Source organism: Candidatus Zixiibacteriota bacterium (assembly GCA_021159005.1).
GTDB lineage: Bacteria > Zixibacteria > MSB-5A5 > UBA10806 > 4484-95 > JAGGSN01.
In genome coordinates this window covers 1-101536 of the sequence record JAGGSN010000195.1, presented here as the reverse complement: position 1 = coordinate 101536, position 101536 = coordinate 1, and the positions used below count along the sequence as shown (strand labels likewise).

General features: G+C 40.8%; 72 protein-coding genes, 1 tRNA gene and 4 pseudogenes. 27 read left to right on the top strand and 50 right to left on the bottom strand.

Going from position 1 to position 101536, the window contains the following annotated elements; all coding sequences use genetic code 11:
- Positions 1-223 precede the first annotated feature (223 nt).
- From J7K40_12635 to lysF, 4 genes are all read right to left on the bottom strand, one after another.
- Positions 224-2497, bottom strand: coding sequence for a T9SS type A sorting domain-containing protein (locus J7K40_12635; GenBank protein ID MCD6163238.1), 2274 nt, complete (start codon positions 2495-2497; stop codon positions 224-226).
- A gap of 297 nt (positions 2498-2794) precedes the next feature.
- A complete protein-coding gene (locus J7K40_12630; GenBank protein ID MCD6163237.1) occupies positions 2795-4162 on the bottom strand; it encodes an MmgE/PrpD family protein in 1368 nt (455 codons plus the stop codon).
- A 112-nt stretch (positions 4163-4274) separates the two neighbouring features.
- A complete protein-coding gene (locus tag J7K40_12625) occupies positions 4275-4778 on the bottom strand; it encodes a transposase (GenBank protein ID MCD6163236.1) in 504 nt (167 codons plus the stop codon).
- A gap of 311 nt (positions 4779-5089) precedes the next feature.
- The gene (lysF, locus tag J7K40_12620) at positions 5090-7063 is read right to left on the bottom strand and encodes a homoaconitase (protein ID MCD6163235.1); all 1974 of its coding nucleotides are present in this window, start codon (positions 7061-7063) and stop codon (positions 5090-5092) included.
- Between the two features lie 469 nt (positions 7064-7532).
- Between lysF and J7K40_12615 the strand changes: the two genes are divergently transcribed.
- The 5 genes from J7K40_12615 (at position 7533) to J7K40_12595 (ending at position 13472) form a co-directional block, all read left to right on the top strand.
- Positions 7533-7910: a hypothetical protein gene (locus tag J7K40_12615; GenBank protein ID MCD6163234.1), complete on the top strand. Its 378-nt coding sequence runs from the start codon at positions 7533-7535 to the stop codon at positions 7908-7910.
- A 159-nt stretch (positions 7911-8069) separates the two neighbouring features.
- Positions 8070-10325 carry an immune inhibitor A gene (locus J7K40_12610; protein ID MCD6163233.1) on the top strand — a complete coding sequence of 752 codons (2256 nt, stop codon included), beginning with the start codon at positions 8070-8072 and terminating at the stop codon, positions 10323-10325.
- 575 nt (positions 10326-10900) lie between these two features.
- The gene (gene holA / locus J7K40_12605; protein MCD6163232.1) at positions 10901-11881 is read left to right on the top strand and encodes a DNA polymerase III subunit delta; all 981 of its coding nucleotides are present in this window, start codon (positions 10901-10903) and stop codon (positions 11879-11881) included.
- A 33-nt stretch (positions 11882-11914) separates the two neighbouring features.
- Complete coding sequence (locus tag J7K40_12600) at positions 11915-12505, top strand: sigma-70 family RNA polymerase sigma factor (protein ID MCD6163231.1); 591 nt, start codon at positions 11915-11917, stop codon at positions 12503-12505.
- Complete coding sequence (locus tag J7K40_12595) at positions 12486-13472, top strand: hypothetical protein (protein MCD6163230.1); 987 nt, start codon at positions 12486-12488, stop codon at positions 13470-13472. The genes J7K40_12600 and J7K40_12595 overlap by 20 nt, the downstream gene beginning before the upstream one ends.
- Before the next feature lie 61 nt (positions 13473-13533).
- On the opposite strand, the gene J7K40_12590 is transcribed toward J7K40_12595, so the two are convergent.
- From J7K40_12590 to J7K40_12580, 3 genes are read right to left on the bottom strand one after another with little or no spacing between them, the layout of a single operon-like run.
- Positions 13534-13752, bottom strand: a complete 219-nt coding sequence (locus J7K40_12590) for a hypothetical protein (protein MCD6163229.1) — start codon at positions 13750-13752, stop codon at positions 13534-13536.
- Between the two features lie 38 nt (positions 13753-13790).
- Positions 13791-14816: a glycosyltransferase family 39 protein gene (locus tag J7K40_12585; GenBank protein MCD6163228.1), complete on the bottom strand. Its 1026-nt coding sequence runs from the start codon at positions 14814-14816 to the stop codon at positions 13791-13793.
- A 22-nt stretch (positions 14817-14838) separates the two neighbouring features.
- Entirely contained in the window at positions 14839-16347 is a 1509-nt protein-coding gene (locus J7K40_12580; GenBank protein ID MCD6163227.1) for a hypothetical protein, read from the bottom strand.
- 211 nt (positions 16348-16558) lie between these two features.
- Between J7K40_12580 and J7K40_12575 the strand changes: the two genes are divergently transcribed.
- The 3 genes from J7K40_12575 to J7K40_12565 are packed head-to-tail and all read left to right on the top strand — an operon-like array spanning position 16559 to position 20960.
- Positions 16559-17503 carry an ATP-binding cassette domain-containing protein gene (locus J7K40_12575; GenBank protein MCD6163226.1) on the top strand — a complete coding sequence of 315 codons (945 nt, stop codon included), beginning with the start codon at positions 16559-16561 and terminating at the stop codon, positions 17501-17503.
- Positions 17496-19946 (top strand): Gldg family protein, encoded by a 2451-nt coding sequence (locus J7K40_12570; GenBank protein MCD6163225.1) that lies wholly within the window; start codon positions 17496-17498, stop codon positions 19944-19946. Before J7K40_12575 ends, J7K40_12570 begins: the two co-directional genes overlap by 8 nt.
- A 12-nt stretch (positions 19947-19958) precedes the next feature.
- Entirely contained in the window at positions 19959-20960 is a 1002-nt protein-coding gene (locus J7K40_12565; GenBank protein MCD6163224.1) for a DUF4340 domain-containing protein, read from the top strand.
- Positions 20961-21067: 107 nt separating this feature from the next.
- Here the strand turns inward: J7K40_12565 and J7K40_12560 are convergent, their stop codons facing one another.
- The 13 genes from J7K40_12560 to J7K40_12500 all read right to left on the bottom strand — a co-directional run bounded on the left by J7K40_12560 (position 21068) and on the right by J7K40_12500 (position 47959).
- Entirely contained in the window at positions 21068-24517 is a 3450-nt protein-coding gene (locus J7K40_12560) for an N-6 DNA methylase (protein ID MCD6163223.1), read from the bottom strand.
- Positions 24518-24615: 98 nt separating this feature from the next.
- Positions 24616-26175 carry a transglutaminase domain-containing protein gene (locus J7K40_12555; protein ID MCD6163222.1) on the bottom strand — a complete coding sequence of 520 codons (1560 nt, stop codon included), beginning with the start codon at positions 26173-26175 and terminating at the stop codon, positions 24616-24618.
- A gap of 898 nt (positions 26176-27073) precedes the next feature.
- Positions 27074-27910 carry a UbiA family prenyltransferase gene (locus tag J7K40_12550; protein MCD6163221.1) on the bottom strand — a complete coding sequence of 279 codons (837 nt, stop codon included), beginning with the start codon at positions 27908-27910 and terminating at the stop codon, positions 27074-27076.
- Complete coding sequence (locus J7K40_12545; protein MCD6163220.1) at positions 27907-29601, bottom strand: BamA/TamA family outer membrane protein; 1695 nt, start codon at positions 29599-29601, stop codon at positions 27907-27909. Before J7K40_12545 ends, J7K40_12550 begins: the two co-directional genes overlap by 4 nt.
- A gap of 1 nt (position 29602) precedes the next feature.
- Complete coding sequence (locus tag J7K40_12540; protein ID MCD6163219.1) at positions 29603-32920, bottom strand: hypothetical protein; 3318 nt, start codon at positions 32918-32920, stop codon at positions 29603-29605.
- A gap of 4 nt (positions 32921-32924) precedes the next feature.
- Complete coding sequence (locus J7K40_12535; GenBank protein ID MCD6163218.1) at positions 32925-33860, bottom strand: NHL repeat-containing protein; 936 nt, start codon at positions 33858-33860, stop codon at positions 32925-32927.
- Entirely contained in the window at positions 33860-34660 is an 801-nt protein-coding gene (locus J7K40_12530; protein ID MCD6163217.1) for a hypothetical protein, read from the bottom strand. Before J7K40_12530 ends, J7K40_12535 begins: the two co-directional genes overlap by 1 nt.
- 1 nt (position 34661) lies before the next feature.
- The gene (locus J7K40_12525) at positions 34662-35969 is read right to left on the bottom strand and encodes a hypothetical protein (protein ID MCD6163216.1); all 1308 of its coding nucleotides are present in this window, start codon (positions 35967-35969) and stop codon (positions 34662-34664) included.
- Between the two features lie 10 nt (positions 35970-35979).
- Positions 35980-39291 carry a VCBS repeat-containing protein gene (locus J7K40_12520; protein MCD6163215.1) on the bottom strand — a complete coding sequence of 1104 codons (3312 nt, stop codon included), beginning with the start codon at positions 39289-39291 and terminating at the stop codon, positions 35980-35982.
- A gap of 11 nt (positions 39292-39302) precedes the next feature.
- Positions 39303-41879 (bottom strand): PorV/PorQ family protein, encoded by a 2577-nt coding sequence (locus J7K40_12515; GenBank protein ID MCD6163214.1) that lies wholly within the window; start codon positions 41877-41879, stop codon positions 39303-39305.
- A 142-nt stretch (positions 41880-42021) separates the two neighbouring features.
- On the bottom strand, positions 42022-45978 hold the full coding sequence (gene porU / locus J7K40_12510; protein ID MCD6163213.1) for a type IX secretion system sortase PorU: 3957 nt from the start codon (positions 45976-45978) through the stop codon (positions 42022-42024).
- Positions 45979-46158: 180 nt separating this feature from the next.
- Positions 46159-47238 (bottom strand): class II fructose-bisphosphate aldolase, encoded by a 1080-nt coding sequence (locus tag J7K40_12505; protein ID MCD6163212.1) that lies wholly within the window; start codon positions 47236-47238, stop codon positions 46159-46161.
- 43 nt (positions 47239-47281) lie between these two features.
- Positions 47282-47959: a DUF554 domain-containing protein gene (locus J7K40_12500; GenBank protein ID MCD6163211.1), complete on the bottom strand. Its 678-nt coding sequence runs from the start codon at positions 47957-47959 to the stop codon at positions 47282-47284.
- Between the two features lie 302 nt (positions 47960-48261).
- On the opposite strand from J7K40_12500, the gene J7K40_12495 reads away from it, so the two are divergent.
- The 7 genes from J7K40_12495 (at position 48262) to J7K40_12465 (ending at position 56452) form a co-directional block, all read left to right on the top strand.
- Complete coding sequence (locus J7K40_12495) at positions 48262-48909, top strand: lysophospholipid acyltransferase family protein (protein ID MCD6163210.1); 648 nt, start codon at positions 48262-48264, stop codon at positions 48907-48909.
- Positions 48900-50156, top strand: coding sequence for a hypothetical protein (locus J7K40_12490; protein ID MCD6163209.1), 1257 nt, complete (start codon positions 48900-48902; stop codon positions 50154-50156). Before J7K40_12495 ends, J7K40_12490 begins: the two co-directional genes overlap by 10 nt.
- Positions 50153-51172, top strand: a complete 1020-nt coding sequence (lpxK, locus tag J7K40_12485) for a tetraacyldisaccharide 4'-kinase (protein ID MCD6163208.1) — start codon at positions 50153-50155, stop codon at positions 51170-51172. Before J7K40_12490 ends, lpxK begins: the two co-directional genes overlap by 4 nt.
- Positions 51169-52782, top strand: coding sequence for an L-aspartate oxidase (nadB, locus tag J7K40_12480; GenBank protein MCD6163207.1), 1614 nt, complete (start codon positions 51169-51171; stop codon positions 52780-52782). The genes lpxK and nadB overlap by 4 nt, the downstream gene beginning before the upstream one ends.
- Positions 52782-54350 (top strand): glutamine-hydrolyzing GMP synthase, encoded by a 1569-nt coding sequence (guaA, locus tag J7K40_12475; protein ID MCD6163206.1) that lies wholly within the window; start codon positions 52782-52784, stop codon positions 54348-54350. The genes nadB and guaA overlap by 1 nt, the downstream gene beginning before the upstream one ends.
- A gap of 175 nt (positions 54351-54525) precedes the next feature.
- The gene (locus tag J7K40_12470) at positions 54526-55809 is read left to right on the top strand and encodes an ATP-binding protein (GenBank protein MCD6163205.1); all 1284 of its coding nucleotides are present in this window, start codon (positions 54526-54528) and stop codon (positions 55807-55809) included.
- Positions 55802-56452: an RloB domain-containing protein gene (locus J7K40_12465; protein MCD6163204.1), complete on the top strand. Its 651-nt coding sequence runs from the start codon at positions 55802-55804 to the stop codon at positions 56450-56452. The genes J7K40_12470 and J7K40_12465 overlap by 8 nt, the downstream gene beginning before the upstream one ends.
- Before the next feature lie 6 nt (positions 56453-56458).
- On the opposite strand, the gene J7K40_12460 is transcribed toward J7K40_12465, so the two are convergent.
- Genes J7K40_12460 through J7K40_12450 form a run of 3 tightly spaced genes read right to left on the bottom strand, consistent with a single transcriptional unit; the run spans position 56459 to position 60735 of the window.
- Positions 56459-58021, bottom strand: coding sequence for a hypothetical protein (locus J7K40_12460; protein MCD6163203.1), 1563 nt, complete (start codon positions 58019-58021; stop codon positions 56459-56461).
- Positions 57996-59882 (bottom strand): ABC-F family ATP-binding cassette domain-containing protein, encoded by a 1887-nt coding sequence (locus J7K40_12455; protein MCD6163202.1) that lies wholly within the window; start codon positions 59880-59882, stop codon positions 57996-57998. The genes J7K40_12460 and J7K40_12455 overlap by 26 nt, the downstream gene beginning before the upstream one ends.
- Positions 59883-59937: 55 nt before the next feature.
- Positions 59938-60735, bottom strand: a complete 798-nt coding sequence (locus J7K40_12450; GenBank protein MCD6163201.1) for a Fic family protein — start codon at positions 60733-60735, stop codon at positions 59938-59940.
- A gap of 394 nt (positions 60736-61129) precedes the next feature.
- On the opposite strand from J7K40_12450, the gene J7K40_12445 reads away from it, so the two are divergent.
- Both J7K40_12445 and J7K40_12440 read left to right on the top strand, forming a co-directional pair.
- Positions 61130-61594, top strand: a complete 465-nt coding sequence (locus tag J7K40_12445; GenBank protein ID MCD6163200.1) for a hypothetical protein — start codon at positions 61130-61132, stop codon at positions 61592-61594.
- A 143-nt stretch (positions 61595-61737) separates the two neighbouring features.
- Complete coding sequence (locus J7K40_12440) at positions 61738-62148, top strand: hypothetical protein (protein MCD6163199.1); 411 nt, start codon at positions 61738-61740, stop codon at positions 62146-62148.
- 177 nt (positions 62149-62325) lie between these two features.
- Here the strand turns inward: J7K40_12440 and J7K40_12435 are convergent, their stop codons facing one another.
- Complete coding sequence (locus tag J7K40_12435; protein ID MCD6163198.1) at positions 62326-64017, bottom strand: cation:proton antiporter; 1692 nt, start codon at positions 64015-64017, stop codon at positions 62326-62328.
- Between the two features lie 593 nt (positions 64018-64610).
- Here J7K40_12435 and J7K40_12430 point away from each other — a divergent pair.
- The 4 genes from J7K40_12430 to J7K40_12415 all read left to right on the top strand — a co-directional run bounded on the left by J7K40_12430 (position 64611) and on the right by J7K40_12415 (position 69388).
- Positions 64611-64832 carry an IS3 family transposase gene (locus J7K40_12430; protein MCD6163197.1) on the top strand — a complete coding sequence of 74 codons (222 nt, stop codon included), beginning with the start codon at positions 64611-64613 and terminating at the stop codon, positions 64830-64832.
- Between the two features lie 38 nt (positions 64833-64870).
- On the top strand, positions 64871-65035 hold the full coding sequence (locus J7K40_12425; GenBank protein MCD6163196.1) for a hypothetical protein: 165 nt from the start codon (positions 64871-64873) through the stop codon (positions 65033-65035).
- Between the two features lie 149 nt (positions 65036-65184).
- A complete protein-coding gene (dinB, locus tag J7K40_12420) occupies positions 65185-66420 on the top strand; it encodes a DNA polymerase IV (protein ID MCD6163195.1) in 1236 nt (411 codons plus the stop codon).
- Positions 66383-69388 (top strand): DNA polymerase III subunit alpha, encoded by a 3006-nt coding sequence (locus tag J7K40_12415; protein ID MCD6163194.1) that lies wholly within the window; start codon positions 66383-66385, stop codon positions 69386-69388. Before dinB ends, J7K40_12415 begins: the two co-directional genes overlap by 38 nt.
- Positions 69389-69772: 384 nt before the next feature.
- Here the strand turns inward: J7K40_12415 and J7K40_12410 are convergent.
- Positions 69773-70087 (bottom strand): annotated as a pseudogene (locus J7K40_12410) (transposase).
- Positions 70088-70384: 297 nt separating this feature from the next.
- On the opposite strand from J7K40_12410, the gene J7K40_12405 reads away from it, so the two are divergent.
- The 3 genes from J7K40_12405 to J7K40_12395 all read left to right on the top strand — a co-directional run bounded on the left by J7K40_12405 (position 70385) and on the right by J7K40_12395 (position 77291).
- Positions 70385-73306: a sigma 54-interacting transcriptional regulator gene (locus J7K40_12405; GenBank protein MCD6163193.1), complete on the top strand. Its 2922-nt coding sequence runs from the start codon at positions 70385-70387 to the stop codon at positions 73304-73306.
- Between the two features lie 515 nt (positions 73307-73821).
- Positions 73822-75924, top strand: a complete 2103-nt coding sequence (locus J7K40_12400) for a T9SS type A sorting domain-containing protein (GenBank protein MCD6163192.1) — start codon at positions 73822-73824, stop codon at positions 75922-75924.
- 293 nt (positions 75925-76217) lie between these two features.
- Positions 76218-77291 (top strand): T9SS type A sorting domain-containing protein, encoded by a 1074-nt coding sequence (locus J7K40_12395; GenBank protein ID MCD6163191.1) that lies wholly within the window; start codon positions 76218-76220, stop codon positions 77289-77291.
- 120 nt (positions 77292-77411) lie between these two features.
- Here the strand turns inward: J7K40_12395 and J7K40_12390 are convergent, their stop codons facing one another.
- Positions 77412-78230 carry a hypothetical protein gene (locus tag J7K40_12390; GenBank protein MCD6163190.1) on the bottom strand — a complete coding sequence of 273 codons (819 nt, stop codon included), beginning with the start codon at positions 78228-78230 and terminating at the stop codon, positions 77412-77414.
- A gap of 179 nt (positions 78231-78409) precedes the next feature.
- On the opposite strand from J7K40_12390, the gene J7K40_12385 reads away from it, so the two are divergent.
- Positions 78410-78503 (top strand) — tRNA-Sec (locus J7K40_12385).
- Positions 78504-78648: 145 nt separating this feature from the next.
- Here J7K40_12385 and J7K40_12380 read toward each other — a convergent pair.
- The 23 genes and pseudogenes from J7K40_12380 to J7K40_12270 form a co-directional block, all read right to left on the bottom strand.
- Positions 78649-79161: a ferritin family protein gene (locus J7K40_12380; GenBank protein MCD6163189.1), complete on the bottom strand. Its 513-nt coding sequence runs from the start codon at positions 79159-79161 to the stop codon at positions 78649-78651.
- Positions 79162-79205: 44 nt separating this feature from the next.
- A complete protein-coding gene (locus J7K40_12375; GenBank protein MCD6163188.1) occupies positions 79206-80069 on the bottom strand; it encodes a bifunctional methionine sulfoxide reductase B/A protein in 864 nt (287 codons plus the stop codon).
- 102 nt (positions 80070-80171) lie between these two features.
- Positions 80172-81188, bottom strand: a complete 1017-nt coding sequence (gene cydB, locus J7K40_12370) for a cytochrome d ubiquinol oxidase subunit II (protein ID MCD6163187.1) — start codon at positions 81186-81188, stop codon at positions 80172-80174.
- Positions 81188-82531, bottom strand: a complete 1344-nt coding sequence (locus J7K40_12365) for a cytochrome ubiquinol oxidase subunit I (protein MCD6163186.1) — start codon at positions 82529-82531, stop codon at positions 81188-81190. Before J7K40_12365 ends, cydB begins: the two co-directional genes overlap by 1 nt.
- Before the next feature lie 77 nt (positions 82532-82608).
- Positions 82609-83007 (bottom strand): annotated as a pseudogene (locus J7K40_12360) (DUF302 domain-containing protein).
- A gap of 251 nt (positions 83008-83258) precedes the next feature.
- Positions 83259-83420: a rubredoxin gene (locus J7K40_12355; GenBank protein MCD6163185.1), complete on the bottom strand. Its 162-nt coding sequence runs from the start codon at positions 83418-83420 to the stop codon at positions 83259-83261.
- Positions 83421-83450: 30 nt separating this feature from the next.
- Complete coding sequence (locus J7K40_12350; GenBank protein ID MCD6163184.1) at positions 83451-84671, bottom strand: FprA family A-type flavoprotein; 1221 nt, start codon at positions 84669-84671, stop codon at positions 83451-83453.
- A gap of 70 nt (positions 84672-84741) precedes the next feature.
- On the bottom strand, positions 84742-85842 hold the full coding sequence (locus J7K40_12345) for a 2-oxoacid:acceptor oxidoreductase family protein (GenBank protein MCD6163183.1): 1101 nt from the start codon (positions 85840-85842) through the stop codon (positions 84742-84744).
- A gap of 121 nt (positions 85843-85963) precedes the next feature.
- Positions 85964-86539: a rubrerythrin family protein gene (locus J7K40_12340; protein MCD6163182.1), complete on the bottom strand. Its 576-nt coding sequence runs from the start codon at positions 86537-86539 to the stop codon at positions 85964-85966.
- A gap of 17 nt (positions 86540-86556) precedes the next feature.
- A complete protein-coding gene (locus J7K40_12335) occupies positions 86557-87279 on the bottom strand; it encodes a peroxiredoxin (protein ID MCD6163181.1) in 723 nt (240 codons plus the stop codon).
- Positions 87280-87297: 18 nt separating this feature from the next.
- Entirely contained in the window at positions 87298-87819 is a 522-nt protein-coding gene (locus J7K40_12330) for a ferritin (GenBank protein ID MCD6163180.1), read from the bottom strand.
- A 27-nt stretch (positions 87820-87846) separates the two neighbouring features.
- A complete protein-coding gene (locus tag J7K40_12325; protein MCD6163179.1) occupies positions 87847-88302 on the bottom strand; it encodes a ferritin family protein in 456 nt (151 codons plus the stop codon).
- Positions 88303-88322: 20 nt separating this feature from the next.
- Entirely contained in the window at positions 88323-88697 is a 375-nt protein-coding gene (locus J7K40_12320) for a desulfoferrodoxin (protein ID MCD6163178.1), read from the bottom strand.
- A gap of 39 nt (positions 88698-88736) precedes the next feature.
- Positions 88737-89252 (bottom strand): thiol peroxidase, encoded by a 516-nt coding sequence (gene tpx, locus J7K40_12315; protein MCD6163177.1) that lies wholly within the window; start codon positions 89250-89252, stop codon positions 88737-88739.
- Between the two features lie 62 nt (positions 89253-89314).
- Positions 89315-89902 (bottom strand): peroxiredoxin, encoded by a 588-nt coding sequence (locus J7K40_12310; protein MCD6163176.1) that lies wholly within the window; start codon positions 89900-89902, stop codon positions 89315-89317.
- Positions 89903-89977: 75 nt separating this feature from the next.
- A complete protein-coding gene (locus J7K40_12305; protein MCD6163175.1) occupies positions 89978-90415 on the bottom strand; it encodes a hypothetical protein in 438 nt (145 codons plus the stop codon).
- Complete coding sequence (locus J7K40_12300) at positions 90415-90840, bottom strand: transcriptional repressor (protein ID MCD6163174.1); 426 nt, start codon at positions 90838-90840, stop codon at positions 90415-90417. Before J7K40_12300 ends, J7K40_12305 begins: the two co-directional genes overlap by 1 nt.
- A gap of 121 nt (positions 90841-90961) precedes the next feature.
- On the bottom strand, positions 90962-92449 hold the full coding sequence (locus tag J7K40_12295) for a NapC/NirT family cytochrome c (GenBank protein ID MCD6163173.1): 1488 nt from the start codon (positions 92447-92449) through the stop codon (positions 90962-90964).
- Positions 92450-92464: 15 nt separating this feature from the next.
- Entirely contained in the window at positions 92465-93799 is a 1335-nt protein-coding gene (locus tag J7K40_12290; GenBank protein ID MCD6163172.1) for a hydroxylamine oxidoreductase, read from the bottom strand.
- 67 nt (positions 93800-93866) lie between these two features.
- Positions 93867-95186 carry an alginate export family protein gene (locus J7K40_12285; protein MCD6163171.1) on the bottom strand — a complete coding sequence of 440 codons (1320 nt, stop codon included), beginning with the start codon at positions 95184-95186 and terminating at the stop codon, positions 93867-93869.
- A 52-nt stretch (positions 95187-95238) separates the two neighbouring features.
- A complete protein-coding gene (locus J7K40_12280) occupies positions 95239-96042 on the bottom strand; it encodes a 4Fe-4S binding protein (protein MCD6163170.1) in 804 nt (267 codons plus the stop codon).
- Positions 96043-96155: 113 nt separating this feature from the next.
- Positions 96156-97820 (bottom strand): hydroxylamine reductase, encoded by a 1665-nt coding sequence (gene hcp, locus J7K40_12275; protein ID MCD6163169.1) that lies wholly within the window; start codon positions 97818-97820, stop codon positions 96156-96158.
- Positions 97821-97947: 127 nt separating this feature from the next.
- Positions 97948-98625 (bottom strand): Crp/Fnr family transcriptional regulator, encoded by a 678-nt coding sequence (locus J7K40_12270; protein ID MCD6163168.1) that lies wholly within the window; start codon positions 98623-98625, stop codon positions 97948-97950.
- Between the two features lie 64 nt (positions 98626-98689).
- Between J7K40_12270 and J7K40_12265 the strand changes: the two are divergent.
- Both J7K40_12265 and J7K40_12260 read left to right on the top strand, forming a co-directional pair.
- A pseudogene (locus tag J7K40_12265) lies at positions 98690-99713 on the top strand (efflux RND transporter periplasmic adaptor subunit).
- A pseudogene (locus tag J7K40_12260) lies at positions 99653-100304 on the top strand (efflux RND transporter permease subunit). The pseudogenes J7K40_12265 and J7K40_12260 overlap by 61 nt, the downstream one beginning before the upstream one ends.
- Before the next feature lie 185 nt (positions 100305-100489).
- Here the strand turns inward: J7K40_12260 and J7K40_12255 are convergent.
- Entirely contained in the window at positions 100490-101311 is an 822-nt protein-coding gene (locus J7K40_12255; GenBank protein ID MCD6163167.1) for a GNAT family N-acetyltransferase, read from the bottom strand.
- Positions 101312-101536 lie beyond the last annotated feature (225 nt).

Below are 101536 nucleotides of genomic sequence, written 5' to 3'. Positions count from 1 at the left end.
CCACTTATTGAAAATGTTAACCCTATGAAACATACTATACTATAAAGATTTTACAAGAATTTTCGGGGAAACTCCTGTATAATCATACAGCAAATAATACGTTTTAATCGGCAATTTCGTTCCCGAAATTAGAAATATCTACAGTGTATCGGGATTATTAGAAGTTGCTTAGGCGTCATGCCTGTGATGCGTCTTAAACAGGGAGTGTCTTCTCATAGAAATATCACTTCAAAAGCGTCATCTTCCTGATATCGCTTTTTTGGCCGGTTGTTAATCTGGCAAAATAGATTCCCGATGATACCGAATTAGCCTGCCAGATAATATCATGCCGTCCGGCGCTTAGATAACCCTGATGGATACCGGCAACTTTTTGACCTGCAATATTATATATATCAAGAGCGATATAACCCGGCTCAGCCAAACGTAAACTAATCACGGTTGAGCTGTTAAATGGGTTAGGATAGTTTTCAATCAAAACGAAATTCGAGGGTATTGACTTTTCCGGATAATTTATACCGGATTGATTATAAATGTTTACCACATAATCCTGATCATCAGTTTCAACCGGATTCGAGGAATCGGCACAGCGGATAGTAAACGCATATTCACCCTCAGCAACGGGAATACCTGAGATATTTCCGGTGTTTTCATTCAGTTCAAGGCCAGAGGGCAAACTGCCGTCTTGAATGGAAAAAATGTATGGCATCTGGCCGCCGCGCGCTTCGATAGTTTCGTTATAGTTGTTATCAATATTGCCATCCGGAAGCTCGGTTGTTACTATATTCATGCCGTAATCCTCAGAAGTTGAGTATTTAAGCACCCAGACATCCTTATCAAACTGTAAATCGGTCGGTTCGCCATCGACTATAAAACGGAAATCATCCTCACGGCTATCATTGTAGATGGTTATAATCGTATCCTGGCTATTGATTCGCGGATATATCTTTATCGGCATGATGAAAAACTCGGGCGCCGGCTCTGGCTGCACTTGGCTGATATGAAGAAAAATCTCGAATTGACCGCCGCCTATATCTTCAGCTAGCCATGAATAGCGATACCATGGCCTGTTAACTTCCCAAATCCACTGGTCGAAATACCAGCTCAAATCAGCGCCATAATATTGCTCCATCACCGCTTGAAATTCGCGGGTGGTAATTGTGCCATACATAAACCTTTGGTCGGCGGCATAGGCATGCATTCCCTCGAAGAAAGCCTCATCGCCCATTACTCCGCGGAGCATGTGTAAAACCCATGAACCTTTGTTGTAAACAGTGTTGCCATCATAAAGAGGATAAGGGTCGTAAATAGGTCCGCTGGGATAATTGACCCTGTTGGATGAGGTCATATAATCGATATAGCCCTCGAAACCGGATATATGCTCTGCCCAGAGAGCTTCGCAATATGAGGCAAATCCCTCGTTCATCCAGACCTCGGGGAAAATATCCTGGGTAATCATATCGCCAAACCACATATGCGACAGTTCATGCACTAAAACAAAATCATAAGCGTGGTTGCCGCGAATAAACATACTGCTATAGCTGACATTACATTGATGTTCCATACCGCCAGCCCAGTTGAATATTGAGTGGCCAAATTTCTCATTAAAAAATGGATATTCGCCGAATAAACTGACATAGAATTCAATCGCCGAGGCGGTGATGTTAAAATCCTCCACCGCATCATCGTAATGTTCGGGATACACATAATTGACAATCGGCATGGAGTCACCATCGACGTTCACATACCAATCTGTAAAACTCGAATAGTTCGAGATTGACAGCATAATCAGATAAGTAGATATCGGGTATGAAATATCCCAGTGAAATGTCCGAGTGCCGTTGCCGTTATCTACATCGCTTACTAAAACTCCATTGGAGGTTGCAGTTAGATCGTCGGGTACGGTGATTATAACATCGGCTGAATCCAGTTTGTCATGCGGCATATCTTTGCATGGCCACCAATCGCGGGCGCTTTCGGGACATGAGAATGACCAGATTATCGGCTGGCCGTTATGAGTTTGCCACATGAACGACCCGAAACCGGTGCTCGGCGGATGGCCATGATAATAGACAATAGTTGTAAACGGTTCGCCATTATCATAGGCGCGGTCGAGAGTTATATTTAGCATGTGGCTTGCATGAGTATAAGAAGCGGGCTGATTGTCAATAAATACAGAATCAACAGACATGACGGTATTGAAATTATAATCTGCTTCGGTTAAACCATCAATGGCAGAGACTGAGGTCATAGTTACATTGCCATAAATAATCTGACCGTTAATGTCAGCAACATCAACATCAAGCACGCAGTGGGCAACATCATAATCGGCTTGGTCAAGAGTGGTCTCATAGTTTTGATGCTTTTGCATCTGGTTGAAATGTTGATATTTCAGTTCCCATTCGGCTCTGCGGATATCGTCAGTGCTTAAATCCTGCGCCATAATTATTGCGGGCAGCAGGAATATTAGTGCAGCTGCTAAAACGGTTTTTATTCTCATAATAATATCTCCATAAAATTGAGATTAATGTTATTATTTATTAATATAAGATAATGATAATATTATTTATGTCAATTGTAATTATGGCATAAGTTTATCTTGGGAATATAAACCCGAATTTTACAGTTGAGCTATAAATTGCACACCCCTAACTCTCTCAAGAGGGGAATAATAGAATAGTTGCCGGTCGGGTTCCGAATAAATCCGTCTTAGGCGAACTGCGAATTGACACAACTATAATTATTACCAAGCGCTGTCCCGAGACAGATCCGTGCCTGGCAATCTACCGCTTGGAGATTATACTGTCAAACCCGCCATAAAATCCATAGCAGACATTTTCTCGCAGTCGAAGACCATATCCTTAACCTGTTTTTGCTTTTCGGCTGATAAAAGTTCGGCTGACAGTCCGTTAAATTTCGCCTCGAGGTCAGCCATTGTCATCGGCTCGCGGGGATCACCCTTGGGGTATTCGAGATATTCGGAATACTCCTTGCCATCCTTGGTTTTTACTATAACTTTCGAGGGCTGTTTGGCAGGGAACATCTTCTCGAACTCCTCAGAGGCTTCGCCCTTGATTTTGTCGATAACTTCCCAGATACGCTTGTCTTTAAGCTTCTCATCCGAGAATGATTGCGTCGTAATCTTATGATCAACTAAGGCTGAGGCGATACAATACGGCAGTGAATGGTCGGCGGTCTCCCGTGATTCCGGGCGGTATTTATGAGGGTCGAAAAGTATATCGCAGGCGCGAGCAATTGATGTAACTGTTACCTGTTCGATTTGGTCATAGCTGATATTATTTTGAGTTACGGCTTTTAAAGCGGCCGAAATATGAGTATGAGTAAGCGCCTCGGTAGGGAACGCTTTCATACTGCATTCGAGTATCTTATAATTTTCGCCGAGGCTGCCGGTCAATTTATCAACTGCCCAGTCGGGACCGAAAACATCCATAAAGCCCTCTTTGCCCTCAAACACCTCGATAGTGCCTGAATAGCCTTTTTTTGCCATCAGGGCGGCAAACACGCCGGATTGTACCGCCATCGGGTCGACAGTGTTTTTCATCATGGTAAGCTTGCCGGCAGTCGGACAGCCTATCGTATGATTGTGCGAGCCATTGATGCCGATAGCGTTCACCATCTGGTCGGCATCCAAGCCCAACAGCTTGCCGGCAACAATCGGCGATACAAACTGGGTTAGGGTGGCGTGATGCCATTTGCGTTCGCGAACACCGGGCACTGCAAATAGACACATTCTCTGTTCAAACTCATACGCCAGCACAATGGCTGTGATAACATCTTTCATAGATGCCCCGACTAATTCGCCGACTGCCAGCGCCGCCGGTATCAGGTCGGAGGGATGCGAGGGGTCTTCTTTCCAGTAGATGTCGTTGAAATCGAGCGCGCGAACCATCAGCGAATTAACCAGCGTGGCGTTAACAGCCGGTACCTTATCGCCAAAACCGATGACTGTTGCCTCATCTTTGCCGCCCATTTCTTTGTATATATCACGCAGAATATTCACATCTTTGGTATGGTAGCCGCCGTAGGCACAGCCGATGGAGTCATACAAGCAGCGTTTCACCTCATGAACGACATTTTGCGGCAGGTCGTCATATTTGAGATTAACCGCAAATTCGGCGATTTGTTTTGATATTGATTTGTTCATGTCTTTTCCTTTCGATGTATCTATTATTTAAGATTCATTTTCCGTTTCATAAGCACCAAACAGTAGGGCAGGTCTCCCCGAGACCTGCCTATTCGGCGCGCTCATATATCAATTACTCTCCATAATCATCCTCAAATCTAATCGCATCCATCACTCCCCAATCTTTCGAATAATAACCTCGTTTATAATACTCGCCTAATGAAGAATGCACCCAATCAAATGGGCTTTTCACATAACCATGCTTAACCGAATTATAATGAATATAATCTATATGATTATTCATATTCTCCTGATTACGAATAACATGATCCCAAAATCGACTCTGCCATATTTGTCCTTTGGCAACACCTGATAAATAGAGAAATTTCTTTGAGAAAGAAAGCTTAATCTTCTGAAACAATTTGGAAAGATTGTCATTCTTTGGATTGATTATCATGTGAAAATGGTCAGGCAATATAACCCAGGCAATAATCGAGAAATTGAGTTCGGTTTTATATTTTCGAATAGAATCTTTTAATTGGCTTTGATATTGAATGAGAATGTGTTTTCTATTATTTGTAACACAAGTTATAAAATATATATTTCCCTCATTATAATATCTTTTGAGCTTTGACATAATAGGTTAATTATCTTGAAAATATTGCTTTCCTTAATAGGCAGGTCTCGGAGAGACCTGCCCTACAAATACTTACATTCAGAGCCTTTTTGCCATTTGCCTGATTTGAAGTTTTTTAAATCCATAACCCTAAAAGTAAAATATGAAAATTCATATTATACTTTAAGCGATAAAAGTATAATATAAAAGTATTTTATTTCATTATTTTACCTCAAATCCTACTTTTTTAAGTTATCCTGAAAACATTTTGCTTTCCTTAATAGGCAGAAGTCGTCCGCCTTAGGCGGATGCCTTACAAATATTACAAATATCTATTTCTTTAAATTTTTCTTAACCCAATTCTCCAATCCGCCATCTATAACAAGCTCCTGAGCAGCGGCGCCTACGGGACCTATTTTATACTCTTTATCCTCAGTGATAATCTTTGAATTTTTGAAATCTATCTCAGCAATGATGCCGGTTTTGACTGTCAGCTTATCAGTGCCAAATTTTGCTTTTAAATCCTCGACAAGCTCGCCAGCCCCAATAACCAGAAAGCCGTTATTTAACGCATTGCGCTTGTATGTCTCGGAAAACGAGCCGGCGATTACTAACTTGATGCCTTTATATTTCAGCGATGTCGCCGCCTGCTCACGGGAACTGCCGGCGCCGAAACTGAACCCGCCAACCAGTATGTCGCCCTCCTTGGCGAGTTTTTTGAATTCCGGGTCGTAATTTTCCATTACTACCTCGGCCTGCTGTTTGGGAGAAAAATCATCCCGATAGGTGTATTTGCCCGGATAGATGCCATCCGTGTTGAGATTATCCTGATGGCAGTAAATCAGCTCGCCTTTTATCGTTTCAGGGAAGCCGGTTAGTATCTTGACCTCTCCGGCATCGCTGGCCGGCTTATCATTTGTTTTAATGCTTGCTTTTATCTTGACAGTGTTAATCTCATCCGGGAAATCAATTTTTCCGGCAATAGCCGAGGCGGCTACAACTATCGGCGATGCCAAATAAGCCTCGGCATCCGGCGAACCCATACGTCCTTTAAAATTACGATTAGTGGCCGATATGCCAACCTCGCCAGCCTTCAAAAGACCAGCACCCAAACCGATACAGGGACCGCATCCCGGCGGTAAAGGTATTGCGCCGGCATCTAAAAGCGTCTGCCAGTCGCCGCGTTTTTCGCTTTCGGCCTGAACCTCGCTTGAAGCGGCGGCGATATAAAATTCGACTCCCTCGGCAGTCTTTTTGCCCTTTACCACAGCCGCCGCCTGAGCTAAATCCTCAACCCGGCTGTTTACGCAGGAAACCAAGTATGCTTTATGAATCTTTATATTTCTGTTGCTCATCTCTGTTAACGATGTCATGGTCTTAACATGATTAGGCCCGCTTACATGCGGCTCGACTGTGCTTATATCTAAAGTTAGCTCTTTGGCATAGAATGCATCAGGGTCAGCCTTTATGATATTGTCCTCAAGTTCATTTATCCTGTTATGATTCATTCTCGGCTGAGCGCCATTGCCATCAGCATCAGAGGGAACGCCGGATAGACCGCGATTGGCAACAAAATCGGCTCTGTTTTTCAGCCAGTTGATGGTAACATCATCTGTAGGGAAAACACCTGTCAGCGCGCCCCATTCGGTTGTCATATTGGCGATAGTCAGACGCTGCTCTATCGAAAGGCTGGCAATCCCATCGCCGGCAAATTCGATAGCGTGGTTTAAGACCTCATCGTTATTGAAAAAACCGCATAGGGTTATAATGACATCCTTCCCGGTTACTCCGTCATTAAGCTTGCCGGTCAGTTCAACTTTAGCCACTGGCGGCACTTGCCACCATGTTTTGCCGGTTGCCCATATAGCGGCGGCATCCGTGCGAACTACCGGCGTGCCCAAACAACCCAAGCCGCCGTACATATTCGAGTGGCTGTCGGAGGCAACCGCTATCGAACCCGGCCAGGCATACCCCTCCTCGCACATTATCTGATGTCCTATACCCCTGCCGGCGGGATAGAAATCAATCTCCATCATTTTCGCGAATTCTTCAATCTTCGCATATTTTTTCAGGTTATTTTCGCTCTTGTCCTGAACATTATGGTCGAGCGTAAACACAATCTGCCGCGGGTTGGCGACCTTAAATGCTCCTATGCCGACAAACTTTGGAATGACCGCGCCGGTGTTGTCATGGGTCATAACATGCGCCGGTTTTATCGACAGATAATCTCCGCTATGCACAACATGCCCCTCATCGAGGCCAACAGCGAACTGCTGAGCGATTTTTTCAATTAGATTCTGAGCCATCAATTTATCTCCTTAAACGTTTTTTATTTTCTCAATTATTCATTAATCTAATATTGGCGCACGAGGACGTACGCCAACCACAATCATATGTTGACATACGAGGACGTATGCCAATCACATAATGCTATATAATTAACATGAAATATTAGGACAACAAAAATCGTTTATCAAGCTAAATTGTATCGGAGTTATCTTTGATGTTACAATTTTATCAATGCTTTATATGTGCAAACATTTTCGCATTTATAGGGATGTCAATTATTCTATGTTATGGCTAATGTAAATAATTATAACTATTAAACGCTTATTCTGTCAACATCCAACCATAAAACCCTGTTTTTCATTGAGTTGCACAAATCACTTAAAGCCAGGGCAACAACTGATTGCAGTTTAAATCAAGAAAGTATAAAAGGCATAGCTTTTGCTGAAATAGAATACAAAAAATAATTTGGCATAGGAGGCGATTATTATGAAATGTTATTATCAGGGTTTTACCAGACCAAATGAGGCGGATAAAAAATTTAACGGCTTCGTTAGCTTTATTATCCCCGAATTGGGAATAAAATTTCGCGGTCAATTTAAAGGCGATTTGGATGAGTGTGAATATGCCAGTCTTTTAGCATTACTCGAGTTTGTAGAACTTAATTTCCATCTTTTTAAAGACAGAAGGCTTGAGATTTTCGGCAATAATTTTGAAATTATCAACCAGGTTAATTCCGAGATATCTCCTTCCAGCGAATTAGAACCATTCTGTAATTTGGCTCAAAGCTATAAAGAAAAAATACCATATATCCTTGATTGGATTCCCACAGATGAGAACATGGCTCAGGATGGAATGGTATTATAATTATCTGCTATTTCCTATTTTTATCTATGTTTTTGCCCTGCTTGGCTTATATTTTGCAACTATTTAATGTGGGTTATTGTTTTATTTAAACAGTAGCGGCATTTAAAACTGAAGGTATGGGAGTAACTTTTTATGTATAAATCAGATAGGAGATAATATATGGACAGGTTTAACATGTTATTGTTGGTAACGGTGATGACATTATTTACATCATTTGCGATTGCCTCCGAAAACCCGATGTTGGTGCGGGTCGATTTGGTAGAGAAATCCGATATTGAAACGCTTGAGTCGCTTCGCCTTGATATTACCTATATCGGCGAGGATTTTGCTGATATTGCGGCATATTCAGAGGATTTAACTGGTATTGTCAATGCCGGGCTTCATTATCAGATTGTTCATGAAGATCTGGTCAGGTTTTATCAAAGCCGCAATCCATTAACGTTGACAATGGGCGGGTTTCTGACATTCTCTGAAATCATCGATTCGATGGATGCGATTCATGACAGGTTTCCAACATTAGTTTCCGCCCGCGATTCAATTGGCACCTCATGGGAGGGCAGAGTTTTATGGGTTTACAAGATTTCCGATAATGTCGATATCGATGAAGACGAGCCGGAGATTTTTTACAATTCGCTTATTCATGCCCGCGAACCTGCCAGTTGGTCATGGCAAAATCATTATATAGATTGGCTTCTTACCAACTACGGTATGGATTCTTTGGCAACTGCAATTATCAATGAAAGAGAACTATATTTCCTGCCGGTTTTTAATCCCGATGGCTATGTATATAACGAGCAGATTGCGCCTAATGGCGGCGGCATGTGGCGTAAAAATCGCCGTCCGGGAGGCTACGGAGTCGATTTAAACCGCAACTGGGGTTATATGTGGGGCTATGATGATAATGGTTCATCTCCTTATCAAAGCGATGAAACCTACCGCGGTCCAGAGGCATTCTCGGAACCTGAAACACAAGCAGTCAGGGATTTTATCGAGTCAAGGGATTTCCAGTTGATTCTTAATGCGCATACTTATAGCAACCTTTTCCTGTATCCTTACGGTTATGAAGACATCTATACGCCGGATCAGGATATTTTTCAAGTTTTAGGCGATGCCGCTGAGTCATTAACCGGCTACCAAGCCGGTACACCCTGGAGTTTGTTATACAACACAAACGGTGATGCCTGCGACTGGCAGTATGGCGAACATCAGATATTTACCTGTGTTACAGAAACCGGCAGCAATAATGATGGCTTCTGGCCATCGCCCTATCGCATATCCCAATTAAACGAGCAGATGTTTCCCTTGGCTGTTTATATATCCCAAATTGGCGGCAATATCATGTCGATTGCCCCGCCGGAACCGCCTGTTTTGAACCCGATTGGCGAAGTAGATACAGATAGCTTTACGGTAAGTTGGACTCATACAGATGAACATAATCCCGCAGTCGCTTATGAACTGGTGGAAAAAACCGGTTTTTCCAGATATGAGGATGACCTTGAATCAGGGACTGACAATTGGCTGCTTGATGATTTTATATTAAGCACAAACCAATACCATTCAGCCAACCACAGCCTGTTTTCCGGCAGTTATAACAACCTGCATAGTGAAGCTTTGATGGCTGAATCGTTTACAGTGGCGGAGGACGATTCTCTTATATTTTATACTTGGTATGATATTGAAAATGATTACGATTACGGCTATGTCGAATTGTCCTCGGATGGCGGGCAAACATTCTCAACGATTCCGGGCAATATCACCACTAACGATGATCCGAACGGCAATAATCGCGGCAACGGCATTACCGGCACATCGGGCGGCTGGATTGAGGCAAAATTTCCCTTAGATGATTTTATCGGCATGGTTGTTTTGATAAAATTTTCTTATCATACGGATTCTTGGGTGAACAATTCCGGCATGTATATAGATGATGTTTACCCGATTGAAGGGTTTAGCGAAATTCTCGTTATTTCATCAGATATAACCGGCAATTCATATTTAATCGAAGGCCGCAATAATGGCTCATATTATTATCAGGCAAAAGCGAAAGATGCTGAAAATCAATGGTCGGGATTTTCCAACAGAATCGAAGTTGTTGTTACCGAGCAAAACGATATCACTGAGGATAATGCAATACCATCAGAATTTACTCTTCAGCAAAATTATCCAAATCCGTTTAATGCTCAAACCGCCATTGCTTTCTCGCTTGCTTCTCCGGGCGATATCAAGCTGGAGGTTTATGATATTACGGGCAAATTAGTGAATACCCTTGTTAACAGCAGATTGTCTGCCGGAAACCATCAGGTGATTTGGGATGGCAATAATAATAATGGCAATAATGCAGCCAGCGGAGTTTATTTCTATAAACTTACAACCGCCGAAAAATCATCAACACAGAGAATGGTTTTGTTGAAATAGAAATTGTGTTTTGACTATGGTACGTTAAGACCATTTATATGGTCTGATGCTTAATAAAGCGGGGTTTGCGGTTAACACAGCTTCAAACCCCGTTTTTTTTTTGCTATGAAAATTCTATTAATATGCTATATTTTTATTAGATATTAGTAACCCGTAGGGACGTATTGCATACGCCCTCTTGTTACCAAGCGGCGCTTGGCAACAAGAGTACGGATGGATAAACTTGCAGAGGTGTTGTACATAACACCCCTGTGCTTGATAATAAAATATTGTAGGGCAGGTCGCCGCGGCGACCGACTCCTGCCTAAGGGAAACCGAACTAAAGTTATAAATGTTGTGTCAGAAAGTAGGACAGTGATGGATGAAATTAAATTTGATGTTGATTATAGAGAGTAATTTTATATATAGACGTGCCGGATAGGCAGGTCTCGGAGAGACCTGCCCTACTGTAGGGTTGAAAGCATTAATTTTATAAGTAGGTCAGGTTCCGACCGAAGGGAGAAATCCGACAATTTGACTTACAGAGGTATTATACATAACATCCCTGCGCTTGATAATAGGATATAGGTAATAAAATGACACTACTATCAAAAATAAGCCGCTACTATTTTTTCTATGGGGCTGACAGATATTCCATGATGAAAAAAACTCATGATCTTGTCAATTCTGTTATAACGAAAGGCTTCGAGGAATTTGATTTCGATAATTTCGAGGGCCGGGGGCTTGATGCCGCTTTACTGATTAATGCGGCTTCATCACCGCCATTCGGGTCGCCATTGCGAGTGGTCCTATTGCGCGGTATTGACAAAGTATCCCCCAAGGGGTTGAAGCTGATTGAAAATTTTATTGGCTCAATTCCGGACTATACGACATTAGTGATGCTTTACAACAAAGAAAAAGTTGACAAGCGGAAAAAGTTTTTCAAGGCAATATTTTCCAATAAAAATTCATGTGTCGAGTTTAAGGAACCCAAACCCGCCGCCGCCGCTGAATATGCAGAAAAATATGCCCGTAAATCCGGCATAACGATAAACACGGAGGCGGCAGCTTATCTTGTGGAAACAGTGGGTTGTGATATCGGACGACTGGAACAGGAGTTGGAAAAATTGTCTCTTTACGCCGGCGAAAAAACAGAGCTTGCAATAGATGATATTGCTTTAATATCAGGCGCCGGCGCTATCGGAACAGTACCGGACCTTCCCGAGAAACTGGTTCTTGGCGATATTACCGGCGCGATAAGACTTCTGCACAGCCTGCTGGCAACAAAAGAATCGGCTGGGACTATAATTTTCAGGCTCAAGGATTATTTTCTTAATTTGAATATGGCTAAACTGAATAACGCCACCGCTTGGTCGATGCAGAAATATTTTAAACTGTTTAAAAAAACCGCCGAAAGCCTCGAAATGGCCTCAAGGAAATTATCTTATGATTGTATAACTAATTGTCTATACATCATTTATGAGGGGGAAACCGCCTTAAAATCGACTGGTTTGAAAAAAGATATTGTACTTATGGAACTCATTGCCCGACTCGGACTTGAGATTAACGGGGAATAAATCCGATATTAAATTGTATAAAACCATAGAGAGATGACTGATAAGATAAAAGATGAGGATACGCTTGCTATTGAGCGGGTTTTAGGCGGCGATGATAATGCGTTTGAAATCTTGGTTAAAAAGTATCAGAAGAGGATTTATTTCTTGGCATTAAGGATGACAAAAAGCCACGATATCGCTGATGAGTTGGCGCAGGAGAGTTTTGTGAAAGCTTACATATCGCTGTCGAGCTTTCATAAAGGGAAAAGCTTTTACACATGGCTTTACCGGATTACTGTTAATCTCGTTCTGAACTACTTGAAACATGCGAAATTTTCGGTTTCATTGGATACACCATCCGGGAGAACGTTCCTTGAAAATATTCCGAAAAGCCCCGATCAATTAAACATTCTTGTCAGCGCAGAACAGATGGAAGTCTTTCAGGGCGCTTTGGATAGCCTTCCGCAAGCTCAGAAAGCGATTTTTATGCTTAGAGTATATGATGAGTTTTCTTACGATAAAATATCAGAAATTATGGGGTGTTCGGTTGGCACTGTTATGTCGAGGTTATTCAGAGCCAGAACCAAGCTTAAGAACGCCCTTTTGGAAACCGAGAAGAAGGAAAATGGCAAACTGCAGAAATAAAAAATTAATCGGACCATATCTTGATGGCCAGCTTGGAGAATGCCAGTGGCTTGATGAGCATATCGTTGAATGTCCGGAGTGTATGGCCGAATTTGAGATGATTCAGAGGATTGCTCATGTTGCCAAGAGAGCCGATTTTGCGCCGCCTGAAAGCAATTATTGGAAGACCTTTCCTAACCGGGTATCGGCGCGTATAGCGGCAAGACAGCGGCCGCGCTTTCATATCAGGGTTTTAGAGAACGTCTTAAGCAATAAGTTTTTAACTCGCTTAGCCGCCCCGGCGGCAGTAGTGTTTGTTGGTATGTTTATCTTCATCATTAACAGCTATTTAGGCGATATAACGCCTGATGTCCCCGATATAATTAATGCTCCTGCAGTCTCTGTTATTGATAATTCTTTTAATGTGCCGTCAGCGCCGTTAAACGCGATTGAAAAGCTATTAGTTCAGGATTCCCAGCCGCCGGCAAGAATCGAAACTGCCGCCATTGAGGAGGATGTTTCCAATCGCATGATGGCTATGTCTTATGCAGACAATAAGCCGTCAACGGATGATTCTGATGAGATAAATGCAATTGGAACTGAATATGCCATTAAGGATTTTTCATCATACGATATTAATTCATCGACTTCAAGTATCAGCAGACAGTCCAATATCGGTTTAAACGATCTGGCCTGGACTGAACTGACGAGGATAAAGAATTTCTGCAATATAAATCTGAATAATTTCAATACCGATCAGGTAATTAAATACCAGATAATGGCGGGTTCTAATTCGAGCTTAGTTCCGCTTGCCTCACATCGCGAGGCAATAAGCAAATATTTTGCGCCAAGGATATCATCAACCCGCGATATCGATAATCATTCTATATCATCAAGCTGGGGCTACGCCAGCGGCGATAATAATAATTATGACTTGGAAAGACTGCATCATTTGAGACTTGAATTAGAGTTGTCGAGAGAAAAGTAAAATATCGAATAGATATAATATAATTACAAACGATATCCCACCTAACAGGTGAGTCAGACTGTTATTTGCCGGCATCATCTATCATAGAAAAAACTCTGTTGGTATATTTATTCATTAAGCATAATCTGGTTATGGGAATTGATGAAAAAATAAGTAAAATCAAAATCGCTACTAACCTGAAACGCGGAACATTTACAATAGGCGTATAGAAGCAAAAAAAGGCAATAGGGATTATTATAAAAACGCTATCCAATCGCCCTTTTCTTTTAGATAATATCATACCCCAGATGCCAAAAAACAGAACAAATAAATATCCGCCTATATATATAGAGCATTTCTTGTTAATGGGTGAGTAGGATCAATTGTTATAAAAAACAGCATCCGCTTTAATGTCCGACTGGCATACATCTTCGGATCATCCTTGATGAATCTTAAAGCTTCATTAAGATAGAATTTATCAAGTTCCGTTTCTGTTTGCGGACGATTTTTTTCTAAATACTCTAAATATTCGGGGCTTAATTTTGCTTCACTTTGGTTATTCGAATCGAGATACCCGGTTCCCGATCCCCAGGGATGATTTCCTCGCCAGAGATTGTAGCCGAAATTCGATGTGAATAACATTGGTTTTTCCATCACTATCAAATTGCGTAAATTCCAGGGGAAGGTAGCTATGAAAAATCCTAAAAACATTATCGCAATAGCTAAATAATATTTTTTCTTCTTTATCCCGGCAAAAAATAGGCTTGCAAAACATGCTAAAGCTACCAATGAGGCAGTTGTTTTAATCAAGGTTGTAATTCCCAATAAAATCCCTAACCATATAAATTGACGATACGACCCTGTTTCAACTAATCTTTCCTTGTATATCAGAAATAAATAAAAAGCTAATATTATGCATGGAGTAAAAAGCGGTTCGGAGATTAATTTGGCTGGTTCGATGGCAACCTCCGGGAAAAAGGCAAATAAACAGGCGGCTATAATGCCGGCTTTTTTGCTGCCAAGGTGTTTTCCAAGATAAAAAGCGGGCAATACTATCAATGCATTTAAAAACGATTGGACTATGTAAATCAAGCGGCAGGGATTATCAAATATTTTCATAAAGAATACGAGAAAGTAGGTATAAATCGGCGGCAATAAAGCTGTCGGCTGAGGGGGAATTGTATGATTCCAATCCCACCAGTAGCCTTTGCCATCAACAATATATTGCGCTATCTGATAGTTTTCAAAGTGGGGTCCCCTGTTCCAAGAAAAGACATAAACGCCAACAATTCTTGTTATCAGAGCCAGGATATAAATGGCTATTAAGATAAACCAGTCTTTCTGATATACTTTTGAATTATTCATAATTTATTTATCCCCTTTTTGCTTATAGATTATAAACTACCACTATATGAGCAAAATAATTATCAAAATCACCGGGCTGATTATGGCGGTTTTCTTTCTGATGGCAGCCAAGCCGTCCTCGAATAACGAACCTGCTTATTTCATATCTGTAATCAAGCCATCCGCCAGTCGATTTCTCGACAACTCCCGATGGGAACGGCGGGTTTTTATCGCCGCCCTCTTCCTCATGGGGAAGATATAAACTGCCGACACCTTTTCGCGCATAACTAAAGCTAAATTTAATTATCGAGCAAGGAGAGAAATAATAACTTAGCTGGGCAAATAGCTCATCAGCATCAGGACCAAGCCAGAAACCAAACGGTTGTCCGCGATATTCCCAAGCATTTACATCGCTGACATGAGTGTATGTCCACTTGCGGACCTGCGAATATTCGAGCCTTAAATCTGTTCGTTCGGAGAATAATTGCGATTTATATATGCCGGCTAAGAATCCGTATTTAGAAGCGCCGCCCTCAAATACGATAAGGTCGTCATCCAAAAACTCGCCATACAGGTTGAGATTGCGAATAGGCGTATAGGAAATATCCATCGCGGCAATCAGGTTGTCATCATTGTTGGGGCGATGACGGTGTATTATGTAATACAGCATCAAAGGATTGATATAAGCAGTCGGGTCATCGGCAAAGGCGACTGCCTCGGTAGCGCCGATTTGCAGATTATTTGCCAGCCGCAAAGAAGCGCGTTTGGCTGAAATATATCTTTTACCTGCCTCTGTTAATTGCCCTGATAATACCGAAAATTTGAAACGCCAGACGTTATAATCAAGTCTGTAAAACATATCAACAGGACGAGTCAATCCGGAAAACAACAAGCCTGCCCGATAACCACCCTTGAATTGAACTCTATCCCTACCGGTTTGAATATTTACGCCAAATAATTTAGTTCTAATAATCGCTTTATCAGTTTGCACCTCGAAAATATCAACACCGGAGGCAACCGGACCGCGCTTGGAGTATTGATACGATAAAAGAGGATCATGTAAAAATTCGCCTATAGTGGAAGCGCTGTCAAGATATGATGTGCTGTCGGCGCGAAATAATGTAATTTCCTGACACAACTCGACTTTATTTTTAAGTATTGCCTTACCCTTAAGAGTGATTGATGTTTGCAGATTACTAAACCCTGAATCTCCCTCGACAGCTCCCAGCCAACTCTCTTTAAGCCTTAAGCCGCCATAGAATCGGAAATTATTAGCTCTGTATGCCAATATGCGGGTTTTTTTATTGTGTATGTAATCAAGCAGTTTCCTGTTAAATCCTTGAACTTTGCTTTTATCGGGAAACTTTCCGCAGGATGAATGACAATAACCTAAATCATTTTGAAGGCGGTATTTTATTTCGGTTCTATAGCCGGGCATTCTTGGGTCAAGGTCATCATAACTGACCGAATAGCTTGAATTGATTGTTACTGATAAGGCAATAGAGTTGAGAATGAGTATAAAGGTTGAAATCCATACTGCTGAATTTTTCATATAGTAATAATATATTATACTTTTACTTGTGTCAAGATTGCGATATCAGTTTTTATGAGATAATAATAGATATTTTTCTTGCAAGTGATAAAAAAAAACGATATTTTTGAGAACAATTTATGGTCCCGCTTGTATAATTTTAGTTCGGGCCATTATATATGGCAGTTAAGGAATTATCTTAATAGTAAAAAAATAAAAGAAGGAGCTGCGAATGGTAGAATCTAAAAGCCTTTATATGAACTACGGCACTACTAAGGCTTTAATTGACGCCTCGTTTGTAGCCGCCGACAACCAGATAACAGGTATGTTGGGTCCCAACGGCGCTGGTAAAACTACCTGCATGAAAATTGTTACCACACAAATGGTGCCAACCTCCGGCACGGCTGTTGTTGCCGGGCTTGATGTTTTGGAAAATCCAATTGAAACGCGAAAAAAAATCGGATACCTTCCCGAAACCGCCCCTCTGTATAATGACATGGAGGTTGCCGAATACCTGGAATTCGTCGGCAAGGGACGAGGACTTGAAAACCACAATCTTAAATCCCGCATCGACTGGGTGGTTGAAGCCTGCAAGATTAAAAGCGTTTACAGACACCCGATTAGCGAACTCTCACGCGGTTATCGTCAAAGAGTTGGGCTGTCTCAAGCTCTTATACACGACCCTGATGTATTAATTCTTGATGAGCCGACATCCGGTCTCGACCCGATTCAAATAGTCGGCATCAGACAGCTTATTAAAGAACTGTCTGCAACTAAGTCAATCATATTTTCAACTCATATCCTGCAAGAGGTAGAGGCAATCTCTGATAAAGTAGTCATCATTAATGAAGGTAGAATAATAGCTTTTGGTTCCCCAGGGGAACTCAAACTGACAACCGGTGAATCAACCGGCTTCACCATTGAACTGAAAGCCTCGAAGGATGCTGTCGAAAGCTCATTTAGAGATTTTGATGCTGAAATAAATGTTGAGTATATCAGCGTTAATGATGATTTCAGCAGGTTTGTTATTACCGGTTCCGACTATACTAAAACTCAAATGATAATATCAGAGAAATTGCTTAGCGAAAATTGGCAGGTTAGAGAATTTTCGCCAAACGCGCCAAGTCTTGAGCAGACGTTTATTCATCTAATAAAGGAGAGCGCCATAAATGAATAATATTTTAACATTATTTAAGCGCGAGTTTGTCGCTTACTTTAACGCTCCGATAGCCTATATTTTCATTATAGTATTCTTAGCAGTAAACAGCGGTTTGTTTATGACCTCATTCTTTTTAACCGGAACCGCCGACATGCGCGGCTTTTTCGGACTATTGCCGATAACTCTAATTATCTTCATTCCGGCAATTACAATGCGCCTTTGGGCTGAGGATTCGCGAGAGGGCACTATTGCGCTTCTACATTCATTTCCGATAACCAGCAGTCAGCTTGTGCTGGGCAAGTTTTTAGCCAGTTTTGTGTTTTATTTAATCACTCTGGTATGCACAATGGTTATTCCCATAATGATAATGTTTTTGGGCAATCCCGACCTTGGGCCGATAATCGGCGGTTATTTTGGAGCCGCTTTATTGGGCGCATTTTATCTTTCAATAGGGATTTTCATTTCCGGGTTGTTTAAAGACCAGATCGTTGCTTTTATCTTGAGTATGGTCGCCTGTTTTATTTTCTATATGCTTGGCACAGATTATATCTCTATTATGATTGATAGCTGGTTTGGCGGGTTGGGATCAATCCTCATGAACTCAGTCGGCACTGCCAATCATTTCGCCTCAATAGAGCGCGGCGTACTCGATATTCGCGATATAATATATTTTCTCTCGTACACTCTCATTTTCCTCTGGCTCAATGCAGTTACAGTTGAACAGTTAATGCGCCGTCTGGCAGACAAGAAATTTATTATCAATGCCGTAATTGGCCTGGCAGTAATATTTATGCTTAATGTGGTTGTCGGCGGTATAAATTTCGGGCGGTTTGATTTAACCGAGGGCAATATATACACTATTAGCCCGGCCTCAAAAAACATCCTTAAAAAGCTGAAAGACGCGCCTATTACCATACGCTATTACGTTTCACCGAAGGAAAAAATGCCGGCATCTATGAAAAATATCGAACAGGATGTTACAGACCTTTTACGCGAGTTCGAGATAGTATCCGACCGTTTCAGATTTGAATTAGTCGATCCGACTACCGATGTTGATATTGCAAAAACCATCGAGGAGAAGGGAATTCAACCATTTGACACCCGTTCGATTGAAAAAGATTCTTTTGGAATTAAGAGAATATATTCGGCTATTGCCATATCTTATCTCGACAAACCCGAAGAGGTTATCCCCAGAGTTATACCTCAAAATTTGCCAAATCTCGAGTATGAACTGTTATCCAGAATCTATCGCATGACCATGACTGCCAAACCGAGAGTTGTTTTGATGGCGCCCTATGATGTTTCCCGTCAGGACCCGCGGAGGCGTCAGATGATGATGCAAATGGGGCAGGATGTGCCTGAAAAAGAAGATAGATATAAATCCATAGCCCAGGTTTTACAGACTGAAAACTATGAAGTCATACGAACCGAAGCAACCGAATCAGATCCGATTCCCGATGATTTCGATTTACTGCTTGTGCTTTCGCCAAAAAGCCTGTCCGATAGACAGCGTTATGAAATCAATAAAGCGCTTGTCTCCGGTAAGAAGGTGATAATGGGAGTTCAAAATTACGGCTTTAGCTATGCTCCTCAACAAGGTGCGGGCATTCAAGTTTCGCCGCAGCAATACAGACCTGCAATGAACGACCTATTGGATAATTATGGACTGGCAATTGCCGATGACATACTCATGGATGCCAGTCAGGAGGTATTGTCGATTCCTCAGCGCAAGACTATTGGCGGTTTTTTGCAAACAACTGTCGAAACACCCGTAAAATTGCCTATCCAGATAAAGATTACAGATCAAGGTATGAATCAGGATGTATCGATTACCAACAGAGTTTCCAGTTTGTTGTATTTATGGGGCAGCGGTCTTGAATATGACAAAACAAAGCTTGCCGAATTAGGCTTGGATTATAAGATACTTATTAAATCATCACCTAATACCTGGACGATTCCCTTTACCGGCGGGCCTATTTCACCTGATGATATCAATCCCAACAAGCATGAATTAGTAGGTTCTCAAACATTAGCTATGATGGTAAGCGGTCAGTTTCCTAATGCCTATGAGAATATGCCAATACCGAAATGGCCGAGTCAGACAGATTCAATCGAAACGGCGGCAACAACTGAAACAATTGCCAAGGCTCCCGGCAAACTCGTGCTTTACGGATGTGGGGAAATGTTCTCCGACCAGGTTTTAGGAGCGGGGAGCAATGCGCTTTTAATGTTGAACTCAGTCGATGCTTTGGTTCTCGGGGATGATCTTATCAATGTTAGATCCAAGATGATGACCCAGAGGTTTATCAGCGAAACATCAGCCGCCAGCAAGGTGTTTTGGAAATTCTTCATTGTATTGCTGGTTCCGATTATTCTAATCGTAATAGGAATTGCCCGGTACGTGATGAGACGTAAAAGACGGGAAATTTATCAACGTTTACTTGAACAAACATCAATATAGGATGATGATATTATGAAAAATAAAAACTTTGCGGTACTGATTGGCGTTCTTGTGATATTGATAGCCATCTATTTATTTCAACAGCTAAACACCGGCAAGAAAAGCATAAGCGAAAGCATGATCAATGTATTCCCTGATCTCAAAGCCTCAAGTGTTAGCGCAATTAAGGTCTATAAGCAGGACTATCCTGATTCCGGACTTAGTTTTGTAAAAAAAGATGGAGCGTGGTTGATTTCATCATACTTCAACGCTCCAGCTAAGGAAAACGATATTGATAAACTCCTCAGCGATATTAAAACGCTTCAAGGCGAGGTAAGGTCAACAAAAGCTGAACTGTTTGATGATTACGATATTGCCGATAGTATTGCTCTTCATGTAGAGCTTTTACGACCGGACTCATCCGAACTCGTTCATATGCTGGTTGGCAAAGGGGTTCCCCAGGCTTCCAAGTCGAGTTTCGTTCGTAAATTTAACGCCGACACGGTATATATAGCTAATCAGAATTTCCTATCGCGTTTTGCTGTCTGGAATGCCGAACCAGCCAAAAAAATGCCGAGTAAAAGATGGGCTGAAATGAAGATGACCGATGTCGACAAAGAGCTTGTCATCTCATTCGAGATTAAAGCCAAACGCAAGCTTTATCGATTCGAAAAGAAGCAGGTGCCTACCGAGGATACAACTGCGCCGCCTAAATACATCTGGGAGCAGATTAAGCCTAAGAAAGGCAAAATCCTCGAAGATAAAGATATTCAGCCTATTTTAAACCGGATAGTCACGTTTAATTCGCAGGAAATTATTAACGATGAAATTCTAAAAGAGTATGGCCTTACAAAACCGAAGTACTCTGTTAGTTTCACTACTGTCGATGGCAAGTCAACTATCGTTAGCTTTGGCAATGCAATTGATACAACCTCAAATGCCTATTATACATCTGTTGATAACAAACCGTTTGTTTATAAAGTTGCCAAATATAATTTCGAATCAATCTTCGTGAATCCGTTTAAGGATGATTAGCACTGGCAAAGTTTAGCAGCTAAAGTTTAAAGGCGTCTTGATAGAACCATTAACTATCAAGACGCCTTTTTCTATTATCTTGATGCTGTTTTTATTAAACGCGAGTTTTACAGATTGCTTGTATCAATTAAGCTGTCATAATGCTTCAAGATTAAATTAAATGAAGATTGTGATTCGAACATCCCTTCGCCCTCTTTCTTAATGCCGCTGAATGTTGATAAAATATATTCCACATCCTCGCGATTAATGCCGTAGAGGATAAGATAAGCGGCGTCAAGCTGAGCCATGAGGTCGGTTCTTTCATCGGGTTTCCATTTATGAACAGGCGGATCAAAACCGGCGGCTTTGGCAAGAGGAATCATATCATTGCTGGTGCAGGTAAGTTTTAAGACGCGGTCGGATATCCATTTCTCAAGCGAGGAACGGCGGTTCCAGGGACAGCGGTCGGCATAAAAATCGGGCGAGAATATTGGCAATTGTTCTATAATGAAGAAGTTAAGATGTACGCCGCCTACTTTTTGACGCGCTATAAAATCCATAGGAATACTATTTAGATTTGCTAATAAACAACATTGAAGTTTGTTAGAGATATTTCCAGATGTTAAGATTAATGGAGCAGAATTGAGAACGCCGGTAAAGGGAATAAATGCTGCTATCATTGTTCTTAAGTTAGTAGGACTCGTGATATCTTTATAAGAAATAAATTCGGAATAATCGCTTCCTATTTCTTTTATTACAGACTCTTTATTCACCCACCATCTTGGTTCACTATTAAATTCCGGGTTTTGATGTTGAGAGAGGACTGTCGCCTTTGTTTGCCCTTGACGCATCCAATTTGTATCCTTAATAAAGATACTTGCGGCGCGATGGTCGTACATTTGAATCATCTTTGCCTCATACAGCGGCAAATAAACCTTTTTGCCTTTTTCCCACACTGCGCCGTGACGTTTATATTTCATTGTCTTAAGCTTATCAGCGGTATGAAACAATTCAGCATCATTGGTTTGATGGAACATTGTGTAAAATTTAATTCCCCAGGGATTGCCGCCCTTTTCGCGGTTTTTATCAATCAAAATGGGCACACGCTGATAAACATATTTTGTAAGCTTGGCATCGCGCGGCGTACGGAAAATAGGGCAAGTTCGAGTATTGGGATTAAATAGCTTAAAATCATCAGCATTAAGTTCTATATGTATCTTTCTATTTTTCAATTCATCCATGCTATGGGCGAAAAAAACAAAATCTGTTTTTTTAAATTTCTTTTTATGACCTCCAAATAATAGAACGCAAAATTTATATGACCGATGAACATCAGGAAAAGTTGGAGCTTTGTTCTCGAAATCATACAAACTAACAAGCGATTTAGAATCAACCAAAGTATTGAAAAACTCTCTATTAGTATAATCTGTCGCTATTCCCGTAGGGACTAAAATCCCAACGCGAGCATCCGGGGCGGCAATTCGATAGGCAAGCTCTGCGAATACAGCATAAGTATTTATATCGCCATTAGCCGCAAGCTTAAATCTGTCAGCTTTTCGGATGTGGTGAAGCGTGTTTTCAGCTAATGATTTCGCCTCAGTATAACGCTGATGAAGCTCGGGATTAGAATTTTTGAGTTTGGCTATAAGTTTTCGTCTGGCGGATGCATTGACTGAGGCGGCAATATCTGCGCTTACGACATCGAAAAATTCTCTTTCCTGAAGCTTGATTCTTTCCCACGGCGGGTTGCCGATTACGCAATCGAAGCCGCTATTTTCCCTGTTAAATATTTCCGGAAAAGTTTCATCCCAAATCATGGCTCTCGGGTGGACTTCCGGGTCATCGACAATGCTGTTGCCGCAGATTATATTTTTCGATAAATCGGCTAATGTTCTGCCCTCTTGGGCTGTGCGAAGCCATAAAGCCAACTGCGTAATTTCCACTGCTTCATAGGATAGGTCAACGCCGAAAATATTGTCATGAAGAATAAAATCGGGTATTTTTTCTAATAATTCTTCATCATCATCGTTGTCGTGGAAAATGATATTATTAATAACATCGCTATATCTTGATTCTAAACAATCATAAGCGCTTATTAAAAAAGCTCCGCTGCCGCAAGCAGGGTCAACAATCTTAATTTGGCGAAGAGCATGCAAACATTCTTTCCAGTAATCAGCTATTCGCGAATCTTTCTCGTTAGAATTAAGATCATTAGCAGTTAGTTTGTGTTCTTTTAATATTTTTTCAAATCTTTCATCAATAAGCCTGTTTATTGTATTATGAGTGATAAATTTAGTAAATTCGGGTGGAGTATAATATATTCCATATTGTTTTCGTTCGACAGATTTATCCATTGCAGGCTGACCATTATCTTCAAATTCTTCGCCGAATAATCCACCGAGTTTGATTCGTTCTATTTCATTTACAGACTTCTCGAATAAATGGCCTAAGACATCTACGTTAACCTCATCGCGGAAATCATATTTGCCGATACTATCAAAGAAAGTAGTCCAGTCGTCGTTTAGATTAAGATTGTCAATTTCCGGGTCTTCTTTAAATAAGCCGCCGTTATATGGCGGGATGCCTCTATTTTTATTGCCTTTGTCGATACTATGAAACAGGTCGAGAAAATTCTGCCATTTGGGATTTGTAACGCGGGAAAATGGCGGCAGTTTGCTGTATGCTTTATGAAGCGAATTTTCAGGAAGCAGTTTCCTGTCTTCACAAAAAGCGACAAATATAATGCGGTCGAGCAGTTTTTGGGCAATAGATATTGATTTATCTAAGGTTTTATTATGCGGTTTTCCTTTAAGGTGATTTATCATTCTTTTGCGATTATAGCTATAATGATTATATAATTCATCACCAACTTTTTGCTGTTGTTTGCTTGTATCCTCAAGAAGCGCTACTGCTCGCGGTTTTCTATCTTTCGGAATAGGCAAAAGCCCAGCTCGCTGCAAAAGATAGTAAAACTGCCGGAATTTTTCTTTATCTTGCAATTCCCGCAAGACAAATAACTGATATGCTCTTGGAGTATGATTTCTGTGATAAAGTCGAAAACTTACAAAATTACTTACAATTCCCCAAGGGCATTCAGGTATAGCGTCGAGATAATCCCAGCATTGCTGTACAGCAGTTCGTCCATTAAAACGGTCTCTATCCAGATTGGTATTTGGTCCTTTAAGTTCTATTAATGCAAAAGGCGGGGTTTTCTTTTCGGGTTCAAAGAAACCTATGGCAGCATCAGCTTCGCCGCCATTAACAGAGTATTTTGATTCGATATTCCACTGTTTTTTATTCTCAGAGAATAGTGAATAGCCCAGCGCATCTCCGAATACTTCCGTTATAAACTCACCTTCTAAAGTGGTTTCCTTTTTCTTTTCAAGTTTTCCTTTTGATTCCAGTTCCGTCCATTTTAAAATTATTTCATATGCTTTATCCTGAGCTTCATCCATTAAAATAGTATTCTTAGATTCCTTTACTAAGTATTTGGGTAAAAACAGGTTGCTATGGCGGCGAATATCGCCATATCTAATTGGGTCGTGTTCGGTAAATAAATCTTCTTGTTTAGTATTCATATTGTTTATTTGACTTAAATAATCATAATCTAATCACATGTTAACTTATGTATAAATATTATATAATGCAAGTTCATTATAGAATATGTTATTTTTGCCTACCACCAAACCTGCTTGCCGTCCTTAATCGTAAATATCCGCTCCTCGTCATCATTATCTTCATTGACTACTCGATACAAGCTGCCAGCAGGGATATTATCAAACACAAGCGGCTTTTTATCAACTGTTGCCTTGTCCAGCGTCTGCCAATTGTCATTATGCCAGTAAAACAGCTCGTACTCCTTGCCCATTTCATACTTCTCTGCGCGAAGACCATTTCTATAGACTTTTAATTCGCTACAGGCTACCGAAGTCGTTAGAATTGAATCAGGCTGAAGCTTAAGCATACTGCAATCATCATTAAGAATAAATGGCGTCTCAAACGGAACTATCTCCTCATTCACATACAGCGCTGGCATGTAGGCGATACCGACACCCATATCGGTAAATACCGCCTGACCATTCTCGATTCTTCCCCAATGAATCGCCCGCCATTCGCCGGAATTGAATACGCACAGGTAAGCGATATCTACCGAATCGGGGATATCGCGCTCAAACGAGATGGTTACATCGCAAACATCAACGTAGTCGGCAGTAACGTCAACGTAGTTTTTACCGGCCAACCAGCCGGGAACTTTCTCCTGTTTTCTCTCCTGAAAAATGAGATTGTTTTTTTTCTTGCCGAATGTCTTACGGTAAACCTTAGCCGCTATACCTGACAGCTTGTACAGCCCCGGGTTTCTCTCGGCTCCCATAAATGGCGTTACTTTTCCATCAGCGGCGACTATCGAATTCCAGGCGTGGTTATTGCTTGAGTTTGCCCAGTGCGGCGTGTAGTCGCTGGTTACCGCCAAACCGACAGCCCGCATAGCGTAGATAGTAACATTTGTCATATCCTCACATCGCCCCATGCCGTATTCGAGCATCTCGGCAAGTCCCAAGTCGGTCGGATGATAATAGAAGCGCGGGTCGAATGTGAACCATGACTTAATATCATCATTGATTAAAGCGGCGGCTTCTATAGGGTCGGCTGGGTCGGTCATAGAGCTGTCAATATTTTTATACTTTTCCCAGAATGATTCTCGCCAGCTTTCAAGCGGCTCGCTGCTGCCCCGATAGGGCAGGACATAATCGCAGAAATTATCAAACGACAAGCCTTGCGCCCAGGGTTTTTCCCGCCAGGCTTTAAAAGCATAATCAATTTGATTAATCAAGAAGTCAGCGGTAATAGCCTCAAGGTCGTATATCAGCGTGTCTCTATCAAAATCGAGTTCGCCGTGAATATCCTCAAGCGTATCGCATGCCGCTTTCATTGTTTCGTAATCGGGATAAGACAACGGGTCAAATTCGATTATATTCTCGGCGCTGTCCAAAAGGTTATAAGTTGCATAACAGTGCCCCTCCATATTGCCTATCAGGAAATATGCCGCCTGAAGTTTAAGCGTATCATCACCGGCGATGAAATGGGTGAGGACTTTCTCAAGCTCGGCGCGGTTGTTCTCGGCTTTGTCTAAAGCCTCCGTTACATCCGGCGGATAGGGCGACAATGAACAGCTGCAGAAGGAAAGCATAAGCAGCATTATTAGCGATACAAAAAATATTATTGGCCTGGATTTCATTTTTCCCTCCTAAGGGATGACATGGGTTAGCTATAAATGGAGGCAGACATATCCGCCTATGGCTGGATGCCGCCCGCACAGTTTAAAACAGCTTTAAGCTAATTTATAATTGTAATATCAGCAAGCTTTTCTTTTTAAATTGGAGGTAAATATGTATAAATTCATGTGGGCGGCACACGTCCTCGTGTGCCCCTTATCTGCTTTACAGCAGATGAGCACATACTGACGCATACAATTTCAGCAAGCTTTTCCATAGTGTTCAGCGGGCGTCAGGATGTCGCAAGCTTCCATCCTGACGCATAAAAAACCATGCAGAATGGGCATATGCAATACGCCCCTACGCGCTGCCTATGTGGGCGGCATCAGCGACGGCGGGTGCCCTACTCCCGCCCAAAGCAGAAGTAGGTTACTCCATTATCATTCATGCACCAGCAAGTTGGCAAAAGCAAAGTAAACGTTAAATTCGACATTTATGAGTATTTCACTTAACCCACCCCGCAGTAACGGGGATGGGGCACCGGGCTATAGAACTGGCTGGGAAATCTTATTGTTTAGGAGTTATAAAATAATGGAAATCTGGTAAGGAATATTTGATTGGAAAAAGAAAGAAAAAGACAAGGGATAAAAAAGTTGACAGAGAGTGTTGATGTTGTGTTTTTACTGAAAAGTTACAAAATATTTTAAAGTAAGGAAAAAACAAGGCATATGACGACTCCTGCCCTACTGCTGATTAAAAAAAAGTGGGCGTATGCAATACGCCCCTACTGCCTGATCTTTCTATCAAGCAAAATGTGTCAATTCATCCGCCTTAGGCGGACTACGAACTGACACATCATAAAAGCCTTAGGATTTATTCTCAACATAGATAGATAACATATTGATATTTGGATTCCCCCCCCTACCAGCCGCGGCTGCCGATAAAAACCGCTATAATCCCCAGCGGCATGACCGCTTTCATAGAGCCGGCTATAAAGCGATAAGTTGCTTTATCCGGTTTGCTCAAAAGACGTATTATGAAATACAAAAGGAATATGTCCGTGCCGGCCAGCACGATAATTAAATATATCGGACCATAGATTCTGAATAAACCAGGTATCAGTGTTGCAAATATCAATAGCAAAATCATCACGATAGCTAATTTGGTTGATACCGCAAAACCATATTTAACCGCGCCGGTTTGAACATTGCAGGCTTTATCCGCTTCGTAATCCTCCATATCCTTAACTATCTCCCGAATGAAATGGAATAGGAAAGCAAATACAGCCGGGATTATTCCGCCAAATAGATTGCCAACAGCCGCCGCACCATAGAAAAATGCAAATGCCGATACCGCTGATATTAAAAGATTGCCCCAGTAGCCTCTGCCCTTAAATATGGGAGTGTAAACTAACAAGGCAATTGATACAATCGAGGCAATCAGCAGGCAGGTTTTATTGACAGTCAGGGCTAATAATATGCCTATCATCGCCAAGATAAATGTCAAGAAAGCCGCTTGCTTAATTGTAATCTGCCCCAATACAAGCGGACGAAACGGTTTGGATTTTCTGTCGGTTTCGATATCGTAAATATCATTGCAGATATTGCCGTAACCGGCGATAAGTCCGGCAGACAGGCAGGCTAAAAGCAAATCATTTGAATAGTACATATCGAACGAGATTACCCCGCCGAGATAAACCGACAACATCGAGATAAGCACATTTATCGGTCTGGTGATGACAACAATCGCTTTAATCAAAATCCCGTCCTGAATCCGAAATGAAGTTTTGCCGATGATATACTCTCATCATGAGGCGCCGCAATTTCTATTGTAGTAACGCCGCCTTTTACGGATGCCGCCAAGCCGATACCAAAACCAGCTTTATACCAGGCTTCAATATCAGCAGAAACAGTCTTTATCTGAAAAGCCGCCATGTCGGTAAAAATATAAGCCCTGCCGTTTGCAGATGTCAATAGCCTGTATTCGATTGTGCCAACCGCGAATCTTGAAACATAAAAGAAATCCTGATTGTAGCCGCGTAAAGAATTACTTCCGCCAAGAGGAAACTGCCGGTCAATTGGAACATCCTCGGAGAAATCCCCCTGTCCGGTCAATCCGCCAAACAGAGTCGAGGTTTTGGTGATTTGAATATATTTTTCATAGTCAAGTTTTATTGTCCTGTAATTTATGCTGGCGGCGGCGAAATTATCATCAGCTTTTGTATTCTCAGTGATAAATTCTCCCCTCATATAGAAATAATCTCCCTTAACCGGATTGTCGGGGTAATCCCTGCTGTCGGCTGATATACTTACCGCCAATTGCTTTCTATTTTTCATTGGTATAAATATCCTGCCATAGCTTTCGGGATTTATCCGCGATATACCCATGGAAATGCCGAAAGTATATGAATCGGCGGCAATATAATATAAACCGACATCGCCGCCGCTTTCTATATAAAGGCTGTCGCGGTCATCCTGGCAGGCTGCCAAATCAAGACGGAAAGGAACTCCGAACGGATAAAACTCCGATAATTCGGCTTTCAGCCAGCGGGAGCTTTTATCTTTTTTAGACCAGTCAAATTCAAGCTTTCTGCCCTTGCCGAGTATATTAGAGATGACAGCATTGAATCTGCCATAGAAATTATCATCATTGGCGGAATAGCCAAGCCCGCCGTCAATAATCAATGGCGAGACTTCCTTTATCGGTATAACCAGAACTCCTCTTTCAGGCGATTGCAAATAACGCAGTTGATAATCCTCCGCGCTCTGTATAAACTGCGCCAACGATAATCGTCTTTTTGCTTTGACGGCTCTGTTAGCATTATAATCAACAGGAGGTATGAGTCCGGTATATGTCTCAATGAAATTGTAATCGAGGTTTTTACGTCCCGGATATTTTATCTGTTCGACTATCACTTTGGGACCTATATTGATATGCAGTGTTATTTCCATGCGAGCAGAATTACGGTTCTTAACATAGTCCGCTATTCTAATCTCGCAATAGGGATAGCCATTATCAGCATAAACCTCAATGATGTCATTAATCGCTCTTTCAATATTATATAGTATAGCCGGTTTGTTATTGATTAAATCTATAACGGAACTTATATCATCAGCAAACCCTTTGGCGCTGTTCAAATTGTCTATACCGACAGACAACAAATATCTGTCTTTCTTATCAATAACATAATCTATGTATGCATTACTGTCTCTGACCTTATAATTATACGATGCCTCGCAATCAAACCAGCCGCGCTGTTCATAATAGGAGGTTATTTTTAATGAATCAGCTGTCAGGCTATCCGGCTGGAACTGATGGCCGGGTTTGTTACACAAGCCGACTTTTAAGGAATGCTCTCCGCCTGCAAATGATATTCTTTCTACTGTGACCTCACCATTAACAAGCGTTGATGATAATACCGTTATTATTATAAATAAAAGAGTTCGCATTTTAAAACTGTGCTTTAACCTCCAGCCTTAAATTGTTGTTCGAGTAGCCATCGCCGAGCTTCTTATAATTATACCGTAATTCCGCCCGGCTGTATGAATTCAATTTCAATCGGGCTGTAATCATGCCATTATAATTATCCCCCTTCTTTTTTCCGGCGGCAACGGCAAACGGAAGGAAAACATCTTCCCTGCTTGTATTAACTCTTGAATAGCCGCCATTAACCTCTATTCTGCCATACTGCCTGAAATTTACTATTGTTTTAATTCCGCCGGAGTAGATTGATATTTTAACATCCCTGGCTTTCTCATTTTCATTTGAGTATGCCAGCGGTATTTCTATTTGAAGCATTCCCGATGGATGATATTCGGGGATTAGCTTGATGCCCAGTCTTTTAATATCGATACTGCCGGAATATAAAATTCTCTTTTCTGCCGCATATTCAGTTGATATCAAATAGCTGACTTTTCTTCTTGAGAGAATCTTGAAATCGGCTGTATTGACAAGCGCATTATCATCAAGCTGTTCAAATTGATAGTTATTGCCATTGCTTGCCGACATCTTAAAAGTATGACGGATATAATCGCCCGATTGGTTCAGCCTAAAAGTTGTCCGCTGATTATAGTTATATGTTCTGTATAATATCTCATCACCGCTGATATTGGTTAACGGAAACAGATGCCTGGGTTGAATATCTGTCGCCGCCGATAAATTTGTTCTGTAAGAAAAATCGTTATCATAGATAATTTTACTTAACAGCCCGCATTTTGAAATCACTTTGCCGTTGGCGCGAAGCCTTAAGCCGCCGGAGATTTCATATCCGGCAAGCCCTGTCTCATCAAGCTGTTTTACAACTTCGATATAATCGGCACCAGTCTCCGGCACATAATCATCGCCATCTTTGCGATAATCACCATTGCCATCGCCTACATATATATATTCGCGCTCTCTTGATATCCTGCCGGCGCCATTGACACTTTCGTAGAATGTAATTCCAATATCTGTCTTATTATAATTTAATTTAATATTTCCCATTATTCTTTTAATTGTCTCTTTTACCGGCAAGAACCTGTCCTGATAAAAACGAGACAGATTAATTTCACCGTTAAAACCAGTTCCCGAACTGCCATATATTAAACCCTGCTCTATTTGATATTGGTGAAATTGATCGACCCAACCATTCGGGAAACCATTAGTATTAACAGATGTCTTCTGGTCGCGGAAAAGCAATTTGCTTCTGGATGTAAATTTAGAGGATATGATTAGATTCAGACCGCCGTCATACTCATCGGCTTTATAACAATTAGTAAAAGCATTGAGACCGTCATTAAGTTCATGCCTATAAATAAATCCCGGTTGTATTATACCCTTACTTTTTCTAATACCGGATTCGTATTTATTCCAGTGGGATGATAAGCCGGTTGTGTTATCCTTCGATTCCGAAACCTCAGTATTAGCCGATAATTCATATTGCTTGAAAGCGATAAGATTAAAATTGCCCGACACACGTTTGGCGTCAAATTCATCGCTTTTGAATGAACCGCCGCCTATGCCGATATTATTGCCGGCTAAGGTATTGGCGCTTGATTGGATTTCCACAAGCCGCTCATCAGAATATAAACGCGACTGAGGAATATTATAACGTCGAAAAAACTCCGGCTGGTCGATTATTCCGGGAACTGAAAATTGATCATCTAAGGACCTGACTTTAAGATTAAATATATCAACATTCCATAGTTTTTCTGCAAAGGCAATGTTTTCTTTTTTATATCCCATATTGCTTAGAAAGCCTGCGCCGTAGAAGATATCGTCAATTTCCGAAAGCGTATTGCGGTCGTTTCGCGAACCCGCCAGCTCGCAATCGAAATACAAATCGCCCTGCCTTTTTATGATTAACGATCCGTAGTCGCTGCTCTTCGGCAAAGGGAAATAAATGACAGGCAAATATAATCCATTGCCCTCACCGACATATATGTATACTCCAGCACCGGCATAATTGTAATCCCCTTGCCCCGATAACGTCCGGCTGAAACTGACCAGATAATTGCCTGCGCCAGTTCCGACATATTTGTAATAAGGCACTTGCAAGCTGTCGTCAATTACAGATATATACTCGCCCTCGTTGTCGCCAACATATTTTACACCGGATATGCACGCCGAATCCCGAACCGCTCCGGCTCGGCTTATAACATCTCTTTCGATTTCGCCCAAATCGAAACTTCTGGGACTTGATTTGTCATCTTTCTCGCCAATGTATTGGAAACCTATGGAAATTTTACCTGTCCGAAAGGTATTAAAATTATAGAAGTTCCGCCGGTAATTTTCGGCTGAACATTGTATCTTTACGGTTATCCGACTTTTAGAGCTGATAATATTTTTCGGATTGAAATTGATATAGCCATCGTAATAATCAATCGTATAATCGTTTTCGGTTCCTCTTTGAAGTTTACGACTGTCAAGATATACTTCCTCCGTTCCCGGCATAAAGGCATTGCCCCGAGAAGCGGATATATCAATACCGGAGCTATGCAGAATATAGGGACCCTGTTTGCCGTCGGTGCCAAAGAAAAACATCTCCTTCTGTTTGCCGGGAGAAAACGCCAGCGCCGATGAGCCGTTAAAATTGCCGGTATATCCTTTCATGCTCAAACCTGTAAGCTTGCGTCTAAAATCCAATAGCGAATTATCAACACCCTTAAGCTCTATATCGCCGAAATCGCCTTTGAAGTTTTTTGTTTCGAGACTTAAAAATATTCGATCAAGCTCATCTAATGACTTGGTTCCGCCGCTTGATGAACTGCCGAAGTTCTGGTCATTGACTCGGCCCTGAATAAACACTCCCTCGGTCGCCTGACCGGAGATATTAAGGTCTAAGCTCTGGGTTAATGTGGGGTTTCCCTGATTGCCAATATTTATAACGAAACCCTTGCTGCCCATTATTTCAAGCTGGCTATGATGGAAAGCGCTCCTTTTTAAAGGCAACAGATCAACAGCGGCGGTATCTGTTAAAGCCTTTGGCTCCATTTGCCGGTATGATGATTTCAGATCGAACGGCAGTATTGCAAACTCGATATGCAGGGTATCCTCAGACATCAGGGGTTTGCCAAGCGTTATCAAGCCCTCGATGTAATTTAGATGATAATCTATTTCAGGAGTTAATATCCTATCCGTATGCGCAATATGCTCTGAGCCAGAGATGATATTGACATAACCCAGCCGATAAGGGCCGGCATTGCCTATCCCGATTATATCAACGCGTACACTCTGGACAGCTTGAGCAAGTCCCGCAAAGATGAAAACCAGGATTATTGCCTGGCGCATGGGATTAACTCCCTATAATTGGTTTGACGATTATTATTCGAGAGGCGGCGGAATCAACAATATAAATAGTATCATCATCGATAAAAAGGCCTGTCGGTTTTATTAATTGCAGATATCCCCGGCCATTCCATCTGAATATTTCGTTTCCCTTATAATCAAAACAATACAGCATGCCGGATTCAACATCGGTTACCCAGATACCGATTCGAGGCGATACGGCAACACCGGTTGGTTTTTGTAAAATATCACCGCCGATAGTACGTATATGCATACCGAAATCATCATAGACTAAAATCTTTCCGTTTTCAGAATCAGCGACATAGATATTTTCATTTTTATCGAAATCAATATCAGCAGGATAATAAATAGGCTGGCTGCTGCTGCGGCTGCCAAATTCGTAGATATAATACAGGAATTGATCTAATTTAAAACAGGCTCCGATTCCCTCATCGCCAAAAAGGATTTCGCCTCTTGCGGCAACATTGACGCTGACAGGATTGATAAAATCGATTTTATTATCTTTAGTATAACCGCTTTCCTCAGAGATAAAATTTAAACGGCGGTCAAAGCGCACTAATCGCCTGTTTCCCGAATCGACAACATACAGGTTGGAAACATTATCAAGGGCAAGAGATACAGGGCCGTTTAATGAATACTCGGCAATACCGAACCCTCCTATTTCAGCAATAAAATTGTAGGCTAAATCAAGTTTGACAATTCGATCGTTGCCGTAATCAGCGATAAATATCTCATTGAACATATTAATGGCAATATCGCGAGGCTGATTAAGCGGACGAGACGAGCCTATTGACGGTCCTATTACATCAATAATTTGCAGGTTGAGAATAGACTGTGTTGTAAGCCGAATGCCCGGTTTTTCAGGCGAACAGGCTAATGTCAGAACAACGGCAAATGATACGATTATGGAAAGCTTTGACATCAGTCAAAATACTTAATTAGAGAAACAGTTATAGCAGGATCATTCAGGCTTGGCTTAACAGCATAATGAAACTTGAAGCCTGCTTTTGAAAATTCCAGACGTCGATTATATTTTACAGTTGATAATAAAGCTTCTACAGCCGAGACAACATGATTAGCGATAATTACGCCTACTATTACATCAGCCCGTTCGTAAGCATTTTTACTTTGGTTTCGCAGGTTGCGGTATTTCTGACGGTCATCGCGGTTGTTCCAGTTCCAATAATATTCAGGCGTTTCAGGGAAAAATACTGCGTTATCGCCTTCATAAATTCCTATCATCTGATTATACCCCAGCTCGTACTGGCTTTCATTTCTATCACGGTTATCGTAGTAGGTCATTTTTATCCAGTAAAGCTCATCCGTGTTATCGGGACTGGCTCCAGCTTTGGCAACAGCCCAACCCTTAGCGGCATCATCTTTAAAAGCGCCGAACTTGCGGAATCCATAATATGACAACCAGAATGCCGACTCGATTCCCAAAAATATCTTAGCCTTAGAGTTATTTTCAACATAATACTGACCTGCGCCGGGCAGCATCAAAGAGAGAAGAGCCGCTTTATACTTAGATTTATACTTAATGTTCTCTGACCTGCCTACGAGAGGAATATTAAAACCGTCATCCGCATCAAGCTGAGCATAACCGCCCGAACTCGAAAACCTCAATTGCGATTTCATCAACAAATCGATAGTTTCCTGCGCGCCGGCAATCTGGCAAAGCAGTATGGAAATTAATATTACTAAAAGTAAATTCTTATTCATATTAGAACCTGTATGTGCATGTTAAAATCGGAATATTTCCTGAGCCAAAATCTTTAGTTTTAATTTTAAGTGAATATCGTTTTTGTCCCTTATTGAATTTTTTAGCTGTGAGGGCGGCATCGAAAGCTGAAATTATATGGTTGCCCAAAGACAGCATAATCATAGTATTAGCACTATTGTAATAACCATTTGCCACATCTCTTAAGTCTAGATAAAATGATCTATGAGGCGACACTACTGCCTCGCCGCCCGGTACTCCCGGCGGATATGTGGAAATATCATCCCAGCCATATTGAAATTGGTCATACTTGCCAATATTTTCATAGTATTCATGGTCTTTTATAGCTGTATTAATATCATCATCCCAAGGGAGTCGGTGCGAAAAAGTGTCTTGTTCAGTCGAGTCGAGTGTATTCCACCACTGTATGAAAGTCCACCACTCATAATGATCGTCGGCATAATTGCGATACTCTTCCTTTTTATCATCGCCCTTTTTATCATACATAAAATAGCCTGTCCATATCATCGCCTCTATGCCTACAAACACAAACGGCTTTATTTTGGAACCGGCATAGTATTCGCCGGCGCCAGGCACTAACAAGGAATAAAAGAACGCTTTTTTAGTAGACTTTGCGTCAAATTCGTAAATATCGCCGGTCAATGTTGATGTATATAAATCCTCGCCGGCAAATTCATCTTTGACAGTATCAACAACCGGAAATTTTACATCTGTTTGCTGCACTGGTTCGGGTTCTTCGATTTCGGGTATTGCAATCAACTTAGCGGCTAATGATCTCACCCCTACGGTAGTTACAGAATCCAAGCCTGCTTGCGTTTCATAAGAAGCCGTGTTTATTATTTTGCCGCTTTCAACATCAACCATTATCGTGGAAACCGTATAGGTACTATCAATAAAAGTAATTGTTCCGCCGATTATTTTATTTACATTTAGCGCTTGGCCAGCCTGAATCAAGCACTTTTCATCAAAACAGCCGGATATTTTAAATCCTATCGTAGCAAGTATTTTATTCATCTGCTCTCTGGCCATAACTTGGTATTCACCGCTTTCATACAGCTCTGTTCTTAGCTTTTCTGTTGCATAACTTGCTTTAACCTGAATAATGCCGGTTCCTTTTAGTTCTAGCACAACTATAGTTTCCGGTGTTGGAATTTGATTGATAATTTTGGGGACAACTAAAGCATTTGAGGCGAAGTATTCGGCAATCGTAAAATCGCTTTCAGAACCATCAGCCCAACAAAAACTTGCAGTTAGGGTAATCATTAAAATTGGTATAATCAACTTGCGCATTCTTCCTCCTCTATTTAATCAGAGCAACTTTTATCAATAAGTTATTTGAACGATTCTGAGCAACTGCCTCAACTCTGGCGAAATAAATGCCTGAGGCAAACTCTGAACAGTCCCATTCTATCTCATCTGCAACCGTTCCGCCCTCAGCGCAACTGGTTAATTCATCGACTAATTCGCCTGTCATATCATATATAGATATAGTGATATTAGCAGGTTCGTCAACATAATATCTAAATATAGTTGAGTTTGAGGCAGGATTGGGATAATTATAAACACTGCCTTCAGAAAGAAAATCCGCGTGCGGCACAACCTCTTTAGACTTGTCTGGCGATAGATACCCTGCCCTGGAAACATCACCGGAGGTTGTCGGCCAGGGATGATCGATAGCCTCATACGCGGCGGCATTAAGATCCCAGGCGGAGATATAACCGGCGGCATCCAATACCGCAATTTCGACATCGGCATCACCGTCAAAATCGCCAACCACCGGCTCGACAGATATCTCGGTTGAGGTTGCCAAAGGAAAATTACCCAGCCTGTCGCCTTGATAGTTTATAGCTGTTAGCCCGCCAATCGGTGTTCTGATAATTATATCAGGCTTGTGATCATTATCGACATCAGCTAATATCGGCTGCTGCCGCGTAATCTCAGTTAAAAGTATTTCAGCAGTATCTGTCATAACAGAATCCATCTCCGCTATATGAACAGGGAATTCCTCAAATAAAACGCCATTATGATTGAAAACATAAGCGGTTAGATATGTATTGCCGCCAACTAATGCAATATCCGGATAGCCATCGGAATTAATATCTCCCAGCGATGGTTGTCCGACGTTTTCTATTTCGACCATATCTAATGACTGGGGTTCGCCGTTATAGATGCATAGATAATCACCGACAGTTATAACCGCATCGCTAATGCTGTCCCCGTTGATATCGCCGCACGCCAAGCCTTTAAATTCTCCTGATGGCAAGGCAATTGATGAATGTTCCGGTATGGAATCCAATGTTGGGCTATAACTGCCAATATAGAGGTATTTACTACCTGCATCATCATAGACGGCAAAAATGGTTGAATCGGCAGCGGCTAAATTCAAGGGGATGCCTGACAAGCTATCAAGCATAAAAACGCCTATTGAATCCGTATCAACCATTCGTATCATATATATTACTGAATTATCAAAACCGGCAAGGATGCCGTCGATTGATGATTCATTATAATCATATGCTATCGGACCTGCTTTCAAAGTATCATCAAAAGCAAAAGCAAAAAGAGAATCTGCTAATGAGTCAATAGGATTAATATCTCTATTATCAAAGACATATAATTTATTAGTACTGTCAAAGCAGGCAATTTCTAAAGAACCGTTGCCGTCAAAATCGAAGGCAATAATATTGCCTGCAATATTCGAATCAAGCTCAGCATAACGAGGAATTTGAAAAATCAAAGAATCTTGATCGAAATTGAACAATAAAAGACCATAATTACTTGGCAGCACTGAGGAACCATCATAGTCTACAGCTAATATTAAATTGCGTCTGGCAGTTAATATTTCAAGCGTATCATCCGCATCGATATCCAAAGCCATCAAACCGCCATTGCCAAAACCGACATCAGGAAAGCACATCATTGGAAAGCCAGGCAGATGCCAATCTACACTTATATTGCAATTCATGATTGTATCCGAGGCAGATATATCAGTAATGGAAATATGCGTATTAGCGCCGAGATTCGAGCGGCTGTTGGGTTGTGTCGATGGCGTCAGTTCGGTATTATTGCCAACTTTGAAAAACTCGGCATCCGAACCGTAATAGCCCCACGAAACATAATTGCCGCCGAAATCAATGATGCCGTCAGCCTCGACAAGCGACACAAAACGGCGGTTGGGGTCCCATTGAAGGGTATTCATCAGGAAGTTTTGCCCGTAGCCGGAGTGATTCATATAAGCGACAGCCTCATCAACATGCCAGATAAGCATGCCATCACCGGGAATAAGCACATCATATTCGAAACTATCGAAAGTGATGAGCTCTCCCCCGTAGCGATAACCGTATTCCGGTCCCAATATCACGCCGGTTGTCGAATCGGCGCGTATATACAGCGTATCAGTATTGGAGTTTCTATAATCCGTTCTTGTCTGGCGATTTTCAATTAGAAAATATTCCATATCCGAAATCGGAACTTTTACTATTTCATTATCATGATGAAGCTGTTCGGCGGCGCTAATTACGATATTAGTGTCATTGGTTATTTCTCTAACCCCTGATATGCCGAGATAAGCTCGCGACCAGGCTTCCGGGTAAACCGGAATAACGCCTGAAACTAAAGCGGAATATTGACCGGCTTCGCCCAGTTCCAGTACAGTCGAGGCACCGTTATTGTCCATCAGGGAAAAATCACCGATAGTGGTCAGGAAACAGGAAGTATTATAAAGATCCACCAAGCCAAGTTGATGGCCAAACTCGTGAGCCATAACTGAATTTATTACAGTAACCCGGTTGTCTTGCGAGGCTGTTTCCGGCATCATGGTAACCTCAGTAATAGCATGCGTACTATCATCAACCCAGATAGTATCGGTAGTCCACAAAAAGCCAGTCCAGAGATCATTAGGGGTATCCTCAACAAAGTATAAATTATTCTGTTGGTCGGCGCCAGCATGGAAAATTAAGTAAGCGTCATACCGGGCAAAATCAATTTCCGGCGCAGTTGTGTCAGCTAATTTGAGCGCATCATGAACAAAATGAACGAGTTGTTCAGCCACTGAAGAGTCAGCCCAGGGTCCGCTACCGCTATAATATGCCATCGAATCCGGCAATCTGAAAGCTGCCGCTTCATCCTCCGGATAAATATCCCAGGTTAAAAAGACATTGCCATCCGAAACATTTTTCCAGTATCGATTCAGGGCAGTCATGTGAGCATTAAAATAAGAAGAATTATGCGGCGCCGGATCGAATTTATGTCCTTCATCTTCGAAAAATTCATCGAGTGTGCGAAGGTCAATATTGCCATTGCCAGTTGTTGTCGGATCGCTATCGGTTTTAAATTCCACTTTAAGGCATAATACGTTTAAAGTATCATGGTCATAGGCTGAAGCCATCGGAACGCCATCAGTCTTTTTCGGCAGACCGAACGGCTTGTCTCTATCGATTCCCAGAAGGTTTTTCTGCGAAACCATAGACCGCAATTGTTCCGGTTTCTGCTGAACTTCTCTTTTTTGATTTATTATCCTGCCGTCAACCTGATCGGGAACATATAATGTCGAACCGTCTCCGTAAGCGGCTATAGAAAACAAAATCACTATGCTAACTACATATTTTAACATCAACACATCCGTTAAAAACAAACATTCATAGAGAAGCGCATGGTATCTCCCATACGATTATAATCTGCATCAGATTCCGGCACATAAGAGAAATCAAATCGGTAATTCGTCCATTGCATCGAAGCGCCTAATGTAAAATATCTCTGCACGCCTATTTCATCATAAATATAGCCGGCTCTTAACGACACATAATTGGAATACCAATATTCCATTCCTATATGCGGAATGATTTCTTTGATTTCTGTCTTAATATCATCATTAAGATCTAAAAGCAGTTTGTCGGCTTCACCAATAACCGTTAATTTATTATATGGCGAGTCAACCACTTTATAAGCCATAGCCACTGCCAGCTTGCGCGGGAGCGGATCAGCCTGGTCGGTATCGATATAGGAGATATCCGGTCCGATATTGGTTACGGTAGCTGCAAAAGTTGTTTTTGGGGATATATCGTAAAGTAAACCGCCATCCATTGCGAATGAAAAGCCAGTGCCCGAACCTCTTTCAGCGCCGGCGCCAAAATCCGACAAGTGGGAATTTATATACCGGGCCGACAAACCGGCTGACAGATTTTTCATCAATCTGGTGCCGTATGACACGGTAACAGCCATATCGTAGGGATAAAAATTGCCCGCTGGTTCGCCAGTTTCGGTCGTTCGAAGCATCTCTCCCATCGATAAGTATGTTACGCCAATACCAAATGTCCCCCACTCGCTTGTTGGATAAACAAACGAGAAGAATTCAAAATAGAGATCATCATCAACAGCAAGCTGAACCAAATAATTAGAATGCATAAAGGTAATTTGCTTTTGAGCCTTAGATAAAATAAACACTTTATTAGCAGTCGCGAACCACATCTCACCCGATTCTGTTTTGATTGTATGAGCAGGTATTTTCGCTAACTCCAATTTGGGAAATCTGCTCCATATCCCGTCATTGAATTCAACAACCCCAAACGATGTGCCAATATAAGCTTTCTTTGATGATGGCACCGCAATGGAGAGAATGGGAGAACCTAAAGCGTTGGCATAAACCATCACGCTCTTGCCCTCTGCTACGGTATCACTATCCAGCCTGTTGTATTGCTTAATCATTTTAACCAACTGCTGGATTTTTTCGGGAGTTGGATCGGGCAATAATTCCCTGGCAATATTTTCAACCGAGGTTTCTTTTTCAGCAGTATATTGCCTATACCCGAAATGGAAGAAAGACTCGCCGTTAAACATAACAACACCGCGGCTGGTGCCTATCCATAATATTTTATCCTTAGACGACATCGATAGAACCCTACCGCGGATAACAGGCTTATAAGGAAGTTTTATTTTCTGGCCAACCGCTATATCGCCCTTGATACCATTAAAGTCTGTAATTTTATTTTTTAAGTTTTCTTTATCAATTACGGCGATAGCCCTATAAAACGATTCGATAATATTATCTAAATCCTCGCCAATTGTAACCTCGCGGGTGTGATAATTCTTCCATTCCTTACTATTAAAATAATATAAATCTTTGGAAGTTGCCGCCCATACATTGCGATTGCCGGCGGTGGAAATATAGGCGATAGGTTCGGATGGCGCGTTTGTATCGGGAGCATAGTTTTTAATCTTAGCTCCATCATAATATACTATTCCCTTATCAGTTCCAATAACTATGCTTTTACGGCGATATTTTGCCAAAGCGGTTATTTTCAATGAGGGAAGGTTGTCGTCAAGACCGTATCGTTTCCATTTTCTTCTTTTTGGGTCATAACGGAAAAAACCATCATCGGCGCCCACATACAGCATGCCTCCATGAGATTCAAGGCAATTAATAGGTGAATTTAAGACTATATCCAAAGGAATTTCGATTTTTTCAATCGCTCTTTTTTTAATTATCGGGTCAAACCCGAAAGCAATAGAATCAAGTTCAGAGATTGACATCTGGTCATCCGAAAGGCTGTTATTGACCATGTCCTCAAATACAGTAAAATCATTTTGGGCAATTTTTAAATCGCCCCAGGCAGTTTTGAGGCGTTCGAATCCGTTAGTTATCTCTTCTATATATTGATAGTCATCCGGAATGTACGGCAATAACGCCAACTCAAGCGAGTCGATTCTTTCCAGCGCAAATTCACTATTGAGACTGACTAATTTATCGTAATAGGGTTTTACTTGTTCCTCATCCATACCGGTATAGCGAAGAATGATGCTTTTTATCGACCTACCCTTATCCAAGCGCTGAACTATTTTAGTTATCCATTCTCCCTCTTTATACTTTGCCAGATGACCATTGATAATTGCCCAAATATCATACTGCTTGAAGTTAATATCAGGTAGATCGTTTTTAACCAGAGCGATTTTTGTGATTTCCTGACCTTCTGAGGTTGTATGCTCTATCCAATCTGGTGATAATGGGTATCTGCCCAAACCTGCCGGATTCCAATGAACAGCGGTTGCATCATTGGCAATCGCCACGAATGTTTCTCCCATTCCGCCAGCCCTTGCTCCCGGAGCAATCAATAAAAACGGCACAGCGTTCTGAGAAACCTGTCCAAAGAGACTAGCAGTTAGCAATATCATCAAAACCGGCAAGCAAACCAGTGATTTTTTCATTTTCTCCTCCATAATTATCATCCGATTGAATATGTTATCGTCAAGTAATTAGTCTTATTCAGTTCTTACCTCTTTCATTGCTTTCAAATTGCAAACTTAGTATATTATAAATTAAATTAACAAAATCAACATTTCTTTGAAATCATCTGAAAATCACCAATTTCGATTGAAAATTTGACTTCCTCTCTATGTTATCGATTCCCGTTCCTACCGCCTCAATTTTATAAATGTATACGCCCGTAGCAAGTTTATCGTTGTCATCATCTCGAAGATTGTAAGCTATGTATCTGTAGCCGCTGGATGTATGTTCGGGATCATACAAATTGAAGCTTTTGACTTTCCTGCCAGCTAAGGTGAATATTTTCAGCGATACTTTTTCAGCATCATTGGTAAGCATATACTGAAATGATGTCGAGTCGGCATGCCTTACAGGATTGGGATAGTTCATAACCTCCTTAATAGCAAATTGTTCATTCTCGTACGCCTGAATGCAGGCAGTAAGCAATGATGAGTTGTTATAGTTGTCCCAAGCTTTTAGGGAAATCTGATGTTCGCCAACCGGTAAATTTTCAATTTCGAATATTGCGGCGCCTTGCTGCCAATCGCCCATATCAAATACGAAATTATCGGTTATATCCATCGAATACAGATCGCCATTATCAATTTTCATCCGAATTTCATGTCCCATAGAGCCGGTAATATTAATACCGTGTTCATCAAATAATCTAACTTCAAATTCAGGCTTTGTCGATACGGCGACAATACTGCTGCTCAAGCTTTGGTCTTTATATAAAATTTCAATCGCAGGACCGGTTGAATCCTCCTCAGCCGAAAAGTTTCCGGTAATCGCAAGCGTATCTGTAACTCCCGAACCATCGTTCTCGCCATTTTCAAAATAAACATAAATCTTGCCGCTTGTTCCGCCATAGGTTACATCCTTGGGGATAAAAAAGGATGTTGAAAAATAGCCGTTTACAATTTCAGCAGGACCAATAAATATTGTTGGTCCTGGTAAAATATATTCAATGGTTGATTCCGGAACGAGAGGAACATTGTTATAATTCAATAAAATTTTATTTCTGTTAATCGATGCGTCCTTAACCAGAACCCAAACCGTGCCGTTAAAATCTGTTAGAGTATCACCATTATCATCACAAACATAACCAGCCAGCGAATCAACCGTTAAGCCTGTTAATGAATCGGGTTGATGGCTAAATGTAATATCTAAATTGGGTTTGCCTGCGATTAAGGCGGGGTCTCCCATCAACATGAATTTCCTGCTATTACTGCTTTGGCGCAAATATTTTGCGATATATAGAGCCTCGCCGAACGATTTTAATTCACTCACCAGCAATTGATCAAATATTTCCTTATTCAAGGTGCTGTTAGACCCTCCGCCAACCAATCTGGTAGCGGCTATTGAGGCTATTCCTCCACCATTAGGATGACGGATAAAATCTTCCGATAATCCCTGTTCGATAGGGTGATCGAAAAATCCGATTGAACACGAGGCTGATATTATTAGGGGTAATTTATCGAGATTATTAAGATAGGGCATATCCTCAACGCGTCTAAATAAAAATTCATGCGCCCATAAGCTTTTATGGCCATGGCCAATCCAATTGACAATAAGACCGCCATCATTAAAAGCGCTGATTAGGTCATTGCGAGCGTCTGGTTTAGCATTGCCGGCTCTAATCGGATATTCCATAAGGTATATTTTTTGTATTTCAAATGAGCCTGGCACATGAAAATTAGCTAAGGTTTCAGCCTGAGTCGTATGATACGTTTCATGGGTATCGCCAGCGGTTAAATTATCATCAGCAGCAATAATTATATTATTACGCCACCTTCCCATCGTTGGGTTAGCCTCATAATTAATAATTTTATTCAGCATAACTTCCATCTGATCGGTATTATTAGCCGGCAATCTGCCAATAATCATATCGGGGCTATCATCGCTGTCGGAATCGAGGTAGCCATAAGTGCCGAAATAAACATAGTTTTCATCAGAACCAAATCCGGGCGAAACTTCGTACGGCGGTATAAACATTAAACCGCCCGAATATATATTATTGCGATAATCGTAATGACCATCCCCAACCAAAACCACATATGATGGTTGAGGGTCTGCCCAGTTTTCGAAAGCATATTTCAAGAAATCTCTAATAGCCAGAGGGTCGAAAAGTCCCCAACTAAACTGATTATAAATATCCTCAATTTTTACTACTTTTGCAGTCATGCCGGGCGATATGTTCTCCCTATGGGCGGCTAATGCCAATGACTGGTCATAAAATTCTTCATGAGTAATAATTATATATTCAGCGCTATTGGATGTCGAACGGAGATTGTCGGCTAAAGGATCATATAGTGAGATATTGTATAAGTTTTTATAAGCTGCTGGACTGGCAAGATAAAATGTACGCTTAGCATCGCGAACATTATGAAATTCCAGGCTGTCTCCAACTAATTCTGCGTTTATTAATCTGGAAACGCTGTCAGGATAAGTAATATCTAAAAGCAAATAGTCAGACGGAACATTAGTTAGGCGATATTCCACTATGCCTGCGGTGTCGGGGCTGTAAAATTTTAATTCATTATCATCTATTGTCAACCAGCGGTTGTAAATAATATCAATATAATCGAGATGAAAAGCCTCGCTATTATCGATTAATGAAATATCGTTAAAACTGGTTCCGCTATTTAGATTTGTGGTGTGATATGTCGAAAAGCCATTCATATAGTCAATTCTTGTTGCCGGAGAATTATTGACAGTTAATTCATCAAAACCGGAGTCAGTTCTTAATTTAATAACAGCATTGTTGCCGGCAACGACATTAGCGAGCCTGACATTCGCAGAAAATTCCTTATTGAAACCCCAGTAGCATTCGAAATAATTATCCGAAATTATTTTCATTATGTTTTCTTTTTCCTGATGAACATACTCATTATATTTGTCAACAGCATAGCTGTACGAACCATCCGGAGAACTATCGATATTATTCCATCTTCTTGGCGAGCCTGCAAAACTGCTGCCATAAGTCAGCCAGTAGACATTTTTTGAAGTATAATGGTTTAATATATAGTCGAATTCTTGACTATTATCATCATATTCGTAACGATCAACAGATTCGGCGTAAAAAAGCAAATAATCGCCATCGTTAAATATACCATCCTCGGAACCATAAAAATAAATCGGTATCTCTCTAAACTGGGGACGAGGGTCATCATTATCGGTAGAAAGCTCCAATCCGCCGCCATAAAATATTCTAAGCTCGCGGGGATCAACTTCATCTATATCTATGCCCGCGGCGCTCAACTGAAACCTTGAGATTTTATAGATTCCGGAGCTGGTTGCTTCAAGTTTTAGCCAAACCTCAGAGGAATCAAAAGATGACTGAGCCGTCATGGATTTGAATGGTATTGGCGGCCAGTAAACACGCCAGTTTTTAGCGATAGCATAATTAGCGACAACACTGTTAAGAATTTTATCATAAACTTTGCCTATAGGACGGGGCTGCTGACGTTTTAACTGATTATCATAATTATAATCAACTCTTACGGTAATAGACTGAGCTTTATATAAAGCTCCATTTTCTATTTTGGCGGCGGTAAGATTGATTTTAATAACCTTTAATCCCCTGATAATTTCCTGTTTGCCCAATGAAGCGATTTGCGGCGGCCAATTTTTATACAGCGTTTGCTTGGATGCTTTGGCTTGAAACTGCTTTTCCGATGATTCTTGAATATAATTCGGAACTTCAACTTCACCGATTCGAGTATAATTCTGGCTAATAATTGTTATAGTTGGCTTTGCCGAAAACGGCATTCCAACCGGAATTACCTTAACAGGAAGCAAGGGCTTGCCGGCAATGCAGCTTTGCATAGTGTGGGACATAGATGGAAATTTATATTGTTTCGGGTAACCGTTAACACTCTCCAGCGCAATATCAGGCGCATTATAAGTAAATGTGATTCCTGATTCATCGGATGAAACAACCCGTATATCGTTATCGAATATATAATTGTCTGCAATAGCGGGGCTAATAAGCAGAGAAATTAATATGATTGTTTTTATCGCATCCCCGATGAGTTTCATCAACTCCTCCCTGCAAATCCGGTAAAAAATATTATAATAACCGGATTATTATTCTGGCTTCAAGGATTTACTCTTCTGTTTTAGTTCGGCTCAAATACCGTCGTTCCTTTAGCCAGATACGATAAAAACTCCTTTCTCTTAGGCAAAAGATATACAAAATTAAACTATTGTCAAGCGACTTTAGCCTGCAATCTCCTTATTTATAAATGATGCCGAGCCTTCAGCCCTAAAACCCTTAATAAAATCACACGCCGTTTTATATGCATCGTCTTCGGCGGCCTTGGTATATTTGTCCGGAATACTGTCAATTTCCTTTTTAAACGGTTTTGCCGCCATCTTAATACTTTTACTTTCCTTTTCTGCCCATTGTTTCATCTGCGCCATTAAATCAGGCGGTAAATTATCATGCGCAATATTCTGCCATTGAGTGCCTACATTTCCCTTACGTATACCATAATCGGCAAATTTACCTACTAAGTGAAGCGGCGTGCCTGTTATTCCATGCTGAGCAATTCTGACTCCCTTATCTTTGATTGCCTGATAAATTTCACCGGTTCGGTTTAGGTCAATACTAACTTCTTCGCCTTCGAGATAATTGCCATGTTTTGAACCGTTGTTGATTGCTAAAAGATTCGGCTTAACACCCTTTTCCCAGAGACCATCGATAAAAGACTGACCTTCCTCAACAGTAGTAATTTCCCCCTTCTGGCCGGCAGATTTCACCTCGCCAACCTCAACCTCAAGACCCCATCCGGCATCAATTATCGGCTGGGCTAACATCGTTGTAATGCGTAAATTGTCTTCATGCTCATTAAATGATGCATCAATAGCATAGGAAGTGTATCCGGCATCCAACTCGGCTCTGATTAAAGCCTTAGCCGCTTCGACTTCCTTATCGCTGGTATTTTTTACGGTAATATGATCGCCATGAATGAAAAAGGGCATTTCGAGTCCTGTTTTTTCGGCATAATCAACCAGCATCTCGAAAAATATCCGGGGCGTTTGACCGGTATAGCCGCCATCGATATGTCCCTCGCTTTTAGCCAGTTCAAACCCGACTATTGCATCCAGTTCCTGAGCGGCTTTCATAATCCCCGGCACCACATGTTTGATACGGATATTGCAAGCCATCATGATTATTTTTTTATCGCGGATAGTCTCGAAAATATCCTTGCTGTTGAGAAGACATACTTTGCTTTTTGAGCCAAGTTTCGCCTTGATTGAATCCGGCACTTTTTCTAACAGTTTTGTATATGCCATCTTAACTCCTTCTAACTTTTGTTATCGAGCATATGTTCCAAATCTAATTTATCAACCATGTTATTAATACCGCCAATATTAATGCCGGTAAAAGATTGCCAACTTTAATCTTGGCTAAACCGAGAAGGTTTATGGCTATTCCAAGCATAATCACTCCGCCGGTTGCCGACATCTCATTTATCACCATTTCACTCAAGAAAGTTTGAAAATATCTGGCCGTTAAAGTTAAAGCACCCTGATAAACAAACACGACTATTGCCGAAAACAACACCCCGGCACCCAGTGCCGCCGATAGAGCCATCGCTGCAAAACCATCCATAAGCGACTTGATGAAAATAAGTTCGCTACTATTATAAAGGCCATCCTCAAATGAACCGACTATCGTCATCGGCCCGACGCAAAAAAGCAGTGAGGCGGTTACAAAGCCCAAAACGAAATCGCTGCTGGATGAACCGGTTCTCTTTTTTAAATAATCGCCAAGCTTAGCAAGTTTTTCCTCAATTTGAAGCCATTGCCCGATAAGCCCGCCGAAAACCAATGAGCCGACTACAATTAATACACTTTCGGTTTTTACAGCCATCTTTATGCCAATTAATACAGTTACAAGCCCAAGAGAGGTTAATATTATGCTCTTATATTTATCTTTAAGCTTTCCGCCGGTAATAAGGCCTAAAGCAGAACCGGTAAGAACGGCGCCTGTATTGACAATAAATCCAACCATAATATGAAATGATATAAGAGTTCGATATAATTATGGCAAGTATTTTTATGATTTGCCTATTGTTGTTGGCGCACGAGGACGTACGCCAACCACTATATAATGCCATTTGATGTTGTGTCAGTTCGCAGTCCGCCTAAGGCGGATGAACTGACACGTTTTGCTTGACAGGAAATCGGCAGGTTATCCTACTTCACAACAACCTGCTTTAAAAGTTCATATCCCTCGACAAATACATATTCATTTGCTTGAATACTATATATAAATTGACTTTATGAATCCGCTGATTTAATATCAATAATATTATGGCTAATACTTTTACATTAAAACAGAAACTCATGCTCTTTTTTGCCGGTTTTCTGGGTTATCTGTTAATTAACCTGTTAGGCCTTACCTGGAAAGTCAAATTGGCTGGCTATACTGACATGAATCCGCAGAATAATACTGATAAAAAGCGGATTTACTGCTTCTGGCATAACCATATTCTGGGCTTAGCCTATACTCAACAGAAAAATAATGTGGGGATATTAATATCATCCCATTTTGATGGGGAAATTATTGCCCGTATTGTCGCCTGCATGGGTTATCATCCGATACGCGGCTCATCTACAAAAGGCGGCGCCGCCGGTTTAGTATCGATGTTGAAGAACAAAGATGTCCGGTATCTGGCATTTACCGCTGATGGTCCTCGCGGCCCAAAAGGCATTTTTAAACCGGGCTCGATATACCTTGCGTCAAAAACAGGACTGCCAATTGTGCCAATCACCTGCAATAGCTCTAAGAAATGGGTATTGTCATCATGGGATAAATTCGAGATTCCCAAACCATTTGCCAAGGTGGTTGTATGTTTCGGCGCGCCAATCCAGATTGGGGAAATCTCCGGGCATAAACAAATTAAAGAACAAGCCAATCAATTAGCCAAGGCATTAAACGAGATAGAAAATTGTTTATAATTTATCAAATATTGCTCATAATAGGGATTATAATAGCCTGTCCGTATCTTTTATTAAGAGCAATTTTTGGCGGTCATGGAGTAAAAGAAAGGCTGGGTATTTGGAATTTCGTTCCGGATAACAGGAAAACAGTCTGGTTTCACGCCGCCTCAATGGGCGAACAAAAAATTATTTCCACGATATTGCCCGAGTTAATAAAACTGGCTCCGGATATGCGGATTATAATTACAACTATTACCAAAACAGGCAAAGCTAAAGCTGAAAAAATGCCGTTTAATATTGAAGCCTTCTATCTTCCAGCTGATTTGGTTTTTATTGTTAACAGGGTTATTAAAAAAATGAAACCATCGCTTTTTATATTAGTCGAAACAGAATTATGGCCGGCTTTGATAAAACAGATGCATAAATCAGGCGCGAAAATAGCCTTGGTTAATGGCCGCATATCCAATAAATCTTTCAGGTATTACAAGTTTTTGATTCCTCTGTCATCCAATATGCTAAGGGATATTGATTATATTATAACTCAAACCGATAATGACTCGGAAAGATTTCTAAAGCTTGGCGCGGCGCCTGCCAATGTTGCGGTTTACGGTAATGCCAAATTCGATCAGGTATTACTCACAAACCCCAAGCCTCCCGATAAAGTAATAACGGACTTCCTGACCATCGGTAAACCTTTTGTTTTTATTGCAGGTTCGGTAAGAGCCGGTGAAATTAAAATCATCGTCAAAACGGCAGGCAATATTTCCAACCAGATTGCTAAATATAGAATAGTAATTGCCCCGCGCCACATGAAAGATTTAAACAATCTGGAAACAGCTATGCAAATGGCAAGCCTTTCATATATCAAGAGAAGCAAATTTACCAGCCAATCATTTAAAGACAAATCTATATTAATACTTGACACAATGGGCGAGCTTGGCGGCCTTTATCGTTTTACGGATTTGGCATTTATAGGAGGCTCGCTGGTTAAAATCGGCGGCCATGACCCGCTTGAACCAGCCTCATCGGGCTGCGCAGTATGTTTTGGACCTTATATGGATAACAGCCGCCTTTTCGCTGATATTCTAATTGACAGCGGGGGAGCAGAATATGTTAAAAACAGCGCCGAATTAACCAAGTTAATCCTGAAATTTGCCGCTGATAAAACACTGACAAAAGCAGCCGGCGAAAAAGCCAAGCAGGCAGTTATATCGCATATCGGCGTATCAAAAAAGATTGCCGATAAACTAACGGATTTATTATGATGCCGTCTTTACCGAAAGCTATGCTATGGCCGTTCTCGCTGATTTACGGGGCGGTTATATTCCTCTGGGATTTATATTACAGCCATACCAAGCAGGTAAAACTTCCCTGCAAAGTAATCTCTGTTGGTAATATTACAGTCGGCGGAACCGGCAAGACTCCGCTGGCGATTAAGATTGCCAATCTATCTGTAAAAGCCGGCTATAAAACAGCTATTGTCGCCAGAGGATATAAACGAAAAGCCAAAGGGCTGATTGAAATCAGCGCTAGTTCTAATTGGAGCGATGCCGGCGATGAGCCGTTAGAGATGATTCGTTCGACAGATAATGTGCGGATATATGTCTGCAAATCGAAAACCGAAGCCGCCATTAAAGCCGCCTCTGATGGCGCTGAACTAATTATTATTGACGATGGCTTTCAGCATCGAAGGATTTATCGCGATATTGATATTGTCTGTCTCGATTGGTCGAATCCTTTAGGACCGGGCGGATATATTCCCTACGGATTGCTTCGCGAGCCGCCGGAGGCTCTTCGTCGGGCTGATATTATCATTTATACTTCCTATAATGATATTCAGTCTATGGAGAAACAAACTATCAGCAATGAGGGTGGGATAAAACTATTCTGGTCAGCCTCGAAAATAACCGGTTTTCAAAACATCGCTGATGGTAAAAAAGCAGGTATTGATGAGATAGCGGCCAAAAGAGCAATCGCATTCTGCGGGCTTGGTTCGCCTGCCAAATTTGGTGAAAGTCTGAATAGAATTGGTTTGAAGCCAATAAATTTCATCAGGTTTAGAGACCATCATTGCTATGTGCAGGAGGAAATTGACATCCTTATACAGGCAGCCCGGAAACAGAAAGCGGAGATTTTTGTTGTAACTTTTAAGGATGCGGTAAAAATTGAGGGTTTAAATTTTGGTGATTATGATGTATATTTCGCTAAGTTAGAGATAGATATTATTGATCAATCTGGCAATGGACAAGTTGATGAATTTAGAGAAAAGCTTAAATTATGAGTAAAGAATATGACATTTTGATAATCGGTTCCGGTATTGCCGGTTTGATGTATGCCTTAAAGACGGCTCATCTTGGCAGGGTGGCGATTATCACTAAGAAAAATCGAATGGATACCTCGACAAACTATGCCCAGGGCGGGATAGCCTCAGTTTTTAGCAAGACTGATAGTTTCGAGAATCACATTAATGATACGATAAAAACTGGCGGCGGCATTTGCGATAGCGCAGTTGTCGAAAAAGTAATCAAATCAGGGCCAAGGTATATTAATGAGTTGGCCGAATTAGGCGTAAAATTTACCCGTAAACGCGGGCAGTTTGATCTTGGCCGTGAGGGCGGTCATTCTCAGAAACGGGTAGTTCATTCGGCAGACCATACCGGCCGGAATATTGAAAATGCCCTTTTAGAATCATTGGCAAAACATAAAAATATCGATCTTTATGAAAATAATTCAGCGATAGATATAATCACTCAGCATCAACTGGGCAAGGAAACGCCTAAAAGCGGCCCGAGCTGTTACGGCGTTTATGTGTATGACAATCAACGGATGCAGGTAGAAACATTCCACGCGCGCTTAACGCTTCTGGCGACTGGCGGCGCAGGCTATGTTTATCAGCATACGACTAACCCCGGCATTGCTACCGGCGATGGAATTGCGATGGCTTACCGTGCGGGAGTTAAAGTAGCCAATCTTGAGTTTGTTCAGTTTCATCCAACTCGGCTTTATGCTGTAAATGAAGAGCCATTTTTAATCACTGAGGCTGTTCGCGGCGAGGGCGGTTTGCTTATATCCTCCGATGGCCGCCGGTTTATGGAGGGTCAGCATAAGATGGCGGAACTGGCTCCCCGTGATGTTGTTGCGCGCGCTATAGATATGGTTTTGAAACAAACCGGCGATGATTGCGTTTATCTTGATATTACGAACCGCAGCAAATCATTTCTTGAAGAGCGCTTTCCAACAATTGTCGGGAAATGCCGAAGTATTGGCATCGACCCGGCTAAAGAACCCATACCGGTAGTTCCGGCGGCGCATTATTTTTGCGGCGGCGCGCTTACAGATTTAAACGGCTGTACCTCTATGAAATATCTCCTTGCCGCCGGCGAGGTGGCCTGCACTGGTATGCACGGCGCAAATCGTTTAGCTTCAAACTCGCTTTTGGAGGCAGTAGCTTTTGCCGATTTTGCAGCCGAATGGACTAAAAAAAACTTTGCGAAAATAAAAAAAAGGCGAAAACATTATTTGCCTGATTGGGATGAATCTAAAGTGTTCGATCATAAGGAATGGGTTGTTGTTTCTCACGACCAGCAGACAATCCGCAATTTAATGTGGGATTATGTCGGCATTGTCCGTTCCAATAACAGGTTGAATAAAGCCTATGACCGCTGTCTTATTATGCGCAAACATATCGAGCAGTTCTACCGTAAAAATCCTATCCGCCCAGAGGTGCTTCAGCTTCGTAATATAGCAGATGTTGCTTTAATGCTAATCAGGTGCGCACTCAAACGGAAAGAATCGCGCGGTTTGCATTATAATATCGATTATCCCGATAGGGATGATAAGAATTACAAACATAATACTATCATCCAAAGGAATTTTAATAAGGAAAAATAATGACTGATAAGATTCTGATATTAGATTTCGGCTCGCAATATTCTCAACTTATAACCCGTAAAATACGCGAAAACAACGTTTATTCCGAGTTGGTTAAATATGATGCTGTGCCGCCATCCGCGACTGATAATAATCTGAAAGGCATTATCCTTTCCGGCGGACCGTCATCGGTGCATGATAAAGATGCGCCCCGTATAGACCCGGGCTGGCTTAATCTTGGCTTGCCGGTATTGGGTATATGTTATGGGCTTCAGCATATAACCGAACTGTTTGGCGGGAAAGTCAAGCGCGCTAAAAATCGCGAATATGGTCCCTCGATACTTAGCCGCAAATCGCAGAATTTATCCGGTACGCGCTCGAAACTGCTTAAGAACGTGCCTAAATCATCGAAAGTCTGGATGAGCCATGGCGATTCGGTTGTTAAGCTGGCTGATGGATTTAGCACGACAGCCTTTACGGAAACTCTGCCTCATGCTGTTATCGAAAATAAGGCGAAAAATATCTATGCTCTTCAGTTTCATCCGGAGGTTGCTCATACCGAATACGGCAATACTATCCTCGCTAATTTCATATTTGATATTTGCGGCGCCAAAGCTAACTGGACGCCTGCTTCGTTTATAAAATCTCAGGTGAAATCATTAAAAGAACAGCTTAGCGGTCAGAAAGTTATATGCGCGCTTTCCGGCGGCGTTGATTCAACCGTAACGGCGATGCTTCTTAATAGAGCCATAGGCGAAAATCTTAATTGTGTCTTTATTAATAACGGTCTGCTGCGTCTCAATGAAGCGCAGGAGGTAATTAACTCTTTTAAGAAATTCAAATTAAATCTTAGGTTAGTCGATTCATCCGCATTGTTTTTGAAGCGCCTTACCGGAATTGCTAATCCCGAACGAAAGAGAAAGATTATTGGGCGGACATTTATAGAGGTTTTCTCTCAGGAAGCCAAGAAACTCCAAAAAACATTAAACACTAAAAAGATAAAATATCTTGCTCAGGGGACGCTTTATCCCGATTTAATCGAATCGATTTCGTTTAAGGGGCCATCGGCTACAATTAAATCACATCATAATGTCGGCGGTTTGCCCAAGCGGATGGGCTTAAAGCTTATCGAACCGCTTAAAGAGCTTTTCAAGGATGAGGTGCGAGCGGTTGGCATCAAACTTAACCTGCCGAAACATCTTATCTGGCGTCATCCGTTCCCGGGTCCGGGTTTGGCGGTACGCATTATCGGCTCAATTACCTGGGATAGGCTGGAATTATTGCGCAAAGCTGATGATATTTTCATAAAGGAGCTTCATAAAAACAAGCTGTATGATAAAACCTGGCAGGCGTTTTGTGTGTTGTTGCCGGTTAAGAGTGTTGGCGTGATGGGCGATGAGCGCACTTATGAGAATGTGGTTGCTTTGCGAGCTGTTACCTCCACCGATGCCATGACAGCGGATTGGGCGCGTTTACCGGATGATTTTTTGGCGAATGTTTCCAACCGGATTATAAACGAGGTGAAGGGGATTAATCGGGTTGTGTATGACATATCGAGCAAGCCGCCGGCTACTATTGAGTGGGAGTGAGATAAATAAAGCAGTAAGTAAATATAGATAGTTATGTATTTATTAGGCGATTTTATTAAGATTTTTGTTGCATAATAATAATTAATTATTAAATTAAATGGGGAACAAACCGAATATAAGGTTAGTTTATGCAGATAATGTGCGAAATACGGTGTTAAATTAGCCGGAGAGTCAAATGTTAGTAGAATTTAGAGTAAAGAATTATCGGTCTTTTCGTGATGAGCAGACGCTTAGTATGGTGGCGAGTAATGATAAAAAAACATTGCCTGATAATTGTATGCCTGCAGGTAAACTGCGATTGCTTAAATCAGCTGGAATATATGGACCTAATGCATCAGGAAAAAGTAATCTTATTAAAGCGCTATCTACAATGAAAATAATTGTCAGTAATTCAGCAAACCAAAAACCTGAATCTGAATTACCGATAGAGCCATTTTTTCTTGATGACAATTTAAGCAAAGAGCCAAGTTCTTTTGAAGTAATATTTTATTATAATGATGTGCGATATCAATATGGTTTTACAACAACAAGAGAAAGAATTCATGATGAATGGTTGTTTGCATCTCCTGAAGGTAGATCTCAATTATGGTTTCAACGGATATATGATGAGAAAAAAGATGAAACTGAATGGAAATTTGGGTCTTTTCTTAAAGGTGATAAACAAAAAATAGCAGACAAAACCCGCAATAACTCTTTGTTTACATCTGTTGGTGCACAATGGAATAATGAGCAACTAACCCAAATATATAAGTGGTTTAATAAACATCTTGCATTTATAGCAAAAAATAGTAGTATCGAACTATTTACTGCTATGTTATGTTATTTTTCAAGTAATGACGAGAGATTAAAAAATAAACTTACGAATCATATTATAGATTTGCTTAGGAAAGCTGATTTTGGGATATCCAATATTAATGTTACAAAAAAGCAATTTGAAAAACCTGATTTTCCCGATAAAATGCCTAACATAATTCAAAAAGATATCCTATTTGAAATGGAAAAATCTTCATATGATGTTAAGTTCACGCATCAGAATATAATCAATAATAAAAATATTGAGTTTCCATTGTTGAATGAATCTGATGGGACACAGAGATTTTTCCATCTAATAGGACCAATTTTAGATTCAATAGCTTCCAGGGATACCTTAATAATTGATGAGCTAGAAGAAAGTTTACATCCTTTATTAGCTCATGAATTAATTAAGTATTTTCAAAATTCAGATGTTAATCAAAAAGGCTCTCAGCTAATCTTCGCTACTCATGATACGACTCTTATGAATTCAGAATTGCTTAGAAGAGATCAAATATGGTTTACAGAAAAAGATAAATACGGCGCTACACAATTATATCCGCTATCAGATTATAAACCTCGTAAAAACGAAGCGTTGCAGAGAGGCTATCTATCGGGAAGATATGGCGCTATTCCGATACTTGAGGAATTTGGTTTAGATGGTTAGTAAAGGACGTAAGTTTCTCAAAGATGCCGAAATAAAGCGACGCAAGCCCAAAAAGCATGTAAGAGAAAGAATTTTAATTGCATGTGAAGGATATAAGACTGAACATCAATACTTTAAGATAATTAAACAACAATTCAGAAATTCTTCTTTGATAATTAAAGTTGTTAGCAAAAGGAATAAAGCAGCAGCTATACAAGTTGTCGATAATGCGATTAAGGAGCAAGAAAATGTTGAAAAAAACAGAATTAAAGATCCTTATGATTCAATATGGTGTGTAATTGATGTTGAGGCTCCACATCCTCAAGAAACTCTTGATCAAGCATATAATAAAGCTCAAAAACACAAAATCAAAATTATTCTAAGCAATCCCTGTTTTGAATACTGGTATCTATTACATTTTGAAAAAACAAGTAGGTTAATGCAAAGTTGTGATGAGACCATTAGACTGCTTAAAAACTATCATAGTTCTTACTATGAAAGCGATCTTAGTATAATTGAAAAAGTTCTTGAGCGAAAAGATACCGCTATACAAAATTCTATAGAAGTAATAAATGAAAAGCAATGGGGTAATGATTTAAGAAAGTGTAATCCGTCAACGCATGTTTATAAATTAGTAGAGCATCTCTTTAAAATGCAATCCTGATTTTCACTATTCCCCTGGCAAAATCTCAAACAACCGCACCCAATTGCCGTAAACCATAACCGAATCAACTGCCGTTAGACGGTCTAAATATCTGCCATAAATCCGAACATAATCATCCGGGCTGAAACGCTCGAACAGATAATGCCTCGAACGCTCCGGGTAAATCTCGTTCTCGAATATTATCACTCTGCCTTTTTTAAGTGCGCTGTCAATCCAATTGTAATAATCGGCGATGGTTTTATCATTGTCGCCCGGCTCTAAAAACATCAGGCAGGCAGTAGGCACATAAACATTATAATGATACTCATAAGCCAGACGCATCTGAGAATAGCTTGTTATCACTAAGTCATCGGATGTCAAACCGAGCCGCTTAAAAGAATCAGCGCCCTGTAAAAATACCGAGTTTTTCTTATCAGTCGATGGGATAAACTCCATCGAAATATTGATTACCGCTAATAGAATAACACCGGCAACCACCGCAATTTTTAACCCTCTCTTGCAGTTGACAAAAATAGCATCGCAGCTAAAAATGAATACCATCAACAACACAGCCGGATACAGCCAGAAACCATCATCGGCAGGCGCCCACCATAAAGCAAACAGTTTGAATATTACAATCAATGAAAGTATTAGCCACAGCCGTTTGGATTTTTGCCTTGCCATATATAGACAGGCATTTAATAGCAGATATATCAAGCCAAGCATTATTGAGAAAGCGGCAACCAGAAAAGCAATTGCGCCGAACGACCATTGCCCGCTGTAGAAAATATTACGGATAATATCGCCGCCATAAAATGTTTTAGCCAGCCCCCAAATAGCGGATACGATATTTGATTTGCCAAAGCCGCCCCAGACGCCTAGATGGCTGTAGAATGTCAGCCAGCCATAGATGCCGCTGATGCTTATTTCCGATGCCTCGAATACAGCGACTGTCAAATAGATCAAACCGCAAAACAGTATGCCAGGCAAGGCATATTTGATAGTATCAGCCAGCAATTTCTTTTGCAGATAATCATAAATCATTATAGGCAGCAAAGCCAGTATCAATATCTGATGAAAAAATATACCCGCCGCAAGCAGCATATATACTGCAGCCGAATTTACAATTGATGCTTTTTTATCTATCAGGTAATGAAGCGCCAGAAGCAGAAACATCAAAGCCGGCATGTTTACCTCCGCCGAGGTTGAATAATACCAGAAAGAATATAGAAATCCCGCTGCAGCGGCGGCGATGATGGCTATAAAATCGCCGCTTCTTTTTCTGATGATTGCAAAAATAACCGTAAGGGCGATTGACCCGGCAATAGAGTTTATAAGCGAAAGCATTTTTAAGCTATCAATGCCGATGAACATGAATAGTTGATAAAGCAAATAACCGAACAAACCGTATAAAAGGTGATGAGGGTGAAAAAGGTCGCCGCCATCACGTACCGTAAGAGCGTAGCTGTATGAATCATACCCCTGGTTATTGTTGGGCATCATAATATAAAACAGCATAAAAAATGCGAACAGAATTAGAATCAGCTTGCTATTCCGGTAGATATTATTTTTCAGTCGATGTAAGTTCATCAAGCTTTTCATACATTAAAAGAATCTTTTTTTCCAGTTCATTTTTCTCATCCTGCATAGACTGAAGTTTTGCCCAATCAGAAATGTGTTCTCTGGAAATAATCATAGTTTCAATATCAGTTAGTTTCAGTTCCAGCGATTCAATTTCTTTTTCGATTTTTTGAATTATGAGAGGATTAATCCTTTTGTTTTTCTGTTTTATGGTTTTTGGGGTTTTTGCTTTAATAATCTTTTCAGCCGCTTGTTTTATTTCAAGCCTTTTAGATTCGAAATATGAATAATTACCGAGATATGTTTTAATATAACCATCATGTAGATTATAGATTTTATCTACTACACTATCGAGGAAATACCTGTCATGCGAAACTACCAGCAAGGTTCCGTTGTATTCGGCGAGAGCTTGCTCCAAGACCTCGCGTGATTGGATATCGAGGTGATTGGTCGGCTCATCAAGCGCTAAGAAATTCGGCTGTTTTGCTAAAAGCATAGCTAAGGCAAGACGGCTTTGCTGGCCTCCGGAGAATGTCCCAATCTGCCTGAAAACATCATCGCCCACAAATAAAAATGAGGCTAAATAATCGCGCTGCTTGCCCTCGGTATAATCAGGCAAAACACGGGCGATTATATCGATGACTTTATCAGCGGGGCGAAACTCATCCCGAATTTGACGGAAATAGCCCGGAGTTATCTTTTTCCCGCGAATTATTTCACCGCTGTCTTGTTTAATCCTGTTAGCTGCCAGTTCGAGAATAGTTGTCTTTCCCGACCCGTTGCTGCCAATAAGCCCGATTTTTTCGCCTCTTTCAATTGTGAATTCAGCACTCTTCAAAATAGGCTTTTCTTCATAACTGAATTTAACGCCATCGAATCGGCAGATTATACGGTCAGACCTGGCAATATCATCTAATCTGATTCCGATGCTTTTTTCTGCTGAGGCAGGTTTGTTAAGGCGTTCAAGCCGGGCCAGCATTTTCCGTCGCGATTGAGCTTGTTTTGTTTTTTGTCCGGCTATATTTTTGGCAATAAATGTTTTGGTTTTTTTTATGAACTCCCGCTGTTGATTATATGCCTTAAGCTCTAATTCCTCCTGTTTCGATTTGGCCTGCAAATATACGCTGTAGTTTCCCTGATATGACTTTATTCTGGCGGCATGAATTTCCCATATTTTGTTGACAGTGCGGTCTAAAAACCGCCTATCGTGCGAGACTATAAGGGCTGCTGACGGCGATGTTTTCAGATAATTTTCCAAAAACTCGATGCCATTAATATCCAAATGGTTGGTTGGCTCGTCTAAAAGCATAAAATCGGGGTTAACCACTAAAAGGCGGGCAAGCAGTGCTCGATTCTTCTCACCGCCCGACAATATGCCTAAGCTTACATCAAACATATCCTTTGAAAACCCCAAACCGGCCATAATTTTCTCAACCCGAGCTTCAATGCCATAGCCATTGTGAAATTCAAATGAATGAAGCGCCTCGCTGTATCTGTTTTTTTCCTTTCGGGTTGCCAAACCGGCTGAAATCTTTTTCTCGAGGCTTTCGATTTTTTCCTTTAAGGTCAGCAATTCCCCGAAACCAGACCTGACAAAATCGAATAAGCTTACATCGATTTTGTTCTTGTTATCAATAGAATCGGCAAACGATTGGGGCAGGTATTCTACTTTAGTACCCTTGATAATATCCACAGAACCCGATTCAATATCGACTAAGCCGAAAATAATCTCAAGCAAAGTAGTTTTTCCAGTGCCATTAGCGCCAACCAGACCAATCTTTTCGCCGCTTTTAATAGCGAGGCAAATATCATCTAAAACCCTTATCGATGGGTAAGATTTGGTTAGGTTTGAAATCGAAGCAATAATCATAAGCGAAATGTAATTATTATTGAATGATAAAGCAATTAGGTTAGAAAAATATCTATCAGAATTTGTTTTTTAGCTTGGTGAAGCCGATAACCCGATTCAATGTTTCACCATAACAGCCAAGCAAAAATTCCTCAAAATCGGAAAAATCCGTGATTTTGGAATTGCCTATTGTCGATATATAATTATCGTAGTCGCTTGCCCCGATTATATTATAGGTCATTCCGCTGTAAAGCAATATATAGTCAGACATTGCCCTTGCAATTCGCCAGTTTCCGGCTTGAAACGGGTAGGTATGGATAATCCGACGTTGAAGATCGGCGGCGATATGAAATATCTCATAAAAGTTATTCGGCGTAACCGGTCCCAGCAGTTTTAAAATTCCATCGACCCAACCTACATGCTGGTATATAATTTCCTTAATTTGCGTGTAATGCGGCAGCCGCTGTTTTATTCCTCGTATCCGGACATCAACATTGCGAAATTGACCGGCAATATCAGGCCAGCTATTTTCGAATATTATTCGATGGAGTTTCAGAAGCAATGTAACAGATAATTCTGCTTTTTTAGAAGCTCTGACTTCGAGATAGCGAAGCATGCGGTCGCAGTCTTTAACCTCCAAGAAACACTTTCGATAAACAGGATTAGAAAATTCTTTCACTCTAATATTGCCTCGGTACAGAGCCGAATCAAGAAAAATCGAATCAATAAAATCATTTTCCAACGTATTTGAGCTTAACACATTTTGAATTCTCAAGGCGGTGATTATTTCTTTTTTGACCAGCGGCGAACTATCGCATGTATCTTTTAATTTGAAGAATAGTTCTTTTATTTTTTGCTTATCTGATTTTTTCATAATTGTTAATAAGATACAACATTTATAGTTATTTTAACAAGTAGAATTTTTCGGTTTCTCATTAAATTTTTGAAATGGGCAATGGTGTCGGGTTTTGTAGACCACCGCGGCGGATGCCCTGCTATGCTAATAATAAAATAGGTTTTATAAATAATTCGGGATATGAGGCTTGACAGGGATTGAGGATTAAACATATTATTATAATTGATAATAATGATGATGAATATCGAGAGTAATTGTGTAAATGAAAGCGCTGAAGAGGCAGGGCTCGTCCGCCGCGGCGGATGCCCTATTTAACTGAATAAGAAATAGTTATAGTTATAAATTACCCTATAAGACAATTTATCCTTTTCTAAAGGTTGCCGATAATACAAATATCATATTAGGAGGGATAATGGCTTATAAATTTGGAATGTACGGTCAAGCAGTTATTAAGGCTGTGGAATATTATAAAGAATTAATAAGGATTTCAAAGATGACTCCAAAGAAAGCTCTATTAGATTCCTGGGAAAAAGCAATTAAAGAATGTACAGATAGTAAAACAAATCAAGATAAGGGTTGTCCAAAATGTGCTTTTCTCGGTCTTTGTGAAGAAGGATATGTTAATGGAATTCCAAAACCTTCAATTGGTTTTCCTTATACAACATCAGTAAAGAATAAAGCTTATGCTATTGAGGCCGCAAAGATATTATTAAATAGCCGGTCACAACCAGATTGCAAGTATGACGAAATATGGAAGAAAGTAAGAGAAATCGTATTAAAGCAATTCGAAACAGTACCTATAAAACAACAAGGTGCAATGAATGTTGTGTTTGCATTAAAAGCTAAGGGAATGTTGAATTGGCCAAAAGATATGTAAATATAATCGGGGAAAAAAATATTATCTCAGTCCAGCGCCGAAAACATATCCTTCCCATCATTTTTTTGTCGGGGGTTTATGTCCTATATTTATATTAATTTATCTTACTAAGTCTCCTGATAAATAATCATAAGGAGGATATCATGAAATTATTTAAACTACATTCAACCGTAATAGTTGTTAGAGTTATACTAATCGTTAGTTTATCTTTCTTATTAAACTGTGATCAACTTATCAATAAATTCAAGGGTACTGATTCACATAAGTCCGCAAGAATGGTTCAAGTACATATTACAGGTGATTGCGTAGAGGCTGTTACCTTTTCAAAATGGAAACATGACGATATTGCTGGATGGGAATCGAATATGACCTATAATGGTGGACGCGTTGGAAATATATCATATATAGCTTATGGTGTTAATGATATAAAGATAGATGAATATAAAGTTAGTATAAGTGCAGATTTAAAAAGGGGTGAGACCGGAATAGCAAAAATAGCTTGTGTTGATTGGGAAAAAATTACTCGGATCGTTGTTAATGTAGGTTGTTATTAATTATTAGCTTTTATAGTACAATAGGTCAAGACCCTCCTTGCGGTCTTGACTATTCATGCATCAAAATTTCGAGACATATATCCCCCCCCGAATAGATGTACCTATCATTTTACTCTGCAATATTTATACGCAAAAAAAAAGCGTATCCGCCCAAGGCGGACGCCCCTACGCGACCATTCAATTATGTCGATTGCGAATTTGGGAACAGCGCTTGGCAATCTGCGGGGATTCTACCTGATGTCTGTTAAGCAGACGAGAAGCGACCTCAACGGCAGCTTCCTGTTCAGCGGATATTACATCGTTGGCGCCCGCCGCAAGGAGCGGTTTGATGTCAAGCATGTACTGTGTTCTTACTACGATATACAAATTTGGGGCAAGACTGCGAGCAACCTTTACAGCTCGTTCTGCGGCTCCCGGGTCGTTAATCAGTAGAACTAACTCTTTAGCATATCCCGCCCTCAAATGCTCGAGTACTTCATGGTTGGTAACATCACCGAAATATGCGTGCCTGCCTTTACGACCGGCTTTTCGCACATTATCAATATTAAGATCTACGATTACATAGGGGATATCACATTCATCAAGAGTCTGTGCAAGCTCCTGACCGGCAAAACCGTATCCGCCTACAATAATATGGCTATGTATAGTTTGGATTTTATCAACAGCGCCCTCATCGATGGCAGTCTTGAACAAGCGAGTAAAAATCCGCAGTCTGCCCGCTACGGCGGCAAGGCGCGGGCCAAAAGGGATAGCAAAAGGAGTTATAAACATCGAGAGAATAACTGCCGAAATCAAATTAATTTCGAGAGACTTATCCAATAAACCGGTACCCTTGGCGGCATACGATAGAACAAGAGAGAATTCTCCAACCTGTGTTAATGCCACAGCAGCTAACAGGCATACCCTTAGCGGCAAACGTATTATTGCGGCAGTGATAAAAACTATTATAAATTTACCGACTATGATTGCCGTTAGAAGCATAAGTATCAGAAAATAATTCTCGATAATAATACTTGGAATCAGCAGCATACCTATTGAAACAAAAAACAGGCTGGCGAACACTTCCCGAAATGGAATAAGATCCGCCAGCGCTTGATGACGATATTCACTTTCGGCAACAATCAATCCAGCCAGAAAAGCGCCGATAGCAAGCGAAACGCCTGCGCTTGAGATAAGCCAGGCAGTACCGATGCAAATAGTAAAAACGGCCATAATAAACAAGTGCCGCTGACGTGTTCTGGCAATAACATTTAGTATTCGCGGGATAATAATTCGCGCCCCAAACAGTACTCCGACAATAATTATACAAGCCCATATAAGGGCGCCGAGCAAATCCTTTGCGGATGACTCCGAACTGCTTAAGAGCGGGATAACCAAAATCATCGGTATCACGCTGAAATCCTGAAAAACAAGTATGCCAAGAGTAAGGCGTCCGTGAGGAGCATCCACATCACCCCGCTGCTGTAATTCTCTGAGGACTATGGCAGTACTTGATAAAGCAATTAGAAAACCTATAAATAAAGCGGTGTTGTCTGCCAGCCCAAAAAATTTTGAAATAATGAAAACAACAGAAATACTCAGGCCGACTTGAAGAAAACCTCCCGTTAGAATCAGCTTCCAAAGGCGTCGAAGTTTCTCAAGCGAAAGCTCTAAGCCGATACCGAATAATAAAAGGGCAACGCCAACCTCGGCTAAAATCTCAACCTGATGAACATCGTTGACTAAGCCAAGACCTTGGGGACCAACTAATATGCCAGCCAGTATAAAGCCTGCGATGGACGGTAGTTTGAATCTATGAAATACTGTTACGATAACTATGGCAAAGCCAAGAATTACAACTATATCGCGCAAGTAAGCCAAATTATCCATAGTACGTAATCATCCCGGGTTCCGGCGTCAGGATGTTGCAAGCTTCCATCTTGACGCATACAATATCAGCATCAAGACTGTTTTCAGATTTTTGCATCATTGTTTTTATGATGATATGCCTGCTGTCAGACCGCCAAATTTTTTACATCATTACAATTAAAGAATACACCATATAGCCGCATTTAGTAAAGACAAAATATTTGATTGTTTTAGGAATATGGAAAGGAGGGGTACCTGTGTTTTCCCGATAGCTGCAACGGATGCCCGGCGTAACTGACGAATGATAAACAATAGAGAGAAGCCGAAATAGTCAAGATCACAAGTCCGGCAGCTGCCGGATTGCCCTACGAACTAATTGAACCATTTTGTTGACGTCAACAAAGTGGTCATTGATTGATTGACCGGCGTTACTATATCCTATCACGCTTTACTATTATTGTCATTCCCAACTTGATTGGGAATCCAGAGCGAAGAGGCAGGTCTTGGAAAGACCTGCCCTACGTAACCACTTCGTGCTTTGCATTATTCGTTTTTATTTTTTAAGTGAGTATTCGCCTTGCCACTCCGTTGTATATTCGGTCTTTGAAGTAAATTTGCCGCTAAAGCTACCATTACCGGTAATACCGGCAAACTTACTCTTTCCACCGATGTATGAAAATTATCAAACCAGAGAGGAGGCTAAGTCAAGCGTCTTTGAGTACATCGAGGTGTTTTACAACCGTCAGAGAAGACATTCAGCTTTAGATTATAAATCGCCCGTTGACTTTGAAATACAATTTAATTACATTAATAAGGTGTTTGTTAAAACGGGGTAAGATCATATAAGTAATCGTAAGTAATACGGGAGAATGATTTGAAGAAAATAGTCATAAGAGTTATAGGCGGAATAATTTTCGCTGTTGGCGCCGTATGGATGTATTATCAGTTAGGCCGCGATTCATCAATTGCAATTTTGATGGTGATCATCGGCTTAGATATCCAAAAATTTGGCGCCGAAAAACTCAAAAAACAATTATAGTCCAATAGGTCAATCCGTCTCAGGCAAATTGACCTGCTTGCTAATATATACTATCAAAAATAACAACATTCATCATCCCTAAAAAATCTCACATCCTACTGAAAAAATATCTTGACAGGAGCACATATGTTCACTATATTAATGTGCAGATGTTGAGAAATACGCAAAAAACAATCGCCTTGGTAGATATGGACGCCTTCTTAGCCTCGGTGGAGCAGGCGCTAAATCCCGACCTGATTGGCAAGCCGGTTATAGTCGGCGGACTCCCCGGTACGCGCGGAGTGGTAATTTGCGCCTCGTATGAGGCTCGTCGGCTTGGCATAAAATTCGGTTTGTCGCTGGCTGAGGCTCATCGCCGCCTGCCAAATGCTGTTTTCCTGAAAGGCGACATAAGGGTCTATCGTGATTACTGGGCGGAGATATGCGATATTTTCCATAGCTTTACACCGCTTGTCGAGCCGGTTTCGATGGATGAAGCATATCTCGATTTAACCTGTTCGCTGTCCTTATTCGAATCGATTGAGATTCTGTCTCATACCGTCAAAGATGCTATCAGAGAACGACTTAATATTAACTGTTCTGTTGGTATCGGCACCTCCAAGATGTTTGCTAAAATCGCCTGCTTGATGGCCAAATCGAAACGAGACGGTGTCGCTGTGTTGAAACCGGAGGCTGAGCAGAATATGCTTGGCGAGCTTCATGTTGACAAGCTTCCGAATATAGGCTGGAAGACCAAAGCCCTGCTGGCTGAGCTTGGCGTATATACTGTCAGGCAGTTGCGGGATGTACCGCAGCCTGTCCTGATTGAGCTGTTTGGCAAACGCGGCATCGAGTGGTATGACTACGCTCGCGGTATCGATAAACGCAAGGTGAAAACTCAGGCTATGCCGAAATCTATTTCCCGCGAGACCACTTTCAATGCCGATTCGGTCGATAAAAAATTTCTTAATGGCATGCTGTATTACCTTCTGGAAAGGGTTTGCCTCGAACTCAGGCGATTGTCATTACAAACCCGCCGGGTAGCGGTAAAAATCCGCTATGTGGATTATAAATTTGCCGATTGCGCGGCAACTCTATCAGGCTATTCCGACAACGAACCGGATATATTCCCTACTGTGGAGAAGCTGTTCTCTGAGATATACACTCGCAAGGTCGGCATCCGTCATCTTGGGATAACTGCCGTACGATTAATTCCAGCGATGAAGCAGTTCGGGTTTTTTGACCATGAAAAAAATAAATATTCCAATCTAAGCAGGGAGCTTGATAGGATACGCCGTCATTTTGGGTATCATGCCATTTTCTATGGCAAAACCATGCCGCTTAGCGGCAAATTTCGTGAGGTCGTTGATGGTTACGAATTACGCACCCCTTCGCTGTCGCTCTAATTACTCGTTTTTGCATGGTCCGGTTAGTCTTGACCGTCTGCTTGAGGGAGTAATGGGAATAGGATATAAGGCTATTGGCTTAGCTGATATAAATGGACTCTACGGCGCAGTCGAGTTTTACACTAAAGCGATAGAGTATGGCATAAAACCGATTATCGGTTGCGAGATTGAAACGGAAGCCGGTCGAGGTTTCTATCTATCTAAAAACATGACCGGCTACGGCAATCTCTGCCGGTTATCGACTATCAGGATGCTTGATGAACACCCACCCTCGCTTGATGACATTGCGGCTTATGCCGAAGGGTTGATATTTATCTGTTTGGATAAGAAAAACATCCGCGAGCTTAAGGATATTTTTAATCGCGACTTGTATTTGGGGATGGAGTCGTTCGATGACCTTATGATACGGCTCACCGCCCGTGAGATGGCAAGACTTGGGCGTGAATATGATATAAATATTATAGCGGCTGACCCGGTTTATTTCATTCAGGAAAGCGACTTTGTTGTTCATCGTGCTCTAACCGCTATCAAGAACCTGACTACAATCGATGAGCTTGACAGGTCAATGCTGGTTAGTCCAAAATCATATCTTCAGGCTCCGAAAACGATGAAAGGATTATACAAAGAATATCCCGAAGCCCTTACCATGACATTGGAAGCCGCCGAAAAATGCAGCTTGGAATTGCCTATAGGGAAGCTTAACTTTCCTGAATATAAAAGCGATGCTCGGTTATCGAATCATCAGTTATTGCGTCATAAAGCCGAGGCTGGTTTGCATTACCGTTATAGCACTATAAATGGAGAGGTTCGCTCGCAGTTTGAAACGGAATTAGCGATTATCAGGCAAACCGGTTTTACTGATTATTTCCTGATAGTTGCTGAGATAATTGAGTTTTGCAAACATAACGGCATACCGATAATCGGTCGGGGTTCAGCCGCCTCTTCGATTATCTCCTACACTCTGGGGATTACCGAGATTGATCCTATCGAGCAAAACCTGTATTTCGCTCGTTTTCTCAATGAGGCGCGCACCGACCCGCCGGATATTGATCTTGATATATGCTGGCGCCGCCGTGATGAAGTATTGGAATTCGTCTATGAGAAATACGGGCGCAAACGAGTCGCTATGATTTGCACTTTTAATACATTCGCCGCGCGCGGAGCATTCCGCGAACTTGCCAAAACATTCGGCCTTTCGGAAGATGAGATTTCGGATTTCACCAAAAGACTTCCTTGGGGCAGCCTTGGCAATTTACAAAAGACTCGCGGTAGATACCCCGAATGTAAGAACTTGCCCATAGATACGGAACCATACAAAACAATAATCGAATTAGTTCCTCGAATCGAGGGTTATCCGCGTCACCTTTCCATACACTGCGGCGGGATAGTCATCGCCCCGGGAAAGCTTTTGGATATAACGCCGCTTCAGATGTCGGCCAAAGGCATCGCCATAACCCAGTATGATATGCATTCGATAGCCAAACTCGGCTTGGTTAAAATCGACCTTCTCGGACAGCGCGGCTTATCAACAATCGTCGATGGGGAAAATTTTGCTATGAAAAAATCAGGCCGGCCGGTCGAATATAATTATAACGATAAGGATACTTTCAAGCTTCTCCAAGCAGGCAGGACAATCGGCGTATTCCAAATTGAATCGCCCGGCTTGCGAGCGCTGCTGATTGAGATGAAGCCTAAAAATATCAATGATATTACTCTTGCCTTAGCGCTTATTCGTCCCGGCGCCTCCGAATCGGGAATGAAAAAGCTTTTCTTAGAGAGGTTATCGGGGAAAAAGCCGGTCGAGTATCCGCATCCGCTGCTTAAGTCCGCGCTTGCCGAAACGCTGGGAAATGTCGTTTACCAGGAGCAAGTGCTTCGTTCGGCTGAGGCTTTGGCGGGTTTTACGCCTGCTCAGGCAGACCTTCTAAGACGGGCTATCACCAAGAGAAGGGGCAAAGATGAATTTGCATCTTATGCTGAGAAATTTGTTACGCAGGCGGAATCCAGAGGTGTAAAAAATGAAAACGCCCGGCAGGTGTTCAAACTTCTAAGCCAGTTTGCCGGCTATGGATTTTGCAAGGCGCATGCGGCCACTTATGCCGTCTTAAGCTATCGCGGATGTTATCTTAAGGCTCGTTATCCGATTGAATATATGACCGCTATGCTGAATAATTTCTGTGGCTATTATCGCTCTTTTGTGTATGCCGATGAGGCTCGCCGTTACGGAGCTAAACTTGCGCTGCCTGATATCGACCGGCCGGATAAACTTTGTGTCGTAAAAAATGATACTATACGAATCGGTTTAACCTTTGTAAAAAATATTTCCGAAGCCACAATCAATACCATCATAAATGAGAGGCAACGGAAACCATTTATATCGCTGGGGGATTTTTTAATGCGCGTACATCCCTCGATAACAGAGGCGGAGAATCTTATCAGGGTTGGAGCCTTGGATTTTCTCGGCCGAACGCGCCCTCAATTATTATGGTATCTGAAATTGTACGGTAAAAAGATTTTAAAAAGCGAACCGAACACGCCTTTGCTTGGCAGTATTCTGCCGTCCGAGGTAGATTTTTCGCCGAAACTGCGTAACTACAGTATCGATGAGAGATTAACCGCCGAACAGGAAATTCTCGATATGGCGGTAAGCTGTCATCCGACAGAACGTTTTGCCGGCGGCAATGGGCATGTGAAATCATGCGAACTGCCTGACCTAAGGGGCAAGCAGGTTAAAATCATCGGGCAGGTTATCGACCGCAAACGCATCAGAACCGGCGATGGCAAACTCATGGTTTTCCTGACAATGGAGGATGCTTTCGATTATTTCGAGGTAACGCTTTTCCCTGATATTTACAAAAAATATGGACAACGGATTTTCAAAAAACCGCTTATAGAGGCAACCGGCATAGTTGAAAATCATCAGGGCGTGATTTCAATTACTGCGAAAAGCCTTGAAACATGTATGTAGATGATTGGTGAAATTATAATAGCATTGGCAGACCAGTTAATAGGCCAAGACCCTCTTAGCGGTCTTGACTATTCTTCACGAAGGCAAGAAAATATATCTTCGCGAAGGCAGAAACCCCTTCCTGCTTTCTGTTATGAGGCTGCCAATGTCGTCAGGAAATCCGCCGCGGCGGACTGACGATGCACGAAAGACCCTCTTAGCCGGGTGCCCCATCCCCCGCCTTAAGCGAGGGTGGGATGCCTTTATAAAAAGCTACCAAACTTCACAATTCATAACTATAAATCGATATCGGGACATCTCATTTTCCACAATACCAATTATAACTTGACCATGAGGTAACCCACTCCCGCTTTGGGCGGGAGTGGGGCACCCGGTTCTGTCCAATTAGCTCTCAAATTTCCCCAAGACTTTTTTTAACGCTACGTGTTCTTCCATTAGCTCAGATAAAACCTCGTTTTTATTGGTTAACTTCTACTCTAAGGCTTCAACTTTTTTCTCTAGACCAGTAGTTTTAGCTCCGGTTTGACGCTGGAAAGTTAAGGCACTATTTTCAAAGAATTGTTTCTGCCAGCGATAGAGGACAGCAGGCCGCAGATCATATTTATCGCAGAGATCAGAAACAGGCACTTTCTCTAATAAATACTGCTTTATGATAGCTACTTTTTGGTCAGGCGAATAATGCTTTCGTTGCTTGTTCATTAACTTTTCCTCCGTGTTTTTGATAATTAATTATACAACTAACTCAAATCGAGGAAAAGTCCATTTCCGTCAGAGGCAGAACAAAACAATGTTTTTTTAACGGAAAGACAGAAAAAGAATTTAGGTTGCGTAATATAGCTTCAGAGTCTTGCCTTTTTATTAATTATGTAGTATATTTAATCCAACCAGCACATAAGTCAGTGCGACAGGTTACACAAATAGAATTATGGCAATTGACGACTTCGAGTATTGTATGTTTCACAAGAAAGTAGAATTGTTGCTTAAAATGGAGAATTCATGAAAATATATATAGTTAATTTATTCTTTGTTCTTGTATACAGCGTTGCTTTATTTGCGCAGGCCAATATTGACAGCTTGGAGGTTGTCTTATCGCATTTCGATGGAACCGATAAAGAGAAAGTCGAGCTTTTAAATGAAATCGCGAAAGAATATCGCGGGGTATCACCCGATAAGACAATTGAATATGGAAAACAGGCATTAACTTTAGCGCAAAAAGAAAAAGATAGAAATGGGGAAGCAAATTCTCTAAATAATATTGGTGCAGGGAACTTTTTTTTAGGTAATTATGATAAATCTTTAGAATATTTTCTGCAATCTCTGGAAATAAAACAAGAATTTAGCGATAAAGAAAATATTGCTGGTTCTTTTAATAACATTGGAACTATCTATTTAGTATTATGCGATTACAATAAAGCATTAGAATATTATCTGAAATCCTATAAAATGTATGAGGATATTGGTGATACGGTTAATATCTCTAAACCCCTAAATAACCTTGGAAGCATATATTTAAGAATAAATGATTACGACAAGGCTTTAGAATATTGTTTAAAATCGTTGGAAGTAATGGAAAAAATAGGTGATGATAAAAACATTGCCGGTTCCTTAAATAACATTGGAAATATTCATTTAGCATTATGCGATAATAGTAAAGCATTAGAATATTATCTGAAATCATTGAAAATAACAGAACGCATTGGTGATAAACTAAGTGTTGCCGCATCGTTGAATAATGTTGGATCTATTTATTTAAAATTAGGGAATTATAGTAAGGCTTTAGAATACTATTCAAATTCCATGAACATAGAAAAAGAAACCGGTGATAAAAGGGGCATTAGTGAAACATTTAATAATATTGGTTCGGTTTATGAAAAAACAGGCAGTTATAATGAGGCATTAGAATACTATTTTAAGTCGTTGAAAATAAAAAAAGAAATTGGCGATAAAATGGGCATTGCCAATTCTCAATATAATATTGGAAATATCTATAAACAGTTAAAAAATTATAATAAAGCATATCTATATATTGAACAAGTTTTGAAATTTGCTAAAGAAGTTGAAGATAAATACTTATTACAAGAATGTTACAGGCTTTTATCGGATTTGTATTCGGTAAAAGGTGATCATAAAAAATCGCTTGAATATTACAAGATGTATGCAGATATAAAAGACAGTATTTTCACCAAAGAAAGCAGCGAGAAAATCGCTGAAATGCAGACCAAATATGAAACTGAAAAGAAAGAAAGAGAAAACGAGCTGCTGCGCAGGGATAATGAAATTCAAAAGTCAGAAATTGCTCGTCAAGAGTATGTCCGCGATTCATTGATTGTAATGTCCGGATTAATATTGATTTTAGCTTTGATAATTTATAGTCGTTATAGAGTCAAACAAAAAGCCAATAAAATACTTAATGAAAAAAACATTCAGATTACCGAGCAGAAAAATCACCTGTCTACCACATTAGCTAAACTGCAGGAAAGCAATAAGATAATCGAGGAAAAAACCAAAGAGTTGAAGAAAAGCGAAAAGCAATACCGAACGCTTTATCAAAGCGCCGAGGATGCTATATTCATTATAAGAAAAGATGTTTTTATAGACTGCAATCCGGCAGCCGAAGCGATGTTTGGTTGTTCCCGAAGTGATATAATTAACCGCTCTTATTATGAATTTTCTCCTTACCTGCAGCCGGATAGTATGGAATCAAAAGAAAAAGCGCTGGAAAAAATCAAAAATGCTCTCAAAGGCGAACATCAATTTTTTGAGTGGGTTTATTGCCGTCCGGATGGCACAACTTTCGAGACAGAGGTAAGTCTTAACCGGATGAAAATCGATGTGGAAAATATGGTATTGGCTATTGTTCGCAATATCACTGAGCGCAAGTTGGCGGAAAGAAAACTGAAAGAAAGCGAACGGCGTTCTACCCTATTAGAAACAGAGATTATTAACCTGCATGAAAAGCAGACTGGCACAAGAAGAATAATTGGTGAAAGTGAACCTATGCTGAAGATGTTTACCATGATAGACAAAGTAGCCGAAACCGATGCCGCCGTTTTAATTTATGGTGAAACCGGTACCGGCAAGGAATCGGTTGCTCATGCTATCCACAGCGCCAGCTTTAGAAAGAATAAACCTTTAGGAATAATAGATTGCGGTTCGATACCTGCCGGATTGTTGGAAAGTGAACTCTTTGGGCACGAGAAAGGCGCTTTCACCGGTGCTTATTCTATGAAAAAAGGGCTTTTCGAAACATCGGATGGCGGCACGGTCTTCTTGGATGAGATAAGCGAAATTCCATTTAATCTGCAGTCAAATTTGCTTCGCGTATTGCAGGAAAAAGATATAAGAAGAGTTGGAGAAACTAAAAGGATGAATGTGAATGTTCGAGTAATTGCCGCCAGCAATAAACATCTGAAACCGTTGGTAGTGGCGGGCAAATTTCGTGAGGATTTATATTATAGGCTTAGTGTCGTGCCGATTGAGGTTCCTCCTTTGCGTGAGCGAGATGATGATATTATGCTGTTGGCTCACTATTTTCTCGGTCAGTTTGGCAGGAAAAGAAATAAAATAGGGTTTACCAATGATGCACAAAAAGCTATTAATAGCTATCAATGGCAGGGTAATGTTCGAGAACTTAAGCATAAAATAGAAAGAGCTGTAATCTTAAATGATTCCGGATATATATCAGCTAAAGATCTCAAGTTGGAAAATATTAGCGGCAATAATAACATCGTCGAATATAGGACACTAATACTGAAAAATAATGAATTTAATTTAAAAGAAACTGTTGAAAAATACGAGAAAGATATTATTAAAGAGGCATTTAGCATCTCTAGCAAAAACCAGCGCCAAACAGCTAAAAGATTAAAACTCAGACTTAGCGGTTTGCAATATAAATTAAAAAAATACAACATATCATAGCTCGAAAATACCATATCCTATCAATTATTCAAACAATAGCTTATTAATGACCAAATATTTTGTGGTCAACGACCAGATTTCAGGTCAACAATTGCAATATATCTTTGCTTATGCAATATACTGATACATTATCAGGCGTTTGCAATATATTGATATAGCGGTACTTAATTATTCTGTTAAATAATTACACGGTCATATAGAGCTTTGGCATATTTGTTGCTTTATATAAGTGACAACAGCATGTGATTAAGTTTTTGCTTTTTTAGTAATTATTACATGACGAGTCGATTTAGTCGGAAATCAGCCTAGGCAATTTAACAGAAAAAAGGGAAGGAGGTTTTATTAAGGCAACATTTAAAACAATTATTTTAAAATTAACATCTAATTAATTACAATATTCTTAGGATGAGAATATTATAAGGGAGGGGATAGGATAAAAAATACTTTGGTTTTATAATTAATAATTTGATTAAAGACAAGAAAAGCTGAATACTAAATATGAAACGGAGGGAAATTTGAAATATTTAAAAATAACAGCTTGGCTATTGATTGCCTTTGTTGCTCTTATGGGCATTCCCGAAAGCGCCAAGGCATGTAATAAGCTGCATGAAGCTATCAATTATCTTAACTGTGAGGAAAATACCAGTACTGTTAGCACTGGCAATTCATGGAATGTTGATATTACCCAGACACCATCGGACTATATTATAGTATTGGTTGCCTCGGAGGGCGTAAGCGGCTCTCATTCGTATTTTTCCGAGATTATCGAGAGAGTCGAATTATTGGTAGATAATCAGGTAGTTGATTATTCAACTGCTACGCCTTATCGATTGGATTCGGGCGGCAATCGGAATAAAAATCTTTTTGGAATAATTTATGAAGTTCCAACACAATATAGCAGTAAGACCAACTGGGATGTGAGATATAAATATGGAGATCACTCTGGTAATCCTCCCAACAGAAATATCACCATATATACGGCGTCATACGACCTTAATGAGAATATTTACGTTGACGGGATAATAAAGGAATACAAGGCATCCACACTTTCTGGTCGGATACATAGCGCCTGGAACTCAATAGATGACGAGGTCGAGGACAACTTAGAGGATAGGGGTTGGCCATTGAGTATGGCGAGCGGAATCGCCCAAGCCACACAGGAATTCATATATGGGGGAGGAGCTAAATCCATAAACTTCATAGGCACTGTTTGCGAGAGATGCGGTACTTACGCTACAGAAGGAGATGATATAGCCTTTTATTTCAAGGGCGCTAATTTTTGGAGAAATATTGCCACCCGGTTTCAGGCTTTAGGGCCTGTTATGCAGTACACATCGATAATTATGGATACTTACAACCACGAAGAGGAGCAGGGCGCCTGTCTGCCGCTTGTTTGGGGAAGTTTATTCGAGGATATGACCTATTACGGCTGGATTTATCATAACAACAGCGCTGAAGTACTTGGAGCAAATGGTCATTGCTGGAGGTTTAGGGCATATATCGAGCAATATGTGAGTAATCCGGATGTTTTCGTAACTTTATGCAACTGTAGTGGTACGTCATATCATAGTGAATGTTTAGAAATTGGTGATAAAGAGATATTCTCTAGAGATGGAGAACAGTGGCTGGTTTATTACGAAATGGTAAATACTAGTAAAACCCAGGTAAAGTTGTGGATTGTGCCTTATGAAGAAGATCCTACAATCCTGATTACCAGCCCCACTAATGGCAATCAATTTACACCCGGCAGTGAAATAACTATCGAAGCGGATTACAGCGGCATGGGTAGAGGTGAACCCGGCACTAATCAGCCTCATAATTCTATTGAGGTGAAAACATATGTAAACGGACAACTCAAGAATACAGATTCGGATTGTGACTCCGATTATCAGTATTTTTACACGCCTCCTTCAGATGGCGAATATGGGATTAAAGTTGTTGCTAAAGACTTTTATGGTAATACTAACTCTGATTCGATTCATATTACTGTCGGCTCCCCTGCACCAGTCGTGGATACATTATACTATAATTGGTTAGGATGCGTAGGAAACCGCTGGAATTGGATAAATGTATCCCATGATGGCGAATCTTTCAGTTTTAAATTGTACTATATGAATCCTTATAATAAAATGGCTTGGTACAAAACACAATATCAGGGCAACTATTATAACGCTTTCTTGTATAAAGGCGAGAGCGAATCATACGGTAATTTTACTTTAAAATATGTTGATGATTTCATCTATGGATATGGCTATCATCAATATGCCGCCAAAACCTGTGTTTGGTATTCTACGACTGGCAAAGCCACACCCGAGACCGAAGAAATCTCTAACCTTCCGCAAACTTATTCCCTTTTGTCAAACTACCCCAACCCGTTTAATCCAACTACTACTATCAGCTATACGCTCCCTGAGGCGGGCAATGTAAACCTTGCTGTTTACAATATAAACGGTCAGTTAGTGAATACGTTAGTCAACGAGTACAAAAACGCCGGTATGCATAATGTCATCTGGAACAGCACCGATGCCAGCGGCAATACTGTAACCAGCGGTGTTTATTTTTACCGCATAGAAACAGGCGATTTCGCCGAAGCTAAACAGATGATGCTGGTTAAATAGCATCATTTTCATAAGCCGCCAGGATTCCCCCCCTTCCCCTGGCGGCTTTTTCTATCTTTCGGAGTGTTATTCGTTTAAGGAAAATGTCCATTTTAAGAGATAAAATTTGCAAAAGTCGCCCGCCTAAGGCGAACTGCCTTACTATAAAAATGACAGTTTCCGTAAATATCGTAAGTTTGTTTTTCCCATTGACAACTTATATAATAAATGATAATTATATCTTAATAAAAGATATTTAACGTTTTGATAATTATTATCCGATAAAGAATACAATTATTACAAAGGAGATGCTTATGAAAAATGAAAGAATCATTTTAGCGGCCGCAATTATCTTGTTTGGCATGTGTTTACCATATTGTTGTTCATCAGCGCAGGCAGACTCGCTCATGGTTGACCACACTGTAATCTCTGAATTTGACTCAATACCGGAATCATATTTCGACCAGATAAGGGCGGACTATAAAATATTTTACGGCCACACATCGCATGGCAGCCAGATTATAACCGGCCTTAATAAACTGCAAGGCGAAAATTCTTTGTATAATATGCCCACTTTTCATGAGATAAGCGATGACCTCGGACATAATGGAGATGTATCATGGGTTTCGCCGACTGAGTCATGGCTTGACAGCCATCCTGATTACAATATGGTTATGTGGTCATGGTGCGGCGGATGTTCCGATAACAGCGAAGCGGGTATTAATATTTATTTAGATGCTATGAACCAGCTTGAGTTGGATTATCCGGAGGTTGTGTTTATCTATATGACCGGCCATCTTGATGGCGGCGGTCCTGATGGCAACTTATATGAGCGCAATAATCAGATACGTGCGTATTGTACGGCCAACGACAAAATACTTTTTGATTTTGCCGATATTGAGAGCTATGACCCTGACGGCAATTATTATCCTAATGAAAGCGATGGCTGCGCATGGTGCTTTACCTGGTGTGATAATCCCGACAACAACTGCGCTAATGATTGTTCGTGCGCTCATTCGCACTGTTTCAATTGCTATCTTAAGGGGAAAGCATTCTGGTGGATGATGGCTCGACTTGAGGGCTGGAATTCATCACAGCGAATTGATAATAATAATGCCATACCCGACGAATATAGTAATAAGCAAAATTACCCCAATCCTTTTAATAGTTCCACTGTTATCCAATACAATTTGCCGGTAGATTCTTATGTAACTATCGGTATTTTTAACCTGCTTGGGAAAAAAATAACATCGCTTATTGATAAAGAGCAATCCGCAGGCAGGTATTCAATAATCTGGCAAGCGGATAATTTCTCATCAGGCATATATTTTTACAGGATTAAAGTCGGAAAACTTGTTGATATCAAAAAAATGACTCTGTTAAAATGATTTACTAATCTAAATCACTAATATCCAGCCTTTAATAAAACAATATAATCGATGTTTACAGTCTATGTGTACCAGTGTTGTTGGCAGATGAGGACATCCGCCAACCACATGAAACGAGAGTTAATTATCTGCATTTATCTTATCTGCCAGTTTCACTTTTATTTTCATTTTTAAAGGCTGCTGCATATCATGATGTTCCATGTTATTACCTTGTCGTCTACCGCCTCCGGGACGCATGCCTTTTCCGCCGGAATCTCTATCTGGTCGCGACACTTCATTTCTCAAAGATTTATTCATCATCGGTTTTTTTAATTCGCCTGTTAAAAATTCTATTTCGATTTGCTGGCCTGCAAAGGCTCCGATAGCATAAGGGTAATCGGATGATTTTATTAAGGGGATTTTTAATTCATAAACCATTCTTTCGTTTTTAGTGCCGACCCTGACCTCAACAGAGGAAATATTTTCAACCGGTATAGTAATGGTATCGCCTTTATTTGAGCTGATAATCATAATTTCATTTAGCGACTCTTCGAATATTCTTTTAAGCTCTTCCCTATTCTGTTCAATTGGAATATCTTTTAGGAGCCTTCTGTTATTCCCAATTCCTACAGGATAGCAAATGCCCAGCTTAAAATCTTTATCGCTTTCAGCTGTTAACCATACTGTAAATCCCATCATCATTACTTGTTGTATTATAACTTCATCTAAGGGCACCAAACAAATATATAGGTAAGCATCATCATTGAGAATACCCAAATTTATTTTCTTATATTCGAAATTCATCAAAATGTTTTCCCAATCGAATGACATGCCATCTATAAATATCTCACGGTTACACCATTGGCTGTTCATCTTGATATCATTACAGCTTGATATAAAATATACTAAAGGCAAAATAGCAAAAATCAGCTTAAACCATGGTTTACCGCAAGTATTCATTAATTGATTCCTCCAAATACTATTTAAGGCTTGCTAATACTAAGACACGAATAGCCTGCAATGGTTTAAGCTGACCCAAAGGAAATGAAGCCATATAAAGACAGCTGAATGCGCTTCAATACTATCCGGATATTTTCATTTGACTTGCAATAAATTATCGGTTGGTTTATATTGATAATGGAAGCGGATAGGGTCTGGTGGCTCTCGCGGTCTTCAAAACCGTAGGTGGCCGGTGATCCCGGCCATGGCAGGTTCGATTCCTGTCCCTTCCGATTGTATTTTATTGCAGCCCGCACAGATACATATATTTTTTATTTGTACGCACTATACCAATGATCTGTGATTCTATAACATCAAATAAGAATGGCCAAGGATCAATGTCTCTCAATTAAAATCGTACTCAAAATGTATCTTTTGATTAACCTTCGGCTTCAAGGTTGAATTCCTGGAAATCAAACCAAAATCCGGCGCCTGTAATTGAATCGATTTCAGCCTGAACGATTGCCAGATGTCCTTCCTCAATTTCGAGGAAACGCTTGAACATTTTCTGCGGTTCATTCTCAAGCTGGTCAACCATCTCTTTGTAGAAATTGCTAGTTTCAATTTCAACATTTAAAGCTTTGCCCAACATCTGCACTTCGCCATATTTATCAGATTTCTTCATGTTGTTTTTAAGTTTTTTGACGCCTTCATTGATAACGTTTTTACTTGGAATAATAGTCTTAAGCTTTTCCAGAGATACCTTGCCCGTTTTCTGCCATTCGATAAAACGACTTTCCAAATAATCGATATGTTCTTGCTCCTCTCTGGCAAGTTTTCGGAAAACATTTCTGGCGATTTCATTCTGAGAATTTTTTGCCGCTTCAGCATAAATATCTTTTACTTTATTTTCATATTCAATTGCGGTTTTAATGGCTTTTTCAACTTCCATAAATAATCCTTTCAAGATATTTGAGATGTCCTTAGTTTGCTTATTTATTTTTTCAAGATTCTATTCCAAATATGAGTTCTAATATGACATGCATTACCATTATTATTAAAATAGTTCTGGTGATATTTTTCAGCTTCCCAAAACTCTGTGATTTTTACAACTTCAGTAGCTATTTTATAACCACTTTCTGTAAGGATATTTATTAGCTTTTCCGCTGTTTTCTTTTCATCATCGTTTGAATAAAAAATAACCGATCTGTATTGTTCGCCGATATCCGGTCCTTGCCGGTTTACCTGAGTGGGATCATGGATTTCAAAAAACAACCGGGATAATTTTTCATAGTTAGTTAAAACTGGATTATAGACAACTTCGACAGCTTCAGCATGACCGGAATTTCCGGCGCAAACTTCTTCGTATGTTGGATTATTCGTTTGTCCGCCCATATAACCGACCAGCGTAGAGATAACACCGCTTTCTTGTTGAAAATAATATTCTACTCCCCAGAAACAGCCGGCGGCGAAATACGCTTTTTGAGCTGAATAATCTTGAGCAGCGGGAGTGAAGTTCAGCGAAATCGAATTTACGCAATAACGCACATTTTTATCGGTAAGACCTTCATTTAAAAATACATGTCCCAGATGACCACCGCAATTATTGCAGATAATTTCTGTACGGATACCATCAGCATCAGGAATTTGTTTTATCGCTCCCGGTATTGCATCATCAAAACTTGGCCAACCGCAGTGAGGGTTGAATTTATCATCAGAACTATAAAGCGGCGCATTGCACCTTTTGCAGGTATATATCCCCTTATCGCTGAGTTCATAGTATTTACCGGAGAAAGGCCTTTCGGTACCTTTATGAATAATTACTTGTTCTTCTTCGGAAGTTAATTTGTCGTGTTTAATACTATTTTCCTTTGCTTGGACAGCTGAACAAGTTACACTCCAAAGTAAAGAGGTCAGGATTATTATTACATAATTCAATTAGAACCTCCTCTTTGTTATTAATCAATAACTCTCATCCGTTATTACGGTTTTACCTTTAAAAACCCGATAGATATAGATAGTGCAGCCTATTACAATCGGCATCCCAATCAATGCCATAATAAGCATAACTGTTAGAGTACGTGGTGTCGATGAGGCATTATAAATATTCAAACTGTATCTCAAATCGATATTGGATGGCACTAAACGTGGGAAAAGACTAACTGCGGCTAAACCTATCATACAGATAATAGTAACCGATGATGCCAGAAATGACCGGAAATAGCGGCCGGATTTCAAACCTATCGGGATAAAAATGATTACCGCCAGCAGGAGTATAAACAGAATCCAGAACAACGGCGCACTTAATATGCCATCAAAAAGAAATCCCGCTTCGAAGAATGTATAGATTGTCGCCAACAAATAAACAATAATGATTCCGATCCATGAACCGGAAGCCCATTTGGTCATTTTGTCTCTCAATTCTCCATCGGTTTTAAGTGTCATATAAAGGGCGCCGTGAAGAGCAAACATCACTAAGCTTAGAACGCCTATGAGGATTGAATAAGGATTTAATAACCCCAAGAAGGATCCGACAAATACTCCGTTTTCATCTAATGGAATACCTCTTAGAATATTACCCGCGGCAACACCAAACAGTACCGCCGGCAATAAGCTTCCCAGACCAAACGACCAATCCCAGAATCTCTGCCAGCCCGGAGAATCTATTTTGCTCCTGAACTCAAGTGATACGGCTCGGAAAATAAGCGCGGCTAAGATAAGCATCAAGGCTAAGTAAAATCCGCTGAATACTGTAGCATAGACAATCGGGAATGCCGCAAATAAAGCGCCGCCGCCTGTTAATAACCAAACTTCGTTGGCATCCCAAACAGGACCGATAGCATTCATATTGATTCGACGTTCATTATTATTTTTGGCAAACAAGTGTAGTATACCGACACCAAAATCAAAGCCATCTAATATTGCATACCCGGTAAACAGCACGCCTATTAAAATAAACCAAGTTGTATTTAAATCGATCATGATTTCACCTCTGCAATACTCGTTAATTCCGGACCCCGCTGAATTTCCCTGCCCATGATATAGAGATACAGAGCGCCGATAAATATGTAGATTATACCGAACAGAATTATTGAAAATAGAATCTCCCCTGCTGATACAGTCAATGAAACAGCATCAGCGGTTTTTAATACTCTGTAAACTACCCATGGTTGACGTCCCACCTCGGCAGATATCCAGCCAAGTTGTATGGCTATAAGAGGCAATGGTATTGAAAGCATAAGTATTTTTAGGAACCATCTTTGGTCCCATAATTGTTTTCGGTAAAGTAAAAAAGCGCCTAATAACATAATCCCGATAAAAAACATCCCCAAACCCACCATGGTGTGGAATGAAATAAACGTCAGAATAAACGGTGGTATCTCATCCCGTTGGAAATCATTGAGTCCGGGTACGTAAGCGTTCATGTCGCCATGTATTCCCAAACTCAGGAGACCGGGCAGAGCAATCTTGGCTTTCAAGTCCGGTTCAGGTGATTGTTGAGGGACGCCAAACATTAGCAAGGGCGCCCGTTCCTGGCCATCGATTAAACCCTCCATCGCCGCCAATTTCTCAGGTTGGGTTTTGCCTACCTGAACAGTATGTTCATGACCAAGCGGATACAGTTCGAGCAATGAAGCTGCCAAACCGACGATAATCGATAGTTTCAAAGCTTTCTTAGCAATTTCAACACCTTTGTTGTTTAGATATAAATAAGCTGAAATACCAGCCATGACAAATGCGCCAGCGATTAGTGTTGCATCAACGGTATGGAAAAAGCGTATAATCATCGAGGGGTTAAATACCGCTTCCCAGAAATTTATCAATTCTGCCCGCCCATTCTGAATTATAAAACCAGCCGGTGTTTGCTGCCAGGAGTTTGCCACGAGAATCCAGAAAGCGGATAAGGTCGAACCGACAGCTACCATAAAAATCGAGAACCAGTGAACACCCTTAGACACTTTATTCCTACCGAACAGATAAAGTCCTAAGAATGCCGATTCAAGGAAAAAGGCGAAAATACCCTCAGCCGCTAATGGCGCGCCAAAAATATCGCCAACAAATTTTGAATATTCCGCCCAGTTTGTACCAAACTGGAATTCCATCACAATACCTGTAGCAACGCCAACCGCAAATGTAATGGCCAAAAGTTTGCCGAAGAATTTACCCATGCTTTTGTAGGTGCTATCATCTTTCCTCCAACCCTGCCACTCTATAAAGACCAACAGCCAGGCCAGCCCTATCGATATGGGTGGAAAGATAAAGTGGAAACCAATTGTCATCGCAAACTGAATGCGTGACAATAATACCGGATCAAAATCCATATTAATTCCTCCTTATACTCTGAAAATATTTTTCCTGAGTATTCTGCGGCAACAGCACTCTGCAATAGCATGCTTATCTACACTTTCTTGTCTGATGATTCCTCAAGAACCGCGATTACTGATAAGAGTTTCTGGCGAACCATCTCGGCAATCGGTTTTACCGCATCGTTACTTACAATTGACATTGCTTTTACAGGGTCAACTGCTGCAACTCTGGCTTTACCTTCTGAAGTTTCGTAAATGATAACATTGCACGGCAAAAGCAAACCGATTTCTTCCTCTTCAGATAATGCCTTGTATGCCAACTGTGGATTACAGGCACCCAGTATACGATATCTTTCAAAATCGATACCCAGCTTCCTCTTCAATGTTTCTTTAACGTCAATCTCAGCCAGAACCCCAAAGCCCTGGTTTTTCAGGCAAGCAATGGTTTAGGTAACCGCGTCGTTAAAATCAAGCTGGAGTTCAGTGCTTATGCCATATTTTGTCTTGTCTATATCATTTCCTTTCTATAAGAATGAGCTGGTACTATCACTTTCAGTTTATTTTAGCTCGTTCATTAAACTACTTATTATGCGTTATTCAACATGCCATGCTTGGATTTTGCCTTACGCATATTTGCAAACATATTTCTATTGCATTAAGAGTAAATATTTTTTAATACATCAATTCACAACCAGTTTTCTGATTGAATAACAATAGTAGATGTTTTAACATTACAAATATTTTACTCCACCGGTGAAAAGTCATCCTTACCAGCACCGCACTCGGGGCAAACGAAATCATCCGGCAAATCCTTAAAAAGCGTACCGAGTTTAATGCCTTCTTTAATCAGCCCTTCTGTCGGATCGTAAATCCAACCGCAAACATCGCAAACGTATTTAGTCATCCCGTCTCCTTTGTTGACTAATGATTTGATTTATGGGTTTATACAAATTTTCTCACCTGCAATATTTTGAGCAATTGTTTTTGCTTTCTCGCCAAGTGTTCTACCAGCCGCTCGACACTCATTCAACAGTTCTGATGTTGGCTTGTATCGCGATTTGATAGGCTCGTTTATTATATCCCATTTCATTGTTTTAAAGTATTCTTCAATCGCCTCCGGAGCGCCCTTACCCCAGCCATACGAACCAAAAGCAAAACATGCTTTTTTTGCTGGTCTTAATCCTTTCAAATAAGTTAAAACAGCTCCTGCCATTGGCATCATACCGCCGTTAAGTGTAGCTGATCCAAAAGCTACAGAAGATGCATCCAATACTTCAGCTGCTATTTTAGTTAAATCGGAGTGTCTAATATGAATGAGATTGGATTCAATGCCGGGCAAAGAAGCTCCTTCATGAATCGCCATTGCCATCTGTTCCGTACTTTCCCACATCGTATCGTAGATAACCAAGACCTTAGGTTTAAAGCTATTGGTCGCCCATTTTTTATATATATTGATTATATCTGATACATTTTTTCGCCAGACCACGCCGTGACTTGGCGCAATCATCTCAACATCAATACCGGTTAAGCGGTCGAGGGTTTTCTCAACCTGCTTGCCATAGGACATGATTATGTTGGCATAATATGTTTTTGCCTCTTCCATAACAGTACACAGGGGAACTTCATCATTAAAACGCTGTGAGGTGGCGTAATGCTGGCCAAACGCATCCATCGAAAATAGCAGCTTATCCTCCGGTATGTATGTAAACATTGACTCCGGCCAGTGTAGCATTGGTGTTTCAATGAAATGAAGAGTTCTTTTACCAAGAGAGATAGTATCGCCTGTAGCAACTATGTGGAATTTCCATTTTGAAGTATCGTAATATTGCGAAAGTGTTGCCTGACATTTTTTATTGCAAACCAATGTTGCGTTTGGAATAGATTCCATTACAATCGGCAGTGCCCCGGAGTGATCTGGTTCGGCGTGATTACACACTATATATTTTATATTAGACAACTCTGACAATGCGGATATATTTTTTAACAGTTCCACTGCATAAGGTTTTTTCACCGTGTCTATAAGCGCCGAATTATCATCTTGTATAAGATAGGCATTATAAGTAGCGCCGCGTTGGGTATTATAACCGTGGAAGTCGCGAGTTTTCCAATCAACATATCCAACCCAGTCGATTCCTTTTTGCAATGTTGTATTCATGATTATCCTTTCAATTATCTTTCTCTTAGCTGTTTGATAAACGATACCATAAAAATAGTATTATTAAAATTTACACAAAATCCGCCATTAAACTGTTAATATTAACATTACCTATATCATGGTTTACTAAAGGGGATTTTTTTATCTGCGGCAATGAATCTTCATATGCTGCCTGTTTATGCTGATATAATATGCCCGTTGGTAATCGGTCATTACCAATGGAGAGAGCTAAGTTTAAGGCTTTGTTGCGATCGGTAGATTCACAATTTTCGTTTTCAAGTTTATAAACCCGCTCTTTATACCATTTGTAACTTTTCTCGGGATTAAACGATACACAAACTTGCATAATATTTATTAAGGAGAAACAGCGATGTTTAATTTTTTCAACTATCAAATCGTCCAACTGCATCGTGTCGCCTGAATAGCCTGCAGCAACAAATCCGGCTCCTGAAGCTATAGCCAATGCGGCAGGACTGAACGGCATTTCTATTGAACCTGAGGGTGTGCTGCTTGAAATAAATCCTTGCTTGCCTGTTAGAAACATTCTATCCGGTGCGTCGAGCGGCTCCAAAGACACGCCAAATTGTTCAGAGTATTCATCCTTGATTTTATCATAAGCATATCTTGCCCCTTCAAGGTTTTGCTTGATAATCTTATCTTCAAACTTTGATAATGATTGATGAAGCATGCCGTCAAGAAGCTCGAAATCTAATCTTAACAATCCTATAACAGCTCCTAATCCAATAGAATTGATCATTTTTTTTGAGCCGTCCATTTCAATAACAATATCAGAAAAGGGAACATCAATAACTATTATATCATCCCGTTCAATTGAATTAACCTTAAGCCCTGTATCAATATGACTTACTTCCAGGTTTTTATTATCATAAATAAGCGCGCCGCCCGGACGAATTTTGCTTATATGTTCATTTGCAGTTTTTATATCAAGGGCCACAAGTAAATCAACTTGAGTAGTTGAACTGCCTATATTCTTTTCTGAAACCATAATCTGAGCATAATTATGTTCACCCTTAATATTTGATGGATATTCGAAATTAACGAATGCATACAAGCCAGCTCTTGTACATAACCGGGCAAAAGAGTTGGCAATTGTCTGAACACCCTGACCGGCATATCCGCCAATTAATAAGCTAATATCATTCACTTTCACGCAAATTACTCCAGTTGGTTTTATGAATAAAAGGTGCCTTCATAATTATAATTCAACGCTTCCGTTATTATCATTAATGAATAAGGGATTTGTTTTAAAAACAAATCCCTTTACAAATATTCTACCAGTTCTCCGATAGAAGTTCGAAATGCGCTTGAGGATGTGCGCAGGCCGGACAAATACCCAGAGCTTCATCGCCCTCATGAAGGTAGCCGCAATTACGGCATCGCCAAACAACTTTCTTTTCCTTTTTGAAAACCGAACCGGCTTCTACGTTTTTCAGAAGGTCGAGGTAGCGTTTCTCATGCTGTTTTTCAGCGATAGCGATAGCTTCAAATACCTTGGCAATAGCATCGAAACCTTCCTCACGAGCAATCTTGGCGAATTCGGGATACATAGTCTCCCATTCGTAATGTTCGCCGCCAGCAGAGGCTTTGAGATTCTCAGCCGTACTGCCTATTACACCAGCTGGGAAAGCAGCCTGAATTTCGACCTCTCCGCCTTCAAGGAATTTGAATAATCTTTTAGCATGCTCTTTTTCCTGATTAGCGGTTTCCTCGAAGATGTGGGATATCTGAATGAAACCATCTTTCTTAGCTTGGCTGGCGAAATATGTATAACGATTCCTTGCTTGAGACTCGCCAGCAAAAGCGGTTAGTAAATTCACTTCTGTTTTGGTTTCTTTTAAATTAGGCACTTAAAATCTCCTTAATTCTATTTTTCAAATGCATTTTCTGTTTTCCAGACTTTCCAGACTTTACCAACTAAATCAGGTCCGGGTTTGAGAGTTGGTTTTCCCGGTTTCCATCCGGATGGAGTGGCTTCACCCGTTTCGCGGACATGCTGGAATGCTTGAACCTGACGAATCAGCTCTGAAACATTACGCCCGACAGGCGGGGTCATAACCTCCATCGCTTGAATGATGCCATCGGGATCAATCAGGAAACGACCCCTGATATCGATGCCAGCATCCTCTTCATAAACACCATAAACTTTGCCAATCCGACCGCCTTGGTCAGACAACATAGGAAATGGCACACCGCCTTTTACCATCTTGGAAAGTTCTTCTTCCTGCCAGATTTTGTGAGTAAAATGGCTGTCAGTACTCATAGAAAGCACCTGCACACCAAGAGCCTTAAGCTCATCATACTTAACGGCAACTGCCGTCAATTCTGTCGGTCAGACAAAAGTAAAATCACCCGGATAAAAGCAGAGCGTTACCCATTGGCCTTTATAATCTGACAATTTGATATTTTTAAATGCGCCATCAATAAAAGCATTTGCTTCGAAATCAGGCGCAGGTTTGCCAACACGAGCCAACATCTTGATTTCCTCCTCTTCCTTTTTCACCTCATTTTGAGAGAATTCATCTATGCCATTCACACCAACAGGACCTTTTGTTGGCTGAACACATGGTTGTTTTTTATCGTTCTCCATATTTTCATCCCTCCTTATTTAAGCGCCAGACTCCGATTGCGCAGGCAGCGTGAAAACCCGTGTTCCAAGTTCTCGGTCTATCATAAAAATACCCTGACCTTTATCGCCAACCAGTTTTAACTGCTGAACAATTCCATCGGCAGTGGCTTCCTCCTCGACCTGCTCGTTTACAAACCAGTCGAAGAATATTTGCGAAGCCCGGTCTTTTTCCTCCATAGCCAGATCGACCAAATCGTTAAAACAGCCAGTTATATGCTGTTCATGCTTGTAGGCGGCTTCAAACGCAGCCAAAGGAGTTTCCCATTCATATAGCGGTTCGTCGATTTTTTGAAGCTTCACTTTACCGCCGCGTTCATTGAGGTAATCGAATATCTTCATAGCATGCATTTGCTCTTCCTGATTCTGAATTCTCATCCAGTTTGCGAAACCTTTCAGGTTTATTGTCTCAAACCAAGCAGACATCGCCAGGTAGAGATATGCCGAGAAGAACTCCTCTCGTATTTGATTGTTTAAAGCGTTTTCCATTTTTTTACTAATCATTTATTGTCTCCATTAAAGTCATGCAGTTTAATTTTCCGTTAGAACAAAATCATCATATTCAATTTCAAAACGCAGCTTATGCTTGGCCTCCTCTTGAGCAAGATTGAGCAAGGTGCTTTTCAGGTTGGCATCATCGGCTGCCGAAGCGAGATCATTATAGAGCTTATAAGCCGCTTTCTCGGCTTTCATAGCCACAATTAACGCATCCTGGTAATTCAGGTTGGCATCAAGCTTAATTTCTACAAGATTATTGCTGAGCTTTAAATCCATCACTTTTTTCTCAGAGCCTACCATCAATTTGCCCTTTTTAACCGCTAATAGTTTGGCTTTATGTTCTTTTTCCTCTATAGCGAATTCCTCAAACACCTTTTTCATACTAGGCTTATCCATTTTGGAGGCTAAGTTAGTATAAAATTCTGCCGCATCTTCTTCATTCTTAATAGCAAAATCAAGAATCTGATCAACTGTTTCTAAATTCATAATTTCATTCTCCTTTAATATTATTATCCTCTCCACAAACCATGAAGGTTGCAGTAAGCACGAGCTGTAACTTTATCAGCTTTGATTTCAAAAAGCGTCTCCGGAGTATCGCCAGGATTTAAGAATTTCCGATATGCTTTGCCATCAGCAATAATCTCGATCCATTCGATATAATGTTTATCTTCCATCGGATGGGCGACACTGCCGACAGTTACTTTAAATCCATCAGCGGTTTTCTCAATTATCGGAACATGTTTCTCGGTAGCCGCATCGGTTGAGTTCTCGGTCATCAGAGTCATCGGCTTGCCGCAGCAGACAAGCTTACCAGCCCCATCATGAACCATCTCAACAATATTCCCACAAATCTGACATTTGTAGATCTGTAATTTCTCTGTCATATTATTTCTCCTTAAATAATATTATTATAATCCCTTTACCTATTTCAATTTTGAGATTGCCTCTAACACTTCATCATAATCAGGTTCCGAGGCGGTTTCTTTAACATATTGAATATATTGCACCTTGCCATCAGTATCGATAACAAAAACAGTTCTTGCCAATAGCCTCAGCTCTTTAATCAGCACTCCATATGCTATGCCAACACTGCCATCACGATGGTCTGACAATAGATGCACATTTTTTACACCGGCTTCTTCGCACCATCTTTTCTGGGCGAAAGGCAAGTCCATGCTGATTGTCAAGATTACAACATCATCGCCCAACTTTTTAGCTTCCTTGTTGAACTGTTTGGTTTCCAAATCGCAAACCTGCGTATCCAGAGAAGGCACAGTGGTAATCACGACTACTTTCCCCTTAAATGCTGACAGCTTTACTGATTCCATATCGCTGTTTAAGGCTTCAAAATCAGGCGCAGAATCGCCGATTTTTATCTCATTGCCCATGAGAGTCAGCGGTTTGCCTTTCATCTCTATTATGCCAGTTCTTTCATTCATCGTACTATTCTCCCTATTCATACTGCCGGTGGAATCTACTCCCATCGGCATTTCAGTTAACACTACGCGTGTTCAGCCAGATATTCGGCAACACCCTCAGCGGTCGGTTTCATACCATCTTCGCCCTCATGCCAATTAGCCGGGCAGACCTCGCCATACTTTTCGGAAAACTGTAAAGCGTCAAGCATACGCAAAACCTCATCGACATTTCTACCAAGCGACAAATCGTTAATTACCGCATGACGGACAATGCCTTCCTTATCTATAAGGAACAGTCCCCTCAAAGCGACTGACTCATCAGACAGCACGTCGTAATCACGCGAGATATTTTTATTAAGGTCGGCTACCAACGGATATTTTATCTGACCGATACCACCCTTTTTCGGCTCGGTATTTTTCCAGGCAAAATGAGTATACTGCGAATCTACAGATACACCGATAATCTCAGCATTTTTTGCTTTGAATTTATCGAGCTCCTTATCGAAGGCGATAATCTCAGAGGGGCAGACAAAGGTAAAATCGAGCGGGTAGAAAAACAGTATTACATATTTGCCGCGATACGATGAAAGCTTCAGTTCCTCGATCGTATTATTGTCCATAACCGCCTGAGCGGTGAAATCGGGAGCTTTTTTTGTTACCAAGTTAGACATCATTAATTCCTATTATTAAGCGTGTTTAAAGCTAATTCCTTAAAGTAATGTGAAAAATGGCGGCTATTCCATATCTCAACCATAAGGATACATACCTTTTTTAATTGTAGCCAACGACTCAAGTACTTTATTATGCTTCTTCTCATCGATAAGCAAGTACTCAAGCAGATACTCCTGCACTACCATCTTCTTGCCTTTCAATGCCGCCAGAGCTTCATTTGCATACTCAACTGTTTTCTTCTCCAATTTGATATGCTTTTCTATCGAATCCCATACTTCGCTAAGCTCATCCGGCGTCAGCGTTATAGTCTTAGATTCCAAACTGTCGGCAATCATCTCCTGGATACGATAATGCATCTGCGAATCGCGCTGAATTATTTCCATGATAAGACGAATAATCGGATTCTCAGTTTGCTCGATAACATTGCCTGTCGAGGCTACTGAAGCGTTTTCGATTTTCTGCCAGTGTCTCATGTTAGAAACTATCTGTTGTTGAATCGCTTTAGTTGACATTAATTTTTCTCCTGTTTGTCGTGATTTTTTTTCTTAGAACATTCCGGGCATATCCCTTTAAACTCCGGCGTATAATCAATAATTGTAAAATCTGTAAACTTACTCACTTCTTTCTCAATATTCGTCTTTGGCATGTTGAATATATCGCCAATCTTTCCGCATCTGACACAACGCACATGATAATGCTCCCTTTTCTCGGCATCATATCGAGCTTTGTCTTTATCGATATCAAGCTTACGAATTATATTGTTTTTAGAAAGAAAGTCAAGATTTCTGTAAACCGTGCCCAAGCTGATTTTCGGCAGACGTTCCCTAACTATATGATAAATCTGTTCGGCGGTTGGATGCGAGGTTAGTTTTTTCAGTTCTTCGGTAATAATCCGCCGTTGTATTGTCATTCTTTTTTTGGGCATTGATTTCTTCATTTGGCCATCTCCTTATTCATAACGCTTATTATTACTAATAACAAAATGGAATAGTTCCCGTTTTTAAAAGTAAATGAGCCAAGGATTGCAGTGTATTGATATACATAGACTTAAATGCTGTTTATTCAGAGCAAGAATTTAAAAATTCTTGCTGCAAGTATCTATGCATCATGTAATTTTTATCTATGGTATCTGCCGCCAATAAAAACTTAAATGGTTCTGAACTTTCATAAGCTGGAATGGAATGGCAAAGCACGCAATCATAGGGTATGCTATTGTTATCCTCATCCACCAATTTCGGGTTATGGCACCGGAAACAGCCGCTTTCTCCTTTATGGCCGATGTGGCTTGGGTAACTGCCCCATGATATATTCATCTCGGGGTGAATATTCCTGTTGTAAATATCCTGAAGCGCATTAACGCAGGAATCAATTAGAGTGATGTTTTCAACTGCCATCTCCGGATAATTTCTCTTATAGAAACCTCTTAAATGATTAGCTATACCATCCATAGCGGCGTATCTATCGGGGTAGTTTTTGATTATGGCATGAAGAGCTTCCCTGTTTAGATATGGCAGAGAGCGTTTTAACAATCCGAAACTTATGCGCTCATTAATCGCTTTCTGCGGGTCTTCATATATATGGGTGGCGCGATTATGGCAGTCGACACAATCGAAGCTCCGAACGTTTTTATTTTCATCTGATTGCTGCTGATATTCCTTATTTGTATAGCGTTTGAATCCGCCGCCGGGTTGATAGACCTCTACCCATAACATTTTCTCCCGTTCATCATAAGCTGAGGCATAGCGAATTTCGTTATCCTTAGCCACATGCCAGTGGATACCGCCGCGCTCAGCTCTTTTACCGGCATCTATTTTCAAACCCAAAGTAGTATATATCGGAGTCGATAGCGAATCTCTTTTATAATTGACTATTGTTTTCAGACGGTTGCCGTAAAATTTATCAGGCCAGTGGCATTTTTCGCAGGTTTCCCTGGCTGGCCGCAGTTGATGAACCGGCGTCGGTATCGGCCGTTCTAACAGGTCGAAAGTAACCGAAATCATTTGCCAGGTGCCGTTGATCTTAGAGTCGATAAGAGCGCCGGCGCCCTCGCCGACATGACATTCCACGCACTTGACCCGGGCATGCGGCGATGCTTGGTAAGTTACCCATTCGGGATTCATTACGCTATGACAGGCGGTGCCGCAAAAATTCGGCTCATCCATAAAATGAAGCATCCTGATACTGGCAGCGCCAAGGAAGAGAATATTGACAACCGTTAAGATAAGGATTGTTCGGAATAATCTCGAACACGAAACCCCTGATTCAATGTCAACCGAATTGAATCGTTCACTTAAAAGCGTCCTGATGGTTTTGCCTGCAGCCTTTACGTATATATACCAACCAATTAATACTAACAACAATCCTACAACAACAAGTGAGGGAAATAAAAGATAAGCAACCAATCCAACATAAGCATTATCAAGAATCCCCATCAGCATTGCCAGTTGAAAGACAATGAATATGATAAATGATGATGTAGTCAGCGCAATGCCGAGCCTGCTGAGCCGGTTTACCGAAATACCATATATAAAGTTTTTAAACTTCATAAGCATAGCGCTACCTTAGTTCGACTCGAAAAGATTCTTATAGATTTTCTGCATTTTGCCTTTTTTGATACTTTCCTTTAGAGTTTTACTGTCTTGCGAAAGCCATTGATGCATCGGGTCGTCTTTAATTATCTTATCGATATAAGCATTCACCTCGGCGTTATTATATGCACGCGCCTGGGGCAGGAATTCGAAATAGAAATTATGAGCAACATCATAAATACCATGCCACCAGGTATAATCCGGTCCCATCATTGCGGCGCCATGACGAGCGCGCCGTCCTTCATGATGCCAGAGTTCCCAGAACGACCACTCGATATCGTTGCTGAAACCAGCTGGGTTTTCCATCAGTTTATTCTTTTTAACGATGTTCATTATATCTAATGCAGGTTTGGCAAATTTTTCATTGTAGAGATTTACCAGAGCGTCAAATTGATAGTAATGACCATCAACAAAAGTCTCACCATGACAGTTCACGCAAACCTGTTTCATGCTGGCGCGTTTTTTATGCCAATCATCTTTATGTTTGGAAACAATTGGCCTGAGTGTCCAGCTAATCCGCTGGCCAACATCATGCGTTACTTTTTGAGTCGGCGCCTCCGACATGTGGCAAGTAGCGCAGGTAGGCGCTTCGTAATAGTCCTGGCCTACTATCCAGCGGTCAGAATCTATATTCATTTTAGCCAGATTAGTATAGTAGCTGTTGCCGTGTTTAGATTCCTCGTATATTTCTTTCTGCGGATGGTCCGGGCCGAGATGGCATTTCGAGCAGGCTTCAGGTTGGCGCGCTTGAGCAGCTCTGAAAGAATGACGGGCATGACAGGCATTGCAGGAGCCAAGAGAACCATCCGGATTAATGCGACCTATTCCTGAATTTGGCCAGCTTTTACGAGAAAGCTTATTAGGCGATTTTGAGTCTATTTCAACTTTAGTCCCATGACAGTTTTCACAACCGGTTATCGCTGCCGGTTCGCCGCCGGCAACATGCGCTAAATAGGCATCATTCGATTCTAATATATGACCGGCTGTGGCATGATAGGAATTTGCCGCTTCGTTAAACTCTCTTTCGTGGCATTGACCGCAGTCTTTGGGAGTTACCAAAGCGGCAATCAATGCTCCCTCATGTTCGAAAGCGTCTTTATCTTTCTTATCAGCGCCATGGCAGTTCAAACAGGTTACATTATGATCGGCATGTGCAGACATATACCACTGATTGTACAACCCCGGCGATTTTTCCTTATGGCAGGTCATGCACTTGCCGGCTATCTTTGGGTTATAATCAACAGCAAAAGCCAGCGATGCACTGGCGATAACCAATAAAATAGCCATACAAAAAGTTTTTACTTTCATAACATCTCTCCTTAAAACATCAACTCTCTAATATTTTCATCTATTCATCTTTCTAATAAGCTAACAGCTAAAAACCTGCGGTTATCATAGCATATAACCACAACGCCGGGTCGGCATCGGCTCTCCAGTCATCCGATGCGATAAAGACTGATGCTCCACCCTGAAGACCAAGTCCCTTTTGCCAACTGTATTTTCCGGTGATATCGATTTCCTGACCGATAGCTTTGGATTTGCCGCCGCTGGATGTTTGATAATCTTTCATCGTTTGAAAATGATGTATATCAATCAAAATTGCGCTTTTGGGCGAGGGCTTCAGCGATCCTCTCAGAATGACATCCATCAGACCTTGTGATGATGTTCCCAGAAACTGATCCATAAAGCCTCTGAATTTATGGCCGGTGTAGTAAAGATTATTAAATGATTTTATATCATTACCTGCAGCGGCAGCAACATCATCATCACCTGAAGTTATATCAAATCCCAAGCCTACTTTGTCGATAAATGAGTCAAGCTTATATGAAATCTCACCGGCAGCCATAAAAGCGGATATATCTTGGTTCGCAATCATATTCATATATGCTGTTGTATCCGGGTCTGCGGTTGTATCTGTATATGCATGTGAATATATAGTTGATTGTTTACCGCCCTGGAAAGCAGCATCAAGTTCAAACTTAATCCCTGATTCCAAAGAATGATTTAAATAAGTTCCGGCGGTATATCTTTTCAAGGCATTTTCATCACCAACTTTCGCCATATCCCAATCATAAAAAGCGAAAAGATTCAACTGTTTCTTAAGAAAAGAACCATGCATCCCAAACAATTTCCAATCCTTATGGTCGGGCGGATTATCAAATGAGCGTTCATCGATTTTAAGACAGAATAAGTCAACTTTACAAGCATCCTTTTCATGAGAAAATCGGACACCATCAAATGAACGTCCGACATTATGCCAACCTACAGTACCTATTAGCCTATGACGTCCGTAAAACGCTTCGAACCTGCCGGCCTGCATAGAAATATTTTTTATGGGAAAACCTGACAGCTTGATATAACCTTGGTGAAGACCCAGGTTGGCATCATTTGTCAACCCGCTTGAGTTCACGCCAAGATTGCGGGAATCCTGAAACTGAATGTAAACAATCGCATTTTCAATTGAAGTGAATTTGAGTCCGAGACGAGTTCGCAAATAACTCTTCTCATTTAAGGCAGTGCTATTGGAAAAGTCTTTGCCGTCAAACTCAGCCCGCCAGCGAACTGTCCCATCAAGCATTACTTCATCGGTCAGGTTGTTTTCTCCGGCAATTATCAGTTGAGATGAGAAAACAATTAATAATAGAATAATTGCAAATGATGATTTCACGAATTGATTTAAGATTGACAATCTCATAATATCTCCTTTAAATATCTGCTGAATTTTATATAATAAAACCACCATAATGTCAAACATCTTTTATATTCTCTTGAATGGCTTTTATATCAATGTCTTGTTTGTCTAACAAATCGCCTTTAATACCTATCTTAGTTGCCATAAAAGACACATCCCAGCCCGAGTCCTTAATAGCTTGCATAACCAGATACATCAAACCCGTACAGCAGGGAACTTCCATATATATAACTTCTATGCTCCTTGGTTTAGCCGTATTTATGATTTGAGTGAGTTTGTCAAGATAAGGTTCGATGTTGTCTAACTTGGGACAGGCAATCGCAATGGCTTTGCCTTTTATGTAATCCTGATGAAGATTCGCATAGCTAAACGGAACGCAGGTGGCTATAACAGCTATATCGGCATCTTTGAAATACGGCGCTGATGGCGGCACAAGATGCAATTGCACCGGCCATTGACGCAGCTGCGATTGATAATGCGCCGTCGATTCTTGCGGCTGTCTTGTATTATCCCAAGCCATCATTTGAGCCGAAGGACAACTTAGGGGAGACATTGTCTTCATTTTATGTGTTCTCATATGCTCGAAATGCTTGTCAACAAGTTCGGGTGACTTTTCCTTGAGAGTTTCTATTACCTTTTGCTCATCATATTCATCAACAAGTATTTCCTCGACACTTAAAGCATCTTCGGGGCAATCGCCCAGACATGCTCCCAGACCATCGCAATAGCTTTCTTTTACAAGCACAGCTTTTTCGTTGATTATCTGCAAAGCTCCCTCGGGACAGGCAGGGATACACAAACCGCACCCATTGCATTTATCCTCATCGATAATAATCATCTGCCTTTTGACTTTTGCCATTTATTTACCCTTTAATTATGTGCTCTATTATAACTCATCCTTCTTAACCATAACGCTCCCGAAATTCTCAATCGGGAGCGCTACCCAATCTTAATCTTCACCGTAAAATATTTTTATTTTCCGTCCATTATATTAGCGATATCTTCCTCAACAGAACCAATAGGTTTAATATCGAATTTATCCACTAGCACTTTAGCTACATTCGGGGACAAAAACGCCGGTAGTGTGGGACCTAACCGAATGCCTTTAACACCAAGGAACAGAAGCGCCAGAAGGACTGCCACCGCCTTTTGCTCGTACCAGGCGATGTCATAGGAAACGGGCAGGTCGTTGATATCTTCCAGACCGAATACTTCTTTCAGTTTCAAAGCAATCACAACAAGGGAATAGGAGTCGTTGCACTGGCCAGCATCCAGCACACGGGGAATGCCGCCGATGTCGCCCAGGTTCATTTTATTGAATCGATATTTAGCACACCCGGCTGTAAGGATAACTGTGTCGTTGGGCAGGTTTTTCGCCACTTCAGAATAGTAGCTGCGTTTTTTCTGACGTCCATCGCAGCCAGCCATAACTACGAAACGCTTGATAGCTCCGGATTTCACAGCGCCCACTACCTTGTCGGCCAAGGCCAGCACCTGGTTGTGAGCAAACCCACCTACAATAGTACCAGTCTCGATTTCGGTTGGCGGTGGACAGGTCTTTGCTTTTTCGATGAGGGTAGAAAAATCTTTCATACCGCCTGTAGGGCGATCGGCAATATGCACAGCGCCTTCATAGCCAACAACACCGGTAGTAAAAAGACGTTCCAAGTAAGTATTATGCTTTCTCAGAGGAACCAGGCAATTGGTAGTTAGTAGAATCGGGCCATTGAAAGACTCGAATTCCTTATTCTGCTCCCACCATGCTCCGCCGTAGTTGCCCACAAAATGACTATGCTTCTTGAAAGCCGGATAGGAATTGGCTGGCAGCATCTCACCGTGAGTGTAAACATCGATCCCCGTTCCCTCGGTCTGTTTAAGCAGTTCTTCCATATCTTTCAGATCATGACCGGAAATTAGAATTCCCGGATTAGCGCCAACACCAATATTCACTTCTGTGATTTCCGGGTTTCCGTAGGTAGTGGTGTTGGCTTTGTCTAATAATGCCATAGTGGATACCGCTATTTCACCAGCTTTCATCACTAAAGCCACCATCTCGTTCTCTGGCAAAGTTTTGGTTGTGGAAGCCAGAGCTTCCATCATGAAATCGTTTATCTCCTCTTTTCGGAATTCGAGAATAGCGGCGTGGTCGGCATAGGCAGCGATTCCTTTCAGACCGATAATCAAAAGCTCTCGCAGAGAACGCAAATCCTCGTTTTCGGTGGCCAACACTCCCACAGTCTTAGCCTTTTCGGCAAAATCAGCTGAATCGTCAGTAGTCCAGACAGCAGCATCCGGTAGCGATCCGTCGAAATCACGGCCGTTTTTCGCTTTATAGGCAGCTAAGAACTTGGACTTGCTCTGGTCGCGCCGCTGAAGACCATCCCGAATCATTGCCGTAAAGCGAGCGTCATCCCAGTTTGCATTGGTAATAGTGGCAAACAGGCTCTGGATGATAAACTCATCGTTGCTGCGGTCAGCAGAGCCCAGTTCTTTAATCTTTTCACCGTAAACCGAAATGCCTTTCAAAACGAAAATTAATAAGTCTTGAAGGTTGGCGGTTTGCTCTGGTTTGCCGCATATGCCCTTGACGGTGCAGCCTGTGTTCTTGGCCGTTTCCTGACATTGAAAACAATACATGTTATTCCTCTTTTTCTTTGTGATGTTATCACATAAGCCAATTACTTAGTCAATTAGCTAATCTTTAGTTTTCATTAAATATATATCGCAATATGGACTAAATTAATCTTTGACTTAAGTCAAGGAATCAAAGTTTTTCACCATCGGCGATGGAGTTTAAACGGTCAAAATCAAGAATAGTTATTTGTTGGTTATCAACCCGTATGATTTCATTATCCTTCATCTTCCTCAAATTTCTGGATAAGGTCTCGCCAATTGTGCCAAGTTTCAAAGCCAACTCTGTCTTCTTTATATCTAAATCTATCACTTTTTTATTAGTTTCCCCGGCTTTGGTTAATAAATATCTGGCGATTCGAGCAGACACTTCTTTGAGAGCTAAATCTTCAACCATTTCATTATACTCGCGCAGAAACCTGGCAAGCGAGCCGATTATTTTAAGCGAGATATTGGGATATTCTTTAATCAAAGCGAGGAAACGATCCTTAGGGAAAAAGCCAACTACTGAATTTTCGATAGCGATACTGCTGGCAGGAAAATGTTTACCCTCAAAAATGGCCACTTCCCCGAAAATTTGCCCCGAAGTAATCACATGAATAGTATATTCCTTGCCATCCGGATTAGACTTGAATACTCTAATCTTGCCCTCAAGCACTGTATAAAAACCTGAAGCCGCATCGCCATCAAAGAACAGTATTTCACCTTTCTTTAGTCTTTTTATGGTAATGGTGTCTGATAGCGATTGTAATTCGTTGCCGTTAAGACCAGCGAATAATGAATTTTCCTTAATATATTTCAAGGCTTCCATACACATATATAAACGACATAATTGAACCTTTTGTCAATATATTGTATTAGCCTGGATTTTTCGGATGGAGATTGATTTGTACCTATTTTTTGTGCTCACTGAAGTAAGTACTCAGGAAAACGAGGATGGGGAACATACGTACTTATCCATTAAAGTGAAGCTCGCATGGGAGAAGAATGTGGTCCCTGATTATATCTGGTTTAATGGAACGGCAGATCATTATATATTGGGTGATACTGTTGACTCTTTTCCGGCAGCGATTAATCCTCTCAATGGTTAGTCCGAAAGAGAAAAGCCTGAAATGTGCTGATTGTCATGTAAGAAGCGGCAGTCGTCTGGCTGGTCTAACCGATTTTTATTTACCGGGCGCTGTTTTCGAAGCTAATGTATCCTATATTTCTCCCTATCTTGATAGAAATCGCCAAGTAGAGGTTCGCCCGGATATTGACAATCCCGATTTCCAACTTAAACCGGAAATGTATGCCGAAATATCATTTGAATCGCAGCTGCCGCGTAATCAAATAACCTTGCCATCAAAAGCTGTAATCAATTCCGGCAAAAAGAAAATCGTATATATCACCAACTCCGATGGTTCTTATGAACCTCGACTCGTAAAAACCGGAGCGGTTGGAAGTGATGATTATATAGAAATCATCTCGGGGTTATTCGAAAGTGAAGAAGTGGCAGCTTCCGGTCAATTCCTGCTTGACTCCGAAAGCCGTTTAAATAAATCATTGGCGTTTACTCATCAGCATAGCCAGGATAAAGATACTCATAATAAACAGGCCGAAATCACTGATAATGATCACCAGATAGATACTATCGAAGAACACAAAACACTTGAATCATCGGGGATATATACCTGTCCCATGCCTGAGCATTTTCATGTCCTTCAATATGGGGAAGGCAAATGCGTCGAATGCGGCATGGACTTGGTGCCGGTGGAAAAAACTGATAACAGCGAAGTTTATCATTGTCCCATGACCGAAAGCCAGGTAGTTTCAAATGAACCCGGCAATTGTCCGAAATGCGGGATGCATCTCACCAACTTAAATTTACTTTACTTAAGGAAATTCTGGCGGTCATGATTATTACCTTGCTTTTCTTGATTTACGTACGTTCGACCCTGATTGCGGTGTTCACTCTTCCCGCTGGTGTTCTGATATCAGTCCTGCTAATGCATTTACTTGGCATCAACGCCAACATTATGTCGTTAGGCGGTATCGCTATCGCTATCGGGGTAATGGTCGTCGCCTTGGTGGTAATGATAGAAAACGCTCACAAGCATCTCGGAACGTGATGGCGGGAAAAAAGATAGAATACAGATAATTATTGATTCAGCCAAAGAGGTTGGTCCGGCTTTGTTTTTCTCGCTTTTAATTATCACTATCTCGTTTCTTCCGGTTTTAGTGCTGCAGGGACAATCGGGCAGGTTATTTAAACCATTGGCATTTACCAAAACATTTGCCATGGCAGCTTCGGCGTTTATTTCGATTACGGTTATCCCTGCTTTAACGGTTATATTAATCAAGGGGAAGGCAATCTCCGAATCAGTCAATCCGATTTCAAGAGTTACAATCGCCTTGTATCGTCCTATTATCGCTTTCGTTTTAAAACACAGATTGCCGGTTCTTCTGACCGCCGTTGTTCTAATCGCGATCACTTTTTGTCCGCCTTAGGCGGATGCTATACCTGATGTCATTCCTAAGAAAATAGATTTGGATTTTAGATACAACTTGCCCTTAAGACAAATCTTGTGATTTTTCCTGCATTATATTTCCCATGCCGTGGCGAGGAAGCAACATCGGTTTTTATATATTACAAAAGGTTGAATAGTAGTAATTCAAGATAAGGAAGCTAATAATCATTTCAAATAATATTGAACCAGGATTAAATCCTCGATTTTTTCAAACCCCATTTTCTCATATAGTCTAATGGCAGAGGTTTCGCTGGCAAATACACAAAGAAAAATATTGCTGCATGTCTCTTTCACTTTTTCGATTACGGCTTTTGTACAACAGTAAGCAAGGTTCTGACGTCGATGTTTGAAATGCGTAACTATATTTCCAACTTCCGTAACTCCATTTACAGCGAAATGAACACCGGCAATACATACTAAATTGTTATTATAAAAGGCGCCGTAATAAGGTCCAAAACTCAAGGCTTTTGGAGTCCATGCCATAGAGGGAATTAAACTGAAAAGATATGAAATTTGCACAACGTCCTGAGTGGTGAGTTGTTCAAGTTTGTATTTGGAGGCATCAAAAAGCATCTCCGGAATATCAGTATTTGAAAGTGTCATTTTAATCTCAGGTGTTTTTTGGGTAATTTGATAAAAGTTTTCGATAATCCCGGCAACAGCGCTGTCATATAAACCGAAAACCGGCTGGTTTAGTAAATTTGGATATTTTTGAGTTAATTGAGCAACTAATAATTTAATATCATCGATGTTTCCGGGAAGAATATTGATATTGTTATATGGCAAATCCTTATAATAGCAAACAGCTGTTATGCTGTCATTTTCTGATACCTTGATTAGTATATCGCAATCATATCTAAATTGGGTTAAATCGGCAATAATATCGGCATTTTTTAATGGATTTTTTAACGCTTCTTTTAAAGCGAGATTAATTTTATTATCGCTAACTACCGCTTGCTTTTGAAATGGACTTAAAGCAATTGCCATTATCATACTTCCTTGTGTTATGATATTAGCGGTTCCCTGCCAAAAAACAATTACTTGCAATAAACTTCTATTAATTAAGTCGTCATTTAAATATATTGTATTAGATTAATTCATCTTATTATGAAATCACTACTGTTCGGCCTTTTGTCCGCCTTAGGCGAATGCTATAATGATGTCATTCCCAACACTGCCCGCGTCATTCCCACACTGCCCGCGTCATTCCCA

What these genes read in the sequence shown, in the direction of transcription:
- J7K40_12295 (MCD6163173.1), bottom strand. Translation starts at nt 92,449, where the DNA reads ATGAAGTTTAAAAACTTTATATATGGTATTTCGGTAAACCGGCTCAGC.
- J7K40_12350 (MCD6163184.1), bottom strand. Translation starts at nt 84,671, where the DNA reads ATGAATACAACATTGCAAAAAGGAATCGACTGGGTTGGATATGTTGAT.
- J7K40_12435 (MCD6163198.1), bottom strand. Translation starts at nt 64,017, where the DNA reads ATGGATAATTTGGCTTACTTGCGCGATATAGTTGTAATTCTTGGCTTT.
- J7K40_12255 (MCD6163167.1), bottom strand. Translation starts at nt 101,311, where the DNA reads ATGGCAATTGCTTTAAGTCCATTTCAAAAGCAAGCGGTAGTTAGCGAT.
- J7K40_12545 (MCD6163220.1), bottom strand. Translation starts at nt 29,601, where the DNA reads ATGCGAACTCTTTTATTTATAATAATAACGGTATTATCATCAACGCTT.
- J7K40_12500 (MCD6163211.1), bottom strand. Translation starts at nt 47,959, where the DNA reads ATGGTTGGATTTATTGTCAATACAGGCGCCGTTCTTACCGGTTCTGCT.
- J7K40_12575 (MCD6163226.1), top strand. Translation starts at nt 16,559, where the DNA reads ATGGTAGAATCTAAAAGCCTTTATATGAACTACGGCACTACTAAGGCT.
- J7K40_12590 (MCD6163229.1), bottom strand. Translation starts at nt 13,752, where the DNA reads ATGATATTATCTAAAAGAAAAGGGCGATTGGATAGCGTTTTTATAATA.
- J7K40_12320 (MCD6163178.1), bottom strand. Translation starts at nt 88,697, where the DNA reads ATGACAGAGAAATTACAGATCTACAAATGTCAGATTTGTGGGAATATT.
- lysF (MCD6163235.1), bottom strand. Translation starts at nt 7,063, where the DNA reads ATGGCTCAGAATCTAATTGAAAAAATCGCTCAGCAGTTCGCTGTTGGC.
- J7K40_12290 (MCD6163172.1), bottom strand. Translation starts at nt 93,799, where the DNA reads ATGAAAGTAAAAACTTTTTGTATGGCTATTTTATTGGTTATCGCCAGT.
- J7K40_12600 (MCD6163231.1), top strand. Translation starts at nt 11,915, where the DNA reads ATGACTGATAAGATAAAAGATGAGGATACGCTTGCTATTGAGCGGGTT.
- J7K40_12330 (MCD6163180.1), bottom strand. Translation starts at nt 87,819, where the DNA reads ATGATTAGTAAAAAAATGGAAAACGCTTTAAACAATCAAATACGAGAG.
- J7K40_12380 (MCD6163189.1), bottom strand. Translation starts at nt 79,161, where the DNA reads ATGGAAGTTGAAAAAGCCATTAAAACCGCAATTGAATATGAAAATAAA.
- J7K40_12445 (MCD6163200.1), top strand. Translation starts at nt 61,130, where the DNA reads ATGGCTTATAAATTTGGAATGTACGGTCAAGCAGTTATTAAGGCTGTG.
- J7K40_12585 (MCD6163228.1), bottom strand. Translation starts at nt 14,816, where the DNA reads ATGAATAATTCAAAAGTATATCAGAAAGACTGGTTTATCTTAATAGCC.
- J7K40_12525 (MCD6163216.1), bottom strand. Translation starts at nt 35,969, where the DNA reads ATGCGCAAGTTGATTATACCAATTTTAATGATTACCCTAACTGCAAGT.
- J7K40_12595 (MCD6163230.1), top strand. Translation starts at nt 12,486, where the DNA reads ATGGCAAACTGCAGAAATAAAAAATTAATCGGACCATATCTTGATGGC.
- dinB (MCD6163195.1), top strand. Translation starts at nt 65,185, where the DNA reads ATGTTGAGAAATACGCAAAAAACAATCGCCTTGGTAGATATGGACGCC.
- J7K40_12505 (MCD6163212.1), bottom strand. Translation starts at nt 47,238, where the DNA reads ATGGCATATACAAAACTGTTAGAAAAAGTGCCGGATTCAATCAAGGCG.
- J7K40_12570 (MCD6163225.1), top strand. Translation starts at nt 17,496, where the DNA reads ATGAATAATATTTTAACATTATTTAAGCGCGAGTTTGTCGCTTACTTT.
- J7K40_12365 (MCD6163186.1), bottom strand. Translation starts at nt 82,531, where the DNA reads ATGGATTTTGATCCGGTATTATTGTCACGCATTCAGTTTGCGATGACA.
- J7K40_12415 (MCD6163194.1), top strand. Translation starts at nt 66,383, where the DNA reads ATGGTTACGAATTACGCACCCCTTCGCTGTCGCTCTAATTACTCGTTT.
- J7K40_12495 (MCD6163210.1), top strand. Translation starts at nt 48,262, where the DNA reads ATGGCTAATACTTTTACATTAAAACAGAAACTCATGCTCTTTTTTGCC.
- J7K40_12390 (MCD6163190.1), bottom strand. Translation starts at nt 78,230, where the DNA reads ATGAATACTTGCGGTAAACCATGGTTTAAGCTGATTTTTGCTATTTTG.
- nadB (MCD6163207.1), top strand. Translation starts at nt 51,169, where the DNA reads ATGAGTAAAGAATATGACATTTTGATAATCGGTTCCGGTATTGCCGGT.
- J7K40_12630 (MCD6163237.1), bottom strand. Translation starts at nt 4,162, where the DNA reads ATGAACAAATCAATATCAAAACAAATCGCCGAATTTGCGGTTAATCTC.
- J7K40_12610 (MCD6163233.1), top strand. Translation starts at nt 8,070, where the DNA reads ATGGACAGGTTTAACATGTTATTGTTGGTAACGGTGATGACATTATTT.
- J7K40_12280 (MCD6163170.1), bottom strand. Translation starts at nt 96,042, where the DNA reads ATGGCAAAAGTCAAAAGGCAGATGATTATTATCGATGAGGATAAATGC.
- J7K40_12285 (MCD6163171.1), bottom strand. Translation starts at nt 95,186, where the DNA reads ATGAGATTGTCAATCTTAAATCAATTCGTGAAATCATCATTTGCAATT.
- lpxK (MCD6163208.1), top strand. Translation starts at nt 50,153, where the DNA reads ATGATGCCGTCTTTACCGAAAGCTATGCTATGGCCGTTCTCGCTGATT.
- J7K40_12540 (MCD6163219.1), bottom strand. Translation starts at nt 32,920, where the DNA reads ATGCGCCAGGCAATAATCCTGGTTTTCATCTTTGCGGGACTTGCTCAA.
- J7K40_12565 (MCD6163224.1), top strand. Translation starts at nt 19,959, where the DNA reads ATGAAAAATAAAAACTTTGCGGTACTGATTGGCGTTCTTGTGATATTG.
- tpx (MCD6163177.1), bottom strand. Translation starts at nt 89,252, where the DNA reads ATGAATGAAAGAACTGGCATAATAGAGATGAAAGGCAAACCGCTGACT.
- guaA (MCD6163206.1), top strand. Translation starts at nt 52,782, where the DNA reads ATGACTGATAAGATTCTGATATTAGATTTCGGCTCGCAATATTCTCAA.
- J7K40_12520 (MCD6163215.1), bottom strand. Translation starts at nt 39,291, where the DNA reads ATGTTAAAATATGTAGTTAGCATAGTGATTTTGTTTTCTATAGCCGCT.
- J7K40_12440 (MCD6163199.1), top strand. Translation starts at nt 61,738, where the DNA reads ATGAAATTATTTAAACTACATTCAACCGTAATAGTTGTTAGAGTTATA.
- J7K40_12515 (MCD6163214.1), bottom strand. Translation starts at nt 41,879, where the DNA reads ATGAAAAAATCACTGGTTTGCTTGCCGGTTTTGATGATATTGCTAACT.
- porU (MCD6163213.1), bottom strand. Translation starts at nt 45,978, where the DNA reads ATGAAACTCATCGGGGATGCGATAAAAACAATCATATTAATTTCTCTG.
- J7K40_12395 (MCD6163191.1), top strand. Translation starts at nt 76,218, where the DNA reads ATGAAAAATGAAAGAATCATTTTAGCGGCCGCAATTATCTTGTTTGGC.
- J7K40_12460 (MCD6163203.1), bottom strand. Translation starts at nt 58,021, where the DNA reads ATGAACTTACATCGACTGAAAAATAATATCTACCGGAATAGCAAGCTG.
- J7K40_12405 (MCD6163193.1), top strand. Translation starts at nt 70,385, where the DNA reads ATGAAAATATATATAGTTAATTTATTCTTTGTTCTTGTATACAGCGTT.
- J7K40_12465 (MCD6163204.1), top strand. Translation starts at nt 55,802, where the DNA reads ATGGTTAGTAAAGGACGTAAGTTTCTCAAAGATGCCGAAATAAAGCGA.
- J7K40_12300 (MCD6163174.1), bottom strand. Translation starts at nt 90,840, where the DNA reads ATGAAGAAATCAATGCCCAAAAAAAGAATGACAATACAACGGCGGATT.
- holA (MCD6163232.1), top strand. Translation starts at nt 10,901, where the DNA reads ATGACACTACTATCAAAAATAAGCCGCTACTATTTTTTCTATGGGGCT.
- J7K40_12470 (MCD6163205.1), top strand. Translation starts at nt 54,526, where the DNA reads ATGTTAGTAGAATTTAGAGTAAAGAATTATCGGTCTTTTCGTGATGAG.
- J7K40_12530 (MCD6163217.1), bottom strand. Translation starts at nt 34,660, where the DNA reads ATGAATAAGAATTTACTTTTAGTAATATTAATTTCCATACTGCTTTGC.
- J7K40_12615 (MCD6163234.1), top strand. Translation starts at nt 7,533, where the DNA reads ATGAAATGTTATTATCAGGGTTTTACCAGACCAAATGAGGCGGATAAA.
- J7K40_12560 (MCD6163223.1), bottom strand. Translation starts at nt 24,517, where the DNA reads ATGAATACTAAACAAGAAGATTTATTTACCGAACACGACCCAATTAGA.
- J7K40_12455 (MCD6163202.1), bottom strand. Translation starts at nt 59,882, where the DNA reads ATGATTATTGCTTCGATTTCAAACCTAACCAAATCTTACCCATCGATA.
- J7K40_12535 (MCD6163218.1), bottom strand. Translation starts at nt 33,860, where the DNA reads ATGTCAAAGCTTTCCATAATCGTATCATTTGCCGTTGTTCTGACATTA.
- J7K40_12310 (MCD6163176.1), bottom strand. Translation starts at nt 89,902, where the DNA reads ATGTCTAACTTGGTAACAAAAAAAGCTCCCGATTTCACCGCTCAGGCG.
- J7K40_12355 (MCD6163185.1), bottom strand. Translation starts at nt 83,420, where the DNA reads ATGACTAAATACGTTTGCGATGTTTGCGGTTGGATTTACGATCCGACA.
- J7K40_12450 (MCD6163201.1), bottom strand. Translation starts at nt 60,735, where the DNA reads ATGAAAAAATCAGATAAGCAAAAAATAAAAGAACTATTCTTCAAATTA.
- J7K40_12580 (MCD6163227.1), bottom strand. Translation starts at nt 16,347, where the DNA reads ATGAAAAATTCAGCAGTATGGATTTCAACCTTTATACTCATTCTCAAC.
- J7K40_12555 (MCD6163222.1), bottom strand. Translation starts at nt 26,175, where the DNA reads ATGAAATCCAGGCCAATAATATTTTTTGTATCGCTAATAATGCTGCTT.
- J7K40_12270 (MCD6163168.1), bottom strand. Translation starts at nt 98,625, where the DNA reads ATGGAAGCCTTGAAATATATTAAGGAAAATTCATTATTCGCTGGTCTT.
- J7K40_12305 (MCD6163175.1), bottom strand. Translation starts at nt 90,415, where the DNA reads ATGTCAACTAAAGCGATTCAACAACAGATAGTTTCTAACATGAGACAC.
- J7K40_12635 (MCD6163238.1), bottom strand. Translation starts at nt 2,497, where the DNA reads ATGAGAATAAAAACCGTTTTAGCAGCTGCACTAATATTCCTGCTGCCC.
- hcp (MCD6163169.1), bottom strand. Translation starts at nt 97,820, where the DNA reads ATGTATTGTTTTCAATGTCAGGAAACGGCCAAGAACACAGGCTGCACC.
- J7K40_12625 (MCD6163236.1), bottom strand. Translation starts at nt 4,778, where the DNA reads ATGTCAAAGCTCAAAAGATATTATAATGAGGGAAATATATATTTTATA.